This is a genomic window from Streptomyces sp. NPDC021749, assembly GCF_040640655.1.
Taxonomy (GTDB): domain Bacteria; phylum Actinomycetota; class Actinomycetes; order Streptomycetales; family Streptomycetaceae; genus Streptomyces.
The window spans coordinates 55758-170304 of sequence record NZ_JBFACE010000011.1; the positions used below are offsets into that span (position 1 = coordinate 55758).

A 114547-nucleotide genomic window follows, 5' to 3' on the forward strand; every position below is an offset into this window, starting at 1 on the left:
GCCTCCACCGACCGCCGGTCCAGCTCGGTGTGCCCGGCCACGAGGTGGTCCCCCGCGGTGCGGACCGCCGCCGTTTTGCCGCGTTCCTGGGCCTGCCGGCCCGCGGGCATCTCCCACAGCCCGGCCAGCCTGACCTTGCGTACGAAATCCCGGTCCATGGCGGTCAGCGGGCCGTAACGGGTGTTGACCGTGCCGCCGCCGTCATCGTCGTACGAGACCGTGTTCGTCGCCGCCGACGCGGTCTCCCCGAAGAGCTGCACGGGCAGCAGCAGCGCCGCGAGGGTGGCCACGAGGGCGGCGACCACCAGTCCCGTGGCGATGGACCGCCCGGATGCTGCGGAATTGCTGAGGATCGACCGCACGGAGCGCCTCCCGGTTCGTCCCTACGGGAAATGGACTGGAATGCCACCGGACGCTAGGCCGCGCACCGGCCTCGTGGACGCGGGTTCTCACCCCTGGACAAATTACGGCCGGGCCCGCCGCGGCCCTGCTACGGTGCCGCGGGCGGGCCCGGACGTGAGCCGGTGCGCGGGCGGGCAGACGTGTGCCCGGCGCGCGGGCGGGGCCGTGCCCACCACCCGCCGCCGGGGACCGCGCTCTTCAGCGTGCGTACAGGCCCGCCGCCGCCCACCGGCGGCGTTCCTTGCGGGTCTCCGGCTCCTGGCGCTCGCCCTGCGCGTACAGGGCGTCGATCTCCGCCGCGTAGGCCCGCACGATCGCCGCCCGACGCAGCTTCATCGAGGGCGTCACCAGGCCCGACTGCTGGCTGAACTCGCCCGGCAGGACGCGGAAGGCGCGGATCGACTCGGCGCGGGACACCGAGGCGTTGGCGCGCGCCACGGCCCGCCGGACCTCCGCCTGCAACTGCTCCTCCGGCGACGGCCCCGCATCGGCGCCACCGCCGCCGGCACCGCCCTCCTCCGGCTCGCCGCGCAGTTTCCGCCACTGCGCCAGCGCCTCCGGATCGAGGGTGATCAGCGCCGTCACGTACGGCCGGTTGTCGCCGACGACCACGCACTGCGAGATCAGCGGATGGGCGCAGAGCCGCTGCTCCAGTCCCAGCGGGGCGACGCTCTTGCCGTTGCTGGTGATGATGATGTCCTTCTTGCGGCCGGTGATGACCAGGTAGCCGTCGTCGTCCAGGTGCCCGAGGTCACCGGTGGGCAGCCAGCCGTCGTACAACCCGCTGCCGGGATCGTGGCCGCCGCCGGGACCGCGGTCGGCGCCGGGGGACCGCCCGTTGCCCGGGCCCGCGCCGCGCCGGTGTCTGCCACCCGGTACGGCACCGTCGCCACCGACGCCGTCCCCGGTGTCGGCCCCCTCCTCCTCGTCCAGATAACCCGCGAACACCACCGGCCCGCGCACCCACACCTCGCCGTCCAGCGCCAGATGGACCGCGCTGCCCGGCAGTGGGAGTCCCACCGTCCCGAAGCGGACCCGGCCGGGCGGCTGGGCGGTGATCGCACCGCTGGTCTCCGTCAGGCCGTACCCGTCGTAGACGGTGATGCCGATACCGGCGAAGAGCAGTCCCAGCTCCCGCAGCAGGGGCGAACCGCCGGAGACCGCGGTGCGCACCCGGCCGCCCAGCAGGTCCCGGATGCGGGAGTACACCAGCCGGTCGTAGAGCGCGTGGCGGGCCCGCAGGAACGGGTCGGGGCCGCGCCCGGTGCCCCGGGCCTGTGCGGCCTGCGCCTCCGCGTAGCGCACCGCGACGGTCATCGCCGCGTCGAACGTCCGCCGCCGGCCGGCCCGTTCGGCGGCCAGCCGGGCGCGGGCGCAGAGCTTCTCGAAGACGTGCGGCACCGCGAACAGGAACGTCGGCCGGAACGACGCGAGCGCGGGCAGCAACTCCTCCGAGGACGGGTCGGGCTGATGGGCGAGCTTGACCCCGCCGCGCAGACACGCGACCTGCGCCACGAGCCCGTAGACGTGCGCGAACGGCAGGAACGCCAGCAGCGACGGACGTTCGCCGGGCGGGGCCAGCAGCCCGCCCCAGCCCGCGTAGAGGGTGTCGCACTCGGCGGCGAGATTGGCGTGCGTGATGACGCAGCCGCGCGGGCGCCCGGTGGTGCCCGAGGTGTGCACGATCGCCGCGGTCGAACCGGGCGTGACGGCGTGCCGCAGCCGGTGCACATCGGCCTCGGGCACCCGGGTGCCCTCCTCCGTCAGCCGCTGGAGGCAGTCCAGGTCCAGCTGCCACAGCCGGCGCAGCCGGGAGCGCGCGTCGCAGGCCTCCGCCACGGTCATGGCGTGCGCCTCGTGCTCGACGACGATCGCGGTGACCTGCGCCCCGTTGAGGATGCAGCGCAGCTGCTCGGCCGACGCGGTCGGGTAGACCGGCACCAGCTCCCCGCCGATCGCCCACAGCGCACAGCTGAACAGCGTCCACTCGTAACGGGTCCGGGACATCAGCGCGACCCGCGCACCGGGCCGTATCCCGTCCGCCAACAGCCCTCTGGCCAGGGCCATCACCTCGTCGCGGAATTCCCGTGCGGTCACCTCTCGCCAGCCGTCCGGCGCCCGGTCGTCGCGCCGCGCCAGCTGGACGAAGTCCGGCTGGTGAGCGGCGGTGTCGAAGACGGAGTCGGCCAGGCCGCCGGTCCGCAGCGGAGCCGCCAGGGCCGGAACGCTGATATCGCGCACAGCACCTCCTAGGTGTTCCCCCTTGGTCCCCGGTCCCCCCACCCCCGGTCCACCGCCGTCCCGACGGCAGGGAGGGCAAGTTACCCACAGGTGTCCCGGCCGCCCAGGTCTACGGCTACTCTTGAGCGGAAGACGACAAGTCCTGGTAAGCGGCTAGGCGGAAGGAGGCACAGCATGTACCGGCTCGTCGAAGCATGGCGGCTGTACACCTCCGCGGTCCTCTTCCTCCTCGCCGGCCTCCTGCTCACCCAGACGGGCCTGACGACGGCTCTGACCGCGGCCGCGACCACCGCCGCGCTGTTGCTGCTGTGCAGCGCCTTCCTGATCGCGGCCAGCGCGCAGCCGGTGCCACCGGGGCGGATCCGTACGGCGATCCGCGACCGTGAGCGACGTACCGCCTTCCTGCCACAACGCGACCCGGACGCGGCCGGCCGACCGCGCCCCCGAGCACCGGGCCGCCCCCTCCCGACGGCCGCGTAGACGCACGGGCAACTCCCCCTTCCTCAAGGGGCGGCGCCCGCCGACTTCCTCAAGGGGGCGGCGCCCACACGACGGACAGCTCCCGCCCACCAAAGACTCCCGCAGTCCTCGGGCGTGACTCCCGCACCTCGGGCTCCGTTTCCCTCCCTGTCCCCGCGTCCACGCAGCTCGTCACGCCGAAACCCGTCTCCCGGCACGACGAGACCCGTGGAGGGCTCACCCATGTCCATGTTCGGCTTCCTCGGCGATGCGCTCGGGCGCGCCGCCGCCGTGCTCGACCCGCTCTTCGGTGATGCGGCCGTGGCCGTCACCATCGTCCTGTTCACCCTCGCGGTACGCGCCGCACTCCATCCGCTCGCCCGCGCCGCGGTCCGCGGCGAGAAGGCCCGCGCGGCCCTCGCCCCCGAGCTCCAGGCACTCCAGCGCAAGCACAAGAACGACCCCGAGCGGCTGCGGAAGGCGATGGCCGACCTCTACGCCAAGACCGGCGCCTCGCCGCTGGCCGGCTGTCTGCCCTCGCTGCTCCAACTGCCCGTGATCTTCGTGATGTACCACCTCTTCTCCACCGGGGGCGGCGGTCTGCTCGACCACACGCTTCTGGGCGCACCGCTCGGCGGCCACTGGGCCGAGGCCCTGGCGGACGGCGGCCCCTTCGGCCCGCAGGGCCTGGTCTACCTCGTGCTGTTCGTCCTGATCGCCGCGGTCGCCACCTGGAACTACCGGCGCGCCCGTGCCACCGCGGCCCAGGCCCCGACCCCGGACCGGCCGCTGCCCGGTATGGCCTCCATGGCGAAGCTGATGCCGCTGCTGTCGTTCGGCACGCTGATCACGGTGGCGGTGGTCCCGCTGGCCGCCGGCCTGTACATGGTGACGACGACGACCTGGACGGCGTGTGAACGGGCGCTGCTGCAGAGGGACAAGGGGAAGCCGGAGCTCAAGGGGAACGAGCGGCAGAAGCAGCAGAAGGAGGAGGACGAGGACCCGGCCGTGGGGATGAAGCCGGCGGACGTCCCCGCCGACGGCACGCCGCCCGTCGCCACCGCGGCCACCCCTCGCCGCGTACCGCAGCAGCGCGCGCCGAAGAGCCGCGCGGCACGCCAGCGGGCGGCGCGGGCGAGGGCCAACGCGCAGGCGCGGACCCGGGCCGGCGCCGAGGCGCGGCCCGGTACCCGGGCGGCCGACGCGGAGGTGCGGAGCCGGGCCGACTCGGGCGGCACCGAGCAGATCGTTACTACCGCTCCGTAACGGTCCAGTCCGTGAACGGGGTCTTGCGGACTGGACCCCGTTCTCGGAGGATCGACCAAATCGCTCGATGGCCGTCCCCCATCGGCCGGCCCGGAAGACCCTTCCAGGGCCGACCCTTCGACCACGGGAGTTGAACCGATGAAGCTGCTGCGTGTCGGACCGGTGGGGGCCGAACGCCCGGCGCTGCTCGACGGGGAAGGGGTTCTGCGGGACCTCTCGCAACTGGTGCCGGACATCGACGGAACACTGCTCGCGGACGACGAGAAGCTCGCCCGGATCCGCGCCGCCGCGGCCGCCGGCGATCTGCCCGCGCTGGACGGCGCGGGCCTGCGCACCGGTCCGCCGGTGGCCCGGATCGGCAAGGTCGTGTGCATCGGGCTGAACTACCACGACCACGCCCGCGAAACCGGCGCCCCGGCCCCCGAGGAGCCGATCATCTTCATGAAGGCCCCCGACACGGTCGTCGGGCCGGACGACACGGTCCTCGTGCCGCGGGGCAGCGTGAAGACCGACTGGGAGGCCGAGCTGGCGGTCGTCATCGGCCGTACCGCCCGCTATCTGGAGTCCGATGAGCAGGCGCTGGCGGCGGTGGCCGGTTACGCGGTGGCGCACGACGTCTCGGAGCGCGCCTTCCAGATCGAGCGCGGCGGCCAGTGGGACAAGGGCAAGAACTGCGAGACGTTCAACCCGCTGGGGCCGTGGCTGGTGACCGCCGACGAGGTACCCGACCCGCAGGCCCTCGGCATCCGGCTGTGGGTCAACGGTGAACCGAAACAGGACGGAACGACCGCGGAGCAGATCTTCCCGGTGGCCGAAGTGGTCCGCTACGTCAGCCAGTTCATGACGCTGTACCCCGGCGACGTCATCAACACCGGCACGCCGGCCGGCGTCGCCATGGGCCAGCCCGAGCCGAAGCCGTACCTCAAGCCCGGCGATGTCGTCGAGCTGGAGATCGACGGACTCGGCCGCCAACGGCAGCAGCTCAAGGGGGCGTAGCTTCCCACGTACTCGGCCGTCCCGCCGCGGTGGTTTCTCGCCGCGGCGGGACAGTCAGGTACGTACGGGGCGCCGCACAGCGCGACGGCGAGCAGCAACCACGGCGCTGCCGCCGAGTGCGTGGGGGCGCCGCACAGCGCGACGGCGAGCACCGCCGACGGCGGATCAGCCAGATGCGTGGGAAGACGCCCCGTGGAGGAACCGTTCGAGGCCCGCGACCACCAACGCATGGTCGTCGGCCTGCGGTAGGCCGGAGACCGTGACCACGCCGACGACGCCCGTGCCGCGCAGCCGGATCGGGAAGGCCCCGCCGTGCGCGGCGTACCGGTCCGGGTCCAGCCGTGAGGCCTCCTCGAAGGTGCGGCCCTTGGCGCGGAAGCGGGCGCCGACGAGGAACGAGGACTCCGCGTAGCGTTCGACGACGGCGGATTTGCGGGCGATCCAGGCGTCGTTGTCGGCGGAGGTGCCCGGCAGCGCGCAGTGGAAGAGTTGCTGGGCGCCGCGCCGGATGCCGATCGTGACCGCGGCGCCGCGGTCCCGGGCCAGCTTCACGAGCAGCGAGCCCAGCTCCCATGCGTCGTCGTTGCTGAACGTCTCGAAGACCAGGCGCCGTTCGTGCGCTTCCAGGGCGCGCACCTCGTCCTCGGCGGCGGGGGCGGTCATGCGCCCGGCCCTATCGGGACCGTCCTGCCCTCGGACGCCGACCGTTTCGCGGCCTCCAGGACGCGGAGGGCGGCTGCGGCCTCGGCCGCGGTGACCGGGGGGTCGCCGCCTTCGCGGAGGGCGCGGGCGATCGCGGCGTAGTACGCGGGGTAGTCGCCCGGGAGGGTGGGGACGGGATCGCCGCCGCCCATCCGGGGGGAGGCCCCGGCGCCGAGCCGGCCCCAGCAGGCCTTTGGTTCGACTCCCCATTCCGCGCCCTCGTCGCCGGGGCGCCGGCCCTCGCGGAGGGCGGCCTCCTGGGGGTCGAGGCCGTGCTTGGTGTAGCCCGCCTTGCTGCCCAGCACCCGGAAGCGGGGGCCCAGCAGGGCGGCGGTGGCGCTCACCCAGAGGTGGGAGCGGACGCCGCTTGCGTGGGTGAGGGCGATGAACGTGTCGTCGTCGGCCTCGGCACCCGGGCGGCGGACGTCGGACTCGGCGTAGACGGAGACGACCGGGCCGAAGAGCGTCAGCGCCTGGTCGGCGAGGTGGCTGCCGAGGTCGTAGAGGAGCCCGCCGATCTCGGTGGGGTCGCCGGACTCGCGCCAGCCGCCCTTGGGTGTCGGGCGCCAGCGCTCGAAGCGGGACTCGAAGCGCTGGACGTCGCCGAGGGCGCCCTCCTCGACGAGCTTGCGGACGGTGCGGAAGTCGTTGTCCCAGCGGCGGTTCTGGAAGACGGAGAGCAGCAGGCCGCGGTCGGCGGCGAGCGCGGCGAGCTTCTCGGCCTCCGCGGCCGTGGCGGCCAGCGGCTTGTCGACGACCACCGGCAGCCCGGCCTCCAGGGCGGCGGTGGCGAGCGGCACATGGGTCTTGTTGGGCGACGCCACCACGATCAGGTCCAGCTCGTCGGCGCGGTCGAGGACCGCTTCGGCGGTGGGGACCGTCCGCACCTGGGGATGCTCGGCGCGGGCCTGCGCCTGCCGCTCCGGACTGCTGGTGGAGACGGTGTCGAGCAGCAGTCCGTCGGTGGCCGCGATCAGCGGGGCGTGGAAGACGGAGCCGGCCAGGCCGTAGCCGAGCAGGCCGACCCGCAGGGGTTCGCCGGGGGAGCCGCCGTGGCGCTGCGGTGCGCCGGTGCGGCTCTTCTCGCTCGTCTCACTCATGCCCTCCACTTAAGCAACACTGTTGCTTAAGTGCAAGCTCTGTCGGACAATGGCAGGCGTGAGTATGGGTTTTCCCTCCGTCGGAGGCGTCGCCGGGCCGGTGGGCGGCGCCAACCTTCCCGCGTTGCGCGGGCACAACACCGCGCTGGTGATGGGGCTGCTGCGCGCGGCCGGGGAAGCGGGGGTCAGCCGGCCGGAGCTCGCCGCGCAGACCGGGCTGACCCCGCAGGCCGTCAGCAAGATCACCGCGCGGCTGCGCGCCGAAGGCCTGGCAGCCGAGGCGGGCCGCCGCGCCTCCACGGGCGGTAAGCCGGCCACCGCCCTGCGGCTGGTCCCCGGCGCCCGCCATGCCGTCGGCCTGCACCTGGACCGCGACGAGCTCACCGCCGTCCGGGTCGACCTCGCCGGCCGCGCGGTCACCGTCCGGCGCGCCCCGCTCGCCTTCACCGCGGGCGAGGAGCAGGTGCTCGGCACCGTCGAACGGGAGGTCGCGGCGCTGCTCACGGAGGCCGCGGGACCGCCGGTCCTGGGCGTGGGGGTGGCCTGCCCGGGCCCGCTGGACCACACGGCGGGGGTGCTGCACCGCGTCACCGGCGCCCCGGAGTGGGACGGCTTCCCGCTGCGGGACGTCCTCGCCGCGCGGTTCGCCCTGCCCACGGTGCTCGACAAGGACACCAACGCCGCGGCGCTCGGCCTGGCACACGGTATGCCCGCGGACGCCGGCTCCTTCGGCTATCTGCACCTGGGTACCGGCCTCGGCGCCGGCCTCGTCCTGGGCGGCAGCCTCTACCGAGGCCCGCGCACCGGCGCCGGCGAATTCGGCCACCAGATCGTCCAGTTGGACGGCCCGCGCTGTGGTTGCGGGCAGCAGGGCTGCATAGAGGCGCTGTGCCTGGCGGCGGTGGCCCGCGGCGATCTCCCGGGCGCCGCGCGGGTGCTGGGCGTGGGCGCGGCCAATCTCGTCGAACTCCTCGACATCGACCGGGTCCTGCTCGGTGGGCGCACCGTGCTCGACCATCCCGAGGAGTTCCTGGCCGGGGTGTCCCGGGCACTGGCCGCCCAGGCCCGCACCCGCGGCGGCCCCGGCGCCCGGCCCGCGGTGTCCGTGGCGCTCGCCCCCGGCGGCGCCCGCACGGTCGCCGACGGCGCGGCGGAGCTGGTCCTCGCCCCGCTCTTCGGCGGTCACCGGCCCGTACGGCAGACCGGCCAAGGGGATTGACGGGGGAGGCCGTCGGCGCGGACGCCGCCTTCGCCGAGGGCCCCGAGCTCACAGCCCCTACGGCGTGTGGCAGACCGCCTCGATGTTGTGGCCGTCGGGATCGCGGACGAACGCCCCGTAGTACGCGTCGTGGTACTCCGGCCACACCCGCGGCGCGTGCAGCGACTCCGCGCCGGCCGCCAACGCCGCGGCGTGGAACGCATCGACCGCCGCCCGGTCGGGCGCGCCGAACGCCAGATGGAGTTCGCGGCCCGGCCCCTCGTCCGTGGCCGGGACGAGCCAGAGCGTGTGCCCCGTCGTGCCGAAACAGAGGAACTCCCCGAACTCCTTCGTCCGTCCACCGCCGAGCGGGGCGAGCACCTGGTCGTAGAAGGCGGCGCTGGCCGCCACGTCCGTCACCTGAACCGCTATGTGATCGAGCATGCGCCCAGCGTGCCACCGGCCGGGCCGCCTGTCCCCGGGATTTCCGCGGCCCGGGTCCCGGTCGGCCCGCCGCCGGGTGCGAGTCGGCCCGCCGCCGGGTGCGAGGATCACCGCGGCGTCGCCGGCGACGGCACCGCGCTCCCCATCAAGACGCTGCACGACGGCCACAGCCCGGCCGACCCAGGCCCAGGCACAGGCACAGGGGTCGGGCCCAGACCCAGGCACAGGCGTAGGGGCCGGGCCCAGGCACAGGCGCAGGGCCGGGCCCGCCGCTGGACGCGGGGGCCCGGCCGCCTCGGACGCCGCGTGCGTGTGGTGGATTCAGACCAGGTCGACGAGGTCAGCGATGGAGTCCACCACGTTGGTCGGCCGGTACGGGTACTGATCGATGTCGGTGCGGCTCGTCAGCCCCGTCAGCACCAGGAACGTCTCCATCCCGGCCTCCAGCCCCGCCAGCACATCGGTGTCCATACGGTCGCCGATCATGGCGGAGGACTCGGAGTGGGCACCGATGGTGTTCAACGCGCTGCGCATCATCAGCGGGTTGGGCTTCCCGACGAAGTACGGCTCCTTCCCCGTCGCCTTGGTGATCAGCGCCGCCACCGATCCGGTCGCCGGCAGGGCGCCCGCGGGGGAGGGGCCGGTGTTGTCGGGATTCGTGGCGATGAAACGGGCACCGTCATTGATCAGCCGGATCGCCTTGGTCAACGCCTCGAAGGAATACGTCCGGGTCTCGCCCAGAATGACGAAGTCCGGGTTCAGGTCCGTCATGACGTAACCGGCGTCGTGCAGCGCGGTGGTCAGCCCCGCCTCGCCGATGACGTACGCCGTACCGCCCGGGTGCTGGTTGTCCAGGAACGTGGCGGTCGCCAGAGCGGAAGTCCAGATGTTCTCGGCCGGCACCTCCAGCCCGATCCGGTTCAGACGGGCATGCAGATCGCGCGCGGTGTAGATGGAATTGTTGGTGAGCACCAGGAAGGGCCGGCCTGAATCGCGCAGCTTCTTGATGAAGCGATCGGCCCCCGGCACGGGGACGCCCTCGTGCATCAGGACGCCGTCCATGTCGGTGAGCCAGGATTCGATGGGCTTACGCTCGGTCATGGTCCTACCGTACGAGCAGCTCCGGCCCGTGCGCCATCACGGGAAGAGGACGGTTGGGCGGGCCGGCGCGGGGGTTCCGGCGCACCGGCGAACCACCGGTGCAGAACCTTCGATTCGCTGGCGCCGGGCTTTCGGCTCGCCTGCGCCGGGCCTTCGGCTCGACTGAGCGGCCGGCGAGGAGGCGGGTGCGGCACCGACCATCGCGTCACGATCCCGACCGTCACCACGAACACCCCGCGGCGTCGTGCGCACAACACCGCTATTCCTCCCCCTCTTTCGACTATTCCTCCCCTTCTTTCGACACCATCGCCCTGTGCCCCGACTCGTGCCGCATTGCGGGGTGTACTCCCGATGGCGTACCAGGGCGTGCGGGGGCGGTACCCGCACCGCGCCCCGCTCCCGGTCGCCACCGGGCGCGCACGGCAGGACCTGCCCCGCTGCCCCTCGCCTCCCCGGTCCCCTCCCCAGGAGGTGACCCGCCCGCCAGGAGGCGACCTCCAAGACACGCGCTGTCGGGAGGCGACCTCCAAGGCACGCGCTGTCGGGAGGCGGCCTCCAAGGCACGCGCCGTGGAGGGAGGCCCTGCCCGGAGGCGCCCCGCTGCGAGGCGGCCCGCCAGGAGGTGACCCGCCACTCGAACGGCGCAGCTTCGGGCCGCCCCGGATGCGGGCGGGCCCGTGGAGGCGGACCTTCGGAGGCATCGGAGGTGCACCATGGGCTCACCGCAACTCGCTCTCTGCGCCGCGGTCGCGGCCGCCGCGGTGACGATGGCGCCCGCGTATGCGGCGGATCCGTACGGCGCCCGGACCGACACGGTCTCCGTCACCCGCCCGTCGGCCGCCCACGGCGGCGCGCACCCCGTGCCCGCCAGGCTCGCGGCCGCCGTGCCGGGACCGACACCGCTCGCCCCCGCCCCGCACGCCGCCCCCCGCCGCGAGCTGAGCAGCACCTCGGCCGTCGGCCTGGTACTCGCCGGCGGCGCCGTCCTGGTCATCGCGGGCCAGCTGCTGCGGCTCCGGCTGCGACTCCGCCGCGAACGGCAGGGCGAGGCGGATGAAAGCTGAGGACGAGGGGCCTTGGACGGACGAGGCGCGCCGGACGGACGATGGACGCCGGACGGACGAGAGGCGTCGGACGGACCAGAGACATCGGACGGACGAGAGGCGCCGGACGAACGAGAGACATCAGGCTACGGACCAGAGACATCGGGCTACGGACCAGAGGCACCAGGCTGATGAGGGGCGCCAGGTCACCGGCCACGGTCGGCCCGGGCAGCTGCTGGCCGGACTGGGCTGGGTGGTCCTGCTGCTGGGACTGTGGCTGTGGGGCCGCGACCTGTCCGGCGGTGCGGCCGCCCCGCTCACCGCAACCGGTGATGTCGCCGCCGTCGGCCGCCCGTTGGGCCGCCAGGCACCCCCGCACACACACGCCCCGGTCCCGGCCCCCGCCACCGTACGGCCCAGCCGGCTGAGCATCGCTGCACTGGGGGTGCACGGGGCGGCGATCCAGTGGTACGCCCAGGGGCCGCAACCGGGGGAGGCGGGTGCGGCACTGCTCAGCCTGCAGGGCAGGCACGATGAGGGGGAGTGGGCCGGCGGCAGGAACGACGTGACCGGTGGTCGGGAGGGCCTGGCCGGTGGCCGGGTGGGTCTGATCGGTGGCCGGGAGGGCCTGATCGGGGGCCGTCGTCCGTCGCTCAGTGGTCTCAGGCCGGGGGAGCGGGTGGACGTCGTGCGCTCCGACGGGAGTACGGTCCGGTTCGCCGTCGAGGACGTCCAGCTCCACGACCGGGCCCACTTCGAAGCCCGTACCGCCTACGCCGCCCACGACCCCGGCCGCTCCGAACTCCGGCTGACCGGGGAGGCTCCCGGCGGCAGGGGCATGGTGGTGGTCTCGGCCTACCTGACGGGCTATCAGCCCGCTGGCGCACCCCGCGGTTGAGGCGCTACGCGCGACGCACTACGCGCTGCGGCGACGACCGGCGCCGACGGCCGGACGACCGCGGCATGCGGGGCGTGACAGTCACAGCAGGCGCCGCACCTTCCCCCGCCCCCCCGCCTCCACCCCTGCCCCCGCCTCCGTACCCGCGGCGCTTCGCGGATCGCACTGGACCTGGGCGCGGCTCACCGCCGTCGCCCTCGCCGTGCCCACCGCCCTGGTGTTCTTCAGCAGCCTCGGCGCCGGCGTACCGGACCGCGGCCCCACCGCCGCCCGGATGGCCGGCCCCGGCCATGTCATCAAGGAACTGCCCGTCGTCGCCGTACGCCACGTCGAACGCTCGGGCAGCAGCAACCGCTCCGCGTCCGAAGCCGACTACACCGTCCGTCTCCCCGCACCCGACGGCGGCCGGGGCGTACCCGCTACCTTCCGCGCCGAGGTCCCCCGCGGCGTCCGGGCCCCGGGCGACACACTCTTCGTCGCCTACGCGCCCGAGCGGCCCGAATGGGGCGCGGTCGGTGCGGTGCGCCGCGCCGACGTCGAGGCCCAGCTCGTCGGCCGCACCCTGTCCGACGGCAGCACCCTGACCTCCGCCGTCCTGTGGACCGTCGCTGCCGCGGCGATGGTCGGTACCGGTACGGCGATCACCGGGCCGCCCCGCCGGTCCCGCCGGGTCGACGAGAGCTGGGTGGCCCTCCGAGCGACAGCGAACGGCCTCCCCGAACACACCCAGAACGAAGTCGATAGCGCAGTCGAGAACGAAGCCGAGAACGAAGCCGAGGACAAAGCCGGGAGCGAGGGGAGAACCAAGGCAAGAACAACCGAGACAAGAACAACCGAGGCAAGAACAACCGAGACAAGAACAACCAAGACAAGAACAATCGAGACAAGGGCAACCAAGACAAGAACGAAGACGGCAGCGGGAAGCGCACCACGGCCGACTGCCTGACCCTGCAAACGGCGGCCGGGCCCGTCCCACTCCACCTCGAAGCCTCACACCGCCACGCCGTGCCGCTGCTCACCGGCACCGAGGGCTGGCTGCTCTGGAAGCCGACCGGGGGAACTGCTGCCGGAGCGAAGGCCGAGGGCAGCACCAAGGACGAGGCCGTCGGAGTGGAGCCCGAGGTCCGAGCGGAGGACGAGGCCGCCGGGGTCGAGCCCGAGGCCGGAGCGGGGGCCGCGGCCGCCGGAGGGAAGGTCCGTGACACGGCAGGCTCGGGCTCTCCGGGCAAGGTGCGTGCCGACTTCGTGGCCGACGAAGGCTGGCAGCTTCCCGGACGCATCCCCGGGGCCGAGGCCGACCGGATCGCCGCGGCCCGCCCGTACGCACCCTTCCCGCTCGACGCCGGCCGCCGGACGCGTCTGCTGGAGCTCAGCAGCCACTGGCCGCGCACGGTGCCGGTCGGTGTACTGCTCGGCATGATCCTTTCGGTGGCCGCCGCGGGAGCCCTGCTCCTCCCGGTGGACGGTGGCTGGCGGGTCTGGACGGCCCTGGCGGGCGCCCTCGCCCCGCTCGTCCTCTGGATGACCACCGGACGCGTCACCCCACCATCGGAGCAGCCCGCAACGGGACGGGCCGCGCATTCCGGGGGAGGGACGGGGGACGGAGATCGCCCCAGCCACCTGACCAGGTAATCCAGCCCTCATCCCACACCCCACAGCCGCGCCACACCCACAGCCGCGCCACACCCACAGCCGCGCCACAGCCCGCAACCATGCCATTGCTCCCAGCAGAGCCACAGCCCGCAGGTCGACGGGAGGACGGGTGGGGCGGAATCTCCGCCCCACCCGCGCATGACTGAAGACATGACCGAAGACATGACTGACCGGCATGGCTGAAGGCATGACTGAGGGATGCATGGCGGCATGACTGAGGCCCCCCGCCATTGGCGAGGGGCCTCAGTCTTACAGTGCGCCGCCAGGGACTCGAACCCCGGACCCGCTGATTAAGAGTCAGCTGCTCTAACCAACTGAGCTAGCGGCGCCTGCTGACGTCAAGAACTCTACACGACCTCGGGCGGTGCTCCGTACCCCGGACAGCCCAGCTCACGCACCCGGTGCCTGTGATCCCGACCACTCCCGTCAGCCCTCGCCCGTCCCGCGGCCCTCCCTCCGGTCCCCCCGACTCTCGCTCCCCACGTCGCGCCCCGCCACCACCCAGCCCCACCCTGCCCACCCCGGCATGCCCGAGCCTGCACCCCCCGCCGCCTCCCTCCCCCCGCCGCCCGTCATCACCCTCCACTGCCCCCTACCGCACAAATCCCACCCACCCCACCGGGTCGAAAGCCCCCTGATTTCGGGACCTTCGACTGCCGAACCGCCCGATTTGCTCTGTGAAGATCGAGTTCACCGACCCCATGGCTTTAGCGCAGCAGTTGCCCCGTCAACGTGCGATATGTCCTAGCGGTTGAGAGGCTGCAGCCAAGAGCCAGGGCGAACGGATCGAGCACGCGAACAGGGAGGCAGCCATGGCGTCCGTCACTCCTCCTTCGCCTCCAGCAACCCCACCCTCCACAGCAACGTCTGCCAAGACGCGCGCCCCGGGCCGGGCACCCGGGACTCGCCCCTCTGTCGGAAAGGTTGATCGTCGTGGTGTCGACAGCCAAACGCACCCTTGAGATGCGGCTCCTCCTCGGACCGGACGAAGAAGTTCCGGTAGCCGGCCGGTTCAGCTACCGCAGCGACCGCCCGTACGAGGTAGAGGTGGCCTTCATCAGCCGCGGCCGCACGGTCGCCACCTGGGTGTTCGCCCGTGACCTGCTGCTGATCGGGCTGTACGACGAGGCCGGTGAGGGCGACGTACGGGTGTGGCCGTTCCGCCGGCCGGGCGAGCAGCGCCGGGTGCACATCGAGCTGACCACCGACGACAGCGTCTGTGAGCTGACGATGCGTGCCGCGGAACTCACCGCTTGGCTGGAACAGACCGCGGCGATCGTCCCACCCGGCGACGAGAGCCGCTATCTCGACATGGACATGCACCTGGCCCGGCTGCTTGCGGGGAAAAGCTAGGGAGGGCTGAAAGGCTGATGGGGGAGACGACGATCAGGGGCACGGCGCCGGCGACGGCAACAACGGCGACGGCAACGGCCACGACCACAGCGACGGTCACGGCCACGACCACGGCAACGGCGACGGCGACGGGGCCGGCAACGGACCGGGGGAAAGCTGACACGGGGACGCCGGTCGCGGCCCGGACGGATGCGGCCGCTGGAACGAGGGCAGCCGCTGCGACGAGGGCAGCCGCTGCGACGAGGGCAGCCGCTGGGATGAGGGCAGCGGCCGGGGCGGACGTGGCCGCTGAGCCGGATGCGGCTGCTGAGCGGGATGCGGCTGCTGCGATGAGGCCAGCGGTGAGGGCTGCCATGGTGACGGCGGCGACTCCGGAGGCGGAAGCGACACCTGCAACAGCCGGAGGAGCGGAGGAGACTCCTGGGGCGGCCGGGACGGTCGCGGCTCCTGGGACGGCCGAGCTGGCGGTTCCCGGGTCGGCCCATACGGCAGCGACTCCCGGAACGCTGGCGGCTCCGCGCGCGGCAGGCTCCGTACCCGCCGCACGGCGCGGTACGGAATCAGACCCGTCGACCGGCGGAACCTGCGGCCAGACCCACCAGAGCGCGGGCCACGACCCCCGCGTACACGGCTTCCTGCCCGAGCGGCCACCGGTCCGTTCCATGATCGGAACGTGGAGCCGGCTGGACGCCATGGCGCGCGCCGCCGCGACCGCACCCGACCGCGAGACCGCCGTCGCGCTCGTCGAACGCGCCCATCGCGACGGCGAGTTGTCCGCCCTGCGCCAGCGGGTCTCCCGTCTCTCGCCGCGCAACGCGGAGGCCGCGGCCATGCGCATCGCCGTGATCGCGGTGGCGTGCGGCTGGTGCGGACTGGATCCGCAGGCGCCGGCCGCGCGCGAGGTCGCCGACGAGGCGTTCCTCGAACTGTGGGCGGCCATCGCGCACCGCATCGACCACGACCAGTTCGTCGCCCTGCCCACCCTCGCCCTCCACAACTGGGCCCCCGAACGCAAGCCCCGCCGCCACATCCCCATCGACCAACTGGCCCGCACCGAACAACTCGTACCCATCGTGCGTTGGGCCCCCGAAGGGCAACCGCTCAGCCGCCTGGACCGGCTGATGCTCGCCGCCACCCGCCTGGAGGCACACGGGATCTGGCTGCTGCGGCTCGCGGAGACCCTCGCGGGCCGTTCCCCCGACGACTCCTCCACGCCGACGGCCCTCCGCCGCCTGGTCCGGGTCCAGCACGCGCTACGCGCCCAACTCCACGCGGAAGCCGCGGAACTGGCCGCCGCACCGGCTACTCCGCAGCAGCGCGCGGTGCTTGGCGCGCTCGTCGAACAGGGTGCTCTGGAGCCGCCCGTACTCCAGGCCGCCGACGCGGTACTCGGCATCGGCGGCCGCCGCATGGGCGAGGGCCGCCGCCAACTCCTGCGCCGCCATCTCCCGGCCCAGCACCGCGCCTGGCTCAGCGCGATGGACCGGCACTGCGCGCCCGTACGCACCCTCGCCCACCGCGGCGGCCCCGACGCCGCCGTCTACCGCGAGGCCCAGGAATCCCTGATCGCCCTACGCCGCACCTACACCGCCCTGGTCCACACCGCCGCCCGCCCCACCACCCCCCTCCCCACCGCCGCCTGACCACCCTCCCCACAGCAGCCTGACCACCCTTCCCACCGCCGCCTGTCCCTTCCGCCACAAGTCGCCTGAGCCTGCCCTCCGCCACGGTCGTCTGACTCCGCCACGGTCGTCTGAGCCTGCCCTCCGCCACAGACGTCGAGCCTGCCCTCCGCCACAGTTGCCTGGGTCTGCCCTCTGCCGCACTCTCTGGGTCTGTCCCTGTCCGAGCTGCCCGCCCCCCGCCCCCGCCCCTCCCCACCTCCCCGCACCTCGATCTGGACATTGGCCGGAATCGCATGGTCACGTCACATGGCCGGATCGCATGACCGGGTCGCATGGTCGAGTCGCATGGACTGGTCACCCCGTTGACCGGGTGACCGCATAGCCCCGGTCGCCACGTCGAACCGAAACCGGATCGCCGCCCCGCGCCGATCCGCGACCTGCCGGGGCCCGCCAACTGTGCCGTCGGCCACCCGAGTCGACCCACTACGCACACCGGTCCCTCACTGCACCGATCCACCACCGCTCCGATTGATCGGCTGCCTCCGTTCGGCCCAGCCGCAGGGCCCATCCCCATGCGCCTGCACCGGTCCCGAGACCGCCCGATCCGATCGTCGGCCGGATTGATCCCGCCCCGATCGTCGGCCGAAGCGATCCCGCCCCGATCGTCACCCCGACTTCGAGCTCACCGCCCCTCACCCCGATCCGGCCGTCCCTAACGACCCAGCAACAGCCCTCCGTCCGATCACCGCCCCCATCCCGTCACCGCCTGGATCCGGTCCTGGCATTGGTCTGGACATGCCCAACACCGGTTATTAGTCTGCTGTTTGGTCTAGACCGCACGCGCTCACTCGGCTCACGGAACTCCCCCCACGTTCTTCAGGAGCGAAGCATGCGCAAAAAGATCAGTGCTGCCGTCATCGGGCTCGGTGTCATCGGTGTCTCGTTGCTCTCGACGGGCAGCGCCTCCAGTCACGGCTACAGCGATGCGCCACCGAGCCGGCAGGCGCTCTGCGCCAACGGGACCGTCAAGGATTGCGGTGCGATTCAGTACGAGCCGCAGAGCGTCGAGGGCCCCAAGGGCTTCCCTGCCGCAGGTCCCGCGGACGGCAAGATTTGCTCCGGTGGTCGCGAGAACTTCGCCCAGCTCGACGACCCTCGTGGCGGCAAGTGGCCCGGCACCAAGCTCACGCCTGGACAGGGCTACACCTTCACCTGGCGGCTCACCGCACGGCACGCCACCACGGACTTCGAGTACTTCATCACCAAGGACAGCTACGACCCCGCCAAGCCCCTCACCCGCGCGGACCTCGAACCCGAGCCGTTCATGACGGTCCCCATGGGCGGCGCCCGCCCCGGGGAGACCGTCCAGCATCAGGGCACGATCCCCACCCAGAAGTCGGGACGCCACATCATCCTGGGGGTCTGGAACATCGCCGACACCGGCAATGCCTTCTACGCCTGCTCGGACGTCGATCTGTCCTGAACTGCTGCTCCTTCTGACCGCCTGCCATTTCGGACCTCCATCACTCGCTTTGGGTGTTCCTGCACTTGACGCCTCCCCGGCTTCCCTCGGGGAGGCGTTAATTACGTTACGGAGGGCAGGAGTTGGCGGCGTCACACCACGGGTTGGTTGTGGTGGGGGTGTGGGGTGGTACCAAGGGTTGATGTGCGGGCAGGGTGACTGGGTGCGGGGCAAGTCGGTGAGGGGCGGCTTGTTGCGGGGTGGTGCTGCGGTAGGGATGCAAAGCTGACGCTGTGTCAGTTACAGTGCGGCGGCATGACGGCGGCCAAGGGCAAGGCCAAGCACAAGGTCAACAGCAAGGCCAAGGGCAAGGGCACGAGCGACAGCCTGGGCAAGAGCGTCGGCAGGGATAACGACAAGGACAGGGACAGGGACAAGGACAGGGGCAGGGACAAGGGCAAGGCAGAGGGCAAGGGTGACGGCCGGGGCAAGAGTGATCGCCGGGGCGGCGCGGCGGGTGGGCGCGGTCCAGGGACCGTCGCTGAGCTGGTGCAGGCGCAGTGGGGTGATCACCGGGTCGGGGCGCAGTGCGGGGAGCGGGTGCTGACGCATCACGAGCTGGCGGGGGGAGCCGCGGCGCGGGCCGCGCTGCTGGGGGAGCTGTTACCGCGCGGGGCGGAACCGCACATCGGTGTGCTGCTCGACAACATCCTTGAGTATCCGTTGTGGCTGAGCGCGGCGGCCCTCGCCGGAGCCGCCGTGGTCGGGATCAACCCCACGCGGCGCGGCCCGGAGCTCATGCGCGACATCCGTCATACCGAGTGCGGCTTGTTGATCACCGAACGCCGCTACCTGCCGCTGCTCGCCGGACCGGAACGCGGCCTCGGCGTTCCGTCCTGCCCACTCGGGGTTCCGCCCCGCGCACTCGGGGTTCCGCCCCGCCCAGTCGGGGTTCCGTCCCGCCCACTCGGCGCTCCGTCCCGCGGACTCGGCATTCTGGCCTCCGAACAGGTCCTGATCGTTGACGACCCTGCCTATGAGGAACTGCTCCGCCCGTACGAGGGCGTTTCGCCCGCGGACCCCCTGTCGGTTGCGGGGCCGCGAGGCGCGGCCCCGGCGCCGGGACCGGGGACGCGGATGCTGCTCTACTTCACGTCCGGTTCCACCGGCGCGCCCAAGGCGGCCCTCTGCACCCAGGGCCGGCTGGCTGCCGCCGGCCGCTCGCTCGTCGACTTCCTCGGGGTGCGGCGGGACGACGTGCACTACCTCTGCATGCCGATGTTCCACGGCAACGCCGTGATCGCCGGCTGGGCCCCCGCGCTGGCCGGCGGCGCGGGCATCGCGCTGCGCCGCCGCTTCTCGGCCTCCGCGTTCCTCCCCGACGTACGCCGCTACGGAGCCACGTACTTCACATACGTCGGGCGCGCCGTCCAGTATCTGCTCGCCACTCCGCCCGCCCCCGACGACCGTGATCATCCGCTGCGGACCGGGTTCGGCACCGAGGCGGGCGCCGTCGACGTCGCCCGGTTTGCGGAGCGGTTCGGCGTACGCCTGATAGAGGGGTACGGCTCCTCCGAGGGCGGTGCGGCGATCCAGCGCACCCCGGACACCCCGCCCGGCGCCATCGGCCGACCCGCCCCCGGCGACGATCTCGCCGTCGTCGACCCCGGGACCGGCGCCGAACTGCCACGCGCCCGGCTCGACGCGGCCGGCCGACTGCTCAACGGGGAGGAAGCGATCGGCGAGCTGGTCAACCGGGGCCGCAGCTCCTTCGAGGGCTACTGGCGCAACCCCGAGGCGACCGCCGAGCGTACCCGCGGCCGGTCCACGGGAGGGCGGGTCGGCGCGGGCTGGTACTGGACCGGTGATCTCTTCTTCCGGGACACCGAGGGGTTCTTCCACTTCGCCGGGCGGACCGACGACCGGCTGCGGGTCGACAGTGAGAACCTTGCCGCCGCGATGATCGAGAACATCCTCGCCCGGTACGCCCCGGCCACCGGGGTCGCCGTGTACGCCGTGCCGGACCCGGTTGCCGGGGACCAGGTGATGGCGGCCCTGGCGCTACGCGACGGGGCCGGATTCGACCCGGAGGACTTCGCGGCCTTCCTCGCCGCGCAGCCCGACCTCGGGACGAAGATGGCGCCCCGGTTCGTACGGACGGTCGCAGCGCTGCCGGTCACCGCCACGAACAAGGTGCACCGGGTCGCGCTGCGGCGGGCCGGCTTCCGCTGTACGGACCCGGTGTGGTGGAGGCCGATGGGGGAGGGGCGGGCCGGGACGGGACACCTGGGGCCCGCGGAAAATCTGGGGCCCGCGGAAAGCCTGGGGCATCTGGGGCGCCTAGAGCGCCTGGGGCACCTGGGATACCGGAGGTTTACGGCGGAGGAGAGGGATGCGCTGCTGGACGTCTACCGCGAGCACGACCGTCTGGTGTTGCTGGAACGATGACCGGACGGCGCGGTGATCGGACGGCGCGGTGATCGGACGGCCCGGCGGCCCGGTGACCCGGTGACCCGGTGACCCGGCGGCCCGGTGACCGGACGGCACGTGGAGCGAGCGGCACGTGGAGCGAGCGGGCCGGATCGTGGCGGCAGGTGCTGCCATCCGCCACTGTAGGCACCACCAAGCACCACTAGGCACTAGGAACCACTGAACACAACGAAGTGGGCGCCCCCGGAAACCGAGGGCGCCCACTTCCTACGTGCGCCGCCAGGGACTCGAACCCCGGACCCGCTGATTAAGAGTCAGCTGCTCTAACCAACTGAGCTAGCGGCGCGCGCTGACGAAAGAAATACTACCTGGTCGAGAGGGGTGCTCATGACCACCCGCCGAGAGCACCGACCGCGGGGCGCCTCCACCCCTACCGGCCCGCGAGGCACCCCCGCCCCTACCGGCCCGCCGGGTCGGCCCCGGCCCGGCCCGGTCAAACTGGCCCGGCCCGATCAACCCGGCCCGGCCCAGCCCCGCCCGATCAACCCGGCCCGGCCCAGCCCCGCCCGATCAACCCGGCCCAGCCCGGCCCGATCAGATCGCCAACGAGAGCAGAACCGGCGCCGCCTTGCGGTTGAGGGTGTCGGCGGCCTGGCGGAGGCGGTGGGCGTGTTCCAGGGGCATCGACAGGGCGAGGCAGCCCACCGTCGAACCGGCCGTGATCGGTACGGCGGCGCAGACCGTGCCGACGGCGTACTCCTGGAGGTCCAGGACGGGGACGGTGGGCGGCTGGCTGTCGAGCTTGTGGAAGAGCCCCTTCTCGTTGGTGATCGTCCGGGACGTGAGCCGGGCGGTCTTGTGGCGCGAGAGGTGGTCCTTGCGGCCGTCGTGGTCGAGCTGCGCGAGCAGGCATTTGCCGACCGCGCTGGCGTGTGCCGTGCGGCGGAACTCGGCCCATTCGTTGACCTTCGGTGCCAGCGGGCCGTCGGCGTAGTGCAGGATCTTGACCTCGCCGTCGATGTACCGGCTGATGTAGACCGCCGCGCCGACCGAGTCCCGCAGCTGGTCGAGGGTGCGCTGCAGCTTGTCGCGCAGCGCCTGCTCGCGGTTGCCGCCGGATCCCAGCAGCAGGAGCGATTCGCCGACGACGTACGCGCCGTCGGTGACCTGCTCGACATAGCCCTCGCGCCGCAGCATCGACAGGAGGTGGGCCAGCTGGCCCAGGGACAGGCCGGTTTCCTGGGCGATCTGCACATCGGTCACGCCGTCGGCGTGCCTGGAGATCATTTCGAGCACGCGAAGGGCGTACTGCACCGAATGGAACGGCGCGGTCGGCTCGGGCTTCAGCGCCACGGTGTCCCCCTAGCAGGTTGGTACCGCTTGCGTCGTGGCCGCCGTCGGCAGGCCGGACGACGTCATGGACGACCGGTCCCGGAGAACGGGGCTGCTATCACGATAGCGGCCAACCGCCCTCGATGGAGGGGGTCTTGACCGAAAAGAGGTGGGCTTCAGTTTTCTGTACTGGGGCTTGAGACTCTGGCATATGCCAAGGTCAAGAGGGCGGGGTCCGGGGCCGGATCGCCCCGGTGGCGCCCGCCCACCCCCGGGACCGGCGGGAGAGGGCCTCGGGAGTGAGGGGTTGGCGATGATATTCGGCCAACTTGTGGCCGGTAGCAGGCCCGTTGCAGGCCCAAGGTGGGACGGGACGGGCGGCGGGCCACCAGAGGTACGGCAGGGGCGCCGCCGTGGCGCCGGCCGGGCCCGCCGGCCCGTCCCGTCCGGGAGGGCCGACGGACCGCTCAGGACGCCGGTGCCGGCGAGGCGCTCAGGACGTCCGGAGCATCTTCTCGTCGCTGGTCCACTTGATCTTGTCGCCCTTCCTTGTGCTGACGTACCACAGGAAGACGTGCTTCTCGGCCATCTGGCGGTCGAAGTGGCAGACCTGCCAGCCGCCCTTGTAGTTGCCGTAACACCGGTAGCCCGGCTGGCCGTTGGAGTTGACCGTGCCGCGGACCTCGACCCGCAGGCCGTCCTTGAACTTGGTGTACGCGGGCTTGTAGTGGCACTTGACGGCGCCGCTGCCGAACTTGTCGGTCTTCCGGTCGAGCCGGTCGGTGTAGGCGGAGACCTTGCAGCTCTTCTTCTGCACCGTGGCCCCGTGGTCCGCCGCAAGGGCGGTGCCCGACGCCATGGGCGTCGTACCGAGAATGCTCACGGCGGCGGCACTCACGAGGAGTGCGCGGGCTGCCTGGTGAACGCGCATCTGATCCCCCTTCGATTCTTTATCGGCCGGGGCGGGAACGGCCGCCCGCGGGAATTCCGGATAACGTCCGGAATTCCCCCGACGGCGTCCCCGCCGGTGAATCGCTCTCAGTCTTGAGGAGACCGGCGGGGCGGCCAATGTCGGGTCGATGTCAGTCCGCTGACGGCTGCCGCGCCGGGGGCGCGAGCCGCAGACCGTAGCCGCGGACCGAGGCGATGCCCACGTCGACGCCGGCCTGCTCCAGCTTCCGGCGCAGGCGTCGTACCGCGCTGTGGATCACGGTGATGTCCACCCCGCAGGACGCTCCCCAGGCGTCCCTGACGAGTTCCGGGAACGACACCACGCCGGTGCCCTCCCGGGCGAGGCGGGCCAGCAACCCGGTCTCCTGGGCCGTCAGTTCCAGCGCAACGCCGTGCCATATAGGCCGGGAACTTGAGGAACTGTTGGGCTGATCGCGCCCGGCCGGCCCGGGCGATATTGCGGGATTCGGCGGGCAAGGGGGCCGGTGGACGGAAATGAGAAAGGTGGTGCGCCCCGGAGAAGAGGGGCGCACCACCTGAACGCGACGCCGGTCACCAGGGTTTCACACAACCTCGCGGGGCGGCGCGCAGCGGGTCACAGCACCGCGCTGAGGAATTCCCGGGTGCGTTCGTGCTCCGGCTCGCTGAAGATCTGCTCCGGCGGGCCGAATTCGATGACCCGGCCCGAGTCGAACATCATCACGCAGTCGGAGATGTCCCGGGCGAAGTTCATCTCGTGGGTGACGCACAGCATGGTGATGTCCGTGGTGTGCGCGATGTCGCGCAGCACGTCCAGGACGCCGGCCACCAGTTCCGGGTCGAGGGCCGAGGTGACCTCGTCCAGCAGCAGCACCTGCGGGCGCATCGCCAGGGCGCGGGCGATCGCGACGCGCTGCTGCTGGCCGCCGGAGAGCTGGGTGGGGTACTTGTCGAGGTGCTCGGTCAGGCCGACCAGGTCGAGCAGTTCGCGGGCGCGCTCCTCGGCGGCGTCCTTGTCGAGGCCGAGGACGTGCACCGGGGCCTCGGTGATGTTCCGCAGCACCTTCATGTTGGGGAAGAGGTTGAACTGCTGGAAGACCATCCCGATGTTCTTGCGGACCTCGCGGATGTGCTTCTCCCCGGCGGGGACGAGCTTGCCGGCCTTCTCCTCGTGGGTCAGGTAGTGCGGGCCGACCTTGATGGTGCCCTCGTCCGGCTTCAGCAGCGTCATCAGCAGCCGCAGGATCGTGGTCTTGCCGGATCCGGACGGGCCGATGAGGGTGACGTGCTTGCCGGAGTAGACGGTCATGTCCAGCGAGTCGAGCACGGTGTGGGTGCCGAACCGCTTGGTGACGCTGTCGAAGCGGATCACTTCGGCGTCTCCCTGCGTCTGCGTGCGGGGAGCGCCGCCGTCCGCGGCGTTGGCCTGGTCGTTCGGCGGTGTGCGGTCAGCGGACAAGACGACGCTCCAGGGCTCGCAGGAGGAGGGAGGTGGGGTAGGAGATGACCACGAAGAGGATGCCGACGACGGTGATCGGCTCCAGGTAGTCGAAGGTGGTGGCGCTGATGCTGTTCGCCTGGAAGAGCATGTCGGCGACGGTGATGCCGGCCAGCATCGGCGTGTCCTTGAACATCGCGATGACGTAGTTGCCGAGCGCGGGGACGACGCGGCGGAACGCCTGCGGCAGGATCACCGCGGTCCAGGTGCGCCGGCGCGGCAGGTTCAGGGCCGTGGCCGCCTCCCACTGGCCCGGCGGGACGCCGTCGATGCCGGCGCGGTAGACCTCCGCGGTGTACGTCGAGTAGTGCAGGCCCAGGCCGATCACGCCGGTGGTGAGCGGCGCGAAGGTCAGGCCCCAGCTCGGCAGGACGAAGAACAGGAAGAACAACTGCACCAGCAGCGGGGTGTTGCGGATGAACTCGACGACGATGCTGACCGGCCAGGTCACCCAGCGGCTCGGGGAGCGCAGCAGCAGCGCCCACACCAGCCCGAGGGCGAACGAGACGAGGGAGCCGTAGATCGTCGCCTGGACGGTGATCCACAGGCCCTTCAGGAGGTCGGGCATGATGTCGCCGACGTAGCTCCATGACCAGTTGTTCACGGCTTTCCTCCGGTGGCCAGTGCCTCGGGGCCCTGCTGTTCGACGGGCAGTTTGCGGGAGAACCAGCCCTCGCCGCGGGGCACCGCCCGGCCGACCGAGGCCTTGGCGCGGCGTTCCAGCAGCCGCATGATCCGGGTCACCACGAACGCGACCACGAAGTACAGGACGAGGATGATGCCGTAGACCTGGGCGCTCTGGCCGGTCGACAGCCGGGCCAGCTTCGCCTGGAAGGTCAGCTCACCGATGGACAGCAGCGAGGCCAGCGCGGTGCCCTTGAGCAGCTCGATCAGCAGGTTGTTGAACGGCGGCATCATCTCGGGCACGGCCTGCGGCAATATCACCTTCCGCAGCCGCTGCCACGGGGAGAAGCTCAGCGCGATGGCCGCCTCGCGCTGGGCGGGCGCCACGGCCTGGACGGCGCCCCGGACGATCTCGGAGCCGTACGCGCCGTACGACAGGCCGAGCGCCAGGGTGCCCGCCCAGATGCCGACGAGCTGCCAGCCGAGCAGGGGCAGCGCGAAGAACAGCCAGAACATCAGGACCAGCGCCGAGGTGCCGCGGAAGAATTCGACGTAGGCGCCGGACAGGAAGCGCACGATCCAGAAGCGCGAGGTGCGGGCGAGGCCGATGCCGAAGGCGACGGCGGCGGCGAGGGCGGCGCTGTAGATCATCAGCTGGACGGTGATCCACAGCCCTTTCAGGAAGAGTTCCCACAGCGCAGAGGTCACTTTTTGCAGAGCTCCTTCGCCGTGAGGTCCGTCATGAACTCCTCGGTGAACCCGTAGGGCTTGGCGATGCGCAGGAGTTCGCCGCTCTTCTTCATCTTGTGGAGTTCGCGGTTGAAGGCGTCGCGGAGTCTGGTCTCGCCGATGCGGAAGCCGTAGCCGCCGCCGTCGCGCTGGAGTTTGCCGTCGACCTTCGGGGTGAAGGGCGGGGTCATCTCGACCTTGGGGTGCTGGCCGGTCTTGAGCGCCTCGATCATGGTCAGGGCGGTGCCGGCGAAGCAGTCGATGCGGCCGGCCTCCAGTGCCTCCATGCCGGCGATCTGGTCGCCGTAGGTCTGGATGTCGCCTTTCCGGACGCCGTTGCCGACCGCGTAGTCGATCTCCGCGTAGCCGATTCCGGTGCCCATGCGGAGCCCGCGCTTGGCGACGTCCGGGTAGTCCTTGATCTTGTGCGGATTGCCCTTGGCGACGAGGAAGGCGTCCTTCGACTCGTAATCCGGGTCGGAGAACAGCACGGCCTGGCAGCGGGCCTTGTTGATGAACATGCCCGCGACGATCACGTCGTACTGGAAGGAGTGCAGTCCGGGCACCAGGGCGCCGAATTCGACGGGTACCGGCTCGAAGTGCCGGACGCCGAGGCGCTGGAAGATGGTCTTGGCGACGGCGGGGGCCTCGCCGGTCAGTTCGCCCTTGCTGTTGATGGAGGCGTAGGGCGGCTCACTGGCGATGCCCATCCGGACGGTGCCCTTGCTGCGCAGGTCGTCGAGGAGGTGGCCGCCGTCGGTCGCGCCGCTGATGTCGACCTGGGAGCAGCCGGCGGTCGCTCCGAGGGCACCCGCGCCGAGCGCCGCCACCCCCGCGAGCAGCGATCGGCGGCCGATGCCGGGTGGCAATGTGCCGGTCATTTTTGAGGTGTTCCATGGTGGTGGAGCCATGGGCGCGCGGCTACCCGAACACCGGGCAGATATGCCGATCGTTTCCGGCCCTTGATGCAAGCCATTCCGGGGCGTGTTCCGTTCATGTTCCCTGCTGGTCCGTAGTGTTCCGTACGCCGGTATTGCCCCCCTACGATCTGAGCATGACCGATCGCTTCATCGAAGTCTCGTTGGACAAGCGCGGCGTCAGCTGCACGGCCAAGTTGCTCGACGACCGCGCTCCGATCACCTGCGACGCCGTGTGGGACGCCCTCCCGCTCGGCGGCGACGTCTACCACGCCAAGTACGCCCGCAACGAGATCTACGCCCTCGTCGAGCCGTTCGCGCCGGAGGAGCCGCCGCTGGAGAACCCGACGATCACCCCGATCCCCGGCGATCTGTGCTACTTCACCTTCAGCGACACCCAGTTGGGCACCGCCTCCTACGGGTACGAGCGCCAGGCCAAGCACCGCGGCCGCGCCACCGTCGTCGACCTGGCGCTGTTCTACGAGCGCAACAACCTGCTGATCAACGGTGATGCGGGCTGGGTGCCGGGCATCGTGTGGGGCAGCGTCGTCGACGGCCTGGACCGGATGGCGGACGCCTGCCAGGACCTGTGGCGGGCCGGCGCCCTGGGGGAGACCCTCTCCTTCCGGCGCGCCTGAGGGGCCGTCCCACCCCGGCGCTGCTACGGGGCCGGGGGTGCGGGGATCGCCGCGGCCCCCGCCTCGTAGAGGGCGTGCGCGGCGCGCAGCACGAGCGCGTCCGCATGCCGCGCGCCGACCAGCTGCACGCCGATCGGCAGCCCGTCCCCGTCCACCCCGCACGGCACGGTCGCCGCGGGCTGCTGGGTCATGTTGAACGGGTAGGTGAACGGCGTCCAGCCGGTCCAGCGGGTGTGGCCGGACCCGGCGGGCACCTCGACGCCCGCCTCGAAGGCGGTGATCGGTTCGGTCGGGGTCACCAGCAGGTCGTAGGCGGTGTGGAAGCGGCCCATCGCCTGCCCCAGCGCCATCCGCGTGTCGACCGCCGCCAGATAGTCCAGCGCGCGGTAGCCGGCGCCCTGCGCGACGATCTCCGCGAGCCCCGGGTCGAGCAGCGCCCGGTCCGCCTCGTCGAGGTGCTCGACGACCCGGGCCGCCCCGCTGAACCACAGGACGTGGAAGGCCTCCACCGGGTCCGCGATGCCCGGGTCGGCCTCCTCTACGTGCGCGCCGAGTCCGGCGAGCACCTCGACGGCCGACCGGACCGCGGCCGCCACCTCGCCGGCCACCGGCACGTCCCAGCCGAGTGACGGGCTGTAGGCCACCCGCAGTCCGGCGACCGGGCCGGTAAGCGCGGCCCGGAACGAACCCGTGGCGGGCCCGAGCTGGGACCAGTCCCGCCAGTCGGCGCCGCTGATCACGTCCAGCATCAGCGCCGCGTCGGCCGCGTCCCGGGTCATCGGCCCGACGTGCGCCAGCGTCCCGAACGGGCTCGCCGGGTACAGCGGCACCCGCCCGTACGTCGCCTTCAGCGCGAAGATCCCGCAGAACGACGCGGGGATGCGCACCGATCCGCCGCCGTCGGTGCCCAGGCTCAGCGGCCCGGCGCCCAGCGCCACCGCCGCCGCGCTGCCCCCGCTGGACCCGCCCGAGGTGCGCCGCGGATCGTACGGATTGCCGGTCACCCCGTGCCGCGGCGAGTCGGTGACGCCCTTCCAGCCGAACTCCGGGGTGGTGGTCTTGCCGAGGAACACCGCACCGGACTCCCGCAGCCGGGCCACCGACGGCGCGTCCTCCTCCCACGGCCCCTCGGCCCGCACCGTCCGCGAACCGCGCAGCGTCGGCGTGCCCCGGGTGAGGATCAGGTCCTTGACGGTGACCGGCACCCCGTCCAGCGGCCCGGCCGCCTCCCCGCGGCGCCAGCGCTCCGCCGACTCGGCGGCCGCCGCCAGTGCCGGCTCCGCGTCGATCCGGGTGAAGCAGTTCGTGGCGGCCTGGGCGGCCTCGGCGCGTTCCAGGGCGGCCCGGGCGGCCTCGACGGGGGAGAACTCGCCGGCGGCGTAGCCGGCCGCGAGGCGGGTGGCGGTGAGGTCGGCGAGATGGGTCGGTTCGGTGGTCATCCGTCCTCCGAGCGTCGGCCGCCCCGGCGGGACGGCGGGCGGGGGCGGGGCGGCCGCGCCGGGCGGCGGGCGGCCCGCGCCGTCACTGCACCGGCACGTACCCGAGCCGTTTGTCGACCACGTTGGCGAGCGGCTCGCCGGCCGCCCAGCGGTCGAAGTTGTCCTGGAACTGCTCGGCCAGCGCGTCCCGCCAGCCCAGCGTGTCGCCGCTCATGTGCGGCGAGACGATCAGGTGCGGCACGTCCCACAGCGGACTGTCCGCGGGCAGCGGCTCGCGCTCGAAGACGTCCAGCGCGGCCGCCGCGATCCGCCACTCGCGCAGCGCCGCGATCAGGTCCGGCTCGACGACCAGCGGCCCGCGCCCGACGTTGACGAACCGGGCCCGGGGCGGCATCAGCGCGAACGCGTCCTTGCCGAACAGGCCCCGGGTGGCGTCCGTCAGCGGCGCCGCGCACACCACCCAATCCGCGTCCGGCAGCAATCCGTTGAGCGCGTCACTCGCATGCACCAGCCCGAATTGCGGATCGCCCCGACGCTCCCGGCGACCGACCAGATCGACCTTGACACCCAGTGCCAGGAGGGTGCTGCCGATGGCCCGGCCGATCGGCCCGGAGCCGACCACCACGGCGCGGGTGCCGGCCAGCCGCAGCGTCTCGCGGTGCTGCCAGCGCCGCTGCCGCTGGAGCTCCCAACTGCCATAGAGATCCTTGGCCATGGCGATCACCAGGCCGGCCACGTACTCGGCTATCGGCTGCTCGAAGACGCCCCGGGCGTTGGTGACCACGGTGTCGTCGGCGATCAGCGCCGGGCACAGCAGCTGGTCCACGCCGGCGCTCGCGGTGTGCACCCAGCGCGGTTTCGGGCCCCGCTCCGGCCATGCCTCGCGGATCGCCTCCGAGGTGAAGTCCCAGGCCAACAGCACGTCGGCGGTGGGGAGTCGGCCGGCCAGCCCGGCCTCGTCGGTGAAGATCACCCGGGCCCGGCCGGTCAGCCGGTCGAGCGTGGGCGGCGGGTCGGATCCGAGGACGAGGACGGTGCTTTCGGACATAGGCCAGAACCGTTTCGAAAGGTGTGCCCGCTTTACTGGAACAGGGCGCCGACAGATGCCTGAGATGCGAGGATTGACCACGCTAAGAAGTCGTATCTACCGTGTCAACAACGGCCCTGTCCCGACGTCCCGGCTTGCTCCGGCTGCACTTCTACCACGGCCACCGGCCTGGTCATTCCAGCCCTTCGTTTCTTCTAGGGGCCTTCAATGGACGTCTCTTTTCTGGGTGGCCCCCAGCCTCAGCTCGGTGTGGGCGTTGTCGCCCCTTTTGACTTCGCGCTCGACCGCGAGCTGTGGCGCTGGGTGCCCGACGACGTGTCCCTCCACCTCACCCGAACCCCCTTCGTGCCCGTCGAGGTGAGCCTCGATCTGGCCCGGCTGGTCAGCGAGCACGAAACGCTGGACGCTGCCGTCCAGGCGCTGTGCGCGGTATCCCCGCAGGTCATCTGCTACGCCTGCACCTCCGGCAGCTTCGTCGGCGGGCTGGCGGGCGAGCGGGCGATGTGCGCCGCCATGGCACAGGCGGGAGAGGTGCCCTCCCTCACCACCTCCGGCGCACTGCTGGAGGCGCTGCGCGAGATCGGCGCACGGCGGATCGCCGTGGTCACCCCGTACACCAGATCGGTCACCGACTCCCTGGAGGACTACCTCGGCGAGGCGGGCATCACGGTCACCGGCCGTGCCTACCTCGGCCTGACCCGGCACATCTGGAAGGTGCCCTACCGCGATGTCGTCGACATGGCCCGGGCGGCCGTCGTCGGTGCCGCCGACGCCCTCTTCATCAGCTGCACGAACCTGCCGACGTACGACGTCATCCCGCAGCTGGAGGCGGAGTTGCGGATGCCGGTGCTGTCCGCCAACCAGGTGACGATGTGGGCGGCGCTGCGCGCCATCGGTGCCCGCGCGGTGGGGCCGTACCAGGCACTGCTCGACCCGGTGGCGCGGCGCGGACCGGCCGCGATGACCGGCTGGGAGCCGCCAGGCGGCGGGCCGCTGTCGCCGGACGGCGGCGGACCGCGGGCGACCCCGGAGGCCGCGTTCGCCGGACCGCCCGCACCACCTGACGGCGAACCGGACGGCGGGGAAGCGCCCCTTCTGCCGCCCGAGGATCCGGGACCACTGCCCCCGGTCTGAGGTCGGTCCGAACCCGGCCCGGAACCGTACCGAGGATGCCGTCGGCGCCGTCCGTGGCGCCGGCCGCGCTCCTGCCCCGGCTCACCGCCCGCCCCGACCCCGCGCACCCGGCACTCGCACACCCAAGGGAGACCCGCATGGCATCGGTCGGCTTCCTCTACCCCGGCCACTCCGCGGAGGACGACTACCCCCGGCTCGAAACCCTCCTGGGCGGCTCGGTCCGCCTGCCGCTCGTGCACACCGACATCGGCGAGGACGCCCACCGGGTCGACGCGCTGCTGGAGATGGGCTCCGCGGCCCGGCTGGCGGCCGGCGTCGACGAGCTGAAGGAACGCGGCGCCCAGGCCGTCGTCTGGGCCTGCACCAGCGCCAGCTTCGTCTACGGCTGGGAAGGCGCGCACGACCAGGTCCGCGAACTGTCCGCGACCGCCGGCCTGCCCGCCTCCAGTACGTCCTTCGCCTTCGCGCACGCCCTCCGGGCGCTCGGCGCCCGCCGGGTGGCGATCGCCGCGACGTACCCGGACGACGTGGCCGAGTACTTCCGGGCGTTTTTGAAGTCCGCCGGTACGGAGGTGGTCTCGACCCGCGGCAGCGGCATCATCACCGCCGCCGAGGTCGGCACCTGGGGCCGCGAGGAGGTCCTCGCGCTCGCCCGCGCCGGCGACCACCCCGACGCCGAGGCCGTCCTGCTCCCCGACACCGCCCTGCACACCGCCGCCCATCTGCCCGCCCTCGAAGCGGAGCTGCGCAAACCGGTGCTCACCGCCAATCAGGTGACGGCCTGGGAGGGCCTGCGCCTGCTGGACCGGCCGCTGTGCCGCCCGGCACTGGGCACGCTGTTCGCCCGGACGGCGGCGGAGCCCGCCTAGGCAGGGCGGTCAGGGTGTTCCCCTAAGGGCGTTGTCCGGGGCGGGCGGCACCGGCCACGGGAATAAGTGGAGCGCCTCTCCGGTTGTCGTCGGGGCAGACCCAGCGACACGAGGAGAGGACCCGCACCGTGAGCGGCGAAGACCACAACCGGGCCGGCGGCCGGACGCAGCACGACGACGCCGACGGCATACGCGGCACGGCCCGCGGCAGCGCCCCCGTACCGCTGTCCGTGCTCGACCTGGTCACGGTCGGCGCCGGCCACACCGCCTCCGGCGCCGTCCGCACCGCCGTCGACCTCGCCCGTACGGCAGAGCGCCGCGGCTTCCACCGCTACTGGGTCGCCGAGCACCACTCCATGCCCGGTGTGGCCTCCTCCTCACCCGCGGTGCTCCTCGCCCACCTCGCCGCCCACACCGAACGCATCCGGCTCGGCTCCGGCGGTGTGATGCTGCCCAACCACGCCCCCCTGGTCATCGCCGAACAGTTCGGCACCCTGGAGGCGATGGCCCCCGGCCGGATCGACCTGGGCCTGGGCCGCGCACCGGGCACGGACGGCGCCACCGCCGCGGCCCTGCGCCGTTCCGAACGGCTGGATCAAGGAGCGGACGAATTCCCGCAGCAGCTGGCCGAGTTGACCCGCTTCCTGGACGACTCCTTCCCCGACGGCCATCCGTACGCGCGGATCCACGCGGTCCCCGGCCCGGTCCAGGCGACCTCGCCCGGCGGCGTCCAGTCCCCGCACCGCCCGCCCCTGTGGCTGCTCGGCTCCTCCGGCTTCAGCGCCCGGCTCGCCGGCTCGCTGGGCCTGCCGTTCGCCTTCGCCCACCACTTCTCCGCGGCCAACACCCTTCCCGCGCTCGACCTCTACCGCGCCTCCTTCCGTCCCTCCGAGGTCCTCGCCGAGCCGTACGCGCTGATCGGCGTCTCCGCGCTGGCCGCCGAGGACGAACGGGAGGCCCGCCGCCAGGTCATGACCGGCGCGCTCGCGATGGTCCGACTGCGCACCGGCCGCCCCGGCCTCGTCCCCACCCCCGAGGAGGCCGCGGCGTACCCCTTCAACGAACTGGAGCGCGGCTTCGTCGACAGCTGGCTGGCCAACGTCGTCCACGGCACTCCCGACGAGGTCCGCCAGGGCCTCGACGACCTCGCGAAGCGCACCGGCGCGGACGAGTTGATGATCACGTCCAACGCCCACGGGGGCGCGGTGCGGGTCCGCTCGTACGAGCTGATCGCCGACGCGTACGGCTTCGCCGGGTAGCCGTTCGTCGTCGGGACGGCCGACCGCTACGGCTAGATGAACAGCGCCGCGACCCGATCCGGCGCCACGGGCCGGGAGTAGAGCCACCCCTGCCCCGTGTCGCAGCCGATGCGGCGAAGCCGCTCCGCCTGTTCGGCGCTTTCGACGCATTCGGCGGTGACCGTGAGGCCGAGGCGGTGGGCCAGTGCCACCAGGGCCTCGACGATCATCTCGTCGGCCGGATTGGGGTGCTCCTGGGAGCGGAAGCCGTGGACGAACGACCCGTCGAGCTTCAATACGGAAACCGGGAGGCGGCTGAGGTAGGCGAGGTTGGAGTAGCCGGTGCCGAAGTCGTCGATGGCGATCCGTACGCCCATGTCGCTCAGCGCCTGGAGGGCCTGGAGCGGGCGGCCGGCGGAGCCCATCACCGCCGACTCGGTCAGTTCCAGCTGGAGCAGCTCCGGCGGCAGCCCGGTCTCGGCGAGGATCCCGGCCACGTCCGCGACCAGGTCGGAGTCCCACACCTGACGTACGGCCACATTGACGCTGACGAACAGCGGCCGGTCGCCGGGGTGAGCCAGCTGCCAGGCGCGGGCCTGGTGGCAGGCGCGTTCCAGCACCCACCGGCCCAGCTCGACGATGGCGCCGTTCTCCTCCGCCAGCGCGATGAACCGATTCGGCGAGAGCGTCCCGAACTGCGGGTGCCGCCACCGCACCAGCGCCTCGACGCCCTGCGCCCGGCCGTCCCCCAGTCCGACCAGCGGCTGGTACTCCAGGGTGAATTCCCCGCGGTCGACGGCCGGCCGGAGCGTGCTGGACAGTGCCTGGCGGGTCATCCGGTGGGCGTTGCGCTCCGGGTCGAAGAGCGTCCAGCGGGCCTTGCCGTCCTCCTTGGCCCAGTACAGCGTGGTGTCCGCGGCCTGCATCAGGCCGGTCGCGGTGGTGCCGCTGGCGGCCCGTTCCACCACGCCGATGCTGGCCGACACCGACAGCCGCTGTCCGGCCAGGTCGAACGGGCGCTGCAGCGCGTCCAGCACGCACTGGGCCAGCTCGGCCAGCTGGTCGGTGCCGGTGGAGTCCTCCACCAGGAGGGCGAATTCGTCGCCGCCGAGCCGCGCGACCAGATGCCCGGTGCGGCCCGTCCCGCGGTCCTCGTCGGTCTCCGCGCAGCGTGTCAGCCGTTGTGCCACCGCGCTCAGCAGCCGGTCGCCGACCCGGTGCCCGAGGGTGTCGTTGACGGCCTTGAAACCGTCCAGGTCGAGGTAGCAGAGCCCGATCCGGCCGGTGCCGGTCGCGTCGAAGGCGGCCGCCTCCAGGGCGGCGGCGAGCCGCTCGAAGAACAGCGCCCGGTTGGGCAGCCGCGTCACCGGGTCGTGCATCTGCAGGTGCCGCAGCCGGGCGAGCAGGTCGTGGCGGTCGCTGATGTCGGCCACCGACAGCAGCATCCGCTCCTCGCCGCTGAGCGGTTCCGGCGTCAGCGGCTCGACCGTCACCTCCACCCATACGGAGTACCCCTCGGGGTGTTTGAGGCGACGGGTGCAGCGCAGCCGGTCGCTGCGGCCGCACAGCACCTCGCGGTAGGCGGTCCACACCCGGGGGTCGGCGCCCAGGTCGGTGAGGTCCGCCGCGGTCGCCGCCACCAGGTCCTCCGGGTCGGCGCCGACCAGCTCGCCGAAGGCGGGGTTGGCGGCCAGGACCAGGCCGTCGCGGTTGAGCACGGCCATCGCCAGGCGACCGGCGTGGAAGGCGGCGCGGTAGTCGCCGAGGGAGGCGGCGGAGTCGTCGCCGCGGCGGCCGGCCGGGGCGTGCCGGGCGTCGCCGGATTGTTTGGTGGTGCCGTTACGTTCCGTCACTGAGGGCAGCGTCGCTCCGGGCGTGCGGCCCGGGCCGTCGGGGTGTCCGCTCACTGCTCGCTCCCGCTTGGCGCTTGTCTCGTGATGGAGGGGGGTCCCGCGCTGGAAAGTGTGGCGATCATAGAGGCTGGCACGAGGGCCGATCCAGCGACGCAGCCGTGCTCCCCGGCCCACATGACGGAACTTCAGCCATTTCTGCCCGGCTCTGTTCGCGGCCATTACGCCGTTGGTCGTTTGTGACTGTCTGTTACGGCGCGGTGGAGACGCGCCGGTCACTCGCCTGGGCCCTGGAAACAGGACGAATAGCATTAAATCGCCACAGGGTAGATGAGGTCCCCGAATCCGTCCCTGGAGGTACGTGTGCCGCGCGCCCAGACGCCCGTGGGGGGCGACCGTCGCCGCCTGCGGCGCCTGGCAGCCGTCCTCACCTCGCTGAGCGCGCTGATCGCCACGTCCATCGTCGCCGGGCCCGCCACCGCCTCGGAGGCCGCCCTCCCCTGCGCGCTGGGCCGCAGCGAGGCCCACCACTCCGAGGGCCTGGACAGCTGGAACGGCTCCTACACCCGCCCGGACCACCCGCTCGACGCGGTGATGATCTACCTCTCCTTCCCGGACTCCCGGCCGGCCGCCGCCCCGCAGGCGCTGGCCCGCGACTACTTCCCCGCCACCTCCGCCTTCTTCGAGCGCGCCTCCTACGGCCGGTTCCGGCTGCGCCCGCACGTCCACCGTCCCTGGGTGCGGATGCCGCGCTCCTCCGTCGCGTACGGCATACGGCGCGACTGGGACGCCGGGCGGCGCGCGGCCTACCTGCGCGACGCGGTCGCCGCCGCGGATCCCTCGGTGGACTTCGGCCGCTACGACGTGGTCTATTTCGTCGCCGACCCCGAGGCGCCCGGCGTCGATTCGGACGCCACCAAAGTGGTCAACCTCGATCAGCCGATGCATGCCGACGATCACGAGCTGCGCCGTTTCGTGACCGTCTTCGAGCAGAGCCCGCCGGACCGCAACGTCCTCGCGCACGAGACCGGTCACGTCTTCGACCTGCCCGATCTGTACCACCGGCCGCAGAGCGGCAAGGGTGACTGGGACACCTATGTGGGGGACTGGGACCTCATGGGCAGCCAGTTCGGACTGGCACCCGACCCCTTCGCCTGGCACAAGTGGAAGCTCGGCTGGATCGCCGACAACCAGGTCGACTGCGTCGATCTGACGCGGCCCGGCCCGTACTCGCTCCGCACTCTGACCGCTCCCCTGGAACCCCGTGGCCAGCGCCGGCCCCGGCTGCTGGTGCTCCGTACCGGCACCGACAGCGCGCTCGCCATCGAGGCCCGCAGCGCCACGGGCAACGACCGCTCCCTGTGCAGCGAGGGCGTCCTCGTCTACCGCGTCGACAGCGTGACCGCCTCCGGATCGGGCCCCGTCCACGTCCTCGACGGCCACCCCGCCACCTCCGCCTGCTGGGGCACCTCCGTCTACCCGCCGCTCGCGGACGCACCCCTGGGCGTGGGGGAGAGCATGGACGACACGCAGGACGGCGTACGGATCCAGGTGGCCGGGCGGACCGGCGACGGCGACTGGGCGGTCAAGATCGGCCGCGGCTGACGGCCGGCGGCCAGGGGTGGCGGCCAGGGGGGGCGGAGGTGCACCCGCCCGCGCCCATGACGAAGGCCCCCACCTAAAGGTGAGGGCCTTCGACCGTCTGTGCGCCGCCAGGGACTCGAACCCCGGACCCGCTGATTAAGAGTCAGCTGCTCTAACCAACTGAGCTAGCGGCGCCTGCTGACGGGGAAAACATTAGCATCCTGATCGGGGAGGACAAAAATCGGTTTCCCGGCGCCCTACGCCAGCGCCGAAACGCGGGGCTGACCTGCGGTTTCCGGCGCGTCCCCGGCGGCCGGGCGGGCCGCGCGGACACAGGCCCACAGCAGCACGTCCGGCCCCGGCAGCCAGGGGCGGCGGACGTCCGGCGCCACCAGCCACCGGGAGCCGGCGGCGCAGTCGTCGTCCGCCGGCGCGGTGATCGCGTGCGCGGCGGTCCGCGGGCGGGTACGGGCGGCGGGGCCGGGGTGCGGGTACAGCGGCGGGATGGTCACCGCGTCCCCGCTGCCGTGGCACAGCAGCGGCGGGACGGCCGCCGACCACTCCTCCCAGACCAGCAGCGCCGGCAGCCGCTGGGCGGTGCCCGGCGCGGCGAACAGCAGGATCCGCCCGCGGTGCGCGGCCACCGGCCCGGAGCCGGGGCCGTCGGACCACAGCCGGTCCACCATCCGCCGCCCGAACAGCGCCGGGGCGTTGATCACGTCGAAGGCGGTCCCGCACGGCAGCACGCTCGGCGCCTCCGGGTGCAGCGCCCACAGGGCGTGCATGTCGTCCGGGTGGGGGCTGGCCGAGGCGAGCCAGTCGGCGCCGGCGAGGGTGACGTAGGACGTGGCGGGGTGGGCGGGGGTGCGGGGGAGGTCGGGCAGCCGGTCACTCATGGGGACAGGTCTACCGAGACGGCCCGCACCGGCTCGGCCGATTGGCGGAAACCGGGACGGTGCGGCGGGGGGCCCGGTATCTTGCCCCTTCGCATATGCCAGCGGCTCATGGTTGGGGACCATGAGCCGTCGTGAGGCGTCTGTGGCGGATGTGAACGAGAACCAGGGGCAGGGCCCGGAGGGCCGAGGAGGCAGTGCCGGGGCGGGGTCAGTCCATGTCGCCGAGCAGCGTGCTGCCGCTCCGCATCAGGCTGCGGCCGAACTCGATCATCTTCTGTGCGTAGTCCTCGGTCCACTCGGCCTGCTCCGCGAGCACGGCCAGCGGCAGCCGGTCGAACCGGCTGGGGTCGGACAGCTGGGCGGCGGCCAGCGCCTGGAACTCCGTGGCGCGGTCGGCCGCGGCGCGGAAGGCCAGGGTCAGCTCCGTCGCGCGGTCGAGCAACTCGCGCGGGTCCTCTATCGACTCCAGGTCGAAGAAGTGCTCGGGGTCGGCAACGGCCTCGGGTGGTTCGAAGAGCAGCTGCGCGGGCTTCATGCGCCGTGGCCTCGGTGCCGTACCACGGGGGTCGGGAGCCGGTCGCGGCTCGGACATGTACGTACCTCCAGATCGTGTGCCGCATTCCATTGTCCCGCCTCGCGCAAGTGCGCCCTGGGGCGTGAGGTGCACCGAGGGAGAACAGGAGGTCCGCCGGGTACCGCCGCCGGCCCGCGGGCGTCGGGTTTCCCGGCCGGCCCGCGGCGCCCGGGCCTCACGGCCGCCAGGCCACCCGGTGCTCCTGCAGGTGGGCGAGGACGGTGTGGTTCGCCTCCCAGCCGTCCGGGAACTTCACCGTGACGCCCAGGCTGACCGGATCGGTCGACGGATGCTCGTCGAGGAGCTCCGCGACCCCGGCCCGGCAGACCACGATGCAGGCGTGGCGGTGCCGGGAGGCGAGCACGCACAGCCGGCCGGTCTCCAGATGGAAGGCGGTGGCGTCCGGGCGCCCGGAGAGCGGGTGCAGGACGACCGTGACGTCGAACTCGCGGCCCTGGAGACGGTTGGCGGTGTCCACCGTGACGTCGGACACGCCCAGCTCGGCGAGGGCGGCGCGGACCGCCGCGGCCTGATCGCGATGGGCCGTGCCGACCGCGATCCGGGCGGCGGTCAGCGGCGTCGGCTCCGGGCCGTGCTCACCGGTCGCCGCGCCGCCGCGGTCCAGCAGCCGCCGCACCACCAGGGCCACCGCCCGCACCGCCTCCGGGTCCGTGCGCGGCGTACGGCGGGCGGGCAGCTCCAGCAGGCCCCACCCGGACTCGGCGGCCTCGTCCAGGACCCGGTCCACGCCCGAGCCGTCACCCGGCACCCCGAACGCCAGCCGGCGCTCACCGGGACCGGTGCCGCTGCGGAACGGCGTGTACGGATAGAACGCGGCGGAGACCAGCGGCGCGGCCGAGGCGGGCAGCCGCCAGGAGACCGGGAGGCGGTGCTGCGGCAGGTCGGGGTTGTGGGCGAGGAGGGTGGTGACGGCGCTGGCCGACGGGTCGTACGCCAGCCCGGCCCACTGCTCGGCGCCGACCACGCTGAACGGGTCGAGCTGCCCGGGATCGCCCACGAACAGCGCCCGCTCGAAGAGCCCGGCCACGCTCAGCAGCGCGTCCGACCGCATCTGGTACGCCTCGTCCACGATGGCGTGCCGCCAGGGCTCCTCGACCTTGGTGTAGGCCCACTTCGCGGCCGTCGACACCACGACGTCCAGCCCGGCCAGATCGGTGATCTTCGCGGACGTACGGACCGCCGGCAGCCCGGCCAGCGCCGGGTCGAACGCGCCGGGCTCACTGCTGTGCAGCCGGCCGACTGGCAGCTCGGGGTCCTTCTCGGCGAGCCGCAGCACGAGGTCGTCGACCTGCGCGTTGGTCTGCGCGACGATCATCAACGGGCGCCCGGCGGCGGCCAGTTCGCGGGCCGCGCGGACGACCAGGGTGGACTTGCCGGCACCCGGCGGGGAGTCGACGACGACGCCGCGGCGGGCGCCGTGCAGCGTGTCGCGCAGGATCGCGTCGGTGGCCGCCGCGGCCGCCGCGGACGGATCGGCGTCCCGGGCGGCACCGGCGGCAGGGGGCGGGTCCTGAAGGGCCGTCATTCCGCGGTGATCTCCAGAGGTGTCGTGGGCGGGGCGCCCCGGGGACGGGTGCGGGGGCGGGTATGTGTCACAGGAAGTCCTCCGCGGTGACCGCATCGGCGGTTTCGTGCGGGGCGTCCCCGGTGGCGGGCGGGCCGCCGTGGGTCCAGGGGGTGTCCTCGGGGTCCGGGAGCTCCGGGCCGCCGCGCGGGGCGTGTTCGAACAGCGTCCAGCAGACCCTGTCCGCGGGCTCGGGCACCGAACCGGGCTCCGGGGTCCGGCCCCGGCCCATACCGCCGGTCAACCGCACCACCAGCGCGTCCGGCTCGCCGGGCACGTACGCCACGAACTCGGCGGGCTGGGTCCGGCCGTCCGCCAGCGGGCGGTAGAGCTTGGCGCCGGCGGACAGCAGGGGGCGGTCGGCGGTGCGCAGCGTCACCAGCGGGCGCGGCATCGGGCGCTTGCCCTCGGACATCGCCATCTCCACGGCGGTCACCGCGCCCGCGAACGCCTCCCCGGCCAGCCGGCGGCCCGCCATCACCAGCGGGTCGTCCAGCGCCTCCTGGGCGTCCAGCTGCGCCTGGGCGGTCTCCCGTGCGGACAGCTTCTGCGCGGCGGTCACCGCGTCGTCCCGGCGGGGCTGCGGCGGCTCACCGGCACGCACCCGGTCGCGGTGCGCCGTGTACGACCAGCGGTCCCGCTTCCAGCGGTCGGCGACCCGGGCGCCCTCGGGGAGCGCCCGCAGCAGGTCGATGCCGCGCCAGACGGCGTCCCAGGTCGGCCGCAACTGGCCCTCGATCAGGCCGCGCAGCTCCTCCTCGGCGCCCGGCAGCCCGGCGTCGTAACGGGTCATCGCGGGCGCGAGCAGGCGGTTGTCGAACGCCGGGTCGGTGGCCGGTCCGGCGGGCGGGCACCGCAGCTGGCCGTCCGCGTCGCGCGCCGACTCGGCGAACTCGGCGGCCTCCTGGCCGGACTTCCCCGACGGCGGGTCGATCCAGGCGAGCAGCGCCCCCAGGTGCTGGTCCTCCAGCATGCTCTGCCCCGTCGCCCAATGGCGGGCCAGCAGCCCCGTCATGGGCAGCAGCAGACAGGCGCCGGGGACCCGGGCGCGCTCGCCGAAGTGCGTCAGCCAGCGGCCCAGCAGCGGGACGTGCGGCGGCGCGGGGTGGGGCGCCTCCGGATCCTGCTCGGCCGTCCGCCGGAACCGCATCGAGCGGCCCAGCAGCCGGACGTACTCCACGCCGGCCGCGCTGGGGACGATCAACTGCGGGGCGTCGGCGCACAGTTCGACCTGAACCGGGACCTTCTTGCCGGTCTCGGGGTCGGTCTCCTTGCGCTCCTCCCACTCCACGGCGTCGGCGAAGCCGTCCACGTAGGGGAGCACGGTCTCGGCCAGTTCGGCCAGGAAGGCGAACCGCAGATCCCGGTTGCGCGGCTGCGGGACGGCCAGCAGGGCGGGCTTTTCGCGGTCCGTGCCGACCAGCGCGCCCAGCGGGGCGCCGGCCTCGCCCGCGGTCGTCAACGGAACGAGGACCAACGGGTTCTCGGAGAGATGGCGGTGCCGGACCGTACAGCGCGGGCGGGCGCGACCGGCGGCCACCGCCTCCATCCGGGCCAGCGTCTCCATCAGCGACATCTACGCCTCCTCCGCTCGTGGGTGCGGGACGGCCGGCTCTTCGGCCCGGGGGCGGGGGACGGGGGGCTCGTCCGGTGGTGCCTGGGGGACGGTGGCGGTCGCCAGTGCCTCGGCGCGTAGTGCGGCGGCTCGGCGCAGGGCGAGGACGGCCGGGTCGTCGGGGCCGGTTGGGGCGTCAGAGTCGTGTGGGTGGTGGGGGCCGGCTGGGGCGGAGGTGGTGGCCGGACCGTCCAGACCCGCCGCCGTATGAGGGCCCTCGCACGGCGCGCCCCCGTCCCCGCCGTCGGCCCGGTCTCCGGTGCCGGCGGCCGCCAGCACCTCCTCGATGGTGCGCAGTCCGCCCAGCTCGCCCCGGACGCCGCGGCCCAGCGCCTCCACCGCGCCCTCCCGACGGGCCTGCTTCCGGCAGTGGAAGGCCAGCTCGCAGGCGGCCAGGCACTCGGGGGCGTAGGCCGCGCCGACCGCTCCGACGGCCGCGGCCAGCTCCTCCGCCGGGCGGGTCGGGGTCTTCCCGTCGTCCGCGAGCCGCAGATCGAAGGTGGTCCCCTCCGGGAGAGCGGCGGCGATCTCCTCGATACGGGTGAGCCGGCCCAACTGCCGCCGGGTCGTGGCCAGTTGTTTGCGGACGTCGACGGCCGCGGCCGTGGGAAGGTTGGAGAAGTCCTTCGGGCACACCAGCAGCACCCGGTCGCGGACCCGCACCGCGCGGCCCGTGTGCGCGGCGGCGTGCGCGGCGACCGGCTCCAGGGCGAGCACGTACACCGCCGCCTGGCGGGCCGCCGCGCCCACCTTGGCGGCATCCGCCGAACCGTCGATCATCGGGAAGGACTTGATCTCCACGACCGTCCAGCTGCCGTCCGGATGCACCACCACCGCATCCGGCTCCACATAGGCGGGCGAACCGGCTACGTCGACCGCCAGCATCGGATGGTCGAGCAGCGTCCACCCGCCGGCCGTGGCCGCCTCGCGCAGCGCCAGCGCCGTACGCGCCGCGCGGCCCTCCGGCCCGGCCGCGGACAGATCGGGCGCGGCCGCCTCCCCGAGCTCTTCCGGTCCGGGCGGCGGGCTTCCCGGGTCGAGCCGCTCCCGCACCAGTCGCAGCAGCTCCGCGCCGCCGTCGGCCTTCACCCGGGCCTCGAACGCATTGCCCCGCACGAGCGCGAACTGCGACTGCCCGTACCCCGCCGGCGAACCGAGGGCCCCGGCCAGCGCGCCCTTGTCGACGCCCGCACCGTCCAGCAACGCCCGGCGCCGGCAGCCGGGATTGGCGGCCAGCGCGGCGAGCGCCCGGGCGTCGAGCGACCGGGGACGTACGCCGGGACCGCGCAACTCGCCGAGCCGCCGGCGCAGGCTCGATGACGACAGCACCTGCCCCGCCGGAGGACCGGCCGCCACACCTCGACTGTCGCGGAAAACGTTCACCTGCCGAAGTCTCGCATCCGCCACTGACATCGGGCACGGGCATCCGGGCTTGCCGCCGGCGCGCCGTCAGGTCATGGAAGACGACCGGGTGTGGTGCTCACCACAGATCACCCTCTGCGATGCGCTCGATCCGCGTTCGCACCACGGTCAGCGTGACACCAGCGGGGACCTCCCACTCCCGGCGCCCGTGCGCGCGAAGCCATACGCGGCCCTTGCGGATGTCGGTCACCAGAGCGCGACGTCCACCGCCGTACACGACCTCGTCGCCGACCTGTGGCCGCCGCGACGCCCCCGCGCTCATCGCACCGCCTCAATCGCGCCCGGGTCCGTCGTCCATTCCAGGCCGCCGCCCTCCGGTACCAGCCATGCGACCGGCGGCCCCTCCGGGACGCAGAGCCGCGGTCCGGGACCGCTCTCCTTCGGGTCGGGGGCGATGGCCCGGAGGATGCCGATGCGGTTGTCGTGCGAGCGGTCGACGACCCGGCGGCCGAGCAGCGGGTGCGACCAGTGCCCCAGCCCGAGGGGCTGTGCGGTGCTTGTGGTCATGTGTGCCTCGTCTTGGCCAGGGGCGGAAGGCGTGGCGGCCCATTCCCGCCGTTATGAGCAGGATGGATTGCCGCGGGTCCCGAATTCGGGGGCGCACGCCCAGTTGGCGTTGATCGACAGTCAACGGTTACTCGGTGTTGTGGCACCATCACGCATGCGGCTCCCGCATGCGGCTCCCGCATGCGGATATGCGCTGAGCGGGCACCGGTGGGCAGTCGAAGCCGCAAGGACTCGTAGGGTGAGGGGCGTGCCGTGAAGGGGCAGACGGGACCGGTCCGTGACGCATCCAGGGCCGGGGACTACGGGCGGGTCATCGAGCTGGCCCGGACCGAACGACGCATGACGCAGAAGCAACTGGGTGAGTTGCTGGGGCTGTCGCAGTCCGCCGTGTCCCGTCTGGAGAAGCGCGGCACGAGGGCATACAGCACGGGCGTCCTGGCGGCGGCGTCCGCGCAGCTCGGGATTCCGCCGACGTTGGTGGGCCTTGCGGACGGTCGCCCACAAGGACAGTTGGACGGTGACGATGTGTGGTGACTCGGGCAGCGCCCGTACCTGGTACGGCTCGGCCGTCAAGGCCGCCCGCGCGTCCGGTGACCCGCTCCTGGTCGCCTACCAGGCCGGCAGCCTGGCCCAGTTCGAGGCGCATGCCGGGAATGCGGTCCAGGCCCTGAACCTCACCAGGCGGGCGCGGCGGGCCCTCGGGGGAAGGTGTCCGGCCGTGGCCGATGCGTGGCTGTCTTCGATCGAAGCCCTCGCCCATGCGGCGGGAGGTGACCGGCGGAACGCCGACAAGGCCCTGACCGTGAGCCGGGCGGCGGCCGAAGCGCTACCGGAGGAACCGCCCCCGTGGCCATGGGTGTTCGCGTTCGGCCCGGTGAAAGTGGGCGCGTGCCGCATCACCTGTGGCGCCAGGCTCGGCCTTCCCCGATGGGCGGTGTCCGAGGAAGCCGGAGCGCTGGCCACCGGGCACGCGAAACAGCAGGCCCTGTTGGTGCTCGACATCGCCGCGGGCCATCTCGCCGGTGGACGGATCGAGGCCGCGTTCACGCTGGCCTCCCGAGCGCTGGACACCGGCCTCCAGTACCGTTCCGGCCGGATCGTGGAGCGGGCGCGCGCCGTGCGCCGGTGCGTCACCTCGTCCGCGCCACCCAAGGTGGTGCGGGACTTCGATGAGCGCCTGCACGGCGTCTACCTGTAGGAGGGCAGCGGATGCGGGTGGGGATCACCGGGCACCGCGGGCTCAGTGCGGAGGTCGAGCAGCAGGTGAGGGCGCTCCTCGCCGAGGCGGTGAGCGCGTACGACCCGGTGGAGCTGGTTGCGGTCTCGTGCATCGCGGACGGCCCGGACGCCTGGTTCGCGGAGGCTGCGTTGGAGCACGGGGGGCAACTGGAGGTGGTCGTACCGGCCACGGGCTACCGTGCGGGACTGCCCGGGTGGCATCACCCCGTCTACGACGACCTGATGCGCCGTGCGGCCGGTGTCCACGAAACCGGCCTCGTCACCTCCGATGCCGCCGCGCACATGGCGGGCAGCGAGGCACTGGTGGGACTGGCCGACGAGCTGCTGGCCGTCTGGGACGGACAGCCTGCGCGGGGTTACGGGGGCACGGCGGACGTCGTCGCCCACGCCCACCGGACGGGGACTCCCGTGCGGGTGCTGTGGCCACGGGGTGCCACCCGCTGATCGGTCTGACGGGCCTGTCGCAGGGGCGGGGGTGGGTTCGGACAAAACGCCCCCGTAGGCGATGATGGAAAGCCCGCGGTCAATGCCGCCCGCGCCGAAAGATGATGAGTGAGTGGCCGAGCGATCGGCGAAAGGTGCGACCCATGGCAGCGCGCATAATCCTGGCCCGGCACGGGAAGACCGAATGGTCCGTTTCCGGCAGGCACACCGGCCGTACGGACATCCCGCTGCTGGACGAGGGCCGGCGCGGCGCGAAGCTCCTCGGGGAGCGGCTGCACCACGCCCCCTGGGACGGCCTGCCGGACGTCGAGGTCCGTACGAGCCCCCTGGTGCGCGCGAAGGAGACCTGCGAGCTGGCCGGTTTCGGTGCCCGGGCGCAGGAGTGGGACGCGCTGATGGAGTTCGACTACGGCGCGTACGAGGGGCTGACGCCCGCGCAGATCAAGGCGGGCCGGCCGGGGTGGCTGATCTGGCGGGACGGCGTGCCCGAGGGCGAGACGCTGGCCGAGGTCTCCGCACGGGCGGACGAGGTCGTCGACTGGGCGCGGTCGGCCGACCGGGACGTGCTGGTCTTCGCGCACGGGCACATCCTGCGCGCCCTCGGGGCCCGCTGGCTGGGCCTGGACATCTCGTTCGGCGCCCGCATCCGGCTGGAGCCGACGTCCCTGTCGGTGCTCGGCTGGGCCTACGGGGAACCGGCGATCGAGCGCTGGAACGACACGGGCCATCTGGGCTGACGGGCTCCGGCCGACACGGGCCATCCGGGCTGACGGGCTCCGGCCGTCCGAAGCCCGCCCCGGCCGTCCGAAGCCCGCCCCCGGCCGCCGGGACCGCCCCCGGCGGAGTGTGGGTGCCGGCCACGACGACCCGGTGCCGCCGGGGCCGAGCGATCCCTCCGCCCGTTACCCCGCCGCGCCCTCCGCCCGCACCGCATCACCCGCATCACCCGCCCCCGCCCCCGCCGCGGCGTGCCGGGGGAGGGAGTCGTGCCGCGACAGGAAGTCGGCGACAGGGGGGAGGGCGTGGTGGGGGCGGAGGGTGTGGGCGGTGGTGAGGAGGAGGGTGCGGATGCGGGCGGAGCGGACCCGGTCGAGGAGGGCCAGGACGCGCAGGCCGGCCGCGGCGGCCTCCTCGGGGGCGCCGTCGGCGGCGAGGTCGGCGGCCAGTTCGGCGGTGAACAGCGCGATGTTGCGGGTGAAGTGCGGGTCCTGGAGGGCCACCGCGCGGTGCGCGTGCTCGGCGGCGCGGCCGGCGTCGCCGAGGGCCGACCAGCACTGCGCCGTGAGGCCCGCCAGTTCGGCCTCGCCGTAGAACGTCATCCACTCGGGGTCGCCGTCCCGCGGCCCGGCGGCGAACAGCCGCTCGGCCCGGGCCAGTGCCTGCTCGCAGCCGGAACGATCGGCCAGCCCCGCCCAGCCGCCCGCCTCGCGCAGCGCCAGCAGGGACAGCAGCCGCGGCGAGGCGAGGTGCTTGGCGGCCTGCTGTCCGGCCTGTGCGGCGCGCACCGCCTCGCGCGGGCGGCCGGCGTCGCGGGCGAGGAAGGCGGTGTTGCAGAACGCGTGCGCCTCCAGGGCGGCGTCACCGCAGACCCGGGCGGTGGCCAGCGCCTCGGCGTAGTGCGAGCGGGCGTCGTCGAAGCGGCCGGAGTCGTGGGCCAGCCAGCCGACGCTGATGGCGAGTTCACCGGCGCCGGTGTGCAGCCGGTCGGCGACCGAACGGTGCCGGACATCGGCCTCCAGCAGGTCGTAGGCGGCGCGCAGCGGCTGGGTGGCGCGGTGGTAGATGCCCTCCGCGCCGTGCCGGTCGTCCAGCAGCCGGATGTGCCGGACGGCCTGTTCGACGGCGGTGGCCTCGGCCGCACCGGCGCGGCCGCCGGCCGGTGGGCGCGGCGGGGGCACCCGGTCGGATGCGGCGGCGGCAGCGGCCTCGATGGGGAGCAGGGCGGCGAAGCCCAGGGCTGCCGCCGGGCCGCCGGTGATGAACGCGCGACGCAGCACGTCGCTCTCCTCGCAGATCTGGATACGGGTATCGCGGTGGTCGGGGTCGGTTGCCAGGGGCGCGGCGCTGACCGCCGCCGTACGCGCCCCCCGTCCGCGTACCGCCTCGCGCGGCGCGAAGCCCATGTCGGGCAGCGACAGCCCGGGGAACATGTGCCGGAACACCCGTTCGTAGGCGTAGTTCGGACACCGGATCTCCCCGGACTCGACGCGCCCCACATAGCGGGCGTCGCACGAGACCTGCTCACCGATCTCACGGGCGGACCGTCGGACCGCCGCCGCGAACTCGCCCGGGGACAGCCGGCCGCGCAGCTGTCGGAAGGCGGTGTTCGGACGGGCGGGTACGGTACGGGACGACGCTGATCGTGCTGGTGGCGACGCCATGGCGGACCCTCTCCGTGCCCTCTCCGTGCCATCTGTGTGGCGATTGCCGCCTCCTGGCGGTGCGGCGGGACGACCGTACCGGCTGTGATGGCGGATATACGCACAGTTTGGCTACAAACCGGATATCTCACGCGTGATCTGCCATGAACTGCCATCCTTTGCAGCGTTACGCCGCCGTAGCTGTTGACACGCCTGGCCGTTGAATGCGGTGTAAAGGGACTGCGGCTGCAGGAGGAGGGGTTTTCCGTGTGGGAGACCGGCGTGAGCAGGGGCGGCAACGGGTCCGCGGGCCGGGCCGGCGGCCGGCGGAGGCAGGTCGTGCCGGGCGGGGCGCCCGCCGTTCCGGTGCAGCCCTGCGACCTCGTGCAGCCCTGTGACCTCGTGACGGTGCCCGCCCGGCAGGGGCTGGAGGCCGTGGACATCCTGCGGCTGCGGGACGGCGTGGGCCCGGTGCTGCACGACGGGGCCTGCGACACCCTCGGCTTCCTCGTACCGGCGGGCACGGCCGCGGGCTGGGACGTGCCGGGCAGCGCCTGCACCCAGACCTATGGCCGGGGGATCGTGCTCGGCGCCGCGGGCGGTGACGGTGTGTCGGCCGAGCCGCCGGTGAGCGGGACCGGCTGGCTGGTGCCGCCGGAGGGTGCGGGGGCGGCCGCAACGGATCCGGTCGTGCTGCGGGCGGCGCTCGGGGAGGCGGCACGGACGATCGCGGCGGTCGACCGCTGCCAGTGACCCCCCTGGGGCACCAGGGATGAGCGACGGACAGGGGCCGCCCGGTTGCCGGGCGGCCCCTTCGGCGTGCCGAGGTGCCGAGGTGCCTACGTGCGTACGTACGTGTCTGCGTGCCGAGGTGCCTGCGTACGTACGTGTCTGCGTGCCGATGTGCGAGGTGTCGATGGGGTGGGCCGGGTGGGCGGGCCTGCCTAGACGGCGGGCTCGTCGGCCGGGGCGTCCGGGACCGGGCCGGCCGCGGGGGCGGCCGGGGCGGTGGCTCCGGCCGGGCGGGGGATGGTGGCGGTGCTCGCCTGCCGGTCGCCGAGCCTGCGCCGGACGCCGCGGACCACCCGTGCCGCGGTGAAGGCCGCGCCGTGGACGAAGCGCATCGACGGGCCGAAGGTCGGCGCGGTCAGCAGCCCGGCGAAGAACAGACCGGGCCAGGAGGACTCGAACCAGGCGCTCAGTTCGGGGGCGCGGCTGCCGCCGGCCGTCCGCAGGGTGGTGCGCACCCGGGGGTGGAGCAGCCGCAGCCGCCCCAGGTCAGGGGTGAAGCCGGTGGCGGCCACCACATGGTGGGTGTCGAGGGTTTCGGTACTCCCCTCCGTATGGGTGAGATGGAGCCGCACGCCGTCGCCGTGCGGGACCGCGGCCCGGACCCGGTGGTGGAGGAGGAGTGGTACGGCGGATTCGAAGCGCTCGCGCAGCCACCAGGCGCCGGCCGGGCCCAGCGCGGTCTCGCCGATCCGTACCCGGGCCGTCAACGGCAACCGGCGTACCGCCCACGGGAGTTGGGACCACGCCCAGTTCGGCCAGCCGGTGCCGAGGGCGCTGTGCGGGGCGCGCAGGGCGCGCAGCCGGCCGCGGTCGAGGGGCCGCGGCGGGGTGTGCCAGCGCAGCCGGTCGGCACGGGCGACGACGTGGGTGCGGGCGCCTTGTTCGGCGAGCAGGGTCGCGGTCTCCAGGGCGCTCTGGCCGGAGCCGATGACGGTGACGTGCCGGCCGGTGAAGCGGGACAGGTCCCGGTGGTCGGTGCTGTGCGAGGCGAGGTCGGCGGGGAGGTCGAGCAGCGGCCAGGGACGGTGGGCGAACGGCGGCAGGCCGACGGCGAGGACGACGGTGCGGGCCGCGATCAGCTCGCCGGTGTCGGTCGCCACCTGGAAGCCGGCGTCGCCGTCCGGGCGGACCGCGGTGACGGTGGTCTCGTCGATCTGCGGTACGGCCCGTGCGGCGAACCATCTGCCGTACGCGGTGAAGGTGTCGAGGGGCAGCGGGACGCCGTGCTCGGCGGTCAGGTCGTGGGCGGCGCAGTAGTCGGCCAGGGTGTGGCCACCGGTGGGGGAGGAGAGGCTGGAGGCCCAGGGCTCGGACTTGAGGAACAGGCCGGCGGGCATGTGGTCGCGCCACGAGGCCATCGGCCGGCCCAGGACCCGCAGCCGCAGTCCGGCCGCCCCCGCGTGTGCGGCGATCGAGAGTCCGTAGGGGCCGGCGCCCACCACCACGAGGTCGTACATGGGTGTCTTCCTGTTCTTTCCGGTTGCTGGTCGTCGGCTGTCGGTCGTCGGCTGTCGGTCGTCGTCGGTCGTCGTCGGGCGTGCACTGCTGTGCGGGGCGGAACCGTGCGGTGCGGTGCGGAACCGTGCGGTGCGGTGTCTCGGGGCTGTGGGGCGGCGCCGGGGGCATGGCGCGGAGTCCTTCGCTTCGCTGGCCCTTCGCTGGGCCTTCGTTGGACTTTGCTGGACCTTCGGTGACTTCGCTGGTCTTCGATGGGCCGTGTAGGGGACCGAGGGGCGCCAATGGGCTAGCGGAATGCGTTCCGGCGCGGTGTCCGGGCTATCTCCTTGGTGCCGTCCGGGACGCGTCCCGAACGGCCGTCATGTGTCAGCGCACCGGACCGCGGAGGTCCGCGGAGGAGCCACCGGAGGCACCATGTCCCAGCGCATCCGGTGGAGGGCGGCAGCCACCGCGGCCGGGGCGCTGCTGACGTGCCTGCTGGCCGCCGTCCCTGTGGTGTCCGCGACCGACCCGCCGGCCCCGCCTCCGATGCCGCTGGGGGCGTTCCTCGGTTCCGACGCACAGGGCGTACGGCGGATGACGGCGCTCCGGCAGTGGCTCGGCGGCACCGACGTCCGGGTGGGCCACACCTACCTGCCCGGCAACAACTGGTCGGACATCGAGGGCGACCCGGCGTTCCTGTGGCCGTGGGCGGTCTGGCGGCACGGGGCGCCCGGCCGGCTGTTCGTGCTGAACGTGCCGATGACGGCGCCCGACGAGGCGCGGCTGCCGGACGCCGAGGTGCGCCGGCTGCTCGGCACGGCCGCGGCGGGCGGCTTCGACGGGCACTTCCGCACCCTCGCCCGGCGCCTGGTCGGCACCGGGTTGCCGGACACGGTGATCACCCTGGGGTGGGAGATGAACGGCATCACCTACACCCACCGCTGTGCGCCCGACCCCGGGGCGTGGAAGGCGTACTGGCGGCGGATCGTGGGGGTGATGCGGTCGGTGCCGGGGCAGCGGTTCCGGTTCGACTTCGCGCCGAGCCGGGGGCGGGACGCGATCGGCTGGACCCTGTGTTACCCGGGCGACGACGTCGTGGACGTCATCGGCATGGACTCCTACGACCAGCCGGCCGGGGAGACCTTCGACGCGATGGTCCGCGAACCGTACGGACTGCAGGCCCAGGTGGACTTCGCGGCCGCGCACCGCAAGCAGATCTCGTACCCGGAATGGGGCCTGTTCCGCAACGGCGACAACCCCGTCTTCGTGACCCGCATGCTGGACTGGATGGCGCGGCACCCGCCGCTCTACCAGACGATCACCGACTACTGCCCGCACGGCGTGTGGCAGTGCCGGGACAACCCGCGCGCCGCAGAGGCGTACCGGCAGGTGCTGTACGGCGTGCCGGACGCGGCCGGGACCGCCGGGACGCCGACGGTCCCGGCGCGGCCCGGCGGCCGAGCGGCGGTTCGGGGAGGTCATGGCCGGCCGGCACCCCTCGCGCGGACGGCGCCCCGCCGGGTCCGCCGGCCGCGCAGCGCGGACAGCCGCTCGCGGGCCAGTCCGGCGGCCCTCGCCCGGCCGGTGATCTGCGCCGCGTACAGCCCGAGGGCGGGCGCCTGCCCGCGCCGGGCCAGCAGCAGCCGCTGATTGGTCACCGGCACCGGCCGCCAGTGCAGTTTGTACGGCTCGGTGCCGCGCAGCAGGCTCAGCGCGCCGCGGCCGGTGTCCGCCACGTGACGTGCGTCGTGGCGCATCAGCATCGCGGTGATGTCGACCTTCCGGTCGCGGAGTTCGGGGTCGGCGCCGTAGAGGTAGCCGCCGGCCAGGTCGGCGGAGAGGAGAAGGAGGTCGGCGGCCATCACCCGGCCGTCCAGCCGGTACTCGGTCAGTACGGCGTCGCCGCTGCCGACCATCTCCCGGGTGGCGCGCGCCAGATGGGCGGCGAACCGGGGCCGCAGGTGTTCCGGGGTCACGCCCCGGCCCTGCCACTGCAGGCCGTGCAGCCGCAGCATGGTGCGCACCGAGGAGGGCACGTCGCCGGCCGGGACGATGCGTTCCTCGATGCCCAGCGCGTCGAGCTTGCGGAGCTTGGCGCGGACCCGGCGGGCCCGGGGGCCGGTCAGCCGGCCCAGCAGGTCGTCCATCGGCACCCCGGGCAGTTCGAGGGTGACCGAGTCGTCGAGCCGGCGGCGCGGGCCCGGCCAGGCCGCGTACAGGTGCTCGGCGGCGGCGCCCGGCCGCACCTCGCGCAGGTCCACCAGTGCGCCGCGGGCCGCCCGGTGCACCCCGGCGGCGAGTTCCGCGGCCGCCGGGCCGGGGCAGGAATCGTCCAGCAGGACGTCGGAGAAGTCCGAGAGGGAGCCGCCGAGCGGCACCATCACGGGCAGCGGACGGTAGGCCAGCATCAGCGGCGCCGCCGCCACCAGCCGCCCGCCGCGGTGCACCAGCACGATCCGCAGCCGCCCCGGCGTCCCGTACGACAGCCACCACGAGTGCAGCCAGGAGTGGCTCTGGAACGGGGTGGCCGCCCGGCAACGGCGGTGCAGCGCCCGCCAGTCCGCGGCCAGCGCGGCGAAGGCGGCCGGGTCGCGGCAGAGCGTCGTGGTCATCGCACGGCGTCCTCGGCGGCCGGTACGGCGCCCGCCTCGACCGCGGCGTGCGCCGGGGCCGGGACCGGTCCGCCGGCCCGTACGGCGGGGCGCCGGTCGCGCGGCCGGACCAGCAGCACCAGCCCGCCCAGCAGTCCGCCCGCCGAGCCGCCCACCGCGGCCGACAGCGGTGCGGACGGCGAGACCGGGCCGTCCGGGGCCGAGGCGCGGGCCAGGACCAGCAGGTGGGCGCCGGTGCGGGGGGCGGTGCGGTTGCCGGTCCTGGCCAGCGAGCGGGTCACCGCGTCGGCGAGGCCGGCGGAGGCGGCCGGGGTGTGCGCGGTGCCGGTGATTTCGATCATCGGGGCGTCCGGCGAGGTCGCCGCCCGGATGCCGCCGCGCAGCGCGCCGAGCGGCAGACCGGAGTCCCGGTGCGCGTCGGCCAGCACCGCGCCGCTGGTGGCGATCCGGCCGTACGCCTGGGCGAAGCCGAGGGCGGCGGCCGGGTCGGTGCCCTTGCCGGGCACCACGACGACGTAACCGGTCGCGGCGTACCGCGGCGGTTCGACCTCCTGGTAGACCGCGCCGCCGGCCGCGCCGAGCAGGGCGCACAGCGGTACCGGCCACCAGCGGGGCAGCCGGCGCAACCGGGCCCGCAGCCGGCGCGGCGCGCTCCGCGGCCGGCCGGCGGGGGCTTGGTTCACGGTCCCGTGCACGGCGCCGCCTACCGGTTGGTGAGCGTGGACGGGGCGGGTGCCGGGGACGGGTCCGGCAGGGAGACCACCCCGGAGGGGTGACCCGCCGCGGCCGGTGCCGGTGCGGCGGCGCGCCACCGTGCCGCGGCGGTGGCCAGGGCCTCCTCGTACACGGACATCAGGGCCTCGGCGCTGCGGGCGATGTCGTAGCGGCGCACCACCGGCGGGACCGGCAGCCGGCCGGGCCCCTGCCGCCTCAACTCCCTCAGCGCGGTGGCGAGTTCGTGGACGCCGGGGCTGAAGCGGCGGGCGCCGGGGGCCTGGTCCTCGGGCAGTTCGTCGACCGCCGGGCAGCTGCCGTACAGGACGTGCAGCCCGGACGCCAGTGCCTCCAGGACGGCCAGGCCGAACGCCTCCTCGGGGGAGGGGGAGACGAAGACGTCGATGGCGGAGAGCAGCCCGGGGATGTCCGGCCCGGCCTCGGGCGGTGCGGCGGCGCCGCCGGTGCGGGCCCAGGCGTCGGCCCGGCCCGCGGCCAGCGCGCCGAACGCCCCGTCCCGGGCGCCCAGGAGGTGGATCCGGTCACCGGAGCCGAACTGCTCGGCCATCCGCCGCAGCATCTCCCGCTCCGGCCCCTCGCCGGCCAGCAGCAGGTGTACGCCCGGGAGTTGGGTCACCGCCCGGACCAGGACGTCGAACCGCTTGCCGGGCACCAGCCGGCCCACCCCGCCGACCACGAACGCGTCCACCGGCAGCCCGAGGCGGGTGCGGACCAGCGCCCGGGCGGCCGGATCGAAGGAGAAGCGGTGCGCCTCGATGCCGTTGGGGACGACGTGGATGCGCTCGCCGGGTACGCCCCAGCGGCGCAGGCGGGCGGCGACGGTGTCCGAGACCGCGACCGTCGCCGAGCCCAGCCGCTCGGTGGCCCGGTACAGCGTGCGCACGCCGCGGGTGAGCCGGCGGCCCTCGATGACCGCGTCGCCGAGGGAGTGCTCGGTGGCGACCACCGCCCGGACCCCGGCCAGCCGGGCGGCGATCCGGCCGTAGACGCAGGCCCGGTAGAGGTGGGTGTGGACCAGGTCGTGGCCGCCGGCGCGGATCAGCCGGGCCAGCCGGGGTACGGCGGTCAGATCGCGGTTGCCGGTCATGCCGAGGTGGGTGACGGGGGTGCCGTCGGCCTCGATGCCGGCGGCGACCGGGCCGGGGTCGGTCAGGGTGACGACCTCGCACGCGGCGGGCAGCCGGCGCAGCATCAGCCGCAGCTGCTGCTCGGCGCCGCCCACGTCGAGGCCGGTGATGACGTGCAGGACTTTCACCGGGGGCCTCCAGAAGTAGCGGTAGCGGCCGGGGATTGCGGATGGCCGAGCCCGGACTGCGTCGCGGGCCCGGGGAACGGGGTCTCGTCGGGGGGCAGGGGGCGGCGGCGCAGCGGGTGCAGGGCCCGCTTGAGGGAGAGCCGCCAGGGGGTGTCGGCGGCGCCGATGTGCACCCGGGGCAGGGCGTGCCGGCCGGTGAGCGGGCCGGGGTCGAGGGCGCAGGCGTAGCCGTAGCCGGCCGTGCGCACCGCCGCGACGGCCCGGGCGTCGACCCCGCCGTACGGGTAGCAGAAGCCTTCCGGGGCGCGGCCGGTGAGCTCGGCGAGGCGGGTGCGGCTGACCGCGGTCTCCCGCTCCCGGGTGACCGGGTCGGCGGTGGTCAGGTCCTGGTGCAGCAGCCCGTGCGAGCCGACCTCCATCCCGGCGGCGGCGACCGCGCGGATCCCGTCCTCGGTCAGCAGCGGTTTGCGCGGGCCCTTCGGGTCCCAGGAGTTGAGCCCGCCGGCCCGGCCGGGCAGTACGAACACCGTGGCGGTGCAGTCGTGGCGGCGCAGCAGCGGAAGCGCGTGGGTGAGGACGTCGGCGTAGCCGTCGTCGAAGGTCAGCCCGACCAGGCCGGCGCCGCGCCCGGCGGCCCGGGCGCGCAGCAGCTCGCCGACCGCCACCCCGCGCAGCCCGCGGTCGCGCAGCCAGCGCAGCTGACGGTCCAGCAGGCCGGGGGAGACGGTGATCCGGTACGGGTCGTCCGCCCGGCCGGCGGTGTCGGTGACCGAGTGGTACAGCAGGATCCAGGGCGGGCCGCCGCGGCGGGCGGCGGTGCGGCCGGGGGGCGGCGGGGCGGGGGTGCGCTGCGGCGGCGGTTCAGGCATGGGCGAGCTTTCCTTTGACGACGACGAGCAGATGCCGGACCTCGGGGGCCCGAACGGCGAGGGCGGCGCCGGCGAACACGGCCGGCACCAGCAGCGCACCGGCCGCCGCGCCGAGCAGCGGGTCGGCGGGCAGCGCGGCGAGCGGGCCGCCCACCGCGACCGCCGCGGCCGCGGCGACGGCCAGCCGGCCCAGCCCGGCGGCGATCTCGCGCACCGGGACGGCGACGGCCCGGGTGCCGAGTCCGTGCAGCAGCAGGACGGCAGTGGTGGTGATGCCCGCGGCGTTGGCGGCCGCGAGGCCGGGCGCGCCCCACCAGCGGACCGCGGGCAGCCCGGCCCCGGCGGTGACCAGCAGCCCTGCGGCCATCGCACCGGCCGGGTACCAGGTGGGCCGCCCGGCCGCGAAGAACGGCCGGATCAGCGCCCCGGCCAGGCAGTGGCCGAGCAGCCCGAGCGCGTACACCCGCATCACGGCGGCGGTCGCGGCGGTGTCGGCGGCGGTGAACGCCCCGCGTTCGAAGAGGACGCCGATGATCTGCGGGGCGCAGGCGGCCACGTACGCGGCGCCCGGCAGCACCACCAGCCCCGCCAGCGACAGGTCCCTGGCGACCCGGCGCCCGGCCCGGTCGGCCTCCCCGTCGGCGACCGCCCGGGCCACGACCGGGAAGGTGACGGTGCAGACCATCAGCGACAGCACCATCGGCAGCTGCGCGACCTTCTGGGCGTAGTTGAGGTGCGAGATGGCGCCGGCCGGCAGGGCGGAGGCGAGGAACCGCTCGATGAGCACCTGTGCCTGCCGGCCGGCGGCGAAACAGACGACCGGCGCCAGCAGCCCGGCCACCGGCAGCGCCACCGTCGCCCGGGCGGCCGGCCGGCCCCGCCGCCGCGGCGGCAACACCCGTACCCATGCCGGGAGTTGGACGGCCACCATCAGTGCCCCGCCGAGCGCGACCCCGGCCGCGGCGGCCCGCACTCCCCAGTGCGCGTGCAGCGCCAGCATCGTGCCGATGACGGCGAGGTTGTACGCCACGTAGATCGCGGCGGGCGCGGCGAAGCTGCGGTGGGCGCGCAGCGCGGCGCTGAGGTAGCCGGCGACGCCGAAGGTGAGGACGGTCAGCGCGGTCAGCCGGGTGCAGTCGACCGCCGTGGCCGGATCGGCGAGCCCCGGCGCCAGCAGCCGCACGAGCAGCGGGGCGCCGGCCGCGAGCAGCGCGGACCCGCAGGCCAGCGCGGCGGACAGCCGGGGGAGGGTGGCGCCGAGCAGGGCCCGTACCGGGTCAAGGCCGCGCTGTCGCAGCCCGGGGTCCGTGCCCCGTGCGGCCAGCGCCCGGCTGAACGCGGGCACCAGCAGCAGCGCCATGGCGTCCTCGATCAGCAGCGTGGCCGCCAGCTCCGGCACCGTCCAGGCCACCAGGAACGCGTCGGTGGCGCCGCCCGCGCCGAACAGCCGGGCCAGGGTCTGGTCGCGCAGCAGACCGCACAGTGCACCGGCGGCGGTCAGTCCGGCGGTGAGCGCGGCGGCCCTCGCCAGGAAGCGGCCGAGCGGGGCGGGCGCCCCGGGCGCACCGGGCCCGGCCGGGGCACCGCCCCGGCGTACGTCGGCGGGGGCCCCGGTCACCGCGCCGCCGTCCCGCCGCCCGGCACCGGCCACCGGCCGGGCGCCAGTGCCCACCGGCCGACCAGGCCCAGCGCCACCGCGGTCAGCACCGTCGACGGGCCGCCGATGTCGGCGGAGAGGAAGTCGACGGCCTGCCAGATCAGCAGCCCGGTCGCGACCAGGCCGCAGTCCGTGGCCCGCCGGGCGCGCCGGGCCGCGCCCAGCCGCCGCACCCCGCACACCAGCAGCACCGCCCAGCCGCCCACCAGCACGCTCGCCCCGATCAGGCCCTGCTCGGCGAGCGCCAGCAGATACATGTTGTGCGGCGAGAGCAGCGGCTCGCGGCGGAAGGCGACCCCGGCGCCCGCCGTGTCGCCGCCCGACGACAGGCCGAGCGGGGCGTGGCCGTCCCGCTCGGCGGGGAACTGCTTGAGCCCGGCGCCGGTCAGCGGGTGGTCGCGCCAGGTGCCGGCCGCGGCGGCCCAGAGCGCGTAGCGGTCGGTGACCGAGCGGTCGGGGGCGTCGGAGACCGCGCCGATGCTGGCGAGCCGTTCGCCGAGCAGATCGGAACCCGCCCCGGCCCCGCCGGCCAGCACCACCGCCACGGCGGCCGGCACGGCCAGCGCCGGGACGGCGATCCGGGCGCCGGCCCCCAGCACGACGGCCGCGCCGGCCACCGCGGTGGCGATCCACGCGCCCCGGCCGAACGACACCGCGAGCGGCACGGTCAGCACCGCCGCGCAGGTCAGGGCGGCCGGCCGCTGCCAGCGCGGCGCCCCGGGGCCGGGCGCCAGGCCCAGGGCGAGCGCCGCCGTCAGGCCGTAACCGACGGCGGTGGCCATCCCCGTGACGTCCAGCGGCCCGAAGGTGCCGACGGCCCGCACCTCGCGCCCCATATAAGAGGCACCGGTCGCGGTCAGGTACTGGTGCACGCCGATCGCGCCCTGCACCAGGGCGAGCAGCACCAGGGCACCGGCCAGCACCCGGAAGTCCCGGGCGTCCCGCAGCGTCAGCAGCAGCGCGCCCGGCACGAGGACGAAGATCTGCAGATGGCGGACGAGACCGGGCAGGCTCGCGGCCGGGTCGGCGGAGGTGACGGTGGCCAGCGCGAGCGCGGCCACCGGCGCACCCAGGACCAGTGCGGCGGTCCGGCCCAGCGGCCGGGGGCGGTGCCGCAGCAGCCGCAGGCCGCAGACGACCACCAGCACCGCGGAGGCGGCGTCGGCCGGGGTGACGGTGCCGGCGGCGGTGGCCTCGGCGGCGTCGGCGGGGGCGCACAGCAGCAGGACCGTCGCCAGCGCGGGCAGCAGCGGCGCGCCGTGCCGGGCCAGTGCCCGGGCCCGGTCCGCGGCGCACCACGGCCCGGCCGGGACGGAAGCCGCCGCACCCGCGCTCATCCGCGTCCCCGCCGCAGCAGCGCGCCGGCGGTGCGCAGCAGGATCCGCAGGTCCTGCCCCGGCGACCAGCTGTCGATGTAGAGGTTGTCGAAGCGGGCCCGGTCCTCGATGGAGGTGTCGCCGCGCAGCCCGTGCACCTGCGCGAGCCCGGTCATCCCGGGGGGCATCCGGTGCCGGGCCGCGTACTCGGGGTACTGCCGGCCGAACCGCGCCACGAAGAAGGGGCGTTCCGGGCGCGGCCCGACCAGGCTCATGTCGCCGCGCAGCACGTTCCACAGCTGCGGCAGCTCGTCCAGCGCGGTGCGCCGCAGCAGCCGGCCGACCCGGCTCGTCCGGCCGTCGTCGTCCGGCACCGTCCAGCTGGTCGCCGCGTCGTGGTCGGCGTCCGGGCGCAGGGTACGGAACTTCAGCAGGGTGAAGGGGCGTCCGCCGCGGCCGATGCGCTCCTGGCGGAAGAGCACGCCGGGCCCGTCGGCGAGCCGTACCGCCAGCGCACAGCCCAGCAGCAGCGGGGCCGCGGCCAGCAGCACCGGCCCGGCGAGGACCAGGTCCAGGGCCCGCTTCCGCCAGCCGCCGGGCCGCGGCGGGGTGGTGTCCAGCGGGCGGCAGGCGAACCCCCACAGGTGGTCGGTGCCCGGTTCCGGCGGCCGGCCCTCCCGGCCCGCAGCGGCGCCGGCCAGCCAGATTGCCGAGCCCTGGTCGACGAAGCGGCGCAGCAGCGCGGCGGTGTGCGGATCGCCGTACGGCGGCACGGTGAACACCGCGTCCCGGACGGTGTTGCTGATGACCGACCGGGTGATGTCCTGGAAGGAGGTCAGCCGGGGCAGCGCACGGGCCGCACCGCCCGTGGGCACCTCGGCCGGGCCGGGCACCACCGGGGCCGGCGGGACCAGCCCGACCGGGCGCATGCCGTACTCGGGGTGGGCCAGCAGCGCGGCGGCCAGCTGCCGGGCGGCCGGATCGGGGCCGACGATCAGGGCGGCGCGCGGCCGGCGGCGGCCCAGGTTGCGGCGGGCTCGGTAGACCATGGACCGGCCGCCGCACACCAGGAGGGAGTGCGTGCCCACCGTGACCGCCAGCGTGGCGAGCGGCAGCGCCTGCCCGGGCGCGACGGCGGCGAGCAGTCCGGCCGCGCCGCACCAGCACACCAGGGCCCGGCCGAGCAGCGCGGGCAGTTCCTGGAGCACGTCCGGGGCCGGACCGGGGCGGTAGAGCCCGCCCTGGACGTGGAGCAGCAACAACGCCGGTACGAGGGCGCCGAGCACCGCCGGCCGGATGCCGGCGCCCAGGGCCGACGGTGCCGCGGCCACGACGGCGAGCGCGTCCACGGCCACCAGCCAGGCCACCCTCCGCCGCCGGCCGCGGCCGGACCGGGGCGGGGGCAGCGGCTGCCACTGCGGACCGCGCGGCGGGCGGATGGCGGGTGCCGCCGGGCGGGCCGCCGCGGACGGTCGGACCCGGGCGGAGGGGTGCGCGTCCGCGCTCTCGGTCGTCATCGTCCGCTCCGCTCCCCGCGCTCCGGGCCGGCCGCCCCGAGCAGTTCGCGGTACAGCGTCAGGACCGCGGCCGCGGTGCGCCGTACGTCACCGGTCGCCCGGGTGTGCGCCAGGGCGCGGGCGCCGAGCTCGGTGCGCAGCGGAGGCCGGGTCAGCAGTCCGCGCAGCGCCTGCGCGAGCGCGACGGGGTCGCCGGGCGGCACCAGGCAGTGCGGTGCCGCACCCGGCGGCAGGGCCTCCCGGGCGCCGCCGACGTCGGTGACCACGACGGGCCGGCCGCAGGCCATCGCCTCCAGCGGGGCCAGCGCCATGCCCTCCCAGCGCGACGGCAGGACGGCCAGATCGGCCGCCCGGTACCAGGGGACGGTGTCCTCGGCGGCGCCCGCGAACCGCACACCGGCCGGCGCCCCGGCCCGCAGCCGCGCACGGTCGGGGCCGTCACCGATCAGCACCAGCACGGCGTCCGGGACGGCGGTGCGCACCGCCGGCCAGGCCCGCAGCAGCGTCCGCTGGTCCTTCTGCGGGCACAGCCGCCCCACGCACACCACCAGCGGGGCGTCCGGCGCGAGCCCGGCGAGGGCGGGCAGCGAGCGGCGCAGCGCGTGGCGGGCCGCTCGATCGTCGTACGCGGGGGAGCAGCGGTGCAGGTCCACGCCGTTGCGGACCACCGCCCACCGGCCGGGGACGCCCGCCGTTTCCCCGCGCCGCCGCTCCTCCTCGCTCACGCACAGCACCCGGTGCGCCCAGCGCGCCGCGTACCGCTCCCAGCCGACCGTCAGCCGCGCCGCGGGCCCGCCGAGCGCCTCGAAGGACCAGGCGTGCGGCTGGTGGACCGTGGGGATCCGGCCCCGGACGGCCAGCCGGGCGGCCAGCCCGGCCTTGGCGCTGTGCGTGTGGACGAGGTCCGGGCACAGCCGCCGGACCAGCCGGGCCAGCCGGCCGGTCTCGCCGGGCAGCGCCGGGCCCGGGGCGCGGCGGGCCGGCCAGGGGACCACCTCGGCGCCCGCCGCCGCGGCGTCGCGGAGCAGCGCGCCGCCGGGCGGTGCCGCCACCACGGTCCGCAGGCCGGCGGCGACCTGGGCACGGGCCAGGTCGGCGACGACCCGGGCCACCCCGCCGTCGACGGGCTGGGAAACGTGGAGGACCGTCGGCCGCTCACCGGACCTCAGCTCTTGCGCCGCCACGCACCGCTCCCCTGAATCACCGGGCCGGCAGAACTCTTTGCCGGCGGAACTCGCCGTGGAATTCCCGCAGCGCGCCGCTCAGCGCCGGGTATCGGTCTGGACGAAGAGCGTGCCGAGCGGATATCCCGGCCGATGCGCGGAGAAGCGGAAAGTGAGCCGGTCGCCGCCGTACCGCAGGGCGGGCCGGAGGGCGTATGCACCGGAATCCGGGCCGAGGGTATTGCCAGGGGCCGGCCGCCGCGCGGATTCCCGGCAGAATTCGGTGACGGTCGAGTCCTTCACGTCATTCGCCGGAACGGCGGAGTCGTGCAGCGCATACGGCCGGTGCCGGCGGACCGGTACGGGGAGCCGGCCGGGGCCGCCGCCCCGGTCGCCGCCGTGGGCCACCACGCCTGCCCGGCCGCCGGGACGCGCCGGCGTCCGCAGGTCCGTGCGCCGCACACGGCTGTCCGGGCCGGAGCCGACGTCGGTGTACGCCCTCCGGTGCCGGCCGTGGGCCCCGGCGCCGTCCTTCTGGGCCGCGGCGTGCTCTCGGGCCGCGCCGCGGGGCCGCGCCGCGCAGGTGAGCGAGGAGTCGGCGGCCCGCGCGCGGCCGCTGCGCCGGGCCACGCGGAAGCGCTGGGCGAGAGGAATGCGTGCGGATTCCCCGGGGGAGGCCGGCGCGGGCGCCGAAGACAGGGCGGCCGGCAATGCCCATGCCGCCGGCGCGCATACGAGGCCGCGCGCGGTGCGGTCCATCGACTTCCGCATGTCTTCCTCTCCGACTTCTATCAGTCAAACAGGAGAGCACTCTGACAGAAATCATGTTGGAAACCGCGGCTGGCACGCCCGGTTCGGAACCGGCGATCCCGAACGGCGGAATGCCGCACTGAAATGGCGGAGCGATCTTTATGCCAATAGGGTTAACCCGCCCCGGTAGGGGTGGACGCCCGCATCTCTGACGTATTTCGTTCGTTGTGACCGGTGCCCCATTCGCGAACTGAAAGGAGAATGGGATGAAGCGGTTTATCAAGACCGCCGCAGTGGCCACGGCCAGCGGCGCGCTGGTGGTCAGCGGTGCAGGGCTCGCATCCGCCAGCGGGGACGGCCACAACGGCCACAACGGCCGTCACGGCCACCACCGCCACCACCACCGTGGCTACGACCACTACAGCCACCACGGCTTCGCCTACGGCCACCACGGCGGTGCCAACGCATACGGCGTCGCCGCGCACTCCCCGGGCATTCTGAGCGGCAACAACGTCCAGGTGCCGATCAACATCCCGATCAACATCTGCGGCAACAGCCTCAACATTGCCGCGCTGCTGAACCCGGCGTTCGGGAACAAGTGCGCCAACATCGGTAACTGACAGGTGACCCGGCCGCCGGTCCGTACGGACCTCGGACCGGCCCGGGTCGTGGCGTAGTCGGCGGACCTCCCCTGACTCCGGTCTCGGGTGGTCCGCCACTCCATCCTCTCCACCGTCCGCCCCGCCCGACCTGCGTCGGAGTCCTCGGGGGCACCGGCGATACTTGAGCGCATGGCGAAGAGCAGGCGCGGGCGCGGCGGCGTGGAGACCGTCACCGAGACGGTGGACGGCGGGCTCGCCGAGCTGCGGCCCGACCGGGACCGGCCGCACGGCTGGACCCTGCTCCTCGACGGCGCCCCGCAGTCCCACGTGGACCTCGCCGACCCGCGGCGCCTGGACTTCTCGTACCAGCGGCGGCTCGGCCACGTCGTCGATCTCGCCGGACCGCCCGGACAGCCGCTGCGCGTCGTCCACCTCGGGGGCGGTGCGCTGACCCTCGCCCGCTACGTCGCCGCGACCCGGCCGCGCTCCACCCAGCAGGCCGTGGAGATCGACACCCCCCTGGTGGAGTTCGTCCGCCGGCAGCTGCCGTGGGACCGCACCTGGCGGATACGGATACGCGGCGGTGATGCCCGCGCGGGCCTGGCGAAGGTCCCGGACGGCTGGGCCGACCTGGTCATCGCCGACGTCTTCCGCGGTGCCCGCACCCCGGCGCACCTGACCAGCACCGAGTTCGTCGCGGACGTCCGCCGTGCGCTGCGGCCCGGCGGCCACTACGCGGCCAACCTCGCCGACGGCCCGCCGCTTTCGTTCCTGCGCGGCCAGATCGCCACCGTCCACACGGTCTTCCCCGAGCTCTGCCTGATCGCCGACCCCGCGGTACTGCGCGGCAAGCGCTTCGGCAACGCCGTCCTGCTGGCCGCCGACACCGCCCTCCCGGTCGCCGAGCTGACCCGCCGCGCGGCCACCGACCCGCAGACCGGACGGGTCGAACACGGCAGGGCGCTGGCCGACTTCACCGGCGGCGCGGCACCGGTCACCGACGCCACCGCCGTCGCCTCACCGGCCCCGCCGGCCGGCACCTTCACCTGAAGGCCCGCGGGGGCGTGCGGGCCGCCGCCCGTCAGGTCGCGCTGTTGCTGATCTGCACCATCGGCGGATGGCCGTTCCAGGTGCAGAACACCGAGGTGTGCCCGCCACCGCCGGTGAAGTCCACCCGGATCCACCCCTGCTGCTTCCACACCTGCATCTCCCAGCCCGGGTTCGGCGTCGCCGACACCAACTCGCCCGAGGAACCGCCCAGATCGAAGACCACCCGGCCGCCGGAGGGGGCGTAGCTCCTGATCCGGCCGCCGGAGGTGGCGCCGCCGCCCGGCGCCGTGGTGGGCGGGCGCTTCGCACGGGTGCCACCGGTGTGCGAGGGGGCGGCGGACGGGCCGGTGGCGGACGGCCGGGGCGCCGGGGCGGACGGCTTGGGGCGGTGCGTGGAGGAGGCCTGGGGCGTCCCGCCGCCGTCGGCCTGCGCCTCCGAGGAGGCCACCTGGTCGGAAAGGGGCAGCGCGCGCGGCGCGTCGTACGCGGTGCCGGACAGCACGGTGTGCACGCCGAACCACGACAGTGTGACCGCGGCGCCGGTCGCCAGCGTCCAGGCCGCCGCGTGAACCAGTCCTCGTTGCATCCGGCTCATACTGCACCACCGGACACCCCCGTCGCAGCCCGCGAGAGCGGACGGCACGCACTGCTTGGGCGTCAACCTCCGGTAAGGAACGTCCTCCTGATGGCGTACGGTGCCGCCCATGGCACGTGTGCTCGTGGTCGAGGACGACCAGTTCGTACGCTCGGCCCTCATCCGGCATCTGACCGAGGCGGCCCATACGGTACGCAGCGTCGGGACCGCCCTGGAGGCGCTGCGCGAGGTGGCGCAGGTCGGGTTCGACGTGGTCATCCTCGACCTCGGACTGCCCGATCTGGACGGCGGCGAGGCGCTGAAGATGCTGCGCGGCATCACCGACGTCCCCGTGATCATCGCCACAGCCCGGGACGACGAGGCCGACATCGTGCGGCTGTTGAACGACGGCGCCGACGACTACCTCACCAAACCGTTCTCCGTCGAGCACCTCTCGGCGCGGATGGCGGCCGTCCTGCGCCGCTCCCGGGCCGGAGCGGCCGGCGCGGAACCCCCCTCACGGGTGATACGGGTCGGCGGGCTGTCCATCGACCCGCTGCGCCGTCAGGCCGAACTCGACGGCGCCCCCCTCGACCTGACCCGCCGGGAGTTCGACCTGCTGGCGTTCCTCGCCGGCCGGCCCGGCGTCGTCGTCGCCCGCAAGGAACTGCTCGCCGAGGTCTGGCAGCAGTCCTACGGCGACGACCAGACCATCGACGTCCATCTGTCCTGGCTGCGCCGCAAACTGGGCGAAACCGCGGCCAAACCCCGTTACCTGCACACTCTTCGGGGTGTCGGCGTGAAGCTGGAGCCACCGCGGTGAAGGGCGGCGCGCTGTGAGATGGGCCCTGGTCAAGGTGGCGCTGGCGGTCACCACGATGGTCGTGGTCGCGTTCGCCGTGCCCCTCGGACTCGTCGTCAAGGAGATGGCCAGCGACCGCGCCTACGGAAGCGCCGAGCGGCAGGCCGCCACGATCGGCCCGGTGCTCGCCATCACCACCGACCGCACCCAGCTGGAACGGGCCGTGGCCAGCGCCGAGACCGGCGCCGGCGGCCGCATCGGGGTCCACGTCCCGGCGAGCGGCAAGAACGGCAGACCCGCCGAGATCGGCACCCGGCGCGCCGCCCCCGCGGACGTGGCCGCCGCCGCCAAGCTCGGCCGCGCCTCCATCTCCCCGGTCCCCGGCGGCACTTCGCTGCTCCAGCCGACCGCGGTGGCCTCCGGCATCGCGGTCGTCGAGGTGTTCGTCCCGGACGATGCGCTCACCAACGGCGTCACCACCTCCTGGGCCGTGCTGGCCGGCGTCGGCCTGGCACTGGTCATCGGCTCGGTCGCGGTCGCCGACCGGCTCGGCACCCGCATGGTGCGGCCCGCCGAACGGCTCGCCGGCGCCGCCCACGACCTCGGCCAGGGCCAGCTCGGCGTCCGCGTCCAGGAGGACGGCCCCAAGGAACTGCGGGCCGCGGCCACCGCCTTCAACTCCATGGCCGACCAGGTCGTCCAACTGCTCGCCAACGAACGCGAACTGGCCGCCGACCTCTCGCACCGGCTGCGCACCCCGCTCACCGTCCTCCGGCTCAACGCCGCCTCCCTCGGCGATTCCCAAGCCGCCGAACAGACCCGCTCCGCCGTCGCCCAACTGGAGCGCGAGGTCGACCAGATCATCCGCACCGCCCGCGAGCAGAAGGCGCACACCCAGCAGGCGGCGGCCGCGGTCGGCTGCGACGCCGCCGAGGTGATCCGCGAGCGGATGGCCTTCTGGTCCGCGCTCGCCGAGGACGAGGGACGCACCGCCCGGGTCGCCGGCGCCGACCGCCCGGTCCGCGTCCCGGTCGCCCGCCCCGACCTCGCCGCCGCGCTCGACGCGATGCTCGGCAACGTCTTCCGGCACACCCCCGAGGGCACCGCCCTCGCCGTCGACGTCCACCACGCCGAGGACGCGGTGATCGTGCTGGTCTCGGACGCCGGCCCGGGCATCGCCGACCCCGAGGCGGCGCTGCGCCGCGGCCACGGCGGCGGAGGGGAAGGCTCCACCGGGCTGGGCCTGGACATCGTGCGCCGGCTGGCCGAGTCCACCGGCGGCGACGTGCGCATCGGCCGCTCCGTCCTGGGCGGCACCGAGGTACGTGTCTGGCTGGCCCTGGACGGCCGCCGCGGCCCGCACGGCACCCGCCGCGGCCGCCGGCTGCGCCGCACGCTGCGCACCGGCGGCCGGCGGGCCGCCCGCGCCGGTTCCTGAACGCCCGTCACGGGGCATAGGCCGGTGGTCTTAACCACCGCCTTCCGCTTCCTTAAGGCCGCCATAATTCCACCAACGTCCGTACGGATCCCGGCATTTGTCCGTTTCGCTGTCGCTAGCGTGCGGGGCACACCGACTTCCCCCGGTGCACCCCCCAGCCATCCCCCCCACGTGACGACAGGCAGGACGAGATGAGTTCCTCCGCACACCGCCGGCGCAAGAGCCGCACCACCAAGCTGATCCTCACCGGCACCGCCGCCGCGGTCGCGGCCGGCGGCGCGTTCGCCGTCGCCGGCTCCGCGCTCGCCACCAAGGCCCCGCGCACCCCGAGCACCAAGGCCGCGGCCGGCTTCGCCCCGTACGTCGACACCTCCCTCTTCCCCGCCTACGACCTGGCCGGCACCGCCCAGAAGACCGGCGTGAAGAACTTCAACCTCGCCTTCATCACCTCCGGCGGCGGCTGCACCCCGAAGTGGGGCGGCGCGGTGGACCTCGGCAACGACCCGGTGGCCAAGCAGATACCCGCACTGCGCAAGGCCGGCGGCGACGTCCGGGTCTCCTTCGGCGGCGCCAACGGCTCCGAGCTCGGCGTCGCCTGCGCCTCGGCCGACCAGCTGGCCGCCGCGTACGGCAAGGTCATCGACCGGTTCAAGCTCACCCGGGTCGACTTCGACATCGAGGGCGGTGCGCTGCCCGACACGGCCGCCAACACCCGCCGTGCGCAGGCCGTCGCGCGCCTCCAGAAGAGCCACCCGGGCCTGGACGTCTCCTTCACCCTGCCGGTCATGCCCGAGGGCCTCACCCAGGACGGCGTGAACCTGGTCGCCGACGCCAAGAAGAACGGTGTGAAGATCTCCGCCGTCAACATCATGGCGATGGACTACGGCTCCTCCTACAGCGGCGACATGGGCACCTACGCCACCCAGGCCGCCACCGCCACCCAGGGCCAGCTCAAGAAGGCCCTCGGCCTGAGCGACGCGGCCGCCTGGAAGACCGTCGCGGTGACCCCGATGATCGGTGTCAACGACGTCCAGACCGAGGTCTTCAAGGTCGACGACGCCACCCAGCTGGTGAAGTTCGCCAAGAGCAAGCACCTGGGCTGGCTGTCGATGTGGTCCGCGACCCGCGACAAGGCCTGCGAGGGCGGCGCGTCGAACTCCGCCCAGCCGACCTGCAGCTCCATCGAACAGGGCCCGCTGGCCTTCACCAAGGCCTTCGGCGCCTACACCGGCTGACCCCCACCGGCGGTCCGGCCCCTCGACCGACCAGGACCACCGTTCCTGAGGGGTGTCTCCTGATCCCGCCGGGCTGACGGAGGAGACACCCCTCAGGCGGGGCGCAGCGGGCCTCCCCCCACCCGCTGCGCCCCGCCCCGTACCGCGTCCCGGAAGGCGATCGGGGTACGGCCCGTCCGGCGCTGGAAGAACTTGCTGAAGTTCGTGGCGTCGGCGAAGCCCAGCCGGCCGGCGATCCGGGCCGCGGACTGGTCGCCGTGCGCCAGCAGCCGCTTGGCCTCCAGCACCACCCGCCGGTCGATGAACTCCTTCGCCCCGACCCCGGCGGTGGCCTCGGTGGCCCGGGACAGGGTGCGCGGCGCGTACCCCAGCGCACGGGCGTAGTCGGCGACCCGCCGGCTGCGGGTGAACCCCCGCTCCACCGCGTCCCGGAACCGCAGATACGTCTCGCCCGCCGGGCAGCTCCCCGCACCGTCCCCGGCCGCCCCGTCCGGGTGCGCGGCCCGCAGCACCAGTACGGCCAGCAGATGCCGCAGCACCTCCCGATGGACCTCCAGCGGCAGCCCGCCCAGCGCCCCGAACTCCTGGTGCAGCTGGTCCATCGCCTCCGCCACCCGGCCCGCCGCCGCCCCCCGCGGATGCCGTACGGGCGGCCCGTACCAGTCCTCGATCCGGGCCGCGGCCGCGGTCGCCGGATCCAGGAAGCCCGCCTCGAAGAGCACCAGCCGCCCCTCCGCGCCCGTGAGATCGCCGAAGTGCTGCACCTGCCCGGGGCGCGACCACAGCAGATCGCCCGGGGCCAGCACGTGCTCGCGGAAGTCGACGCTGTGCACCAGCCGGCCGCGGTCGAGCAGCAGCAGGTGGTGGAAGCCGGGCCGGTGGGGGGTGGACAGCTGACAGGCGTCCGCCCGCTCCCGCAGCTCGGCGAGGGTCAGCACCTCCACGCCCGACGGCCGTCCGGCCGGCGCGGAGAACGCCACCTCCCGGATCTCCGGAACCGGCTCCCCGCCCCCCTGTCGTTTTCTGACCATCTCCGGTCCCTCCGCTACCCCGGAAACCCCGGCTGATGGCCCTAGCGTAGAAGACGTCAGCCAGACCGCTGACGGAAAGAGGCAGTCCGGCCGCACGTCGGACCCACCACGCCCCGTACGACCGGCGCACCCCGGTCCCACCGCACAGCTGGGAGATCCACCATGTCCACGATCGCTCTCTACGGCGCCACCGGCACGATCGGCAGCCGCATCCTCGACGAGGCGCTGCGGCGCGGTCACCAGGTCACCGCGGTCGTCCGCGATCCGGCGAAGCTCACCACGAGCCACCCGGCCCTGACCGTGACCACCGGGGACGTCCTCGACCCGGCCTCCGTCGCCGCGGTCGCCGAGGGCAAGGACGTCGTGGTCAGCGCGGTCGGCGGCGGCGACGGCCCGGGCCACCTCGCCACCATCAAGCCCGCCGCCGCATCCCTCGTCGCCGGGCTGCGCACCCTCGGCGCGGCGGCGCCCCGGCTGATCGCGGTCGGCGGCGCCGGCTCGCTCCGCACGCCCGACGGCAAGCAGGTCTGGGACGCCGAGGGCCTGCCGGAGTTCCTGCTCCAGATCATGCACGCGCACGGCGACGCGCTGGACCTCTACCGCTCGGTCTCCGACGTCCGCTGGACCAACCTCAGCCCGGCCGCCACCATCGCCCCCGGCGAGCGCACCGGCACCTACCGCACCGCCACCGACGACCTGATCACCGATGCGGAGGGCACCAGCCGGATCTCCGCCGAGGACTACGCGGTCGCCCTCGTCGACGAGATCGAGCGGCCCCGGCACGTCGGCGAGCGCTTCACCGTCGGCTACTGAGCGGCCGCCGCCTCGGCCCCCGGCAACACGAAGGCCCCCGACCAGAGGTCGGGGGCCTTTCAGTGGGGTGAGTAACGGGACTTGAACCCGCGACATCCTGGACCACAACCAGGTGCTCTACCAGCTGAGCTATACCCACCATGACCGGTGCTGTGTGGTTCTTTTTCCCCACCGGCTGAGAAAAAGTGTACAGGGTCTTCGGGGGTGCTCGCGCCCAGGTTTCCCGCCGGGGGAGCGTGGGCGTGTCTTCCGGGTCACCGCAGCTGCGGCGACGACCCGGAAGACGGCCCGGGGCGGGTCACGACGACGGCGCGGCCTGGGGTGCGGCAGGCGGCGCGGACTCCGGCGCCGGCTCGGCCGGCAGGACGTGCTTGGCGGCGATGGCCTTCGCGGTGTCCGAGTCGGGGCCGGGCTGCGGGACGAAGACCGCCTCCCGGTAGTAGCGCAGTTCCGCGATGGACTCACGGATGTCCGCCAGCGCCCGGTGGTTGCCGTTCTTGTCCGGACTGTTGAAGTAGGCCCGCGGGAACCAGCGCCGGGCCAGCTCCTTCACGGACGACACGTCGACGATCCGGTAATGGAGATGGCTCTCCAGCGCCGGCATGTCGCGCAGCAGGAAGCCACGGTCGGTGCCGACGGAATTGCCGCACAGCGGCGCCTTCCCCGGCTCCGGCACGTGCTGCTTGATATACGCCAGCACCTGCTCCTCGGCCGCCTCCAGCGTCGTTCCGCCGTCCAGCTCCGCCAGCAACCCGGACGCGGTGTGCATCTGGCGCACCACCTCCGGCATGGTGCGCAGCGCCTCGGCCGGGGGGCGGATCACCACATCCACCCCGTCGCCCAGCACATTCAGCTCGGAGTCGGTGACCAGGGCGGCCACCTCGATGAGCGCGTCGTTCGCCAGCGAGAGACCGGTCATCTCGCAGTCGATCCACACCATGCGATCGTTCATACATCTCACCCTACGGGGCGCTCGCGCTGTCCGGGGAGCACGGGGCGCCCGGCAGTCCGGCCGACCGCGGCCTCCGGCAGCCGGGCGGCGTACGCGTCCGACGGCGGTTTGGCCGCCTCGGCCGCCTCCGGCAGGCCGTGACCGGCCAGTGCGGCCGCGGAGAATCCCGCACCCGCCCCCAGCGCAGCCCGCTCGCGCTCCGGCCGCTCGGCGCGCTCGGCCCGCTCGGGTCTGAGCGCGGGCTCATGCGCACCGTTCTGCGGCCTGCGCGCACGGTAGGCGGCGCGGTAGGCGGCCGGCGAGGCCCCCAGCTGGCGCCGGAAGTGGCCGCGCAGCGCGACCGGCGACCGGAACCCGCAGCGGCCGGCGACCTCGTCCACCGAATAGTCGGAGGTCTCCAGCAGCCGCTGGGCCTGCAGCACCCGCTGGGTGATCAGCCACTGCAGCGGCGCGCTCCCGGTGAGGGAACGGAACCGCCGGTCGAAGGTGCGTCGGCTCATGTACGCACGCGCGGCGAGCGTCTCCACGTCGAACTGCTCGTGGAGGTGCTCCAGCGCCCAGGCGACGACCTCGGCGAGCGGGTCGGCGCCGATCTCCTCCGGTAATGACCTGTCCAGGTAGCGCTGGTGGCCGAGATCGGAGGCGGTGCGGCGGGGCGGCACCACCAGCCGGCGGGCCAGCGCGTTCGCGGCGTCCGCGCCGTGGTCGGTGCGCACGATGTGCAGACACAGGTCGATGCCGGCGGCGGTGCCCGCGGACGTCAGCACGTCGCCGTCGTCGACGAACAGCTCCCGTGGGTCGACGTGGACGGACGGATAACGCTTGGCGAGCGTCGGCGCGTACATCCAGTGGGTCGTGGCCGGGCGGCCGTCGAGCAGTCCGGCCGCGGCGAGGACGAACGCCCCCGTGCACAGCCCGACGATCCTGGCCCCCTCTTCGTGCGCCCGGCGCAGCGCGTCGAGCGCGGCGGGCGGCGGGGCCTGGGTGATGGAACGCCAGGCCGGTACGACGACCGTCCCGGCACGGGAGATCGCCTCCAGCCCGTAGGGGGCGGACAGCTCCAGCCCCCCGGTCGTGCGCAAAGGTGCATCTTCGCCCGCGCACACAAGTAGCCGGTACCTCGGAACGCCGGCGTCCTGTCGGTCGATGCCGAAGACCGAGAGCGGAATGGAGCTCTCGAAAATAGGGCCGCCGCTGAAGAGAAGCACCGCGACTATTTCGCGGCGCCGTCGGGCGGCGAGCTTGCGTGCGGCATCTGGTACGGCAGCGGAGTCCTGGCTCATGGCACTTAAGCCCCCCTCGGTCGTCTCGCCCTCTCGGTCCTGCACAGTTCCCCCGCCGTCACTACCAAGATCGAATCTACTGTGTTCCGTGAGGATGGAGTGCCAAGTTCACCACCCGCTGGTATGTCGATATGGCAACTTGGCGCGAAGCATTCGATCACGAAGCGTTCCACTCGTCGGCCCTGCATGGGAAGTACGCGTCTCGGCTCTGCCCGTTCGCAGTAGGACACAACCATGCCCAGCGGTCCTTTCCTCCCTGCTCACACCGGGGTTGGGGGGTGTCGGGGGCAAGGCGGGGGTGCCGACCGGAAGTTGGCTGAAAACGGTCGCGCGCGGACTTGCAGACGCCTCAACCCTCCGGCGTACGCCGTTCGCCGTGCCGCCCGCCCCTGCGCGCCCGCGCCCCGGAACGTCCGCTTCTGTCCCGTTGCCGCCCGGCGGCACGCCTGCGCAGACCGGTCGCGGTCCGTTCGGACCGCCGCAACAGCGCGCGGCAGGCACAGGTCACCGCGGCGAGACCGGCGGCGGTGCCGGCCGCGCCGGCCCAGGAGGCGCCGCTGATGATCAGCACCAAGGGGACCAGGGCGCAGCTGAACGCGCCCCAGCGCACGACATCGCTCACTGGGTCGGGTGATCTGTCGGGCGGCAACGGCACCTCGGGCTCCCCTCGGGCGGGCTGCTACTACAACGCCGCCGACGATCTTGGGTCACCGCGAGGGGTACGTACGGGGGCAGGACGGGGCATTGCCATCCGCGCCGTGCTCCGGCATGCTCCGGGGAACGTTCGAGGCCCCCCGGGTCCACCTCGTCCGGGTGCCTGGCGCCCGCGGCGGGCTCTGGGCAGCGGGGGAGTGGCGCCGTACTCTTGGGGTATCGGGTTGGGAAGATGATTCCCAGTCGTATCGTTCCTCTTTGAACTATGGCTCCCGGTCCTCGATCGAGCCAGCTCAGTCAACTGCCGGATCAAGTCAATCGCCGTTCCCCGTTCGCCCCTCCGCAAGAGGACGTCCTCGCCGAGACACCAATGGCCGGTCACGAAATCCCCGAACCCGCGGACCGCAAGCAGGTCGCCGATCCGATGGCGGACCTGGAAGCGGCGGAAAAGACGCGCCACTCCTGCGATCCGGCATTCCGGCACGGCGTCGTGGTCGGCTTCGACGGCTCCATGTCGAGCGAACGGGCGTTGGCGTATGCAATCGGTATCGCGCGGCGCCACGGCGCCGGACTGATCATCGTCCACGTCGCCAACCGCCTGCCGACGACGGTCTGGGCGGGCTGCGAGCCCCCGGTCTTCGTCGACGTACCGGATCACCGCACCGAGGTGCTCGGGCTGGAGCTGGCCTGCGCGGACCACCTCTCCGAGGTGCCCTGGATCCTGGTCGAGCGCGGCGGGGACATCTGCCACGAGCTGGAGGAGGTCGGCCGGGAGTACGAGGCCGACGCGATCGTGGTCGGCTCGACGCACGGCATCGTCGGCCGGATCTTCGGCTCGGTCGCGGGCCGGCTGGCCCGCCGGGCACAGCGCCCGGTCATCGTGATTCCCTGACGGACCGCTTCTTCTCTTCGCCTCCCACGCACAGTTGAGGAGGCGTCATGAACGGGTTGTGCCGGCGCCCTCCTCATCTCTTGCGAAGCGAAAGAGGTGGATTGTGCGCCAATGATGGGTAGAAAACGGTCACGTGGGCGCGCCGCGTCACGGGCCCGGCGGCCGCGCGCACGGCAACTGCGTGCTACCGGACGGGAAGTGACGGTTCCCAGGCGGTGGCATCCCGTCGGCGTTCTGGGCGACGCCGGCACAGGGGAGGCGGCAGCGTCGCGCGCGTAGGTGGCACGCGCGCGACGCGGTCGCTCTTCGCGCCTCAGTCGGCGCCGCTCCCGCGGAGGCGCTTGCCCGCCGCGGGGGTTGTTCAATTGTCGCTTCGGTGGGACGGGCGAGGATTACTCGACGGTGACCGACTTCGCGAGGTTGCGGGGCTTGTCGATGTCCCGGCCGAGGGCCAACGCCGTGTGGTAGGCGAGCAGTTGGAGCGGGATGCCCATCAGGATCGGGTCCAGCTCGGGCTCGTTCTTCGGGACGATGATGGTGTCGTCGGCCTTCTCCTGGTCCTGGTGCGCGACGGCCAGGATGCGTCCGCTGCGGGCCTTGATCTCCTCCAGGGCGGCGCGGTTCTTCTCCAGCAGGTCGTCGTCCGGGACGATCGCGACGGTCGGCATGGCGGGCTCGATGAGCGCCAGCGGGCCGTGCTTGAGCTCGGAGGCCGGGTACGCCTCGGCGTGGATGTAGGAGACCTCCTTGAGCTTCAGGGACGCCTCACGGGCCACCGGGTAGCCGCGGACCCGGCCGATGAACATCATCGACTTGGCGTCCGCGTAGCGCGCCGCCAGCTTCTTGATCTCGTCCTCGCCCTTGAGGATCTCGTCGATCTGGCCGGGCAGCTTGCGCAGGCCCTCGATGATCCGCTTGCCGTCCGCGACGGACAGGTCGCGGATCCGGCCGAGGTGCAGGGCGAGCAGCGCGAAGGAGACCACCATGTTGGTGAAGCACTTGGTGGAGACCACGCAGACCTCCGGGCCGGCGTGCACGTAGATGCCGCCGTCGGTCTCCCGGGCGATCGCCGAGCCGACCACGTTCACCAGGCCCAGGACCCGGGCGCCCTTGCGCTTGAGCTCCTGGACGGCGGCCAGCACGTCGTAGGTCTCACCGGACTGGGAGACCGCGACGTACAGGGTGTCGGGGTCCACGACGGGGGCGCGGTAGCGGAACTCGGAGGCCGGCTCGGCGTCCGAGGGGATGCGGGCCAGCTCCTCGATCATCTGCGCGCCGATCTGGCCGGCGTGGTACGAGGTGCCGCAGCCGAGGATCTTCACCCGGCGGATGGTGCGGGCCTCGCGGGCGTCGAGGTTGAGGCCGCCGAGGTGCACGGTGGAGAACCGGTCGTCGATCCGGCCGCGCAGCGCGCGGTCCACCGCGTCCGCCTGCTCGGAGATCTCCTTGTGCATGTAGGTGTCGTGGCCGCCCAGGTCGTACGACTCGGCCGCGTACTCGACCGTCTCCGGGGCGCTGTTGGTGCGCGAGCCCTCGGTGGTGTACGTGCGGTAGTCGTCGGCCTTGAGGGTGGCCATCTCGCCGTCGTCGAGGGTGACGACCTGGCGGGTGTGCGAGACCAGCGCGGCGACGTCGGACGAGACGAACATCTCGTGCTCGCCGATGCCGAGCACGACCGGGGAGCCGTTGCGGGCGACCACGATCCGGTCGGTGAAGTCGGAGTGCAGCACGGCGATGCCGTAGGTGCCCTCGATGTGCCGCAGCGCCTCGCGGACCTTCTCCTCCAGCGTCTCGGCGGTGGAGCGGCCGATGAGGTGCGCGAGGACCTCGGTGTCGGTCTCGGAGGCGAAGTCGACGCCGTCGGCGGCCAGCCGGGCGCGCAGCTCGGCGGCGTTGTCGATGATGCCGTTGTGGACGACGGCGACCTTGCCCTCGGTGTCCAGGTGCGGGTGCGCGTTGTCGTCGGTGGGCGCGCCGTGGGTGGCCCAGCGGGTGTGCGCGATGCCGGTGGTGCCGGCGAACCGCTTCGGCAGCCGGGCCTCCAGTTCCCGGACCCGGCCCTTGGCCTTGGCGGTCTTCAGGCCCGCGGACTTGCCGGTGCCGCTCGCGTGGAGCGCGATGCCGGCCGAGTCGTAGCCGCGGTACTCCAGGCGGGCCAGGCCCTCCAGGAGCAGGGGAGCAACATCACGTTTGCCGATATATCCGACGATCCCGCACATACAGTGACCCTCCGAGAAAGACGTGTGTCGGTTGTGGTGTGCCCGGCGCCGGCCGGGCGCCGGCCGTGGACCGGTCCGGTGGACCGTCAGCCGTAGACGAGGCGGCGCAGCTGGCGGGCGGAGAGATCGGGCGGGGCCACGGCGCGGTGCGGCATCTCGTGGCGGATCCGTTCGAAGATCTCCTCGTTGCGCAGTCCCTGGGACTGCAGCTCCCGATGGCGCCGGCGGACGAACTCCTCCGTCGTCTCGTCGAAGTACGCCAGCACGTCCAGCACCACCCGGGCGGCCTCACCGCGCTGCAGCGGTGTGCTGCGCACCAGGTGGTCCACCAGGTCTTCGTGTGGCGCTTCTGCGCGGTGACGGCGTTCGAGCACCCGTAGATACTGCGGGGCCCCGCCGGGAATCGCAAGAATTCTGCCCGATATCGGGCAGGTCGCCGGTTTGGGTGCGCGAAAGTGGTCTACACCTTGACCCCGTTCCAGGCTCGCGGTACGCATGGTCACCGCTCGGTCGCTCCATGCCATGACATGCCCGACGCTCGCCGAAGGGACCGTCGATGAGACGACGCAGACTGCTGGGCTCGCTGCTGCTGACCGTGGCCGCGGCGCTGGGAACCGCCGCCGCACCGCCCACCGCCGCACGGGCCGCCGCCCCCACCGTCCCCCTCGACCGGGTCGTACCCGCCCCGGCCTCGGTGCACGAGGGCGGCACCCCGTACACGATCGGCGCCGCCACCCGCATCCGGGTGCCCGGCGGCTCGGGGGACGCGCGGCGGATCGCCGGCTATCTGGCGGGCCTGCTGCGCCCCTCCACCGGCTACGCCCTGCCGGTCACTACCAAGGGCGGTGACGGCATCGTGCTGCGGCTCGGCGGCCGGGGCACCGCGGAGCTGGGCGCGGAGGGCTACCGGCTGCGCGTGGACGGCCGCGGGGTGACGATCGGCGCCCACCGGCCCGCCGGCCTCTTCCACGCCGTCCAGACGCTCCGCCAGCTGCTGCCCGCGGCCGCCGGCGCACACCGCGAGCAGGCCGGGCCCTGGAGGATCGCCGGCGGCACCGTCACCGACACCCCGCGCTACGGATACCGCGGCGCGATGCTCGACGTGTCCCGGCACTTCTTCACCGTCGCCCAGGTCAAGCGCTACATCGACCAGCTGGCGATGTACAAGATCAACAAACTGCATCTGCACCTCTCCGACGACCAGGGATGGCGGATCGCCATCCGCTCCTGGCCGCGGCTGGCGACCTACGGCGGCTCCACCCAGGTCGGCGGCGGCAGGGGCGGCTACTACAGCCAGGACGACTACCGCGAGATCCTCCGCTACGCCGCCGACCGCTATCTGGCCGTCGTCCCCGAGATCGACATGCCGGGCCACACCAACGCCGCCCTGGCCTCGTACGCCGACCTCAACTGCAACGGCGTCGCACCACCCCTCTACACCGGCACCCACGTCGGCTTCAGCTCGCTGTGCGTCCCCAAGAAGGTCACCTACGACTTCGTCGACGACGTCGTCCGCGAGCTCGCCCGGCTCACCCCGGGCCGGTACCTTCACATCGGCGGCGACGAGGCGCACTCCACCAGCCACGCGGACTACGTCACCTTCATGGACAAGGTGCAGCCGGTGGTCGCCAAGTACGGCAAGACCGTGATCGGCTGGCACCAGCTGACCGGCGCGCACCCGGCGGAGGGCGCCCTCGCCCAGTACTGGGGCTACGACGCCACCGGCGCGGCCGAGCGGCAGCAGGTCACCGACGCCGCCCGGAACGGCACCGGGCTGATCCTCTCGCCCGCCGACCGCGCCTACCTCGACATGAAGTACGACAAGGACACCCCGCTCGGCCTGAACTGGGCCGGCTACGTGGGCGTCCGCCGGGCGTACGACTGGGACCCGGGCAGCTACCTCCAGGGCGCGCCCGGCGACGCGATCCGGGGCGTCGAGGCGCCGCTGTGGTCCGAGACCCTCTCCACCTCCGCGCACATCGAGTACATGGCCTTCCCGCGGCTGCCCGGCATCGCCGAGCTCGGCTGGTCCCCCGCGGACACCCACGACTGGGCCTCGTACCGCGAGCGGCTGGCCGCCCAGGGCCCCCGCTGGGACGCCCTGGGCATCCACTACTACCGCTCACCGGAGGTCCCGTGGCCGGGGGCGTGACCGCGCGCGCGACGGCGTCAACGGGTGCGCGTGCCGCAACGGGGTAGGGGTGCCGGCGGCGTAATGCCGCGCGCGAGGGTGCGAACGGTGCGCGCGACGGCGTAACGCTGCCGGCGGCGGGATGCTGCGCGCCACAACGTGGTGGCTCCCGGAATTCCCCCGGCCCCCACCACGTTGTGGCCCCACAGGGGGCGCTCGCACCCCCTACGGGATCTGTTCGACCGCCCCTTACGGGACTAGAACCCCAACTCCCGCGCGATCAGCATCCGCTGGACCTCGCTGGTGCCCTCGCCGATCTCCAGGATCTTGGCGTCCCGCCACATCCGGGCCACCGGGTACTCGTTCATGAAGCCGTAGCCGCCGTGGATCTGGGTGGCCTCGCGGGCGTTGTCCACCGCGATCTCGGAGGAGTACAGCTTCGCCAGCGCCGCCTCCTTCTTGAACGGCTCGCCGTGCACCAGCCGGGAGGCGGCGTCGCGCCACGCCAGCCGGGCGGTGTGCGCCCGCATCTCCATGTCGGCGAGCTTGAACTGGATCGCCTGGTTGGCGCCGATCGGCTTCCCGAAGGCGTGACGTTCCTTCGCGTACGTCACCGACTCGTCCACACAGCCCTGCGCCAGGCCGGTGGCCAGCGCCGCGATGGCGATCCGGCCCTCGTCGAGGATCCGCAGGAACTGGGCGTAGCCGCGGCCCTCCTCGCCGAGGAGGTTGCCGGCCGGCACCCGGACGTCCGCGAACGACAGCTCGCGGGTGTCCGAGGCGCTCCAGCCGACCTTGGAGTACGGGGCGGCGACCGTGAAACCGGGGGTGCCGGACGGCACGATGATCGAGGAGATCTCCGGGGAGCCGTCGGCCTTGCGGCCGGTGACCGCGGTGACCGTCACCAGCCCGGTGATGTCCGTACCGGAGTTGGTGATGAAGCATTTGCTGCCGTTGATCACCCAGTCGTCGCCGTCCCGCACCGCGGTCGTGCGGGTCGCGCCGGCGTCCGAGCCGCCGTCCGGCTCGGTCAGGCCGAACGCGCCGAGCATCTCCCCGCTGCACAGCTTGGGCAGCCACTCGCGCTTCTGCTCCTCCGTGCCGAAGCGGTACAGGGGCATGGCGCCCAGCGAGACGCCGGCCTCCAGGGTGATCGCCACCGAGGAGTCGACCCGGGCCAGCTCCTCCAGGGCGATGCCGAGGGCGAGGTAGTCGCCGCCCATCCCGCCGTACTCCTCGGGGAACGGCAGGCCGAACAGGCCCATCCGGCCCATCTCCTGCACGATCTCGTACGGGAACGCATGCTGCTCGTAGTACTCGCCGATCTTCGGGGCGACGACGTCATGCGCGAACGCCTCGACCGTGCGCCGGAGTTCCTCCAGCTCTTCGGGCAGACGGTGGTCCAGGGTCATGGTCACTCCTTGTGGGAGAGGGCACGCAGGGTGCGCGAGGGGCTCGGGCGGCCCAGGACACCGGCCATCCACACGCTCGTGGCGGTGAGCCGGTCGAGATCGACGCCGGTCTCGATGCCGAGGCCGTGCAGCATCCACACGAGGTCCTCGGTGGCGAGGTTGCCGGTGGCGCTCTTGGCGTACGGGCAGCCGCCGAGGCCGCCCGCCGACGCGTCGACGGTGGTGACGCCAAGCTGCAGCGCGGCGAGGGTGTTGGCGAGGGCCTGCCCGTAGGTGTCGTGGAAGTGCACGCCCAGCTTCGAGGTGGGCACGCCCGCCTCGTTCAGGGCGGCGAGAAGGTGCTGGACGTGGCCCGGGGTGGCCACGCCGATGGTGTCGCCCAGGCTCAGCTCGTCGCAGCCCATGTCGAGCAGCGCCCGGCACACCCGGACCGTCTGCGCGACCGGCACCGGGCCCTCCCAGGGGTCGCCGAAGCACATCGACAGATAGCCGCGGACGTGCACCCCGGCCTCCTCGGCGCGGGCGACGACCGGGGCGAACATCGCCAGCGCCTCGTCGACCGTGCGGTTGAGGTTGGCCTTGGCGAACGACTCGGTGGCGCTGGCGAACACCGCGATCCGGCGGGCGCCCAGTGCCAGCGCCCGGTCCAGCCCGCGGTCGTTGGGCACCAGGACGGGCAGCCGCTGCGGGTCGAGGTCGCCCAGCAGCGGGAACAGCCGCTCGGCGTCGGCGAGTTGGGGCACCCACTTCGGATGCACGAAGCTGGTCGCCTCCACCACCGGCAGTCCCGCGTCGACGAGCCGGTGGACGAACTCGGCCTTGACCTCCGTGGGCACGACGGCCTGTTCGTTCTGCAGGCCGTCGCGTGCGCCGACCTCATGGATGCGCACCCGGGCGGGCAGCCCCTCCGCGGCGATCTGCATCGGCAGTCCGGTGACGGTCATGACGCCACCTCCCCGTCCGCGGCGTCGGTGCCGTCCGCGCCGTCCACGGGCGCGATCACGGCCAGCACCTGGTCCATGGCGACCGTCGAGCCGACCGTCACGTCGAGTTCGGTCACCGTCCCGGCATGCGGGGCGGAGATCACGTGTTCCATCTTCATCGCCTCCACCACCAGCAGTCCCTGGCCCGCGGTGACCTCGTCGCCGACCGCGACCTTGACGACCGTGACGGTGCCCGGCATCGGGGCGGCCAGGGTGTCCGCGCCGTGCGCCCCGGCGGCGCCGCGCAGCGCGGCCGCCACCGGGTCGTGGTCGGCCACCTGCCAGGCGTCGCCGTCCCTGCCGAGCCAGTCGCCGCTGCGGTGGAAGGTGTGCACGACCCCGTCGAGCGTGATCCGGACGCGGTCTGGTGTGACCTCGGCGGTGTCCTCCGGGCCGCCGGGCCGGACCTCGCGGACCACCGGGTCGTGGCCCGGCACCCGCAGCCAGTGGCGTACCGGCGCGGGCTCGCCGCCGAGCCGGAAACCGCTCGGCGCGGCGAACGGGTCGCGCCAGCCGGCCTCGTCCACCGCCGGCGCCAGGGCGGCCTGCCGCACCGCCGCGGCCGCCGCGTAGACCTCGTCCGGGACGCCCGTCTCGACCAGGCCGGCCGCGTCCCGCTCCACCAGTCCGGTGTCCAGCTCGCCGGAGACCACGTCGGGGTGGGCCAGCAGCCGCCGCAGGAAACCGGCGTTGGTCGTCACGCCGAGGGTGACGGTGTCGGCCAGCGCGGCCCGCAGCCGGCGCAGCGCGCTCGCCCGGTCCGGGCCGTGCGCGATGACCTTGGCGAGCATCGGGTCGTACCGGCTGCCGACCTCGCCGCCCTCGGTGAGGCCGGAGTCGGTACGGACCCCGCCCCCCTGCTCCTCGTGCAGCGAGAGCACCGTGCCGCCGGTCGGCAGGAAGTCGCGGGACGGGTCCTCGGCGCAGAGCCGGGCCTCGACCGCGTGCCCGGTGAGCGTGATGTCGTCCTGGGCGTACGGGAGGTGCTCGCCGGCCGCGATCCGCAGCTGCCACTCCACCAGGTCCAGGCCGGTGACGAGCTCGGTGACCGGGTGCTCCACCTGGAGGCGGGTGTTCATCTCCATGAAGTAGTAGGCGGAGGGGTCCTTGCCCGGGACGATGAACTCGACGGTGCCGGCGCCGCGGTAGCCGCAGGAGCGGGCCGCCTGCACGGCCGCCTCGCCCATCGCGGCCCGGGTCGCCTCGTCCAGCAGGACCGACGGGGCCTCCTCGATGATCTTCTGGTGGCGCCGCTGCAGGGAGCACTCGCGCTCGCCGAGGTGGAGGACGGTGCCGTGGCCGTCCGCCAGCACCTGGATCTCGATGTGCCGGGGCCGGTCGATCCAGCGCTCGACGAGGAGGGTGTCGTCGCCGAAGGACGAGCGGGCCTCGCGGCGGGCGGCGGCGATCTCCTCGGCCAGCAGCGCCTCGGCGCGCACCAGCCGCATGCCCTTGCCGCCGCCGCCCGCGGACGGCTTGAGCAGCACCGGCACGCCGATCTCGCGGGCCGCGGCGGCCAGTTGGGCGTCGTCCAGGCCGCTTCCGGAGGAGCCGGGGACGACCGGGACGCCGGCCGTGCGGACCGTCTCCTTGGCCCGGATCTTGTCGCCCATCAGCTCGATGGCGTCGGCGGGCGGGCCGATGAAGACCAGGCCCGCCTCGGCGCAGGCCCGGGCGAAGGCGGCGTTCTCGGCGAGGAAGCCGTAGCCGGGGTGGACGGCCTGGGCGCCGGTGCGCGCGGCGGCGTCCAGCAGTCGTGGGACGGACAGATAGCTCTCGGTGGCCGGGGCCGGGCCGATCCGTACGGCCGTGTCGGCCTCGCGGACGTGGCGGGCCCCGGCGTCCGCGTCGCTGAAGACGGCGATGGAGCGGATGCCGAGCGTACGGAGCGTGCGGATGACGCGGACCGCGATCTCGCCGCGGTTGGCGATCAGGACGCTGTCGAACATGGTCGTGGGCATTCCTCTCACATCCGGAAGACGCCGAACTGCGGCTCGCCCAAGGGGGCGTTGGCACAGGCGGTCAGGGCGAGGCCGAGGACCTGGCGGGTTTCGAGCGGGTCGATGACGCCGTCGTCCCACAGCCGGGCGGTGGCGTAGTAGGCGTTGCCCTGGGTCTCGTACTGGGCGCGGACCGGGGCCTTGAAGGCGTCCTCCTCCTCGGCGCTCCACTCCTCGCCGCGGGCCTCCATCTGGTCGCGCTTGACGGTGGCGAGGACCGAGGCGGCCTGCTCGCCGCCCATCACGGAGATCTTGGCGTTGGGCCACATCCACAGGAAGCGGGGGGAGTAGGCCCGGCCGCACATGGAGTAGTTGCCGGCGCCGTACGAGCCGCCGATGACGACGGTGAGCTTGGGGACCCGGGTGCAGGCCACGGCCGTGACCATCTTCGCGCCGTGTTTGGCGATGCCGCCCGCCTCGTAGTCCCGGCCGACCATGAAGCCGGAGATGTTCTGGAGGAACAGCAGGGGGATGCCGCGCTGGTCGCACAGCTCGATGAAGTGGGCGCCCTTCTGGGCGGATTCGGAGAACAGGATGCCGTTGTTGGCGACGATGCCGACCGGGTGGCCGTGCAGGTGGGCGAAGCCGGTGACCAGCGTCGTGCCGTACTCGGCCTTGAACTCGGCGAAGCGCGAGCCGTCCACGATCCGTGCGATCACCTCGCGCACGTCGTAGGGCGTCCGGGAGTCCACCGGCACCACGCCGTACAGCCCGGCCGGGTCGAGGGCGGGCTCCTCGACGGGCCGCACCGTCCAGGGCAGCGGGGGCCGTTCGCCGAGCGTCGAGACGATGGTGCGGACGATGCGCAGCGCGTGGGCGTCGTCCTCGGCGAGGTGGTCGGTGACGCCGGAGGTGCGGGAGTGCACCTCGCCGCCGCCCAGCTCCTCGGCGGTGACGACCTCGCCGGTGGCGGCCTTCACCAGCGGCGGCCCGCCGAGGAAGATCGTGCCCTGGTTGCGGACGATGACGGCCTCGTCGCTCATGGCCGGGACGTACGCGCCGCCCGCCGTGCACGAGCCGAGGACGGCGGCGATCTGCGGGATCCCGGCGCCGGACATCCGCGCCTGGTTGTAGAAGATCCGCCCGAAGTGCTCGCGGTCGGGGAACACCTCGTCCTGCATCGGCAGGAAGGCGCCGCCGGAGTCGACCAGGTAGACGCACGGCAGGTGGTTGTCGAGGGCCACCTCCTGGGCGCGCAGGTGCTTCTTGACCGTCATCGGGTAGTACGTGCCGCCCTTGACGGTGGCGTCGTTGGCGACGATCACGCATTCGCGTCCGCTGACCCGCCCGATGCCGGCGATCACCCCGGCGGCCGGTGCGGACCCGTCGTACATCCCCTCGGCGGCCAGCGGCGCCAGCTCCAGGAACGGCGAGCCGGCATCCAGCAGGGCGTCGACCCGGTCGCGGGGCAGCAGCTTGCCGCGGGCGGTGTGCCGCGCCCGGGCCTTCTCGCCGCCGCCGAGGCGGGCCGCGGCGAGCCGTTCGCGCAGCTCGGCGGCGAGCTCGCGGTGCGCGGCCTCGTTGGTCCGCCAGGAGTCGGAGGCCGGATCGTCCCTCGAACCCCGGCCGAGGGACGCCCCGTCGCCTCCCAGCACCGGTGCCTGCTCCATCACTACGAGCCCCCTTGCTCGGTCGTCCGCCCGCCCGCCGCGGTGCGCGGCCGCCGGGCATCCGGGTTAATGGGCGTTAACGTCGTTTCCTTCAGGTTAACGACCACTAACCCGGCTGTCTACAATCGACGGCATGAGTAATGCGCAGGCCCCCGCCCCGACCAGCCGCCGCGAGCAGATCCTGAAAGAGGCCGCCCGGCTCTTCGCCGAGCGCGGGTTCCACGGCGTCGGCGTGGACGAGATAGGGGCCGCCGTCGGCATCTCCGGCCCCGGGCTCTACCGCCACTTCGCCGGCAAGGACGCGATGCTCGCCGAGCTGCTGGTGGGGATCAGCGAGCGGCTGCTGGCGGGCGGCCGGATGCGGGTCGCGGAGGGCGGCGAGGACCCCGAGGCGGTGCTGCACGCGCTGATCGACGGCCACATCGACTTCGCCCTGGACGACCGCCCGCTGATCACCGTGCACGACCGCGAGCTGGACCGGCTGCGCGAGGCCGACCGCAAGCGGGTGCGCCAGCTCCAGCGGCAGTACGTCGAGCTGTGGGTGGAGGTCGTCCGCCAGGTCCACCCGGGCCCGTCGGAGTCCCAGGCCCGGGCCGCCGTGCACGCCGTCTTCGGCCTGCTGAACTCCACCCCCCACCTGGGCCGCCCCGGCTCCCTCCCGGGCCGCACGGAGATGGCGGAGCTGCTGCACCGGCTGGCGCTGGGTGCTTTCGGGGCGGTGGCGGAGGAGGCGGCGGGGGCGCCGGCCGCGGGGGGACCGGTGGCCGCGGGCGCTTAGTGCGCTGCCCCACAGGTTGTCGTTGACCTCTGGACAGTCCAGGTGACCGGCCGGTAGCTTTCGCTGACCAAGCGCTTAGACATGCGCGTGACCGGCGACCTGGAGGAGGCGACGTAGCAATGCGCCGTACGGTGTTCAACGAGGACCACGAGGCGTTCCGCGAGACCATACGCGCCTTCATCGAGGCCGAGGTGGTACCGGTCCACGACGAGTGGTTCGCGGCCGGCCAGGTCCCCCGCGAGTTCTACTACAAGCTCGCCGACCTGGGCGTCTTCGGTATCCGCGTCCCCGAGGAGTACGGCGGCGCCGGCATCGACTCGCACAAGTTCGAGGCCGTGATGTACGAGGAGACCGCCCGCGCCGGCGTCACCTTCGGCGGCTCCGGCGTGCACGTCCTCCTCGGCCTGCCGTACATCCAGATGCTGGCCACCGACGAGCAGAAGAAGCGCTACCTGCCGAAGTTCGTCACCGGCGAGGAGATGTGGGCGCTGGCGATGACCGAGCCGGGCACCGGCTCCGACCTCGCCGGCATGAAGACCACCGCCAAGCTGTCCGACGACGGCACGCACTACGTCCTCAACGGCTCCAAGACCTTCATCACCGGCGGCGTGCACGCCGACCGCGTCATCGTCTGCGCCCGGACCGCCGCGCCCACCGCCGAGGACCGCCGCCACGGCATCTCCCTCTTCGCCGTCGACACCACGTCCGAGGGCTACTCCATCGGCCGCAAGCTCGACAAGCTCGGCCTGCGCACCTCCGACACCGCCGAGCTGGCCTTCGTCGACGTCAAGGTCCCCGTCGAGGACCTGCTCGGCGAGGAGAACAAGGGCTTCTACTACCTCGGCCAGAACCTGCCCTCCGAGCGCTGGGGCATCGCCTTCGGCGCGTACGCGCAGGCCAAGGCGGCCGTCCGGTTCGCCCAGCAGTACGTCCAGGAGCGCACCGTCTTCGGCAAGACCGTCGCGTCCTTCCAGAACACCAAGTTCGAACTGGCCGCCTGCCAGGCCGAGGTGGACGCCGCCGAGGCCGTCGCCGACCGCGCCCTGGAAGCCCTGGACGCCGGCGAGCTGACCGCCGCCGAGGCCGCCTCCGCCAAGCTCTTCTGCACCGAGGTCGCGCACCGCGTCATCGACCGCTGCCTCCAGCTGCACGGCGGCTACGGCTTCATGAACGAGTACCCCATCGCCCGCCTCTACGCCGACAACCGCGTCAACCGCATCTACGGCGGCACCAGCGAGGTCATGAAGTCCATCATCGCCAAGTCCATGGGCCTGTAAGGCCGTTGGGGCCCACGCACGTGAACGACGCACTCCGGTCCCTGCTCGATCTGCTCGACCTGGAGCGGATCGAGCAGGACATCTTCCGCGGCCAGAGCCGGGCGGCCCTGGTGCCCCGGGTCTTCGGCGGACAGGTCGCCGCCCAGGCACTGGTCGCGGCCGGCCGCACGGTCCCCGAGAACCGGCCGCCGCACTCCCTGCACGCGTACTTCCTGCGGCCCGGCGACCCCGGCGCGCCCATCGTCTACACCGTCGACCGGATCCGCGACGGGCGGTCCTTCACCACCCGCCGGGTCGTCGCCGTCCAGCACGGCCAGCCGATCTTCCACCTCTCCGCCTCCTTCCAGGAGCACGAGGAGGGGCTGGACCACCAGACCGACATGCCGGCCGCGCCCGACCCGGAATCCCTGCCGACGGCCGCCGAGATGCTGCCCCGCCACCTCCCGGCGGAGATCGCCGAACGGCTGGTGGAGGCCCGCGCCGCGGTCGACCTGCGGTACGCCGACACCCCGCCCTGGGGCACCGTCGGCCGGCCGCGCGCCCCGCGCTCCCAGGTCTGGTTCAAGGCCAACGGCAAGGTCGCCGACGAGCCGCTGCTGCACGTCTGCCTGGCCACCTACGTCTCCGACATGACGCTCCTGGACTCCGTCCTGCTCGCCCACGGCCGCGGCGGCTGGGCCGTCGGCGACGTCGTCGGCGCCTCACTGGACCACGCCATGTGGTTCCACCGACCCTTCCGCGCCGACGAATGGCTCCTCTACGACCAGGAATCCCCCTCCTCGTCCGGCGGCCGCGGCCTGGGCCAGGCCCGCATCTGGACCCAGGACGGCCACCTCGCGGTGTCGGTGATCCAGGAGGGGGTTGTGCGGGTGCCGCGGGGGTGAGAGACGCAGCGGGGCTGGGCGGGGGCGGGCGTTGGCCGGCGAGTGACCGCGGTGGCTCTTGATGTGGTGTACGACCCTAGGGGTGCCATCTGCCCCTTAGGGCATGGCACCCTCGCCGGGGTGAGCTGGCCCGTCCTCAGTGGAAGTCCCCCGCCGCAATCCGCTCAACTCGGGTTCGTCGCACCATCAAGGAGGCCGGGGCATTCACCGGCCACTCCTTGATTCCAGGCCTCCGCAGGTAGAAGACGCCCTTGCGGATATCGGTGACGACGGCCAGCCGCCCCGGGGCGTACTCGACCTCATCGCCAACTCCCGGCAATTTCCCCGGATTCACAGGGCGGCCTCCGCTTCCGCGCAGGCGCCGAGCCGGCCGCCGCACGGCCGGCACACGTGCAGGCCATCAGGGCCGGTGATCTTCTCCCGCGCCAGGCTGTAGCCACAGTGGCAGCAAGGGCAGGCATTGCCGGTGATCTCGTCGACCGTCCATGCCTGCGAGTCCGGAACGGCGTTCCACCCATTGGTCGTGCGGCGAGCGTTGGATGCAGTCGGCATCGTGTTCAGTCCTCCAGATCGCTGCTGGCTTGACCAGCTAACGCGGCACCCGGGCAATGGTCTGAGGGGGATCGGGGGACTTCTTTCGCCCGTCCCCTAGGGCGATTTGGCTACTCCTTTAGCTGACGCCGCAGTGAGCGCGGAGTTACCGTGCGTGCATGAACTCCTCGCGGAACAGGACGCTTGAGGCGTGGATGAAGGAGCACGGTTACAGCTCCAATTCGCTGGCGGAGGCGGTGAATTCGGCCGTGGGTGACCTCACCGGAAGATTCGGGGGACTGGATGGCTCATCGATCCGCGACTGGAAAGCGGGACGCGTACGGTGGCCGAAGTCCGCGACCCGCGCCGCGCTGGAGAAGGTCACCGGCCTCCCCGCCACCGCTTTAGGCTTCGTACCGCGGGGCCGGGCCAATGTACGCACGGACTCGCTGACTGGCGCTCCCGGAGCTCTGTAAAGCCAGCGCTTCGTCGGCGAGTGCGGCCGCCTTCTGTTCGATGCCGGGCTGGCCCCCGTGCCTGTGGTCACTCGCGTGACCCGTCGCGATCCGATGTTCGCTTCCTTGGGGCACGCAAGACAGGCCGCTTGCCACGCGCTCACCGGAGACGCCACTGCCGTACGGCGGGCCCTTGGCCGTGCCGAGGATGCGCTCGACCGGGCCGATCCGCAACTCGCCCGGCCGGCGTGGATGGCGGCGGTCTCCAGCGGCGCAGAGCTCGCCTCACTCGCCCTCGCCGCGCACCTGAGCCTCGGCAACTTCGAGCAGGCCGAAGCCCGTGCACACCACAGCTTGACGCTCCTCCAACCCCATATGCAGCGCGACCGCGCGCTCAACACCGTTCGCCTCGCCCACGCCCAGCTCGGGCAGACCGATTTCGGTCCGGCCGTGGCCACGGCGATGTCCGTTCCGGCCGGCCTCGTCGCCCGTCACCCTCGCGTCGCCACCCTGATCAGCGATTTCGGCACCAAACTGCGCATCACCGCGCCGTCCAGCCGGATCACCGACCTGTGGCACGAGTACGCCCACACGTGTCTGGCGAACATTGCATGACCCTGGCCATTGAGGCCGTTTTACTGCACACCCCGGCTGCACTCTCCTCATAGGGGGTGCCGCGCCAGCCATGCTGTGCTGCCGAGAGTGATATGGCGAATGGCTAACGGGAAAGCCCTCTGAAGTCGGTTGGACGACTTCGCGCCGATGCATGGGACGAGCCGTCGGCTACGCCACGCCAACGCCGAGGGTTCCAGGGGGCTTTGGTGGAAATGTGTCACGCCTGCGCCATCGGCCGAATACACCCGCAAGAATGCCGTAGCTCTCAAGGAAGTCGGCGTTCGACTTCCCTGGCGCGGTACGGGCACAGCGCGGCGCATCCATGACGCCCTCCTCGCCGAGCGCAGCGAGCCGTACGTCAGCCTGATGGTCAATCCCCTCGCCGGGGACGGAAAGGTGCACCGCCTCTATGAGAGCTGGGGGTACGAGGACCTCGGCCACAGCCAGCCCTCGGCGGACTCACCGGTCCTGACCGCGATGATCAGGCCCGTGCGCTGAAACAGGGTCGCGTTGTTCCCAAGGGGAGGGCAGGGGCAGGGGACGGCCTCAGACCAGCCCCGCCGCCCCCAGCAAGTAAGCCGTCAGCGGGTCGTAGTAGCGGGGGCTGCGGACGTGGTCGTCGAGGGGGATGGTGACGCGGAGGGTGCCCTCGGACTCGGCGAGGAAGAGGGCCGGGTCGTTGGAGTCGGCGAAGCCGATCGCGTCCAGGCCGCGTTGGGCCGCGCAGCCCGCCCAGCCGTGGTCGGCCACCACCAGGTCCGGCAGCGGGCGGCCGGCCTGTTCCAGGCCGTCGAGGATCGCGGCCATCGGCGCGGGGGAGTGGGTGTGCCACAGCGTCGCCCCGCGCTCCAGTACCGCCACGTCGGCGAACTGGAAGACCATGCCCTCGTCCGCCTGCAGCCCGTCCGGGATGACGACGATCTCGCAGCCGGCGGCCCGTAGCGCCGCGGCGGTCGCGCGGTGCACGTCGAGCAGACCGCCCGGGTGGCCGGTCGCGAACAGGACCCGCTGCTCACCGGCCGCCGCCTTGCGCAGCACCGCCGCCGCACGCTCCAGCGCGTCCACCGTCAGTTCCGGGTCGATGGTGTCCTGGCCCTGCCGGTGGTGCGGGTCGTCGCTCACCCCGCAGCGCTCCGCCATCACGGCCAGTACGTCCTGCTCGTCCGCCCACCGGTCGCCGAATTCCAGGCCGAACCAGAAGTAGCGGTCACCGTTGGCGAGCTTGCGGTAGTGGGAGAGGTTGTTCTCCCGGGGGGTGGCGACCTCACCGGCGATCCGGGTGCGGACGAGATGGTCGACGAGTTCGGCGCGGGACGGAACGGCGGCTGCGGAGGCTATCGGCATAGCGCCATTGTGCCCGGACGTATGTTTTGGGGCGGGGGAGTTCCGTACCCCGGACGGGAGCGATCACCAGCCGGGGCCGGGTTGGACCAAATGTCGAATCGGAGTGGTCCCGGCTCGCGGAAATGTCCATGGGCGGGGCGCCCGGGGTGTCCCTACCCTCGCCTCATGACCACCGCAGCCAGCGCTTCCCACGAGCCCGTCGGACCCGTCGACTCCTCCCGCGTCCCCCGTTACGCCGGGCCGGCCACCTTCGCCCGCCTGCCCCGCCTGGACGAGGTCGGCACGGCGGACGTCGCCGTCGTCGGTGTCCCCTTCGACACCGGCGTCTCCTACCGCCCCGGTGCCCGCTTCGGCGGCAACGCGATCCGTGAGGCGTCGCGGCTGCTGCGCCCCTACAACCCGGCGCAGGACGCGTCGCCGTTCGCGCTGGCGCAGGTTGCGGACGCCGGTGACATCGCCGCGAACCCGTTCAACATCAACGAGGCCGTGGAGACGATCGAGGCGGCTGCCGACGATCTTCTGGGGACCGGTGCCCGGATGATGACGCTCGGCGGCGACCACACCATCGCGCTGCCGCTGCTGCGGTCCGTCGCCAAGAAGCACGGGCCGGTCGCGCTGCTGCACTTCGACGCGCACCTCGACACCTGGGACACGTACTTCGGCGCCGAGTACACCCACGGCACGCCGTTCCGCCGCGCCGTGGAGGAGGGCATCCTCGACACCTCGGCGCTGTCCCACGTGGGCACGCGCGGCCCGCTGTACGGCAAGAAGGACCTCACCGACGACGAGAAGATGGGCTTCGGCATCGTCACGTCCTCGGACATCTACCGGCGCGGTGCCGACGAGGTCGCCGACCAGCTGCGGCAGCGCATCGGGGACCGGCCGCTGTACATCTCGATCGACATCGACTGCCTGGACCCGGCGCACGCCCCCGGCACCGGCACCCCCGAGGCCGGCGGCATGACCTCGCGCGAGCTGCTGGAGATCCTGCGCGGCCTCTCCTCCTGCAACCTGGTCTCCGCCGACGTCGTCGAGGTCGCTCCGGCCTACGACCACGCCGAGATCACGGCCGTGGCCGCCTCGCACACCGCGTACGAGCTGACCACGATCATGTCCCGGCAGATCGCCGCCGCACGGCAGGGGCGGTAGGCACCACGCACGGCCGACCGCGGCGACCGCCCCACGGCGGTCGCCGCGCGCCCGTCAGTCGCTCTCCTCGAAGGCATCGGTCCAGGCACCCGACGCCCCGCCGGCCGGGTCGATCTCCGCCAGCTCGCTCTCCAGGGCCTGTCGGATCCGCCGCCGCTCGATCGCGCTCGACGCCATGGTCAGCGCGCACAGCGCGAAGACGTAGAGCTGGAGCATCGCGAGGAAGCGCCCCAGGTCCGCCGCGACGAGAACGACGTCTCCGTTGCCGTCGCCGTCGCCGTTGCCGTCTCCGTCGCGGCCCTGGCCGTCGTGGCACCGGTAGACCCCGCCGGTGGCGCCGTCCAGTACGACCACCGCACCGGACCACCGGCCCAGCCGGAAGAAGCCGCACGGCACGCCGTGCTCCAAGCGGGTCAGGCACGGCAGCTCGTCCGCCGACAGCGCCGGCAGCCCCTCGTCCACCGCCAGCAGCTCCAACTCCGTGCTGGTGAAGACCGGCAGCCCGACCCGGGTCAGCAGGTCCCGCGCGTCCACTGCGGTGACGGCGGCCGGCAACTCCCCTTCGGGCACCCGGCGTACGGCCGCGGAGCCGAAGAGGTCGTGCAGGACCTCCGGGCGCGGGGTGTCCCAGTCCAGCGGCAGGATGCCGTTGGTCTCACCGAATGCGGCGAGCATCGGCTCGCCGTGCACCGCCGCAGGGCCCGCGAACTCCGCCGGGTCGGCCGGATCGATCGCGAACAGCCCGCCCATGCCGCGGACGACGACGCTCCGGCCCACCGGCAACGTCCCGCCGATGAAGGGCGGTTCCACGACGTCATCCACCGTGAGCCGGACCCAGGGCTGCGTCAGCCCGGTGTCCCTGCCGGGCGGCCACAGGTCCTCCGACTGCCCCTCGGAGGGAACCCCCGCACTCCAGGGGCCCGCCAGCACGGCACCGGTGGCGGCGTCCCACACCCGGAACCGCTTGTCCCATGTGCCCTGGCCGGCCACGGCGGTACGGCCGCCGCAGGTCACCTCGCGCACCTCGCCCATCGGGCCCGGCACGATGCCGGCCGCCCGGGTCCCGCCCGGCGGCCGCCAATGCGTCCAACGCACCTTCCACGGCAGCCGGATGCCGGAGTCCTCGATGGCGGAGGCGGTGTCGGCGTCCCCGCGGGCCGTACTCATCAGATGCAACCAGGCGGCCCACTCGCCCTGCGCCAGCGAATCGACCCCGCTGAGCCACAGGTGGGCTGCGTCGCCGGCGGGAGTGTGCGCGTCGATCAGCGCCCGGCCCCTGCAGTTCGCCGCGTCCAGCAACGCCACCTGATCGAGGTGGGCGACCACCTTGCCGTTGAGCTGCACCTCGTCGAAGAGCCCGGCCTGGACGGCGTGCATGGCCAGACCGTGTGCGGCATACCGTCCGGTGTCGCCCGATGCCGCCCATCCTTGAGGGTGCCGGGACGCGGTGCCCCAGGCCACCAGATGGCGCACCAGGTGCTGATGAGCGGCGCGGCTGCGCTCGGGGTCCGCGGCGCGGCGCAGCGTCCGTGCCGTCCGCTCATCGCGGAACGCGACGATGCCGTCGGCCAGTTCGAGGGTCTCGGGTGCCGCGTCCACCAGCGACACCAGAGCGTCCTCGGTCGGCTGCGGCAGCCCGAAGCCCCGGGCCAGCTCGGCCCACACGGCGAGCGGGACCTCGCGGACCTCGGCCAGGGCGAGGGCCGTCACGGCCTCCGGGGTGCCGCCCGGTGCGCCGTGCGGCCGGTCCGGAAGGTCGGGCGCCATGCGCAACGCCAGCCGGTCGCGCAGCCAGTGCTCGCCCGGGTCGGCCTCGACGAGCACCCTGGCGTCGGCCTTCACGGCGAGATCGTCGGCCAGGTCCTGGACCACCCTGCGCGGCTGCGCCGACGTCCGGGTGCGTCCCGCCCGGTGGGCGTTGCACAGGATGATCAGCCGGTCGCCGAATGCGGTTTCCAGCGCCTCGCCCCATTCGGCGCGACGCCAGAGTGAATCGGTGTCCTCACCCGCTTCCGACAGCAGGTGCGCAAGAACGTCCTCGGCGGTCAGGCCGGTGACGTCCACCGTATGGGCGTCGGGCACGTCGTCCTGCACCTGGGCGAGCACGGCGCTACGGCCGGAATCCGGGTGACCGACGATCTCGGCGACGCGGCGGCGGTCGGTGTCGTCCCGGCACCACTCCAGGATCCGGGCGACCGCCTGCTGTGACGTCACGGGCTCGTACTCGTACTGCGGGTGGGTCATCGTTCCTTCTGCCGGGCGGTGGCTGGTGTGGGGTGGAGGGCGGGTGGCGTGCCGTCACACCTGCTTGGCGACGGTGTTCCACAGCTTGCGGACCTTCTGGACGCGCCGGTTGATCTCCCTCTCCCGCTCCTTCTCGGCCTTGGTCTGCGGCACTTCCTTGTTCACCTCCGAATTGATCCGGCGGATCTCTTCCTTCGGCAGGGCGGACACGCCCAGCTTCTGTCGGGCCTCGGCCTGCTTCTCGTTCCGCAGGTCCGTGCGCCGTTGGATCGCATCCTGATCGGCACGGTACGTGGTGCTGTAGAACACGGGCTTTCCGCCGAGTTTCTCACTGAGCAGATGGGAGCAGTTGGACTTGCCGAGCCCGCCCTTCTTGTCCCCGCAGGGCTCGCGCTCGGTGTACAGCCCGGTGATCTCGTACCCCGCTTGCGCGTTGGCTTCCTTCACCCGGTTGATCCAGCCGAGCAGATGGGCCTCCGAGTGCTGGCCGGCGGCCCCCGTCTCATTCGGGAACGAGGTGTCGACCACGTACTCCGTGCCGTGCGGCCCCTGGACCTCGATCACCGCGTAGTTCCGCTTGCTGAAGTCGGGCAGATGCGATTCCACGTTCTTGCCGCTGGGCTTCTTGTTCTTGGCGATGAGGTCCTGGAGGACCTTGTTGCCCGACTCCTTGTGTTCCCGCACGCCCTTGGACTCGCCGTCCATCGACACGGGGTGCTCGGACACCCCGTACTCCTGGTGGAAGGAGTGGCTGAGGCGGGCGAGCGTGGAGACGACCACCATGCGTTCGCCGCGGTTGAGTTCGGAAAACCCCGGTAGCGCCCGTTCCAGACCCTCGTTCGTGAAGGTGGTCGGCTTGTGAGGGGAGGCGTCGGGGTGGGTGTCGTCACCGGCCGCGGTGCGCAGTACGTGTGCCAGCTTGCCGTTGTTCGCCCACTGTTGCAGGTGGGCGTCGACCCTGTCGTGGTCCGAGATCCGGTAGACCGGGTTCGACTCCCGGACGTGCGCCTGGGAGTCGTCCGTCGGCAGGCCACTGCGGTGGGTGTGCTGGGTGTCGGTCTCGCGTTCGAGGCGGGGGTCGTTGTCCAGGTCCGAGGTGTCCGAGCCGTCCGAGCTGTCCGACGTGTGGTGGGCGTCCGGTGGGGAGCCGTCGTGCGGGTCGGCGTCGGGCATGTCGACGTCCGAGGGGGTCTCGGAGTCGTCCAGCTTGGGTTTCTTGTGGTGGACGCCCTCGTCGGCGTTCGTGTCGTCGGGGTCGAGGGGGTGTTTCTTGCCGTCGCCGGTGCCGGCGGGTTCGGCGGCGGGCCGGCGGGGGGTGTCGGTGCGGTGGTCGCTGGTGTGGTGGTCCGGGGTGGGTGTGGGGGTGGTGGGGCGGCGGTTGGCGTCGAGGGGGATGGCGTGGACGCCGTTGGTGCCGTCGTGGAGGGGTTTGTCGCTGCGCCGGCCGGTCTGGGCGTCGACGTAGGTGATCTTGCCGTTGTGGTTGACGACGTTCCAGGCGTGGGCGCGGCCGTTGTTGTCCTGGGTGACGATGACGGCCTGGGAGCCGTGGCCGCTGTCGCGGAGGTCGTTTTCGAGGCGGTGGAAGGCGTCGGGGCCGTTTCCGTAGTCGTGGAAGGGGGCGCCGAGGGTGTTTTCGATGCGGTCGCGGCCGTTGGTCTCGCCGCGGTCGGAGGGGGTGCCGTCGGGGTGGGTGTCGGGGGTGCGGTGGGCGGCGGCGGTGGGGTTGCCGGCGTAGGTGTCGGCGGTGGCGAGGGCGGCGTCAACGCAGTTGTTGTTACGGCCGGGGGCGTCGGGGCCGGGGTGGTTGATGGTGTCGACCCAGTGGCCGTCGTGGGGGTCGGGGTGGCGCTGCGGGGCGCCGTTGTCGTCCTTGGGGATGGCGTTCTCGACGTGCTGCTGGTGTTCGTCGGTGGGGCCGTCCAGCCCGCCGGGGCGTTCGCGGTTACGGGTGTCGGAGGCGGCGGGGGGATCGTCGTGGTGGTCGGCGGCGGGGGGTTCGTCGTGGGGGCGGTCGTGGTCGGGCTGGTCGGTGGGGGTGTTGCTGGGGGTGGTGGGGTGTTCGGTGCGCGGCTCGGTGCGGTGGTTCGGGTCCTGTTGGCCGTTCGGGGGAGGGTCGGTACGGGTCGGCTGGGGCTCGGGGCGCCTGGGGTCCGGGCGGGTCGGGTCCGGGCGCGTGGTGTCGGGCCGGGTGGTGCCGGGCCGGGTGGTGTCCGGGCGGGTCGAGTCGGGGCGCGGCTGGGCCGGGACCGGGCGCTGCTGACGCGGGTCGGGGCGCCCGCCGCCGGGCGTACGAGGGTCGTCCGGGCGGCGCGGCCCGTCGAGGCGGGGGTCGTGGGCGGGGCGGTCCGGACGGCGCTGCTGGGTGATGTCGTGGACCGGCCGGGTGCCGTCGGGGCGGCGGTTGGGCGGGGTGGAGCCGGGGTTCCCCGCGGACGGGTTGGAGCCGCGCGGGGGTGTGGTGTTCGGGTTCGGGTTGGAGGTCCCGCTCGGTGTGGTGGTGTGCGGTGCCGCGTTCGGTGCCGTCGGCCCGGTCTGCGGGGGCATGGTGGTCGGCATGCCGCCCACTGGCCCCGGCCCCGGCGATTGCGGGCCGCCCTGCGGTGACTGCTGGGGCGGGGTGGCCGAGTGACCGCCGGGATCGGCCGCCGGGGTGCGCGGTGGGGCGGTCAGGGTGTCGGCGGACTGGGTGGTGACGGTGGTGTCGTCGTCGCGGACGTGCGGCATCGGGTCGCCGGGGGCCGGGTCGCGGTGACCGGCGGGCGACGGTCCGGCGGACGGTGCGTGCGGAACCGCCCCGCCCTGCGAGGGCACGTTGACGTGCGGTGCGGTCGGACGGCCGCCGCCCGCACCGGAGTTGGTGTCGTTCCCGTCGTGCGGGGGTGTGCTGCCGCCGTCGCCGGAGTGGGGGGTGGGCGTGGCATCGGGGGTGGGGGAGGGAGTGGAAGCGGAGGTGGGGGAGGGAGTGGAAGCGGAGGTGGGGGCGTCGTGGGAGGCGGCGGCGTCGTGGGAGGTAGGGGCGTCGTGGGAAGCGGCGGCCGGGTGGTCCGGGGACGCATGGTCGGGGCTTGGGGCCGGGGCCGGGGCCGGGGCCGGGGACGGGGACTGGGTCGGGCTGGGCGACGGGCCGGAGTCGGCGGCCGGTGTGGAGTGCGGCGACGGTCCGGAGTCGGGCGTGGGGTGGGTTCCTGTGGAACCGGAGTCGGGGGTGTGGCCAGGGCCGGGGGCCGAGGCGGCGTCCGGGGTGTGCGCGGGGCCCGGTGCGGGGCTGCTGTCCGGTGTCGGGGTGGGAGCCGGGGAACCCCCGTACGGGTTGTGGTTGTTGCCGCCCGTGTAGCCCTCGTCGAAGACGGTGCGCTGGTCCGGGGGCGGCAGGGGCTGGGCCCGGGGGGTCGGGTGGTCGCCGTCCGGGCGGCCGGAGCTGTCGGGTGTCGTGGACGGGTCGCTTCCGGACCCGGACCCGGACCCGGACCCGGACCCGGACCCGGGCCCGGACCCGGAATCCGGCTCGGGCCCGGACCCGGAGTCCGACCCCGAGCCGGAGTCCGACCCCGAGCCGGAGTCCGGCCCCGAGCCGGAGTCCGGCCCGCGACTCGTGTCGCTGTGCGTGGGGCCCGAATTGCCGCCTCCACCGGCCGAGTTGGCGCCGCCGGAACGGGAGCTGCCGGAATCGGAGCTGCCCCCTGCCCCTGTGCCCGCCCCTGTACCCGTACCCGCGCCCGTACCGGAACCCGTACCGCCCGCGGACCCGGAATCCGACCCGGACCCGGAATCCGACCCGGACCCGGAATCCGACCCGGACCCGGAATCCGACCCGGACCCGGAATCCGACCCGGACCCGGACCCGGACCCAGACCCAGACCCGGACCCAGACCCAGACCCAGACCCGGACCCAGCCCCAGAACCTGACCCGTGCCCGGAGCCCGCCGACTCGTTCGACGACCCCGACCCGCTGCCGCTGTTCCCGCTGCTGCCGCTGTTCCCGTCGTTCCCGCCGTCTCCGCTGCCGTGTTCGCCGCCACCGCCGTCATGGTCACCGCCGCGCCCGGCGGCGTGGTCCAGGCCGCCGCGGGCGTGGTGGCCCGCGCGGGCGCCGGCTCCGTCGCGCAGCGACTCCGCGAAGGTCTGGCCGGAGTTCTTGGCCGCCTCGATGCCCGCGTCCGCGCCCGTCTTGAGGCTGCGGCCGACGTCGAAGCCCTGCTGGGCCCCGAAGTTCATGTTCATGCCCTGGGCGATCGCGTCGGAGATCATGGCCTCCAGCGCGGAGACGGCGGGCTCCTTGACCGTCTCCACGATCGCCTCGACCAGTGCCTCCCGCGCTTCCTTGAGAATGCGCCGGACGATCAACCTGGTCGCTTGTGTGGCGCCCGCCGCGCCGATCTCCGACAGGCCCAGCGTGAAGGGGGCCGCCGCTTGGGCCGCGATGATTTCCGTCGCCAGGATCACCAATTGGGCGATCACCGCGACTTTCATCCCGATGATCACCACCGCCCCCGCGTCCATCGCGAAGGCGATCAGCTCGGCTGCGGTGCGCGCGTCGTCGAGGTAGCCCGAGCCGTTGCCGGAGTACTTCTCCCAGGTCTTGCTGAAGCCCTCGATGCTGTCGCCGGAGTTCGCCGAGAGGACGTTGCCGGCGGCGGTGACGCCCTCGGACTGTAACTGTTCGACGGCGTTGGCGAACTCCCGCCAGGCGCTGGCGGACTCGTTCATCTTGTCCTCGTCGCCCGTCGGCCAGTCGTAGCCGAGCATCTCCAGGACCCACTCCAGCCAGTCCGGCAGCATGAGCGACATGGCGGCAATCCCCCGTACGTGGAAGCGGTGAAGCGGTGGCGGCGCACGTGCAGAGCAGGGGCGGGTGGAGCGGAGGGGTGGCGGCGACTAGGTCTGCGGCGCCTTGAAGTTGCTGATCAGCTGGCTCTGCGCCTCGGCGTTGGCGACGTGCTGCTTCATCAGCGAGTCGTTGAAGTCCTCGTCGGCCTGGTGGTTGTCGGCCATGGTGTTCAGCGCGCCGCCGATTTCCTGGAGTTTGGCGGCCAGATGGCCCATCGACTCGTACATGCCGTCGCGCAGGCCCTCGTAGACGACGCCGAACTTCTCGCCGATGTCGTCGTCACCCCACGGCGGGGTGTCCTGGCCCTCCAGGCCGGTGAGCGTGTTCTTGAGCTTGTCCACGGCGGACTGGTAGCGCTGTCCGACGTTGGTGAAGTCCCGTCCCCCCGACTTCAGTGACGGGACGTCCGCCTGTAATCCGTCCCCAGCCATCTGTGGCTCCCGTTCCCCACGCGCGTCGACAGTTGTAGGACAACGTTGGTGGAAATTTTAGTCCTGTACTCCCTTGATCCTTCAAGGAGTTGACTGTCACAACGCTGTCACCGACGGCCCCGGATGAACGTCGACGAACGCTACCGACGGTCGGCGGCAGGCCTCGTTGCGTGCCCTCACCGACGTTCCGGGCGACCGTCGCCGGTGCGGTCGAGGCAGCGCAGGGCGAACCACAGCTCCATGCGGACGTCGGTGTCGTCCAGGTCGGTGTCGAGGAGCGCGGCGGTGCGGGCGATGCGCTGGCGGACGGTGTTGCGGTGGATGCCCAGTGCGGCCGCCGTACGGTCCCAACTCCCGTGCAGCGAGAGCCAGGTGTGCAGGGTGGTGACGAGGGCGGGGGAGGCGGTCAGCGGGGCGAGCAGGGTCCGGGCGTGGCGGTGGGCGTCGTCGGGGTCGACGAGGGCGGCGAGTCCGGGCCGGTCGGGGGAGGGGCGGCGGACGAGGGCGGAGCGGTGGGCGAGGGCGCGGCGCAGTGCGGTGGCGGCGTGCCGGTCGGCGGCGGGCAGCTCCTCGACCGGGACCGGGGCGCTGACGCCGAGGGTCCAGCCGGGCTGCGCGTCGATCTCCCGGTCGGCCGGGACCAGGGCCCGCACACGTCGTGCGGACGTCGGCTCCGGCGCCACGAGAGCGGTGCCCAGCGCGGCGGCCAGCGCGGCGGCGTCCGCCTCCGGTGCGGTGGCTCCTCCACGGCGCTCGGCGTGCACCACGGTCCAGAGAGGAGCGCCGAGCAGCGGTCCGACCTCGGCCGGCCGGGCGCCCAGGAGCAGGTGGGCCAGGGCGGTGGAATGTCCGGCGTCGGCCGTACCGCGGGCCGCGGCCGGGCCGGTGATCAGCGACAGCAGTACCGCGGCCACGCCCGCGATGGTGTGCGCGGGCGGATCGTCCGGGTCCGCGGCGACCACCAGGGCGCAGGCCTCCCGCCCGGCGGTGCGCCCCGTCAGGGCGTAGGCGGACAGCTGCGCCCCCGGGAGCGTGTCGGTGGCGGAGGACGGCCCACCGGCCGCGGCCCGTGCCCCGGCCCCGGCCCCGGTCTCGGTCCCGGCCCCGGTCCTGGCCCCGGCCCCGTTCCGGGTCTTGCCCCTGCCTCCGGCCCCGGTCCCGATCCTGCCCCTGCCTCCGGCGCCGGTCCCGGAGTGTGCCCCACCCCCGGACCCGGCCTCGCCGCCCCCGCCAACTCCCCCGCCGACTCCGCCCCCGTCAGCTCCACCGCCGCGGCCGCCCTCGACGACCTGGGCGAGCCGGCCGGCCGCGGTCCGTACCCGGTCGGTGGGGCGGGGCCCGGCCGAACCGTGCTCCGTGCCGTCCGGGCCGAGCAGCGCCGCCCAGCCGTGGACGTGGCGGGCCAGCGCGCGCAGTACGGCACCCGCCGGATCCGGCCGGGCGGCGGCCGCGGCCAGTGCGCGCTGCGCCTCGCCGATCCGGGTCAGCTCCCGGTGGCGGGCCTCCGTGACGGCCTGCCATACGGCGCTCTCCACGGCCGTGAACGGGGTGCCGGCCGGCACCTCCACCAGCGGCAGACCGTGCCGGTCACAGGCCTCCACCAGTGCGGGCGGCACCGCCTCGTGCACCGGCGCGATCCCGAAGCCGAGCGCGGCGGCGCCGGCCGCGACCGTGCGGGCCGCGTACCCGTCGAGGTACGAGGCCAGTGCCGCGTCCGGGTCCCCGCCCGCGGCCCCCGCGGTCACCTCCGCCAGGTGCACGCCCGCCGTCAGCAGCAGCTCGCCGCCCAGGAGGTACGGCACCGGGTCGGCCATTTCGGAGGTGTGCACCCAGTGGAGGGTCACACCCTCCCGCGGCCCCGCGAGCTGGCGCAGCCCGAGATCCGTACGTGCGAGCAGACCCGCCAGCGGCACCGGCGGCGTGGACGGCGCGGTATTCGACGGCGGGCTGGACGGCGGTTGCGGCGCCTGGGCCGACGGAGGCGAAACAGGAGGCGGCATGTGCGGACCCTCCACAGGGGCGGCCGGTGAGTGGAGGAAACGTACACTTCAGCGTCGCCGCGCCGCCTCCTAGGGTCAACCCCCGAGACGAGTCCCGCGGGACGACGAGCCTTCGGGGCGAGCCCACCGGACGAGTCTCCGTGAGGCGGGGCGCTCTCTCCCCCGTGCGCGCCCGCCTCTCTCCCCCTCCCCCTCCCCACACCCCACCCCCACCCCCACCCCCACACACCCCACCCCCTCTCCCCGCGGCGTAGCTGGAAGGGATGGCCCATGGCTGTCGACTATGCGGTGATCGTGCTCTATCTGGCCGGAATGCTCGCCATGGGTTGGTGGGGCATGCGCCGCGCCAAGTCGAAGAGCGAGTTCCTGGTGGCGGGGCGCCGCCTCGGGCCCGCGATGTACTCCGGGACCATGGCCGCGATCGTCCTCGGCGGCGCGTCCACCATCGGGGGCGTCGGCCTCGGCTACCGATACGGCCTCTCCGGCGCCTGGATGGTCTTCACCATCGGCCTCGGGCTCCTCGCCCTGTCGGTCTTCTTCTCCGCGCGGATCGCCCGCCTGAAGGTCTACACCGTCTCCGAGATGCTGGACCTGCGCTACGGCGGCCGGGCGGGCGTGATCTCGGGTGTCGTCATGTGGGCGTACACCCTGATGCTGGCCGTCACCTCGACCATCGCCTACGCCACGATCTTCGACGTCCTCTTCGACCTGAACCGCACCGTCGCGATCGTCCTCGGCGGCTCGATCGTCGTCGCGTACTCGACGCTCGGCGGCATGTGGTCGATCACCCTCACCGACATGGTGCAGTTCGTGGTCAAGACGATCGGCGTGCTGCTCCTGCTCCTGCCCATCGCGGTGGTCAAGGCCGGCGGCTTCGCCGAGATGAAGGCCAAGCTCCCGACCTCGTACTTCGACCCGCTGGGCATCGGCGGCGAGACGATCTTCACCTACGTGCTGATCTACACGTTCGGCATGCTCATCGGGCAGGACATCTGGCAGCGCGTGTTCACCGCGCGCAGCGACCGGACCGCCAAGTGGGGCGGCACGGTCGCCGGTACCTACTGTCTCGCCTACGCCCTCGCCGGTGCCGTCATCGGTACGGCGGCCAAGGTGCTGTACCCGAAGCTGGGCAGCCCGGACGACGCCTTCGCCACCATCGTCAAGGACGAACTCCCGGTCGGCGTACGGGGGTTGGTGCTCGCCGCGGCCCTGGCCGCCGTGATGTCGACGTCGTCCGGCGCGCTGATCGCCTGCGCGACGGTGGCCAACAACGACATCTGGTCGCGACTGCGCGGGGCCATCCGCACATCCGACGACGCGCACGACGAGGTCAAGGGCAACCGGGCCTTCATCCTCCTCATGGGCCTCGCCGTGATCGGCACGGCCATCGCGCTGAACGATGTCGTCGAGGCGCTGACGGTGGCGTACAACCTGCTCGTCGGCGGGCTCCTGGTCCCGATCCTCGGCGGCCTGCTGTGGAAGCGCGGCACGGTGCAGGGTGCGCTGGCCTCGGTGACAGTCGGCGGCCTGGCGGTCATCGGCCTGATGGCCGGCTACGGCATCCTCGCCAACGAGCCCGTCTACTACGGACTGCTCGCCTCCCTCGTGACCTATGTGGGGGTCAGCCTGGCCACCCGGCCCACGGACGCGGCGGTGCTCGCGGTGTGGCGGTCACGGCTGCAGGCCAGCCCGTCCGAGGCTTGAGCAACGCACGGCGAGACGTCCCCCCCGACCCCCTGCCCCCGACCCCGCGCCCCCGACCCCGCGCCCCCGCCGAGACGCCTCGAAGCACCCGCCGACAGACGGAGAGTCACTTCGCCATGAGCACCACCGCATCCGCAGCCGCCCCCGCCCCGTCCCCGACGGACCCCCCGCGCACCGGCGGCGACCTGGTCGTCGAGTCGCTGGCCGTGCTCGGCGCGCAGACCGTCTTCGGGCTGCCGGGCCAGCACGCGCTCGGGGTGTTCGACGCGCTGCGCCGTTCCGCGCTGCGGTACGTGGGGCTGCGGGTGGAGAACAACGCCGGCTTCGCCGCCGACGCCTACGCCCGGGTGACGCACGGGGTCGCGCCGCTGCTGGTCTCCACCGGGCCCGGTGCGCTGATGACGCTGCCCGCGCTGCAGGAGGCGGCGGCCGGCTCCGCCGCCGTCCTGGCGATCGGCAGCCAGGTCCCGCTGGCCGGGATCGGTGGCGGCCGGCACGGCTATCTGCATGAACTCACCGACCAGAGCGCCGCGTTCCGGGACGTGGTGAAGTCGGTCCACACCGTCCGTACCGCCTCCCAGATCCCGTCGGCGGTGGCCGCCGCCTGGGAGTCGGCGAGGGGCGCGCCGCACGGCCCGGTGTGGCTGGAGATCCCGCAGGACGTGCTGCTGGCGCCGGTCGACGTGCCGCCGGTGGCCGGCCTCGCCGTGGCTCCGCGGGTCCCCGCGCCCCGGCCGGAGCTGGTCCGTGCCGCCGCCGAGCGGCTGACCGGGGCCCGTCGTCCGGTGATCCTGGCCGGCGGCGGGGTCGTACGGGCCGGGGCCGAGGCGGAGCTGCTGGCGCTGGCCGAGCGGCTGCGGGCGCCGGTGGCCACGACGTTCGGCGGCAAGGGCGCGTTCCCCTGGGAGCATCCGCTCTCGCTGCAGTCCTGGCTGGAGGACCGGCACACCACCGACTTCCTGGAGGACGCCGACACCTTGCTGGTCGTCGGGTCCGGTCTGGGCGAACTCTCCTCGAACTACCACACGTTCCGGCCGCGTGGCCGGGTCGTCCAGATCGAGGCGGACCTCGGCAAGCTGGAGTCCAACCACGCCGCGCTGGGCATCCACGCGGACGCCCGGCAGGCGCTCCGGGCCCTGCTGGAGACGGTGGGGGAGCGCACGGACGAGTCGGCGCCGCTGCGGGTGCGGGAGCTGCTGGCGAAGGTCGCGGCCCGCATCGCCGCCCAGGAACTGACCCTGGAACAGGACGTGCTGGCCGCCGTCCGCCGCGCGCTGCCCGCCGACTCCCCGTCCTTCTGGGACATGACGATCCTGGCGTACTGGGCGTGGTCGGCCTTCGATCCCGAGGGCGTGAACACCATGCACTCCGCGCAGGGCGCCGGCGGCCTCGGCTACGGCTTCCCGGCGGCGCTCGGCGCGGCGGCCGCGGACCCCACCCGCCCGGTCCTGGCGGTGTCGGGGGACGGCGGCGCCATGTACTCGATCGCCGAGCTGGCCACCGCCCGCCAGTACGGCCTGCCGGTGACCTGGCTGATCGTGGACGACGGCGGCTACGGCATCCTGCGCGCGTACATGACGGACGCCTTTGGCGAGGCCACCGGCACCGAACTGACCCGCCCGGACTTCGTCGCCCTGGCCGAGTCGTTCGGCGTGCCCGCGGTCAGGACCACCCCCGAACGGCTGGACGCGGACCTGGCCGCGGCGCTCGCCGCCCCCGGCCCCTCGGTCGTCGTCCTGCCGGCCCGGCTGCAGATGTTCGCACCGACGCACCTGCCGGCCTGACGCCGGGCCCCGCCGGGCCCCACCGGGCCGGCGCCGGACTTTCGGGGCCCGAACGCGCAGGTGCGGTGCCGGAGGACCGGCACCGCACCGCGGGTACTTCCGAGCAGGCTTCCTAGAGGCTGAGCTCCGGATGCAGGTCCTTCATCCGTACGACCTGGCGGCTGCGCGCCGCGAGGGCGGTGAGGGCCAGGGCACCGAGGGTGAAGGCGGCGAGGACCGCGCTGCCCTGCCAGACGACGGCCGGGTCGCCGCCGGTGATCAGCTTGCGCAGCCCGTCGACGACGTAGCTCATCGGCAGGAAGGGGTGCAGGGCGGCGAAGAAGCCGGGGCTGGTCTGCACCGGGTAGGTGCCGCCCGCCGAGGTCAGCTGGAGCATCAGCACGACCAGGGTGAGCACCCGGCCGGCCGGGCCGAAGAAGGCGCTCAGCAGCTGGATGATGGCGGTGAACGCGGCCGTGGCCAGCACCAGGAAGCCGATGGTGGCGGCCGGGCGGGTCATCTGGAGACCGAGGCCCCAGTGGAGCACGGCCATCAGGGCCAGCACCTGGACGACGCCGATGGCGAAGGCCGGCAGCCAGGAGCCGAGGGCGATCCGCCAGCCGGGGGCGCCCGCGGCCAGCGCGCGCTTGCCCAGCGGCTGCAGCAGCATGAAGGCGACCATCGCGCCGACCCAGAGGGACAGCGGGATGAAGTACGGCGCGAGGCCGGTGCCGTAATTGGGCGCCTTGTGCAGCGACTTGGCGGCCAGGGCGACCGGGTCGGCCATCACCTCGGTGCGGGCGTCGCGGTCCTTCTTGTCGTAGTCGGGGATCTTGCTGACGCCGCTGTGCAGCCCGTCGGCCAGCTCGTTGGTGCCGTCCTTGAGCTTGAACAGGCCGCCGGTGAGCTTCTCGGCGCCGTCTGCGGCGGTGCCGAGCTTGTCGTGCAGCTCGCCCGCGCCGTCGGTCAGCCGGCGGTTGCCGTCGGCGACCTTGCCGGTGCCGTCGGCGACCTTGCCTGCCCCGTCGGCGAGCTCACCGAGCTTGTCGGCGAACAGGGCCGCACCCTGGGAGACCTTCTGCGCACCGGTGTTGAGCGCGTTGATCTGGCCGACGGCGGTGTCGGCCCGGTCGGCGATGCCCGGCGCCTGCCGGGCGACCAGCACCGCGCCCCGGTGCAGCTCGCGCAGCTTCTGGTGCCACTGGGCGAAGTCGGTGCGGGCGATGGTGTCGTTGACCTTCTCCGCCAGGTCGGCCGCGGCGGCGGTGCCGGTCGCGATGCCCTTGAGCTTGGCGCAGTCGGTGTCGGTGGAGACGAGCCCGCCGCAGCGCTCCCGGTACAGGTCAGCGGCGTTGTCGGCGTTCGTACGGGCCTGCTCGGCGGCCTTGGCCGAGTCCCCGGGGAGCTTGCTGAGGTCGGCGTCGAGCCGCTGGCTGAGGTCGGCGACGATCTGTGCCTTCTCGCCGATCTCCGCGCCGTGCTCGCGCAGGAACGGCAGGTCCTTGCGGGCGAGGCCCGAGACCTTGTCGGCGAGCTGCTGGGTGCCGTCCGCGACCCGGCCGGCGCCCCGGCTCAGCTCCTGGGCCTTCGCGCTGGCGCCCGCCGCGCCCTTGCTGACGCGCTTGGCGCCCTGGTCGACGGCTCCGGCGCCCCGGCTGAGCTGGCCGGCCTTGTCGTGCAGTTCACCCGAGCCGTCGTCCAGCTTCCCCAGCCCGTCGGCCAGTTCGCCGGTCTTCTCCTTCGCGGTGCCGACCCCGTCGTCGACCTTCCCCGCGCCGTCGGCGGCCTCGGCCGTCTTGTCGTGCAGGTCGGAGAAGGACACGAAGATCTTGTCGAGCATGCCGCGGGTCGACGTCGCCGAGGTCTTCGCGCGGATCTCGGAGAAGACCGTCTTGGAGATCGAGCCGACGACGTAGTTGTTGGCGTCGTTCGTGCGGACCTGGAGGGCGCCGGTCTGCGGGTCGTCGCCGGAGCTGGAGGCGAGCCGCTCGCTGAAGTTCGCCGGGACGGTCAGGGAGAGGTAGTACGTGCCGTCCTCGACGCCCTTGGCGGCGTCCTCGGCGCTGACCTCCTCCCAGTCGAAGGTCTTGCTGTCCTTGACGCTCTTGGCCAGTTCGTCGCCGGCGGTGATCTTCTTGCCGCCGGCGGTGGCGCCCCGGTCGTCGTTGACCAGCGCCACCGGGATCTTGTCCAGGCGGGCGTAGGGGTCCCAGAAGGAGCAGAGGTACAGCGCCCCGTAGAGCAGGGGGATCAGCATCAGGGTGACCAGCCCGATCCGGGGCAGCTTCCCCCGGCCGAAACGCCTGAGCTCAAGCGCGGCCAGCTTCGGCGAACGCATGCGCCGCTTCCTCCTCGGTGGTGTGGGGGGTGGTCTCCGGGCCGTCCTGGTCCGGGGCGGGGTCCGCGGGCCGTGCGGTGGTCGCGGGTCGTGCGGTGTCCGCGGGCCCTGCCGTGCCCGCAGCCGTGGTGCGGACGGTCAGCGCGTCCGCGGGGGCGTCGCTGCCGGCCGCCACCACGGTGATGCCGGCCAGCGCGAGGTCCCGCAACAGCTGCCAGGCCAGGCCGCGTTCGGCCGGGGACAGCTTGAGGTCGACGTCGTCGACGGCGAGCAGCTGCGGGTCCTGCATGACCGCGAGCGCGATCGACAGCCGCAGGGCCTGAAGCCGTTCCAGGTCGCGGACGGTGGTCCGCAGGCCCTTGGGGAGGGTGTCGGGGTCGAGTCCGGCGACCGCCAGCGCGGCGTCGATCCGGGCCCGGGTGGCCTCCCTGTGCCGCTTGCCCCACGGCAGCAGCCCGGCCGGGGAGTTGGTGCTCCGGCGGGCCAACAGGGCCTGTTCCTTGAGGTGTTCGCCGACGGTGAGGGCCGGTTCCAGGTCGGCGACGCCCGGGACGTGGGCGAGCGCGGTACGCCCGCGGACCGTGCCCATCCGCTTGGGCAGCGGGAAGCCGGCGACCACGGCCGAGCCCTCGGTGATCCGCATCCGGCCGGTCAGGGCGAGCAGCAGGCAGGTGCGCCCGGAGCCCGAGGGGCCCTCGACGGCGATCAGTGAGCCCGGCTCGGCGGTGATGTCGACGCCCCGGAAGGCCCAGCCGCGTGGGCCCCGCACTCCTATCCCCGTGGCGTGGACCGCCGCCCCCTTGCGGGTGGTGTTCACAACCCCTCCCCATTTGATCTGACTGGTCAGTCTAAAAGTGTGCCGTACCCGGGGCCCTTTTGACCAATCGGCCGGCTTCGGCGGACGCGGGAACGGCGAACGGGGCGCGTCCCGGGTTATTTGCTCCGTTTGGGGCCGTGACCCGAACGGGGGACTCGGCTTATGGTGCCGACATGGCGGGGGCCTGATGATGTTCACGTGGTGCCCGTGGCGCGGACCCGCGGCACGGGCTCTTCATGGATGACGGAGAACCATGGAAGATTCGACACGTCACCCCGCCCGCCTGCCCTCCCGCGACCCGGCCGGACCGCCTCCCGGCCGCACCGCCCGCCGCTCCCGCAAGACCCTCGCGCCGCTCCTCGCGGCCGCCCTGGTCGCGGTCCTCGCACCGGTCTCCGCCTCGGCCGCCGCCCCGTCCGGGGGGCCGCCACCGGAACCGGACACCGGCCCGCACGGCCCCTGCCTGACCGGCCACGACCGCGACGGCTGGACCGCCACCTCCGGCAAGATCGACCCGGCGGACAGCTACCACGCCTTCGTCGGCAACGGCTACCTCGGCCAGCGCGTACCGCCCAACGGCACCGGCTACGCGGCCCCCGGCGGGGAGACCGGCTGGCCCCTGAAGACGCCCGCGTACGACGGCTCCTTCGTCTCCGGGCTCTACGCCAAGGGCCCCAAGAACGTCCAGGGCCGCCAGGCCATCGCCGCGCTCCCCACCTGGACCACGCTGAACGTCGGCACCGGCGGCGCCCACCCCGACACCTTCTCCTCGGACACCGCACCCGGCCGGATATCGCACTACCGCCAGTCCCTCTCGCTGCGCTGCGGCTTCGTCCGCACCTCGCTGACCTGGACGGCCGCCGACGGCCGGCGCACCGACCTGGTCTACGACGTGCTCACCGACCGCACCGACGCGCACACCGGCGCCGTACGGCTGCGCATGACGCCCCACTGGAGCGGCGCCGCCACCGTCACCGACGCCCTCGACGGCCGCGGCGCCCGCCGGATGACGGCCTCCGGCACACCTTCCGCCTCCAAGGACACGTCCGGCGGAACCATGGACGTCGGCTTCCGCACGGACGGCACCCGCACCGAGGGCGCGGTGGCCTCCACCCTGCGCCCCGGCCCCGGCGTCCGGGCCGCCGCGCCCCGGCAGGCCCCGCGCTCCGGCCGGGCCGCCTCCCTCAGCAACCGCCAGCAGGTCACCTTCCCGGTCCGCAGCGGCCGCTCGTACGAACTGGCCAAGTACGTCGGCGTGGACACCGCGCTCACCTCCCGCCACCCGCGCGCCGCCGCCGACGCCGCCTCCCGCCGGGCCGCCCGGCTCGGCTGGCAGCAGCTGTTCGCCCGGCACACCGCCGCCTGGCGGCAGCTCTGGCGCAGCGACATCGAGGTCGAGGGGCAGCGCGAGCTGCAGACCTGGGTCCGCTCGGCGCAGTACGGCCTGCTCTCCAGCGTCCGCGCCGGCAGCCGCAACAGCATCGGGCCCACCGGCCTGACCAGCGACAACTACGCCGGTGAGATCTTCTGGGACGCCGAGACCTGGATGTACCCGGGCCTGCTCGCCACCCACCCCGACCTCGCCCGGTCGATCGTCGACTACCGCTACCGGACCCGCGCCGGCGCCCGCGAGAACGCCCGCAAGCTCGGCTACAAGGGACTGTTCTACGCCTGGACCAGCGGCAGCAAGGGCGACCTGTGGAACGAGTGTCACAGCTGGGACCCGCCGCACTGCAAGACCCAGAACCACCTGATGGGCGACATCTCCCTCGCCACCTGGCAGTACTACCTCGCCACCAAGGACACCGCCTGGCTGCGCTCGCGCGGCTGGCCGGTCCTGAAGGGCATCGCCGAGTTCTGGGCCTCCCGGGCCACCCGCAACACCGACGGCAGCTACTCGGTCAAGAACGTCGCCGGGCCCGACGAGTACAGCAACGGGGTCAACGACGGCGTCTTCACCAACGCCGGCGCCGCCACCGCCCTGCGCCACGCCACCCGGATCGCCGCCGTCCTCGGCGAGCACGCCCCGGCCTCCTGGAACACCCTCGCCGACAAGCTGCGCATTCCCTACGACGCGAAGAAGAAGGTCTTCGAGCAGTACGCCGGCTACCAGGGCACCACCATCAAGCAGGCCGACACCGTGCTGCTGATGTACCCGCTGGAATGGCCGATGTCGCAGGCCAAGGCGGCCCGCACGCTGGACTTCTACGCCGCGCACACCGACCCGGACGGCCCGGCCATGACCGACTCGGTGCACGCCATCGACGCCGCGGGCATCGGCGAGGCCGGCTGCTCCACGTACACCTACCTGCTCCGCTCCATCAAGCCGTTCGTGCGCGGTCCGTTCGCGCAGTTCTCCGAGGCGCGCGGCAACAAGGCCGGCGCCGACGACCCGCACGCCGGCCGGCCGGCACAGGACTTCCTCACCGGCAAGGGCGGCTTCCTGCAGACCTTCACCAACGGCCTGACCGGGCTGCGGCTGCGCGAGGACCGGGTGCACCTCGACCCGCTGCTGCCGCCGCAGCTCGCCGACGGCGTCACCCTGCGCGGACTGCACTGGCAGGGCCGGACCTACGACCTCGCGATCGGCGCGCACCAGACCACGGTGCGGCTGACCTCGGGGGCGCCGATGCGGATCGAGTCGCCGCAGGGCGAGCAGATCGTCAGCCGCGGCGTACCGGCCGTCCTCAAGACCCGCCGGCCCGACCTCGCGGCCACCACGAACGCCGCCCGCTGCACCCCGGCGAGGGCGACCTCCGAGGAGCCCGGGATGTACGCGGTCGGCGCGGTGGACGGCAACGCCACCACGGGCTGGGTGCCCGGCTCGGCGGACGGCACCCTCACCGTCGATCTCGGCCGCCCCACCCGGATCGGGAAGATCACCCCGCACTGGACCTCGGCCCGCCCGAAGTCCTTCCTCGTCCAGGTGTCGCGGGACGGCACGCACTGGACGGGCGCCGGCTCGGCCGGCCACGGCCCGTTCCGGTACGTCCGGGTCACGGTGCACGGCGACCGGACGCCGGCGGCCGACGGGAAGCCGCGGCCGCACCCGGGCATCTCGGAGCTGACCGTGCAGCGGCTGAACTGACCGACCCACCTGGTCAGGCTGCTTGACCGCGGCTCCCGATTGCACGCCGTGCGCCGGCCGGCCCCTCCGGGCCGGCCGGCGCACGGCGTGCTGCGCACGGCGCACGATCCGGTACGCAACCGCTGGTTTGGTGCAGCGGGATGAAATTCATACCGGGTGGTGTTGGTGCCTTGCGGTAGACGTCGAGGCGTGGGAGGCACCGGGTGGCGGGGACGGACGCGGACAGGGCAGGAGCCGGCTGGGCACGGCGGCTGACCCGGGACTGCTGGCAGTACCGGAAGGACGTGCTGCTCGCCCTCGGGGCCTCACTGGCCGGGATGGCCGTGCTGGCCCTGGTCCCGCTCGTGCCGAAACTGATCATCGACGACGTCATCGTCAGCCACCGGCGGGCCCTCGCCCCCTGGGCGAGCCTGCTGGTCGCCGCCGCCGTGGCCGTCTACGTCCTCACCTACCTCCGCCGCTTCTACGGCGGACGCCTCGCCCTGGACCTCCAGCACGACCTGCGCACCCGTATGTACGGCGCGATATCCCGGCTCGACGGCCGCCGTCAGGACGAGCTGAGCACCGGCCAGGTCGTCGGCCGCGCCACCAGTGACCTCCAGCTGATCCAGAGCCTGCTGTTCATGCTCCCGATGATGATCGGGAACGTCCTGCTGTTCGTGATCTCCCTGGTCGTGATGGCGGTGCTCTCCCCGCTCCTCACGGTCATCGCGCTGGCCGTCGCGCCCGCCCTGTGGTTCATCGCCAAGCGCAGCCGCGCCCGGCTCTTCCCCGCCACCTGGTACGCCCAGGGCCAGGCGGCCGCGGTCGCCGGTGTGGTGGACGGCGCGGTCTCCGGCGTCCGGGTCGTCAAGGGCTTCGGCCAGGAGGAGCAGGAGACCGGCAAGCTCCGCGAGGCCGGCCGCCGGCTCTTCGCCGGCCGGCTGCGCACGGTCCGCCTCAATGCCCGCTACACCCCCGCCCTGCAGGCCGTCCCCGCCCTCGGCCAGGTCGCGATGCTGGCGCTCGGCGGCTGGATGGCCACCCGCGGCCAGGTCACCCTCGGCACCTTCGTCGCCTTCTCCACCTACCTCGCGCAGCTGGTCGGCCCGGTCCGGATGCTCGCGATGATGCTGACCGTCGGACAACAGGCCCGGGCCGGCGTCGAGCGGGTCTACGAACTCATCGACACCGAACCGGCGCTGACCGAACGGCCGGACGCCCATGAGCTGCCCGCCGACGTCCCGGCCAGCGTCGAGTTCGACAAGGTGACCTTCGGCTACGGCACCGGCGACGGCACCCGCCCGGTCCTCGACGGCTTCTCCCTGCGCATCGAGCCCGGCGAGACGGTCGCCGTGGTCGGTACGTCCGGCAGCGGCAAATCCACCGTCTCACTGCTGCTGCCCCGCTTCTACGACGTCACCGCCGGCCGCGTCCTGGTCGGCGGCCACGACGTCCGCGACCTCACCCTCGCCTCACTGCGCGCCGCCATCGGCCTGGTCCCCGAGCACAGCTTCCTGTTCTCCGACTCCGTGCGCGACAACATCGCCTACGGCAACCCCGGCGCCACCGACGCCGAGATCCGGGCCGCGGCCCGCGCCGCGCAGGCCGACGGCTTCATCTCCGAGCTCCCCGACGGCTACGACACCGAGGTCGGCGAGCAGGGCCTGACCCTCTCCGGCGGCCAGCGGCAGCGCATCGCCCTGGCCCGTGCGATCCTCACCGACCCCCGGCTGCTGGTCCTCGACGACGCCACCTCCGCCGTCGACGCCCGCGTCGAGCACGAGATCCACGAGGCGCTGCGCGGCGTCATGGCGGGCCGCACCACCCTGCTCATCGCGCACCGCGCCTCCACCCTGGCGCTCGCCGACCGGGTCGCCGTCCTCGACGGCGGGCACCTGGTCGACGTCGGCACCCAGGAGGAGCTGGCGGAGCGATGTCCGCTCTACCGCGAGCTGCTGACCGACCCGGAGGAGCTGGGCGGCATCGAGCGGGACCCGGCGGGCGAGCTGGCCGGCGCCTTCGACGGCGAATTCGCGGCGAGCGGGCTGCTGGAGTACGCGTACGACGCACCCGACACCGACGAACCGGAGACCGACGAGCCGGCCGCCGCCACCATCACCCCCGAGCTGTGGGTCCGCCGCGAACAGGACGCCGAGGCCGGCGCGGCCGGTGTGGCGCCCGGCGCGGCGGCCGCCGCCGGACCCGGCATGGCCGCCGCGACCGCCGGCCTGCCCGCGACCCCCGCCCTGCTCGACCAGGTCGCCGCCCTCCCGCCGGCCGCCGACACCCCGGACGTCGACGAGGACCAGGCCGTCCGCCCCGAGCGCTCCTACGGCCTGCGCCGGCTGCTGCACGGCTTCGGCACCCCGCTGGCCGTCGCCCTGGCCCTGGTCGCCGTCGACGCCGTCGCCGGGCTGCTGCTGCCCGTCCTGATCCGGCAGGGCATCGACGACGGCGTCCGCCGCGGCGTGCTGACCGGCGTGTGGACGGCCGCGGCGCTCGCCCTGATCGTGGTCCTCGCCCAGTGGGCCGCCCAGTTCGGCGGCAACCGCATGACCGGCCGCACCGGCGAACGGGTGCTGTACGCGCTCCGCCTGAAGATCTTCGCGCAGCTGCAGCGCCTCGGCCTCGACTACTACGAGCGCGAGCTGACCGGCAAGATCATGACCAGGATGACCACCGACATTGACGCCTTGTCGACATTCCTGCAGACCGGGCTGGTCACCGCCCTGGTCTCGATGCTGACGTTCTTCGGCATACTCGTCGCCCTGCTGGCCATCGACCTCCAGCTGGCCCTGGTCGTCTTCGCCACCCTCCCGCCGCTGATCATCGGCACGTACTTCTTCCGCAAGCAGAGCGTCAAGGCGTACGAACTCGCCCGCGAGCGGATCAGCACGGTCAACGCCGACCTCCAGGAGAGCGTCGCCGGCCTGCGGATCGTCCAGGCGTTCCGCCGGGAGAACAGCGGCGCCGAGCGGTTCGCCGCCCGCAGCGACGCCTACCGCCGGGCCCGGGTCCACGGCCAGCTCCTGATATCGGTCTACTTCCCCTTCGTGCAGCTGCTGTCGTCCGTCGCGGCGGCGCTGGTGCTGATCGTCGGCGCCGACCGGGTGGGCGCGGGCACCCTCACCGCCGGCGCGCTGGTCGCCTACCTGCTCTACATCGACCTGTTCTTCGCCCCCGTCCAGCAGCTCTCCCAGGTCTTCGACGGCTACCAGCAGGCCTCCGTCTCGCTGGGCCGCATCCAGGAGCTGCTGCGCGAGCCGACCTCCACGCCCGCCGCCGAACGCCCCCGCGAGGTGCCCGCGCTGCGCGGCGAGCTCACCTTCGACGACGTCCACTTCCGGTACGGGACGGCGGACACGCCCGCGCTGGACGGGATCAGCCTCACCGTCCCGGCGGGCCAGACCGTGGCCTTCGTCGGCGAGACCGGCGCCGGCAAGTCCACCCTGGTCAAGCTGGTCGCGCGGTTCTACGACCCGACCTCGGGCGCGGTCCGCGTCGACGGCACCGACCTGCGCGAGCTGGACCTGACCGGCTACCGCCGCCGCCTCGGCGTCGTCCCCCAGGAGCCGTACCTCTTCGCCGGCACGGTCCGCGACGCCATCGCCTACGGCCGCCCCGACGCCACCGACGCCGAGGTCGAGGCCGCCGCCCGCGCCGTCGGCGCACACGCCATGATCGCCACCCTGGAGGGCGGCTACCTCCACGAGGTCGCCGAACGCGGCCGCAACCTCTCCGCCGGCCAGCGCCAGCTGCTCGCCCTGGCCCGCGCCGAACTCGTCGACCCGGACGTGCTGTTGCTCGACGAGGCCACCGCCGCCCTCGACCTCGCCACCGAAGCCGTCGTCAACCAGGCCACCGACCGCTTGGTCGGCCGCCGCACCACCCTGGTCGTGGCCCACCGCCTGACCACCGCCGCCCGCGCCGACCGGGTCGTGGTCCTCGACCGCGGCCGGATCGCCGAGGACGGCAGCCACGCCCAACTCCTCGCCCGCGACGGCCGCTACGCCGAACTGTGGCGCACCTTCACCGGCGAGGGCGAGGAAGAGGAACTGGTGGCCTGACGCTCCGGAAGCGGCCCGGCCGACCCGATGCGGCCGACCGCCGCCCCGAACCCCCGCGGCCCCGCCGCCGTCCCGAGCCCCCGCGGACCCGCCGCCCCCCCGAGCCCCTGTGGCCCGGCCGCCCCCGAGCCCCCGTGGCCCGCCCGCCGCCCGCCGCTGCCCCCGGCGGCCCGGCCGCCGGTCCCCGGACGGCCCTCGGGGGCTGGTGGTGCCCCCGGTGCGCCGATAGGTTCAGGCCGACCTTTGCAATCCCAAGGGGAGGGTGCATGCGCAAGGCCACCAGATGGCTGCTGTCGCTCGCCGTGCTCATAGGCACGGCCACCGCCGGCAGCGCCTCGGCGGGAGCGGCCACCGCCGCCGAGCCGACGACCAAGGACATCAAGGACCGGATCCTCGCGATACCGGGCATGAGCCTCGTCGAGGAGAAGCCGGTCGACGGCTACCGGTACTTCGTCCTGAACTACACCCAGCCGATCGACCACGACCACCCGGCCAGGGGGACCTTCCAGCAGCGGCTGACCGTGCTGCACAAGTCCGTGGACCGCCCGACGGTGTTCTTCACCTCCGGCTACAACGTCAGCACCACGCCGTCCCGCAGCGAACCCACGAAGATCATCGACGGCAACCAGGTCTCCCTGGAATACCGGTACTTCACCCCGTCGCGGCCCACGCCCACCGACTGGAAGAAGCTCGACATCCGGCAGGCCGCCACCGACCAGCACCGCATCTTCCGGGCGCTGCACGCCATCTACGGCAAGAACTGGATCGCCACCGGCGGCAGCAAGGGCGGCATGACCGCCACCTACTACCGCCGCTTCTTCCCGCACGACATGAACGGCACCGTCGCCTACGTCGCGCCCAACGACGTGAACAACGACGAGGACTCCGCCTACGACCGGTTCTTCCAGCACGTCGGCACCGCCCAGTGCCGCGCCGACCTCGCCGCCATCGAACGCGAGGCACTGCTGCGCCGCGGCGAGATGGTCAAGCGCTTCCAGGACTGGGCCGACAAGGAGAAGCAGACCTTCACCAAAACCGGCAGCGCCGACCGGGCCTACGAAGTCATGGTCACGGACCTGGTGTTCGGGTTCTGGCAGTACCAGCCCGCCGAGACCGCCTGCGCCGAGGTGCCCAAGCCCACCGTCTCCACCGACGAGCTGTGGAAGTGGATGGACAAGGTCGGCGGCTTCGACAGCTACACCGACCAGGGCATGGAGCCCTACCTGCCGTACTACTACCAGGCGGGCACCCAGCTCGGTGAACCCGGCTACGGCTACCCGAACCTGGCCGGCCTGCTGAAGTACCCCGGCATCAACAACTCCCGCACGTTCGTGCCGAAGGACATCCCGATGCGCTTCGACAAGCGCGCGATGCCCGACGTCGACCGCTGGGTGCGCCACCACGCCCGGCGCATGATGTTCGTCAACGGCCAGTACGATCCGTGGAGTTCGGAACACTTCGAGGTCGGCAAGGGCTCCCGTGACGCGTACGTCTTCACCGTCCCGGGCGGCAACCACGGCTCCAACATCGCCAAGCTGAAGGACGCCGACCGCACCAAGGCCACCGCCGAACTCCTCGCCTGGGCCGGCGTGCCGGCGCCCGCGGGCACCACCCCCG

Annotated in this window: 91 protein-coding genes, 4 tRNA genes and 3 pseudogenes (2 of these 98 only partly in view); 42 read left to right on the forward strand and 56 right to left on the reverse strand. The window is 73.4% G+C overall.

Annotated features, from left to right (window positions below; all coding sequences use genetic code 11):
- Together AB0G35_RS13540 and AB0G35_RS13545 are read right to left on the reverse strand one after the other, a co-directional pair.
- Positions 1 to 362, reverse strand: partial view of a DUF4142 domain-containing protein gene (locus tag AB0G35_RS13540; protein WP_360948008.1) — the 5' portion only. The gene continues 286 nt to the left of window position 1, outside the view; the window shows 362 of its 648 coding nt (coding positions 1–362); it begins with the start codon at positions 360 to 362; its stop codon lies off the left edge, out of view.
- A 238-nt stretch (positions 363 to 600) separates the two neighbouring features.
- Entirely contained in the window at positions 601 to 2643 is a 2043-nt protein-coding gene (locus tag AB0G35_RS13545) for an AMP-dependent synthetase/ligase (RefSeq protein ID WP_360948010.1), read from the reverse strand.
- Between the two features lie 174 nt (positions 2644 to 2817).
- On the opposite strand from AB0G35_RS13545, the gene AB0G35_RS13550 reads away from it, so the two are divergent.
- The 3 genes from AB0G35_RS13550 to AB0G35_RS13560 all read left to right on the forward strand — a co-directional run bounded on the left by AB0G35_RS13550 (position 2818) and on the right by AB0G35_RS13560 (position 5364).
- A complete protein-coding gene (locus AB0G35_RS13550) occupies positions 2818 to 3123 on the forward strand; it encodes a DUF6412 domain-containing protein (protein ID WP_360948012.1) in 306 nt (101 codons plus the stop codon).
- 222 nt (positions 3124 to 3345) lie between these two features.
- Complete coding sequence (locus tag AB0G35_RS13555; protein WP_360948014.1) at positions 3346 to 4368, forward strand: YidC/Oxa1 family membrane protein insertase; 1023 nt, start codon at positions 3346 to 3348, stop codon at positions 4366 to 4368.
- A 138-nt stretch (positions 4369 to 4506) separates the two neighbouring features.
- Positions 4507 to 5364, forward strand: coding sequence for a fumarylacetoacetate hydrolase family protein (locus tag AB0G35_RS13560; RefSeq protein WP_360948016.1), 858 nt, complete (start codon positions 4507 to 4509; stop codon positions 5362 to 5364).
- 165 nt (positions 5365 to 5529) lie between these two features.
- On the opposite strand, the gene AB0G35_RS13565 is transcribed toward AB0G35_RS13560, so the two are convergent.
- Together AB0G35_RS13565 and AB0G35_RS13570 are read right to left on the reverse strand one after the other, a co-directional pair.
- Complete coding sequence (locus tag AB0G35_RS13565; protein WP_360948018.1) at positions 5530 to 6027, reverse strand: heme-degrading domain-containing protein; 498 nt, start codon at positions 6025 to 6027, stop codon at positions 5530 to 5532.
- Complete coding sequence (locus AB0G35_RS13570; protein WP_360948020.1) at positions 6024 to 7166, reverse strand: Gfo/Idh/MocA family oxidoreductase; 1143 nt, start codon at positions 7164 to 7166, stop codon at positions 6024 to 6026. Before AB0G35_RS13570 ends, AB0G35_RS13565 begins: the two co-directional genes overlap by 4 nt.
- Positions 7167 to 7230: 64 nt before the next feature.
- Here AB0G35_RS13570 and AB0G35_RS13575 point away from each other — a divergent pair, with 64 nt between their 5' ends.
- On the forward strand, positions 7231 to 8385 hold the full coding sequence (locus AB0G35_RS13575; RefSeq protein ID WP_360948237.1) for an ROK family transcriptional regulator: 1155 nt from the start codon (positions 7231 to 7233) through the stop codon (positions 8383 to 8385).
- A 57-nt stretch (positions 8386 to 8442) separates the two neighbouring features.
- Here AB0G35_RS13575 and AB0G35_RS13580 read toward each other — a convergent pair whose 3' ends face one another.
- Both AB0G35_RS13580 and AB0G35_RS13585 read right to left on the reverse strand, forming a co-directional pair.
- Positions 8443 to 8808, reverse strand: coding sequence for a VOC family protein (locus AB0G35_RS13580; RefSeq protein ID WP_360948022.1), 366 nt, complete (start codon positions 8806 to 8808; stop codon positions 8443 to 8445).
- A 321-nt stretch (positions 8809 to 9129) separates the two neighbouring features.
- The gene (locus AB0G35_RS13585; protein ID WP_360948024.1) at positions 9130 to 9909 is read right to left on the reverse strand and encodes an HAD-IIA family hydrolase; all 780 of its coding nucleotides are present in this window, start codon (positions 9907 to 9909) and stop codon (positions 9130 to 9132) included.
- A 713-nt stretch (positions 9910 to 10622) separates the two neighbouring features.
- On the opposite strand from AB0G35_RS13585, the gene AB0G35_RS13590 reads away from it, so the two are divergent.
- From AB0G35_RS13590 to AB0G35_RS13605, 4 genes are all read left to right on the forward strand, one after another.
- Positions 10623 to 10973: a hypothetical protein gene (locus tag AB0G35_RS13590; protein WP_360948026.1), complete on the forward strand. Its 351-nt coding sequence runs from the start codon at positions 10623 to 10625 to the stop codon at positions 10971 to 10973.
- Between the two features lie 232 nt (positions 10974 to 11205).
- Positions 11206 to 11850, forward strand: a complete 645-nt coding sequence (locus tag AB0G35_RS13595; protein WP_360948028.1) for a class F sortase — start codon at positions 11206 to 11208, stop codon at positions 11848 to 11850.
- 202 nt (positions 11851 to 12052) lie between these two features.
- A complete protein-coding gene (locus AB0G35_RS13600) occupies positions 12053 to 12796 on the forward strand; it encodes a hypothetical protein (RefSeq protein ID WP_360948030.1) in 744 nt (247 codons plus the stop codon).
- A gap of 59 nt (positions 12797 to 12855) precedes the next feature.
- Positions 12856 to 13482, forward strand: coding sequence for a hypothetical protein (locus tag AB0G35_RS13605; protein ID WP_360948032.1), 627 nt, complete (start codon positions 12856 to 12858; stop codon positions 13480 to 13482).
- A gap of 276 nt (positions 13483 to 13758) precedes the next feature.
- On the opposite strand, the gene AB0G35_RS13610 is transcribed toward AB0G35_RS13605, so the two are convergent.
- Positions 13759 to 13832: transfer RNA gene (locus AB0G35_RS13610), tRNA-Lys, on the reverse strand.
- A gap of 604 nt (positions 13833 to 14436) precedes the next feature.
- Here AB0G35_RS13610 and AB0G35_RS13615 point away from each other — a divergent pair.
- From AB0G35_RS13615 to AB0G35_RS13630, 4 genes are all read left to right on the forward strand, one after another.
- A complete protein-coding gene (locus AB0G35_RS13615; RefSeq protein WP_360948034.1) occupies positions 14437 to 14856 on the forward strand; it encodes an SsgA family sporulation/cell division regulator in 420 nt (139 codons plus the stop codon).
- A 662-nt stretch (positions 14857 to 15518) separates the two neighbouring features.
- Complete coding sequence (locus tag AB0G35_RS13620) at positions 15519 to 16499, forward strand: hypothetical protein (RefSeq protein ID WP_360948036.1); 981 nt, start codon at positions 15519 to 15521, stop codon at positions 16497 to 16499.
- An 871-nt stretch (positions 16500 to 17370) separates the two neighbouring features.
- Positions 17371 to 17964, forward strand: a complete 594-nt coding sequence (locus tag AB0G35_RS13625) for a lytic polysaccharide monooxygenase auxiliary activity family 9 protein (RefSeq protein WP_360948038.1) — start codon at positions 17371 to 17373, stop codon at positions 17962 to 17964.
- 294 nt (positions 17965 to 18258) lie between these two features.
- Positions 18259 to 20391 (forward strand): AMP-binding protein, encoded by a 2133-nt coding sequence (locus AB0G35_RS13630; protein WP_360948040.1) that lies wholly within the window; start codon positions 18259 to 18261, stop codon positions 20389 to 20391.
- 254 nt (positions 20392 to 20645) lie between these two features.
- On the opposite strand, the gene AB0G35_RS13635 is transcribed toward AB0G35_RS13630, so the two are convergent.
- The 8 genes from AB0G35_RS13635 to ehuB form a co-directional block, all read right to left on the reverse strand.
- A tRNA-Lys gene (locus tag AB0G35_RS13635) sits at positions 20646 to 20719 on the reverse strand.
- Positions 20720 to 20967: 248 nt separating this feature from the next.
- On the reverse strand, positions 20968 to 21726 hold the full coding sequence (locus AB0G35_RS13640; RefSeq protein ID WP_360948042.1) for an IclR family transcriptional regulator C-terminal domain-containing protein: 759 nt from the start codon (positions 21724 to 21726) through the stop codon (positions 20968 to 20970).
- A gap of 472 nt (positions 21727 to 22198) precedes the next feature.
- Entirely contained in the window at positions 22199 to 22636 is a 438-nt protein-coding gene (locus AB0G35_RS13645; protein WP_360948044.1) for a hypothetical protein, read from the reverse strand.
- 151 nt (positions 22637 to 22787) lie between these two features.
- Positions 22788 to 23192 carry a helix-turn-helix domain-containing protein gene (locus AB0G35_RS13650; protein ID WP_360948046.1) on the reverse strand — a complete coding sequence of 135 codons (405 nt, stop codon included), beginning with the start codon at positions 23190 to 23192 and terminating at the stop codon, positions 22788 to 22790.
- Positions 23193 to 23251: 59 nt separating this feature from the next.
- Positions 23252 to 24007 carry an ectoine/hydroxyectoine ABC transporter ATP-binding protein EhuA gene (ehuA, locus tag AB0G35_RS13655; protein ID WP_051823433.1) on the reverse strand — a complete coding sequence of 252 codons (756 nt, stop codon included), beginning with the start codon at positions 24005 to 24007 and terminating at the stop codon, positions 23252 to 23254.
- Positions 24008 to 24083: 76 nt separating this feature from the next.
- Positions 24084 to 24701, reverse strand: coding sequence for an ectoine/hydroxyectoine ABC transporter permease subunit EhuD (gene ehuD, locus AB0G35_RS13660; protein ID WP_360948240.1), 618 nt, complete (start codon positions 24699 to 24701; stop codon positions 24084 to 24086).
- Positions 24702 to 24733: 32 nt separating this feature from the next.
- Complete coding sequence (ehuC, locus tag AB0G35_RS13665) at positions 24734 to 25465, reverse strand: ectoine/hydroxyectoine ABC transporter permease subunit EhuC (protein WP_360948048.1); 732 nt, start codon at positions 25463 to 25465, stop codon at positions 24734 to 24736.
- The gene (gene ehuB, locus AB0G35_RS13670; protein ID WP_360948050.1) at positions 25462 to 26367 is read right to left on the reverse strand and encodes an ectoine/hydroxyectoine ABC transporter substrate-binding protein EhuB; all 906 of its coding nucleotides are present in this window, start codon (positions 26365 to 26367) and stop codon (positions 25462 to 25464) included. The genes ehuC and ehuB overlap by 4 nt, the downstream gene beginning before the upstream one ends.
- A gap of 173 nt (positions 26368 to 26540) precedes the next feature.
- On the opposite strand from ehuB, the gene AB0G35_RS13675 reads away from it, so the two are divergent.
- The gene (locus AB0G35_RS13675; protein WP_360948052.1) at positions 26541 to 27041 is read left to right on the forward strand and encodes a DUF3830 family protein; all 501 of its coding nucleotides are present in this window, start codon (positions 26541 to 26543) and stop codon (positions 27039 to 27041) included.
- 23 nt (positions 27042 to 27064) lie between these two features.
- On the opposite strand, the gene AB0G35_RS13680 is transcribed toward AB0G35_RS13675, so the two are convergent.
- Positions 27065 to 28480: an amidase gene (locus AB0G35_RS13680; RefSeq protein WP_360948054.1), complete on the reverse strand. Its 1416-nt coding sequence runs from the start codon at positions 28478 to 28480 to the stop codon at positions 27065 to 27067.
- A gap of 82 nt (positions 28481 to 28562) precedes the next feature.
- Entirely contained in the window at positions 28563 to 29528 is a 966-nt protein-coding gene (locus AB0G35_RS13685) for a D-2-hydroxyacid dehydrogenase (protein WP_360948056.1), read from the reverse strand.
- Positions 29529 to 29735: 207 nt separating this feature from the next.
- Here AB0G35_RS13685 and AB0G35_RS13690 point away from each other — a divergent pair, with 207 nt between their 5' ends.
- The 3 genes from AB0G35_RS13690 (at position 29736) to AB0G35_RS13700 (ending at position 32790) form a co-directional block, all read left to right on the forward strand.
- Positions 29736 to 30662, forward strand: a complete 927-nt coding sequence (locus AB0G35_RS13690; protein WP_360948057.1) for a decarboxylase — start codon at positions 29736 to 29738, stop codon at positions 30660 to 30662.
- Positions 30663 to 30799: 137 nt separating this feature from the next.
- Positions 30800 to 31531, forward strand: coding sequence for a decarboxylase (locus tag AB0G35_RS13695; protein WP_360948058.1), 732 nt, complete (start codon positions 30800 to 30802; stop codon positions 31529 to 31531).
- Positions 31532 to 31659: 128 nt separating this feature from the next.
- Positions 31660 to 32790, forward strand: a complete 1131-nt coding sequence (locus tag AB0G35_RS13700) for an LLM class flavin-dependent oxidoreductase (protein ID WP_360948060.1) — start codon at positions 31660 to 31662, stop codon at positions 32788 to 32790.
- A 32-nt stretch (positions 32791 to 32822) separates the two neighbouring features.
- Here the strand turns inward: AB0G35_RS13700 and AB0G35_RS13705 are convergent, their stop codons facing one another.
- Positions 32823 to 34622, reverse strand: coding sequence for an EAL domain-containing protein (locus AB0G35_RS13705; protein ID WP_360948062.1), 1800 nt, complete (start codon positions 34620 to 34622; stop codon positions 32823 to 32825).
- Between the two features lie 360 nt (positions 34623 to 34982).
- On the opposite strand from AB0G35_RS13705, the gene AB0G35_RS13710 reads away from it, so the two are divergent.
- Positions 34983 to 36224, forward strand: a complete 1242-nt coding sequence (locus tag AB0G35_RS13710) for a M6 family metalloprotease domain-containing protein (protein ID WP_360948064.1) — start codon at positions 34983 to 34985, stop codon at positions 36222 to 36224.
- Between the two features lie 100 nt (positions 36225 to 36324).
- On the opposite strand, the gene AB0G35_RS13715 is transcribed toward AB0G35_RS13710, so the two are convergent.
- The 7 genes from AB0G35_RS13715 to AB0G35_RS13745 form a co-directional block, all read right to left on the reverse strand.
- Positions 36325 to 36398: transfer RNA gene (locus AB0G35_RS13715), tRNA-Lys, on the reverse strand.
- Between the two features lie 62 nt (positions 36399 to 36460).
- On the reverse strand, positions 36461 to 37099 hold the full coding sequence (locus AB0G35_RS13720) for a bifunctional DNA primase/polymerase (RefSeq protein WP_360948066.1): 639 nt from the start codon (positions 37097 to 37099) through the stop codon (positions 36461 to 36463).
- Positions 37100 to 37307: 208 nt separating this feature from the next.
- Positions 37308 to 37691, reverse strand: coding sequence for a hypothetical protein (locus tag AB0G35_RS13725; protein ID WP_360948068.1), 384 nt, complete (start codon positions 37689 to 37691; stop codon positions 37308 to 37310).
- A gap of 157 nt (positions 37692 to 37848) precedes the next feature.
- Positions 37849 to 39219, reverse strand: coding sequence for an AAA domain-containing protein (locus tag AB0G35_RS13730; RefSeq protein ID WP_360948070.1), 1371 nt, complete (start codon positions 39217 to 39219; stop codon positions 37849 to 37851).
- 67 nt (positions 39220 to 39286) lie between these two features.
- Positions 39287 to 40834: a hypothetical protein gene (locus tag AB0G35_RS13735; protein WP_360948073.1), complete on the reverse strand. Its 1548-nt coding sequence runs from the start codon at positions 40832 to 40834 to the stop codon at positions 39287 to 39289.
- Entirely contained in the window at positions 40835 to 42229 is a 1395-nt protein-coding gene (locus AB0G35_RS13740; protein WP_360948075.1) for a hypothetical protein, read from the reverse strand.
- Between the two features lie 324 nt (positions 42230 to 42553).
- Positions 42554 to 42802: a hypothetical protein gene (locus AB0G35_RS13745; RefSeq protein ID WP_360948077.1), complete on the reverse strand. Its 249-nt coding sequence runs from the start codon at positions 42800 to 42802 to the stop codon at positions 42554 to 42556.
- 252 nt (positions 42803 to 43054) lie between these two features.
- Between AB0G35_RS13745 and AB0G35_RS13750 the strand changes: the two genes are divergently transcribed.
- The 4 genes from AB0G35_RS13750 to AB0G35_RS13765 all read left to right on the forward strand — a co-directional run bounded on the left by AB0G35_RS13750 (position 43055) and on the right by AB0G35_RS13765 (position 45222).
- Positions 43055 to 43336, forward strand: a complete 282-nt coding sequence (locus tag AB0G35_RS13750; protein ID WP_360948079.1) for a helix-turn-helix transcriptional regulator — start codon at positions 43055 to 43057, stop codon at positions 43334 to 43336.
- On the forward strand, positions 43326 to 44000 hold the full coding sequence (locus AB0G35_RS13755) for a DNA-binding protein (RefSeq protein WP_360948242.1): 675 nt from the start codon (positions 43326 to 43328) through the stop codon (positions 43998 to 44000). Before AB0G35_RS13750 ends, AB0G35_RS13755 begins: the two co-directional genes overlap by 11 nt.
- Before the next feature lie 11 nt (positions 44001 to 44011).
- Positions 44012 to 44485 (forward strand): hypothetical protein, encoded by a 474-nt coding sequence (locus AB0G35_RS13760; RefSeq protein WP_360948081.1) that lies wholly within the window; start codon positions 44012 to 44014, stop codon positions 44483 to 44485.
- Between the two features lie 143 nt (positions 44486 to 44628).
- Positions 44629 to 45222, forward strand: a complete 594-nt coding sequence (locus AB0G35_RS13765) for a histidine phosphatase family protein (RefSeq protein ID WP_360948083.1) — start codon at positions 44629 to 44631, stop codon at positions 45220 to 45222.
- Positions 45223 to 45387: 165 nt separating this feature from the next.
- Here the strand turns inward: AB0G35_RS13765 and AB0G35_RS13770 are convergent, their stop codons facing one another.
- Positions 45388 to 46866, reverse strand: coding sequence for a tetratricopeptide repeat protein (locus AB0G35_RS13770; RefSeq protein ID WP_360948085.1), 1479 nt, complete (start codon positions 46864 to 46866; stop codon positions 45388 to 45390).
- A 246-nt stretch (positions 46867 to 47112) separates the two neighbouring features.
- Here AB0G35_RS13770 and AB0G35_RS13775 point away from each other — a divergent pair, with 246 nt between their 5' ends.
- Entirely contained in the window at positions 47113 to 47598 is a 486-nt protein-coding gene (locus AB0G35_RS13775) for a hypothetical protein (RefSeq protein ID WP_360948087.1), read from the forward strand.
- Positions 47599 to 47789: 191 nt separating this feature from the next.
- Here AB0G35_RS13775 and AB0G35_RS13780 read toward each other — a convergent pair whose 3' ends face one another.
- Entirely contained in the window at positions 47790 to 49094 is a 1305-nt protein-coding gene (locus tag AB0G35_RS13780; protein WP_360948089.1) for an NAD(P)-binding domain-containing protein, read from the reverse strand.
- A 529-nt stretch (positions 49095 to 49623) separates the two neighbouring features.
- On the opposite strand from AB0G35_RS13780, the gene AB0G35_RS13785 reads away from it, so the two are divergent.
- Positions 49624 to 50727, forward strand: a complete 1104-nt coding sequence (locus AB0G35_RS13785; RefSeq protein ID WP_360948244.1) for a glycosyl hydrolase — start codon at positions 49624 to 49626, stop codon at positions 50725 to 50727.
- Here AB0G35_RS13785 and AB0G35_RS13790 read toward each other — a convergent pair.
- From AB0G35_RS13790 to AB0G35_RS13830, 9 genes and pseudogenes are all read right to left on the reverse strand, one after another.
- A pseudogene (locus AB0G35_RS13790) lies at positions 50643 to 51689 on the reverse strand (GNAT family N-acetyltransferase); the annotation flags it as partial. The gene AB0G35_RS13785 and the pseudogene AB0G35_RS13790 overlap by 85 nt on opposite strands.
- A complete protein-coding gene (locus AB0G35_RS13795; protein WP_360948091.1) occupies positions 51686 to 52372 on the reverse strand; it encodes a lipopolysaccharide biosynthesis protein in 687 nt (228 codons plus the stop codon). The gene AB0G35_RS13795 and the pseudogene AB0G35_RS13790, both read right to left, overlap by 4 nt.
- A gap of 20 nt (positions 52373 to 52392) precedes the next feature.
- Positions 52393 to 53679 carry a glycosyltransferase gene (locus AB0G35_RS13800; RefSeq protein WP_360948093.1) on the reverse strand — a complete coding sequence of 429 codons (1287 nt, stop codon included), beginning with the start codon at positions 53677 to 53679 and terminating at the stop codon, positions 52393 to 52395.
- A complete protein-coding gene (locus tag AB0G35_RS13805) occupies positions 53676 to 54548 on the reverse strand; it encodes a polysaccharide deacetylase family protein (RefSeq protein ID WP_360948095.1) in 873 nt (290 codons plus the stop codon). The genes AB0G35_RS13800 and AB0G35_RS13805 overlap by 4 nt, the downstream gene beginning before the upstream one ends.
- Positions 54541 to 56220, reverse strand: coding sequence for a lipid II flippase MurJ (locus AB0G35_RS13810; RefSeq protein ID WP_360948097.1), 1680 nt, complete (start codon positions 56218 to 56220; stop codon positions 54541 to 54543). The genes AB0G35_RS13805 and AB0G35_RS13810 overlap by 8 nt, the downstream gene beginning before the upstream one ends.
- The gene (locus tag AB0G35_RS13815) at positions 56163 to 57542 is read right to left on the reverse strand and encodes an O-antigen ligase family protein (protein WP_360948099.1); all 1380 of its coding nucleotides are present in this window, start codon (positions 57540 to 57542) and stop codon (positions 56163 to 56165) included. The genes AB0G35_RS13810 and AB0G35_RS13815 overlap by 58 nt, the downstream gene beginning before the upstream one ends.
- The gene (locus AB0G35_RS13820; RefSeq protein ID WP_360948101.1) at positions 57539 to 59038 is read right to left on the reverse strand and encodes an exopolysaccharide biosynthesis polyprenyl glycosylphosphotransferase; all 1500 of its coding nucleotides are present in this window, start codon (positions 59036 to 59038) and stop codon (positions 57539 to 57541) included. The genes AB0G35_RS13815 and AB0G35_RS13820 overlap by 4 nt, the downstream gene beginning before the upstream one ends.
- Positions 59035 to 60222 (reverse strand): glycosyltransferase, encoded by a 1188-nt coding sequence (locus tag AB0G35_RS13825; RefSeq protein WP_360948103.1) that lies wholly within the window; start codon positions 60220 to 60222, stop codon positions 59035 to 59037. The genes AB0G35_RS13820 and AB0G35_RS13825 overlap by 4 nt, the downstream gene beginning before the upstream one ends.
- 78 nt (positions 60223 to 60300) lie before the next feature.
- Complete coding sequence (locus AB0G35_RS13830) at positions 60301 to 60972, reverse strand: hypothetical protein (protein WP_360948105.1); 672 nt, start codon at positions 60970 to 60972, stop codon at positions 60301 to 60303.
- 245 nt (positions 60973 to 61217) lie between these two features.
- Between AB0G35_RS13830 and AB0G35_RS13835 the strand changes: the two genes are divergently transcribed.
- Positions 61218 to 61571, forward strand: a complete 354-nt coding sequence (locus AB0G35_RS13835) for a chaplin (protein ID WP_360948107.1) — start codon at positions 61218 to 61220, stop codon at positions 61569 to 61571.
- Between the two features lie 171 nt (positions 61572 to 61742).
- Positions 61743 to 62603: a fused MFS/spermidine synthase gene (locus AB0G35_RS13840; protein WP_360948109.1), complete on the forward strand. Its 861-nt coding sequence runs from the start codon at positions 61743 to 61745 to the stop codon at positions 62601 to 62603.
- Between the two features lie 31 nt (positions 62604 to 62634).
- On the opposite strand, the gene AB0G35_RS13845 is transcribed toward AB0G35_RS13840, so the two are convergent.
- The gene (locus tag AB0G35_RS13845; protein ID WP_360948111.1) at positions 62635 to 63189 is read right to left on the reverse strand and encodes a hypothetical protein; all 555 of its coding nucleotides are present in this window, start codon (positions 63187 to 63189) and stop codon (positions 62635 to 62637) included.
- Positions 63190 to 63307: 118 nt separating this feature from the next.
- Here AB0G35_RS13845 and AB0G35_RS13850 point away from each other — a divergent pair, with 118 nt between their 5' ends.
- The 3 genes and pseudogenes from AB0G35_RS13850 to AB0G35_RS13860 form a co-directional block, all read left to right on the forward strand.
- Positions 63308 to 64000: a response regulator transcription factor gene (locus AB0G35_RS13850; RefSeq protein ID WP_360948113.1), complete on the forward strand. Its 693-nt coding sequence runs from the start codon at positions 63308 to 63310 to the stop codon at positions 63998 to 64000.
- A gap of 13 nt (positions 64001 to 64013) precedes the next feature.
- Positions 64014 to 65417, forward strand: coding sequence for a HAMP domain-containing sensor histidine kinase (locus tag AB0G35_RS13855; protein ID WP_360948115.1), 1404 nt, complete (start codon positions 64014 to 64016; stop codon positions 65415 to 65417).
- A gap of 332 nt (positions 65418 to 65749) precedes the next feature.
- A pseudogene (locus AB0G35_RS13860) lies at positions 65750 to 66652 on the forward strand (chitinase); the annotation flags it as partial.
- A 92-nt stretch (positions 66653 to 66744) separates the two neighbouring features.
- On the opposite strand, the gene AB0G35_RS13865 reads toward AB0G35_RS13860, so the two are convergent.
- Positions 66745 to 67683 carry an AraC family transcriptional regulator gene (locus tag AB0G35_RS13865; RefSeq protein ID WP_360948117.1) on the reverse strand — a complete coding sequence of 313 codons (939 nt, stop codon included), beginning with the start codon at positions 67681 to 67683 and terminating at the stop codon, positions 66745 to 66747.
- Between the two features lie 162 nt (positions 67684 to 67845).
- Here AB0G35_RS13865 and AB0G35_RS13870 point away from each other — a divergent pair, with 162 nt between their 5' ends.
- Positions 67846 to 68496 (forward strand): NAD(P)H-binding protein, encoded by a 651-nt coding sequence (locus AB0G35_RS13870; protein ID WP_360948119.1) that lies wholly within the window; start codon positions 67846 to 67848, stop codon positions 68494 to 68496.
- A gap of 63 nt (positions 68497 to 68559) precedes the next feature.
- Here AB0G35_RS13870 and AB0G35_RS13875 read toward each other — a convergent pair.
- The 4 genes from AB0G35_RS13875 to AB0G35_RS13890 form a co-directional block, all read right to left on the reverse strand.
- Positions 68560 to 68635 (reverse strand) — tRNA-His (locus AB0G35_RS13875).
- A 159-nt stretch (positions 68636 to 68794) separates the two neighbouring features.
- Positions 68795 to 69448 (reverse strand): oligoribonuclease, encoded by a 654-nt coding sequence (orn, locus tag AB0G35_RS13880; protein ID WP_360948121.1) that lies wholly within the window; start codon positions 69446 to 69448, stop codon positions 68795 to 68797.
- 5 nt (positions 69449 to 69453) lie between these two features.
- Positions 69454 to 70731, reverse strand: coding sequence for a helix-turn-helix domain-containing protein (locus tag AB0G35_RS13885; protein WP_360948123.1), 1278 nt, complete (start codon positions 70729 to 70731; stop codon positions 69454 to 69456).
- Positions 70732 to 71080: 349 nt separating this feature from the next.
- Positions 71081 to 71353 (reverse strand): hypothetical protein, encoded by a 273-nt coding sequence (locus AB0G35_RS13890; RefSeq protein ID WP_360948125.1) that lies wholly within the window; start codon positions 71351 to 71353, stop codon positions 71081 to 71083.
- Between the two features lie 402 nt (positions 71354 to 71755).
- On the opposite strand from AB0G35_RS13890, the gene AB0G35_RS13895 reads away from it, so the two are divergent.
- Positions 71756 to 72277, forward strand: a complete 522-nt coding sequence (locus AB0G35_RS13895) for a universal stress protein (RefSeq protein ID WP_261951304.1) — start codon at positions 71756 to 71758, stop codon at positions 72275 to 72277.
- Between the two features lie 392 nt (positions 72278 to 72669).
- Here the strand turns inward: AB0G35_RS13895 and glmS are convergent, their stop codons facing one another.
- Together glmS and AB0G35_RS13905 are read right to left on the reverse strand one after the other, a co-directional pair.
- Positions 72670 to 74496 (reverse strand): glutamine--fructose-6-phosphate transaminase (isomerizing), encoded by a 1827-nt coding sequence (gene glmS / locus AB0G35_RS13900; protein ID WP_360948127.1) that lies wholly within the window; start codon positions 74494 to 74496, stop codon positions 72670 to 72672.
- Positions 74497 to 74582: 86 nt separating this feature from the next.
- The gene (locus AB0G35_RS13905) at positions 74583 to 74870 is read right to left on the reverse strand and encodes a hypothetical protein (protein WP_026170258.1); all 288 of its coding nucleotides are present in this window, start codon (positions 74868 to 74870) and stop codon (positions 74583 to 74585) included.
- A 182-nt stretch (positions 74871 to 75052) separates the two neighbouring features.
- Between AB0G35_RS13905 and AB0G35_RS13910 the strand changes: the two genes are divergently transcribed.
- On the forward strand, positions 75053 to 76648 hold the full coding sequence (locus tag AB0G35_RS13910; RefSeq protein ID WP_360948129.1) for a beta-N-acetylhexosaminidase: 1596 nt from the start codon (positions 75053 to 75055) through the stop codon (positions 76646 to 76648).
- Positions 76649 to 76884: 236 nt separating this feature from the next.
- Here AB0G35_RS13910 and AB0G35_RS13915 read toward each other — a convergent pair whose 3' ends face one another.
- The 4 genes from AB0G35_RS13915 to AB0G35_RS13930 are packed head-to-tail and all read right to left on the reverse strand — an operon-like array spanning position 76885 to position 82632.
- A complete protein-coding gene (locus tag AB0G35_RS13915) occupies positions 76885 to 78039 on the reverse strand; it encodes an acyl-CoA dehydrogenase family protein (RefSeq protein ID WP_360948131.1) in 1155 nt (384 codons plus the stop codon).
- Between the two features lie 2 nt (positions 78040 to 78041).
- Entirely contained in the window at positions 78042 to 78983 is a 942-nt protein-coding gene (locus tag AB0G35_RS13920; protein WP_360948133.1) for a hydroxymethylglutaryl-CoA lyase, read from the reverse strand.
- Positions 78980 to 80983, reverse strand: coding sequence for a biotin carboxylase N-terminal domain-containing protein (locus AB0G35_RS13925; protein WP_360948135.1), 2004 nt, complete (start codon positions 80981 to 80983; stop codon positions 78980 to 78982). The genes AB0G35_RS13920 and AB0G35_RS13925 overlap by 4 nt, the downstream gene beginning before the upstream one ends.
- A 5-nt stretch (positions 80984 to 80988) precedes the next feature.
- Positions 80989 to 82632 (reverse strand): carboxyl transferase domain-containing protein, encoded by a 1644-nt coding sequence (locus AB0G35_RS13930; RefSeq protein WP_360948137.1) that lies wholly within the window; start codon positions 82630 to 82632, stop codon positions 80989 to 80991.
- A 133-nt stretch (positions 82633 to 82765) separates the two neighbouring features.
- Here AB0G35_RS13930 and AB0G35_RS13935 point away from each other — a divergent pair, with 133 nt between their 5' ends.
- The 3 genes from AB0G35_RS13935 (at position 82766) to AB0G35_RS13945 (ending at position 85571) form a co-directional block, all read left to right on the forward strand.
- Positions 82766 to 83410: a TetR/AcrR family transcriptional regulator gene (locus tag AB0G35_RS13935; protein WP_360948139.1), complete on the forward strand. Its 645-nt coding sequence runs from the start codon at positions 82766 to 82768 to the stop codon at positions 83408 to 83410.
- A gap of 119 nt (positions 83411 to 83529) precedes the next feature.
- Entirely contained in the window at positions 83530 to 84687 is a 1158-nt protein-coding gene (locus tag AB0G35_RS13940) for an acyl-CoA dehydrogenase family protein (RefSeq protein WP_360948141.1), read from the forward strand.
- A gap of 20 nt (positions 84688 to 84707) precedes the next feature.
- Positions 84708 to 85571 (forward strand): acyl-CoA thioesterase II, encoded by an 864-nt coding sequence (locus AB0G35_RS13945; RefSeq protein ID WP_360948143.1) that lies wholly within the window; start codon positions 84708 to 84710, stop codon positions 85569 to 85571.
- A gap of 330 nt (positions 85572 to 85901) precedes the next feature.
- Here the strand turns inward: AB0G35_RS13945 and AB0G35_RS13950 are convergent, their stop codons facing one another.
- Entirely contained in the window at positions 85902 to 86123 is a 222-nt protein-coding gene (locus AB0G35_RS13950; RefSeq protein ID WP_360948145.1) for a hypothetical protein, read from the reverse strand.
- A gap of 530 nt (positions 86124 to 86653) precedes the next feature.
- Between AB0G35_RS13950 and AB0G35_RS13955 the strand changes: the two genes are divergently transcribed.
- Positions 86654 to 87172 (forward strand): hypothetical protein, encoded by a 519-nt coding sequence (locus AB0G35_RS13955; RefSeq protein WP_360948147.1) that lies wholly within the window; start codon positions 86654 to 86656, stop codon positions 87170 to 87172.
- Between the two features lie 204 nt (positions 87173 to 87376).
- A pseudogene (locus AB0G35_RS13960) lies at positions 87377 to 87670 on the forward strand (GNAT family N-acetyltransferase); the annotation flags it as partial.
- Between the two features lie 48 nt (positions 87671 to 87718).
- Here the strand turns inward: AB0G35_RS13960 and AB0G35_RS13965 are convergent.
- A complete protein-coding gene (locus tag AB0G35_RS13965) occupies positions 87719 to 88516 on the reverse strand; it encodes a phosphatase (RefSeq protein ID WP_360948148.1) in 798 nt (265 codons plus the stop codon).
- A 165-nt stretch (positions 88517 to 88681) separates the two neighbouring features.
- On the opposite strand from AB0G35_RS13965, the gene speB reads away from it, so the two are divergent.
- On the forward strand, positions 88682 to 89665 hold the full coding sequence (gene speB / locus AB0G35_RS13970) for an agmatinase (protein ID WP_360948149.1): 984 nt from the start codon (positions 88682 to 88684) through the stop codon (positions 89663 to 89665).
- A gap of 54 nt (positions 89666 to 89719) precedes the next feature.
- Here speB and AB0G35_RS13975 read toward each other — a convergent pair whose 3' ends face one another.
- The 4 genes from AB0G35_RS13975 to AB0G35_RS13990 form a co-directional block, all read right to left on the reverse strand.
- Complete coding sequence (locus AB0G35_RS13975) at positions 89720 to 91909, reverse strand: SUKH-4 family immunity protein (RefSeq protein WP_360948150.1); 2190 nt, start codon at positions 91907 to 91909, stop codon at positions 89720 to 89722.
- A 54-nt stretch (positions 91910 to 91963) separates the two neighbouring features.
- A complete protein-coding gene (locus AB0G35_RS13980) occupies positions 91964 to 96700 on the reverse strand; it encodes a toxin glutamine deamidase domain-containing protein (protein ID WP_360948152.1) in 4737 nt (1578 codons plus the stop codon).
- 87 nt (positions 96701 to 96787) lie between these two features.
- On the reverse strand, positions 96788 to 97171 hold the full coding sequence (locus AB0G35_RS13985; protein WP_360948154.1) for a hypothetical protein: 384 nt from the start codon (positions 97169 to 97171) through the stop codon (positions 96788 to 96790).
- Positions 97172 to 97347: 176 nt separating this feature from the next.
- Positions 97348 to 99171: a PucR family transcriptional regulator gene (locus AB0G35_RS13990; RefSeq protein ID WP_360948156.1), complete on the reverse strand. Its 1824-nt coding sequence runs from the start codon at positions 99169 to 99171 to the stop codon at positions 97348 to 97350.
- Between the two features lie 270 nt (positions 99172 to 99441).
- Here AB0G35_RS13990 and AB0G35_RS13995 point away from each other — a divergent pair, with 270 nt between their 5' ends.
- Both AB0G35_RS13995 and AB0G35_RS14000 read left to right on the forward strand, forming a co-directional pair.
- Entirely contained in the window at positions 99442 to 100875 is a 1434-nt protein-coding gene (locus tag AB0G35_RS13995) for a sodium:solute symporter (RefSeq protein WP_360948158.1), read from the forward strand.
- A gap of 116 nt (positions 100876 to 100991) precedes the next feature.
- Positions 100992 to 102659: a thiamine pyrophosphate-binding protein gene (locus AB0G35_RS14000; RefSeq protein ID WP_360948160.1), complete on the forward strand. Its 1668-nt coding sequence runs from the start codon at positions 100992 to 100994 to the stop codon at positions 102657 to 102659.
- A 112-nt stretch (positions 102660 to 102771) separates the two neighbouring features.
- On the opposite strand, the gene AB0G35_RS14005 is transcribed toward AB0G35_RS14000, so the two are convergent.
- Together AB0G35_RS14005 and AB0G35_RS14010 are read right to left on the reverse strand one after the other, a co-directional pair.
- Positions 102772 to 104976 carry a YhgE/Pip domain-containing protein gene (locus tag AB0G35_RS14005; RefSeq protein WP_360948162.1) on the reverse strand — a complete coding sequence of 735 codons (2205 nt, stop codon included), beginning with the start codon at positions 104974 to 104976 and terminating at the stop codon, positions 102772 to 102774.
- Complete coding sequence (locus tag AB0G35_RS14010; protein WP_360948164.1) at positions 104948 to 105793, reverse strand: ATP-binding cassette domain-containing protein; 846 nt, start codon at positions 105791 to 105793, stop codon at positions 104948 to 104950. The genes AB0G35_RS14005 and AB0G35_RS14010 overlap by 29 nt, the downstream gene beginning before the upstream one ends.
- Positions 105794 to 106046: 253 nt before the next feature.
- Here AB0G35_RS14010 and AB0G35_RS14015 point away from each other — a divergent pair, with 253 nt between their 5' ends.
- The 3 genes from AB0G35_RS14015 to AB0G35_RS14025 form a co-directional block, all read left to right on the forward strand.
- Positions 106047 to 108881, forward strand: a complete 2835-nt coding sequence (locus AB0G35_RS14015; RefSeq protein WP_360948166.1) for a discoidin domain-containing protein — start codon at positions 106047 to 106049, stop codon at positions 108879 to 108881.
- 203 nt (positions 108882 to 109084) lie between these two features.
- Complete coding sequence (locus AB0G35_RS14020) at positions 109085 to 112930, forward strand: ABC transporter ATP-binding protein (protein ID WP_360948168.1); 3846 nt, start codon at positions 109085 to 109087, stop codon at positions 112928 to 112930.
- Between the two features lie 266 nt (positions 112931 to 113196).
- A protein-coding gene (locus AB0G35_RS14025; protein WP_360948170.1) for a S28 family serine protease crosses the window boundary here: on the forward strand, positions 113197 to 114547 show its 5' portion. Its footprint extends 71 nt past the window's final position; only the first 1351 of its 1422 coding nucleotides appear in the window; its start codon is at positions 113197 to 113199; its stop codon lies off the right edge, out of view.

Bases quoted from the DNA above. Each gene is read 5' to 3' on its own strand.
- AB0G35_RS13895 (WP_261951304.1), top strand. From the start codon at position 71,756: ATGGCCGGTCACGAAATCCCCGAACCCGCGGACCGCAAGCAGGTCGCC.
- AB0G35_RS13630 (WP_360948040.1), top strand. From the start codon at position 18,259: ATGACGGCGGCCAAGGGCAAGGCCAAGCACAAGGTCAACAGCAAGGCC.
- AB0G35_RS13625 (WP_360948038.1), top strand. From the start codon at position 17,371: ATGCGCAAAAAGATCAGTGCTGCCGTCATCGGGCTCGGTGTCATCGGT.
- AB0G35_RS13980 (WP_360948152.1), bottom strand. From the start codon at position 96,700: ATGTCGCTCATGCTGCCGGACTGGCTGGAGTGGGTCCTGGAGATGCTC.
- AB0G35_RS13910 (WP_360948129.1), top strand. From the start codon at position 75,053: ATGAGACGACGCAGACTGCTGGGCTCGCTGCTGCTGACCGTGGCCGCG.
- AB0G35_RS13690 (WP_360948057.1), top strand. From the start codon at position 29,736: ATGGACGTCTCTTTTCTGGGTGGCCCCCAGCCTCAGCTCGGTGTGGGC.
- AB0G35_RS13570 (WP_360948020.1), bottom strand. From the start codon at position 7,166: ATGAGTGAGACGAGCGAGAAGAGCCGCACCGGCGCACCGCAGCGCCAC.
- AB0G35_RS14000 (WP_360948160.1), top strand. From the start codon at position 100,992: ATGAGCACCACCGCATCCGCAGCCGCCCCCGCCCCGTCCCCGACGGAC.
- AB0G35_RS13680 (WP_360948054.1), bottom strand. From the start codon at position 28,480: ATGACCACCGAACCGACCCATCTCGCCGACCTCACCGCCACCCGCCTC.
- AB0G35_RS13830 (WP_360948105.1), bottom strand. From the start codon at position 60,972: ATGCGGAAGTCGATGGACCGCACCGCGCGCGGCCTCGTATGCGCGCCG.
- AB0G35_RS13950 (WP_360948145.1), bottom strand. From the start codon at position 86,123: ATGCCGACTGCATCCAACGCTCGCCGCACGACCAATGGGTGGAACGCC.
- AB0G35_RS13885 (WP_360948123.1), bottom strand. From the start codon at position 70,731: ATGAGCCAGGACTCCGCTGCCGTACCAGATGCCGCACGCAAGCTCGCC.
- AB0G35_RS13590 (WP_360948026.1), top strand. From the start codon at position 10,623: ATGGGCTCACCGCAACTCGCTCTCTGCGCCGCGGTCGCGGCCGCCGCG.
- AB0G35_RS13985 (WP_360948154.1), bottom strand. From the start codon at position 97,171: ATGGCTGGGGACGGATTACAGGCGGACGTCCCGTCACTGAAGTCGGGG.
- ehuB (WP_360948050.1), bottom strand. From the start codon at position 26,367: ATGACCGGCACATTGCCACCCGGCATCGGCCGCCGATCGCTGCTCGCG.
- AB0G35_RS13735 (WP_360948073.1), bottom strand. From the start codon at position 40,834: ATGTCGCTGATGGAGACGCTGGCCCGGATGGAGGCGGTGGCCGCCGGT.
- AB0G35_RS13935 (WP_360948139.1), top strand. From the start codon at position 82,766: ATGAGTAATGCGCAGGCCCCCGCCCCGACCAGCCGCCGCGAGCAGATC.
- AB0G35_RS13565 (WP_360948018.1), bottom strand. From the start codon at position 6,027: ATGACCGCCCCCGCCGCCGAGGACGAGGTGCGCGCCCTGGAAGCGCAC.
- AB0G35_RS13555 (WP_360948014.1), top strand. From the start codon at position 3,346: ATGTCCATGTTCGGCTTCCTCGGCGATGCGCTCGGGCGCGCCGCCGCC.
- glmS (WP_360948127.1), bottom strand. From the start codon at position 74,496: ATGTGCGGGATCGTCGGATATATCGGCAAACGTGATGTTGCTCCCCTG.
- AB0G35_RS13685 (WP_360948056.1), bottom strand. From the start codon at position 29,528: ATGTCCGAAAGCACCGTCCTCGTCCTCGGATCCGACCCGCCGCCCACG.
- AB0G35_RS13575 (WP_360948237.1), top strand. From the start codon at position 7,231: ATGGGTTTTCCCTCCGTCGGAGGCGTCGCCGGGCCGGTGGGCGGCGCC.
- AB0G35_RS13780 (WP_360948089.1), bottom strand. From the start codon at position 49,094: ATGTACGACCTCGTGGTGGTGGGCGCCGGCCCCTACGGACTCTCGATC.
- AB0G35_RS13785 (WP_360948244.1), top strand. From the start codon at position 49,624: ATGCCGCTGGGGGCGTTCCTCGGTTCCGACGCACAGGGCGTACGGCGG.
- speB (WP_360948149.1), top strand. From the start codon at position 88,682: ATGACCACCGCAGCCAGCGCTTCCCACGAGCCCGTCGGACCCGTCGAC.
- AB0G35_RS13770 (WP_360948085.1), bottom strand. From the start codon at position 46,866: ATGGCGTCGCCACCAGCACGATCAGCGTCGTCCCGTACCGTACCCGCC.
- AB0G35_RS13805 (WP_360948095.1), bottom strand. From the start codon at position 54,548: ATGCCTGAACCGCCGCCGCAGCGCACCCCCGCCCCGCCGCCCCCCGGC.
- AB0G35_RS13760 (WP_360948081.1), top strand. From the start codon at position 44,012: ATGCGGGTGGGGATCACCGGGCACCGCGGGCTCAGTGCGGAGGTCGAG.
- AB0G35_RS13870 (WP_360948119.1), top strand. From the start codon at position 67,846: ATGTCCACGATCGCTCTCTACGGCGCCACCGGCACGATCGGCAGCCGC.
- AB0G35_RS13580 (WP_360948022.1), bottom strand. From the start codon at position 8,808: ATGCTCGATCACATAGCGGTTCAGGTGACGGACGTGGCGGCCAGCGCC.
- AB0G35_RS13845 (WP_360948111.1), bottom strand. From the start codon at position 63,189: ATGCAACGAGGACTGGTTCACGCGGCGGCCTGGACGCTGGCGACCGGC.
- AB0G35_RS13865 (WP_360948117.1), bottom strand. From the start codon at position 67,683: ATGGTCAGAAAACGACAGGGGGGCGGGGAGCCGGTTCCGGAGATCCGG.
- AB0G35_RS13730 (WP_360948070.1), bottom strand. From the start codon at position 39,219: ATGACGGCCCTTCAGGACCCGCCCCCTGCCGCCGGTGCCGCCCGGGAC.
- AB0G35_RS13815 (WP_360948099.1), bottom strand. From the start codon at position 57,542: ATGAGCGCGGGTGCGGCGGCTTCCGTCCCGGCCGGGCCGTGGTGCGCC.
- AB0G35_RS13550 (WP_360948012.1), top strand. From the start codon at position 2,818: ATGTACCGGCTCGTCGAAGCATGGCGGCTGTACACCTCCGCGGTCCTC.
- AB0G35_RS13695 (WP_360948058.1), top strand. From the start codon at position 30,800: ATGGCATCGGTCGGCTTCCTCTACCCCGGCCACTCCGCGGAGGACGAC.
- orn (WP_360948121.1), bottom strand. From the start codon at position 69,448: ATGAACGATCGCATGGTGTGGATCGACTGCGAGATGACCGGTCTCTCG.
- AB0G35_RS13645 (WP_360948044.1), bottom strand. From the start codon at position 22,636: ATGCGCGTTCACCAGGCAGCCCGCGCACTCCTCGTGAGTGCCGCCGCC.
- AB0G35_RS13930 (WP_360948137.1), bottom strand. From the start codon at position 82,632: ATGGAGCAGGCACCGGTGCTGGGAGGCGACGGGGCGTCCCTCGGCCGG.
- AB0G35_RS13675 (WP_360948052.1), top strand. From the start codon at position 26,541: ATGACCGATCGCTTCATCGAAGTCTCGTTGGACAAGCGCGGCGTCAGC.
- AB0G35_RS13745 (WP_360948077.1), bottom strand. From the start codon at position 42,802: ATGACCACAAGCACCGCACAGCCCCTCGGGCTGGGGCACTGGTCGCAC.
- AB0G35_RS13940 (WP_360948141.1), top strand. From the start codon at position 83,530: ATGCGCCGTACGGTGTTCAACGAGGACCACGAGGCGTTCCGCGAGACC.
- AB0G35_RS13995 (WP_360948158.1), top strand. From the start codon at position 99,442: ATGGCTGTCGACTATGCGGTGATCGTGCTCTATCTGGCCGGAATGCTC.
- AB0G35_RS13920 (WP_360948133.1), bottom strand. From the start codon at position 78,983: ATGACCGTCACCGGACTGCCGATGCAGATCGCCGCGGAGGGGCTGCCC.
- AB0G35_RS13765 (WP_360948083.1), top strand. From the start codon at position 44,629: ATGGCAGCGCGCATAATCCTGGCCCGGCACGGGAAGACCGAATGGTCC.
- AB0G35_RS13820 (WP_360948101.1), bottom strand. From the start codon at position 59,038: ATGACGACCGAGAGCGCGGACGCGCACCCCTCCGCCCGGGTCCGACCG.
- AB0G35_RS13755 (WP_360948242.1), top strand. From the start codon at position 43,326: ATGTGTGGTGACTCGGGCAGCGCCCGTACCTGGTACGGCTCGGCCGTC.
- AB0G35_RS13585 (WP_360948024.1), bottom strand. From the start codon at position 9,909: ATGACCGAGCGTAAGCCCATCGAATCCTGGCTCACCGACATGGACGGC.
- AB0G35_RS13990 (WP_360948156.1), bottom strand. From the start codon at position 99,171: ATGCCGCCTCCTGTTTCGCCTCCGTCGGCCCAGGCGCCGCAACCGCCG.
- ehuD (WP_360948240.1), bottom strand. From the start codon at position 24,701: ATGCCCGACCTCCTGAAGGGCCTGTGGATCACCGTCCAGGCGACGATC.
- AB0G35_RS13975 (WP_360948150.1), bottom strand. From the start codon at position 91,909: ATGACCCACCCGCAGTACGAGTACGAGCCCGTGACGTCACAGCAGGCG.
- AB0G35_RS13915 (WP_360948131.1), bottom strand. From the start codon at position 78,039: ATGACCCTGGACCACCGTCTGCCCGAAGAGCTGGAGGAACTCCGGCGC.
- AB0G35_RS13725 (WP_360948068.1), bottom strand. From the start codon at position 37,691: ATGTCCGAGCCGCGACCGGCTCCCGACCCCCGTGGTACGGCACCGAGG.
- AB0G35_RS13850 (WP_360948113.1), top strand. From the start codon at position 63,308: ATGGCACGTGTGCTCGTGGTCGAGGACGACCAGTTCGTACGCTCGGCC.
- AB0G35_RS14015 (WP_360948166.1), top strand. From the start codon at position 106,047: ATGGAAGATTCGACACGTCACCCCGCCCGCCTGCCCTCCCGCGACCCG.
- AB0G35_RS14005 (WP_360948162.1), bottom strand. From the start codon at position 104,976: ATGCGTTCGCCGAAGCTGGCCGCGCTTGAGCTCAGGCGTTTCGGCCGG.
- AB0G35_RS13925 (WP_360948135.1), bottom strand. From the start codon at position 80,983: ATGCCCACGACCATGTTCGACAGCGTCCTGATCGCCAACCGCGGCGAG.
- AB0G35_RS13560 (WP_360948016.1), top strand. From the start codon at position 4,507: ATGAAGCTGCTGCGTGTCGGACCGGTGGGGGCCGAACGCCCGGCGCTG.
- AB0G35_RS13840 (WP_360948109.1), top strand. From the start codon at position 61,743: ATGGCGAAGAGCAGGCGCGGGCGCGGCGGCGTGGAGACCGTCACCGAG.
- AB0G35_RS13965 (WP_360948148.1), bottom strand. From the start codon at position 88,516: ATGCCGATAGCCTCCGCAGCCGCCGTTCCGTCCCGCGCCGAACTCGTC.
- AB0G35_RS13720 (WP_360948066.1), bottom strand. From the start codon at position 37,099: ATGAGTGACCGGCTGCCCGACCTCCCCCGCACCCCCGCCCACCCCGCC.
- AB0G35_RS13835 (WP_360948107.1), top strand. From the start codon at position 61,218: ATGAAGCGGTTTATCAAGACCGCCGCAGTGGCCACGGCCAGCGGCGCG.
- AB0G35_RS13620 (WP_360948036.1), top strand. From the start codon at position 15,519: ATGATCGGAACGTGGAGCCGGCTGGACGCCATGGCGCGCGCCGCCGCG.